Source organism: Streptomyces lancefieldiae (genome assembly GCF_031845825.1).
Lineage (GTDB): Bacteria > Actinomycetota > Actinomycetes > Streptomycetales > Streptomycetaceae > Streptomyces > Streptomyces lancefieldiae.
On sequence record NZ_JAVRFH010000006.1, the window covers coordinates 167,124 to 278,928 of the forward strand.

Consider the following 111,805-nt stretch of genomic DNA (forward strand, 5'->3'; position numbering starts at 1 on the left):
CGATGATCGACGCCCTTGCCCAGCGCGAGAAGATCAGCTTCCCGCAGGCGCTGAAGCGGGTGGACGAGGCGTACGGCATGGCGGCGCGCTCCGCGAACGCCGTGAAGCGGTTCAACACGCTCATGGAGGACCTCCGCACGATCGTCGAGTCCGGTGCCGGACCGGCGACCGTGCTGGAGGCGATCCTGGAACGCACCGGCTACCTCGCCGAGTTGCAGTCCTCCACCGACCCGCAGGACGAGACCCGCATCGAGAACCTGCAGGAGCTCGCCGCCGTCGCCCTGGAGTTCGAGCAGGAGCGGGCCGAGGGCGAGGAGGCCGGCACCCTGGCCGACTTCCTGGAGAAGGTCGCGCTGGTCGCGGACTCCGACCAGATCCCCGACGAGGAGGACGGCGACGGCGTGGTCACCCTGATGACCCTGCACACCGCCAAGGGCCTGGAGTTCCCGGTCGTCTTCCTCACCGGCATGGAGGACGGCGTCTTCCCGCACATGCGCGCCCTCGGACAGGCCAAGGAGCTGGAGGAGGAGCGGCGCCTGGCGTACGTCGGCATCACCCGCGCCCGTGAGCGGCTGTACCTGACCCGGTCGACGCTGCGCAGCGCCTGGGGGCAGCCGTCGTACAACCCGCCCTCGCGCTTCCTCGAGGAGATCCCCGCGCCCCACCTGGAGTGGAAGAGGACCGGGGCGAACGGGCCCGCCTCCTCCGCGCCGGTCTCGGGGGTGGCGGCCTCGCTGTCGTCGTCGCGGTCCCGCTCCTCGGCGTCGGGTGCGTCCGGCTTCGCCACGCGCCGCACCGCCGAGCAGCCGACGGTCTCGGTGGCGGTCGGCGACCGCGTCACACATGACCAGTTCGGGCTCGGGACGGTGGTCGCGGTCAAGGGCACCGGGGCGAACGCCGAGGCGACGATCGACTTCGGGGACACCAAACCGAAGCGGCTGCTGCTGCGGTACGCGCCGGTGGAGAAGCTCTGAGGGTGCCTGGAAAGTGCCGTGAGGGCGTGTTGGGGGCGCTCACGGCATGGGCCCCGTCGGCCGACGGGGCCGTCCCGACCTGGTGAGACGTTACGCCGTCACGACGGGTTGAGGTCGTGGCTGCGCAGCCACGACAGGGGGTCGATCGCCGAGCCGCCGGCGGGGCGCACCTCGAAGTGCAGGTGCGGTCCGGTCGAGTTGCCCGAATTGCCGGAGAACGCGATCGCGTCCCCGGCCTTCACCGTCGTACCGCTGGGGACCTGGTAGCTGGAGAGGTGGCAGTACCACGTCTCCGTACCGTCCTTCGCGGTCACGATCATCATGTTGCCGTACGCGCTGTTGTACTGCGTACGCACCGTGCCGTCGGTCGCCGCCATCACCTTCGTGCCGTACGACACGGGGAAGTCGATACCGGTGTGCACGGACATCCAGTTGATGCCGGCCTGGCCGTAGTACGCGCTGAGGCCGTGCTGGGCGACCGGGAGGGCGAACTTGGGGCGCAGCCGCTCCTTGCGGGCCGCCTCCTGCGCCGCACGCTTCTTCTCGAGGGCCTGCTCGGCCTTGAGGTCGATGCGCTCCTGCGTCCGGCTGGCCCGGTCGGCGAAGTCGTCGGCTCCGGCGGCGAGGCTCGTGAGCTGCGTGTCCAGTTTGTTGTTGGCCGCGGACGGCTTCACCGGTGCCGCGTCCGCGTCGGCCGTGTCCGGCGCCGATGCCGTGGTCTCCGTGTCGTCGCCGGTCAGGTTGCCGACGGAGGCGGCGGCGATACCCGCGACGCTCATCACGCAGGCCGACGGTACGGCGATGGTGAGCAGCGCCGAGCGCTTGGCGGGCTGGCGGCGACGCGAACGGGCCCCGCCTCGGGGGGCGGTACGTGCGGCCGGGACCCGTGCGGCCGGGGTGACCTCTTCCTGCTCCTCGAGGAGCAGGGGCACGACGGGAAGCTCGCCGGTGGCGGCCAATCCGTCGTCGCGCGGGGCGGGTTCCTCGGCGGGCGGTGCGGTGTCCGGCGCGGTGTTCCCCGCCGGCTCCGGGGCGTCGGCCGTGGTGCCGTCCGAGTTCCACTGTGTGGCGTCATAGGCGCCGGTGTCGAGCGTGCCGCCGTCGAACGTGCCCGTGCTGAACGCGCCCGTGTTGAACGCGCCCGTGTTGAACGTGCCGGTCGCGAAGGAACCGGTGTCCAGGGTGCCTGTCCCGAAGGGGCCCGTCTCGAACGTCTGCGTGCCCCAGTCCCTCTGCTGGGTCTGGTCGGCGGAGTTGCCGGACGTCTGGTCGGGCTGGACCCAGGCGCCGGTGTCCCACTGCCCGGTGGTGTCGGCGGCGCCGGGCTGCGGCGGCATGGCCGCGGCCTGCTGGAAGCCGTCCGTCCAGGCCGTCGTGTCGTAGGCGCCGGTGTCGTAGGCGGCGTGGTGCTGGGCCGCGTAGGGGTCCTGGTTCAGGACCTGCCCGCTGCCGGTGGACCACTGGGTGGCGTCGTAGGTGCCCGTGGTGTCGTACGAGCCGGTGGCGTCGTAGGTGCCGGTCCCCTGGCCGGGGAGGCTGCCGAAGAGGGGGTCTGCGTCGAAGGCCGCCGTGGCGGTGGCGCCGGTGGGAAAACCGGTGGTGTCGTAGCCGCCGTACGTGGTGAGGTCGCCGTACGGGGCCTCCTGCGTGCCGTACGACGCGTAGTGCGCCGGGGCGGCGTCGGAAGCCGGAGCCGGGGTGGTCGTGGTCCCCGACGGGTGACGGTCGTTCACCAACTTCTCTTTCGCCTCGACAACAGGGGCTGCCAGAGCAGTGCGGCGACTGTACCCGGCGGTATGCGGGCACGACAATCTTCGTCAGGTTTCACGCTCGCAGGAAACGGGCAATCGGCCGTGTTTTGGGGGACGGCGGGCGCGAGTTTGGCTTTGTGTTCGAAGTTTGTTCGATGTCGATCGAGTGGTGGCGGCGAGGTTTCGGAGTCCTCTGGGGGGTGGGGGCCTCAGGCGACCGTCAGACCGCCGGCGCGCTTGCCCCTCTCCGCGCCCGCCTCAGCGCCCTCCCCCGAGCCCACCTCCGGCTCGACGGTGTCGAGGGCCTTCCGGATCCCGGTGGCCACGGCGGGGTGCACGGGCAGGGCGAGGTGGCCGATGCCGCTCACCCGTACGTTCTGCACCGTGAGGTCGGGGTGGTCGAGGCAGGCCGTTTCCAGCGGGACCATCACGCGGTCCAGGTCGCTCCAGAAGCTGACGAACTGCGTACGGCAGCCGGGTGCGGGCCGGGTCAGCTCTTCGAGTACGGCCGAACCGGGGCGCATCTGGCGCACGATCGGGTGCGCGTTCGCGAGCGGGACCACCCGGGTGCCGGCGTGCGGGGTGCCGAGCGTGACGAGCGTCCGGACACGGAGGTCTCCGCCGAGCCGCTGCACGTAGTACCGCGCGATCAGCCCACCGAGGCTGTGCCCGACGACGTCGACGTGCTCACTGCCGGTCCGCTCGCAGATTTCCTCTATGTGCCGGCCGAGCAGTTCGGCGGCGGTGCGGATGTCGCAGGTCAGGGGTGAGTAGTTCAGCGACTCGACCCGGTGTCGGCCGTGCTGGGCCAGGCTGCGGCGCAGGAAGAGGAAGACCGAGCGGTTGTCGATGAAGCCGTGCAGCAGGACGACCGGGGGGCTGGTGCGGGCCGGCAGCCGGGGGGCGGGAGGGGCGGGCTGCGGGTCCTGGGAGTCCGTCGGCGGGAGGGCGGAAATGGGTCGGCGCTCCTGGATGATCCCCGAGGGGTAGAGGAGAAGATGCCCGGCGAGGATCGCGACCTCCAGGGCGGTCGCCTTCAGAAAGGTCAGGGAGAGCCCTGTCAGCCTGGCCGGAATTCCCGGCAGTCCCGGAATTCCCGGCAGGGTCGGTAGACCCGGCAAGGTGGGCAGGAGACGCTGACAGAGCGGGAGAAGGGGCAGTGCTGCCGTGGTGACCTTCATGGGCCGACCTCCTGTCGGCACGCGCGGGGACGCCTCTGTCCCCCGTGTGCCCTCGTGGAGAGCCGTGACACCAGTGATTGGTGATGTTTGCGAGGTTTAAACCGAACGGACGCGTCGTATCGCTGGTCAGTGTCCTGTGGTGTGGGCGATACGTCGCGAGGCCCGCTGCTGTCCTGTCCCGCCCCTCGCTGCGGCTCTCCGTGCGCGTGTGGCCGCCGCGCCCTGGAGCGGTGCGGCGACGAACATGTCCCACCGTGTGATTTCCCCCTCTGTATCCACCGCGAAACTGCCGGTTGCGGGAAGCTGGAGATAACGTTCGTTCACTTCCCCGGACGGTGTGGTGAGGGGTGTCATGCCCGCCGTGCCTCCTGTGTACGGCGGCGGCGAAGTGTGCGGTACTTGTCGGTACGGATGGATGTAGTCGCTTCATGGAGGCAGTGATGGGTGTGGCAGCCGGTCCGATCCGCGTGGTGGTGGCCAAGCCGGGGCTCGACGGCCACGATCGCGGGGCCAAGGTGATCGCGCGGGCCCTGCGCGACGCCGGTATGGAGGTCATCTACACCGGGCTCCACCAGACACCCGAGCAGATCGTGGACACCGCGATCCAGGAGGACGCCGACGCCATCGGGCTGTCCATCCTCTCCGGCGCGCACAACACGCTCTTCGCCGCCGTGATCGAGTTGCTCAGAGAGCGGGACGCGGCGGACATCCTGGTCTTCGGCGGCGGGATCATCCCCGAGGCGGACATCGCCCCGCTGAAGGAGAAGGGCGTTGCGGCGATCTTCACGCCCGGTGCGACGACGGCGTCGATCGTGGAGTGGGTACGGGCCAACGTGCGGGAACCTGCGGAGGCGTAGCCACCCGGTCTGCCGACCGCGCGGCCACTGGTCACCGGCGGTGCTGCTTGCGGTCTGTGGAGGTGCAGCTACTGCGCCTGCACCTACTGCACTTACCGGTCTGCCGATGGGGTGGCCGCCGGTCTGCCGGCGCGCGCTGTGTGCGACGGCCGGTGCCGGCGCCCCGGGCGTTCGCAGGTGTACGGGCGGCAGCTCGCCGGTGCCGGTTCGCGCCGCCCCCGCCCCCGGTGCCGGTTCTTGCCCCCCCGCCCCTGGCTCCGATGCCGTGCGACCGCGCCGGGGGCCGCCTGCGCCGGTAGCTCAGTTGTCCGCCTGCAGTTCCTCGGCCATCGCCGCGCGCAACCGCAATGTCGTGACGAGGCGCTGGAACGCCTCCGCCCAGTACCCTCCCGCCCCCGGTGACGCGTCCTCCGGCTCCTCCGGTATCGCCAGCAAACCGTCGAGGCGGCCCGCCTCCGAGGGATCGAGGCAGCGTTCGGCCAGGCCCATGACGCCGCTGAAGCTCCACGGATAGCTCCCGGCGTCACGGGCGATGTCGAGCGCGTCGACCACCGCCCGTCCGAGTGGCCGAGCCCACGGCACCCCGCACATGCCGAGTAGCTGGAACGCCTCGGACAGACCGTGCGTCGCGATGAACCCGGCGACCCACTCGGCCCGTTCCCCCGCGTCCAGCGTGCCGAGCAGTTTGGCCCGCTCGGCCAGGGACACCGCGCCCGGACCCCCGGCCTCGGGCGCCGTGGGCGCGCCCAGCAGGGCTCTCGCCCAGGCGCCGTCCCGCTGCCGTACCGCGGCGCGGCACCACGCCGCGTGCAGTTCGCCCTGCCAGTCGTCCGTCACCGGAAGGGCCACGATCTGCTCGGGGGTGCGTCCGCCGAACCGTGCGGGCCAGGCCCCCAGTGGGGCGGCCTCCGCCAATTGGCCGAACCACCACGACCGTTCACCGCGCCCCGCGGGCGGTTTCGCCACGACGCCGTCCCGCTCCATGTCCGCGTCGCACTCATGGGGCGCCTCGACGGCGATCGCCGGTGGGTCCAGGGTGCGGTCGAGGGACACGCACGTCACGGCCCGCGCCGCCATCCGGGCGGCGAGCGCCGAATCCGGGAGGGCCGACAGCAGCTCCGCCGCCGTCGCCCGCACGTTCCGGCTGCGGTCGGCCAGCGCCTGCTCCAGGAACGGCTCGTCCGCCGACTCCAGACCCGTCCGCAGCGAGTCGAGGAACATCAACCGGTCCTCGGCCCGTTCCGCCGCCCAGGTCGAGGCCAGCAGCTCACGGGCGGCGTCGGGGTCGCGGGCGCGCAGGGACGTCAGCAGGGCGACCCGCTCGGCGAACAGGCCCTCCTCCCAGAGCCGCCGCACCCGCGCCGTGGTGCCGGGGCCGGGCAGCACGGTGCCTCCGCCCGGAGTCGCCCGCAGGGCGAACCGCCAGTCCGGGTTCAGCCGGGCCAGCCACAGGGCCCGGGGCCCGGCGAACGTCAACGCCGCCGGCCGCAGGTCCGTACGCCCCCGTGCCGCGTCCAGCAGGGCCGGCAGCGCTTCGGGCGGTGCCGCGAAGCCACGGGTGTTCGCCGTCGCCAGCCACTGGGGCAGCAGTTCCACGAGATCGGGCGCGCTGCCTCTGCGGCCACCCGCCGAGCCGGGGCGGTCGGTGAGCAGCATCGTGAGCCGCCGGGCGGCCGCGCCCGGCAAGGGCGGGCGGGGATCCTCGGGGGCGGGCTCCGGACGGCGGGCCGCGGGGGCCGGGCGCAGTCCGGCGCGTCGGCGAACGGTCTCCGCGGCCGCCGCGTCCAGCAGCGCCGCCGGTGCACCCGGGCCGGGTGCGCAGCCCGGGGGAGTGCGCCGCTCCGTGCCGAGCAGCGCCACGGTGACGAGTTCCTCCCAGCCACCGGGCACGGGCGCGTCAGCGTGGGCGGGCGTCCTGGTCATGGGTTTCCTTTCCGAGCCTGCCGTTGTGCCGGTCCTTTCCGACTGCCTTCCGCCGGGTGAGTCAGCACAGCGGCACCGCCGGGCCCGGTCCCGTCGGCCAGGCGGTCAGCGGGGTGAAGCCGCGGTGGCCGCACTCGCCGAAGACCTTGACGGGCGCGCCGCCCGACAGGGCGACCAGGCGCCACAGCCCCGGGCGGTTGCCGGCCGCCGGGGTGAGCGGCAGCGCCGTGTCCCCGTCGGCGTCCGCCAGCTGCCAGGAGTCGCCGTCCGGGACCGGGACGGCCCGCTCCAGGGTCACCGGCACCGACTCGAGCCACGGGTCGTCCCGGAGGGCCTCGCCGTAACGCGTCGCCGCCTGGGACGCCGTCACCCCCTTCGGGCGTATCTCCGCGGGCGCGGGCGGCGCGAACTGTTTCCCGAGGGCCACTCGCTGCTGACCGGTGCCCGGATACGCCGACACCTCGGCCTCCAGCACGAGCCCCACGGGCAGCGCCAACTCCGGAGCCCGGCCCGCGGCGCCGAAGGAGAGGAGCAGCGCGGCGCGGTCCGTCTCCGTGCCGTACAGCCAGGTGCGCCGGGTCGTCAGCCGTGCGTCCGCGGTGTCGTACTGGGCGAGGACCAGCCAGCGGTCCCGTACCGGAGGGCCGTCCGCCGACGCGGACAGGCCGACACGTGAGCGGACCGTCGCCGCCAGTCCGTCCGGCAGCCCCTCACGGCGCAGCCAGCCCTGGTCGAGGAGGTGGAGGAGAGCGCACTCCTCCAGCAGCCGGACCGGCCAGCCGGGACCGGACGACGGTATGGCCCCCAACTCCCGTACGCGTGCGGCCAGCCCCGGAGCCTGGGCGTCGACCATGCGGGCGGCGGTCTCCTCCCACAGCCCGTAGCCGGACTGCTCCGCGCCGGCCAGGCCACCGCGCAGGAGGTCCCCGAGCCGCTGCTCCAGCTCTGTCGCACCCGCGGTGATCCGCTCGGCCCGTCGCTCCGCCCGGCGCCGCGCCGCCTCCGGATCGCTCGGCCCGGCGGCGGAACCGGACGGGTCCGCCGTCCCCTTCTTCTCCTCCGTCCGCTCACGTCGCCTGGTGATCCACTGCGCCGCCCAGTCCGGCGCCTTCGCTTCCGGCGCCGGACCGTCTCCGCCCGCCCAGAGCAGCAGCAGTCCGAGCGCGTGCTTGCACGGGAACTTGCGGCTCGGGCAACTGCACTTGTAAGCCGGCCCGGACACGTCCCCGACGTCGACGACCGTCTGATACGGCTTGCTGCCGCTGCCCCTGCACAGTCCCCACACCGTCCCCTCGTCGGAACCCACCTCGGACCACGGTCCCGCCGTGCCGAGTCTGCTCCCCGCTTTCCGTGACACGGCGTCAGGCGCCAGCGCCAGCACCTGGTCCGCGGTCCAGCGCACCCCCTGCTGAGTCATGCCTTCGAAGGTAGGCCCTCCCACTGACAATCGATCAGGCATGGGCGTTCGTGCAGGTCAGAGCGATTGTCAGTGGCGTGGTGCACGGTGGATGCCAGATCGAACCGGCCGAGCTGGAGGGGGACTCAGCCCATGCCTGTGTCCGTAGGACCGACATCCGTCGACCCGAGCCAGAACGGGTCCGCGCCTGAGGCGGAGGCGTTGCGGCCGCACGCCGAGCACGCCTTCGCGTCCGAACTGGCCGCGCTGGCCGCGCAGGACGACCGAGCGCGCCCGGCCCGCTGGAAGCTGTCGCCGTGGGCCGTCGCCACGTACCTGCTCGGCGGCACCCTGCCCGACGGCACGGTGATCACGCCGAAGTACGTGGGCCCGCGCCGCATCGTCGAGGTCGCCGTCACCACGCTCGCCACCGACCGCGCCCTGCTCCTGCTCGGCGTGCCCGGCACCGCGAAGACCTGGGTGTCCGAGCACCTCGCCGCGGCGGTGAGCGGTGACTCGACCCTGTTGGTGCAGGGCACGGCCGGCACACCGGAGGAGGCGATCCGCTACGGCTGGAACTACGCGCGTCTGCTCGCCCACGGCCCCAGCCGGGAAGCCCTCGTGCCCAGCCCGGTCATGCGGGCCATGGCGGAGGGCACGACGGCCCGTGTGGAGGAACTGACCCGCATCCCGGCGGATGTACAGGACAGCCTCATCACGATCCTGTCGGAGAAGACCCTGCCGATACCGGAACTCGGCCAGGAGGTGCAGGCGGTTCGCGGCTTCAACCTGATCGCCACCGCCAACGACCGCGACCGCGGGGTCAACGACCTGTCCAGCGCCCTGCGCCGCCGTTTCAACACCGTGGTGCTGCCCCTGCCGGAGAGCGCCGAGGCCGAGGTCGACATCGTCTCGCGCCGTGTCGACCAGATCGGCCGCTCCCTGGATCTGCCGGCCGTGGCCGACGGCATCGCCGAGATCCGCAGGGTCGTCACCGTCTTCCGCGAGTTGCGCGACGGGGTGACGACCGACGGCCGAACGAAGGTGAAGTCGCCCAGCGGCACGCTGTCGACGGCGGAGGCCATCTCCGTCGTCACCAACGGCCTGGCACTGTCCGCCCACTTCGGTGACGGGGTGCTGCGGCCGGGCGACGTCGCCGCGGGCATGGTCGGCGCCGTCGTCCGAGACCCGGCGGCCGACCGCGTCGTCTGGCAGGAGTACCTGGAGACGGTCGTCCGCGAGCGCGACGGCTGGGCGGACTTCTACCGGGCCTGCCGGGAGGTGACCGCGTGAACGGCGTGCGGGTGCGTGTGCGGATGCGGTTCCGGGCCGGGGTCCAGGTGGCCGGCGCGACGGTGGCCGACGAGGACTCGACCTGGTCCCGCAGGCGAGGGGGACGGTATGACGGGCACTGACGGGGCCCTGGGTGGTCGGTCCGGCGGGCCGGGCGGGGGACCGCTGCTGCTCGGCGTACGCCACCACGGGCCGGGGTCGGCACGGGCGGTCCGGGCGGCGCTGGAGGCGGCCCGGCCGGGGGTCGTGCTGATCGAGGGGCCGCCCGAGGCCGATGCCCTGATCCCGTTGGCCGCCGACGAGGGCATGCGGCCGCCGGTCGCGCTCCTGGCCCACGCCGTGGACGAGCCCGGTCGCTCGGCCTTCTGGCCGCTGGCCGACTTCTCCCCGGAGTGGGTGGCCATCCGCTGGGCCCTGGAGCACGACGTCCCGGCCCGCTTCATCGACCTCCCGGCCGCGCACACGCTGGCGTGGCGGGCCCCGGAGCGGGAGTCGGAGCCGGGGGAATCGGGGGAACGGGGAGAGTCGGGGGAGTGGGCGGAGCCGGGGGAGCCGGGGAGGGAGGACGAGCACGGCGCCGCCTTCCCCGACGTCCGGGCGGATCCGCTCGCGGCCCTCGCCGGGGCCGCCGGTCACGACGATCCGGAGCGCTGGTGGGAGGACGTCGTCGAGCTCCGGGGCGCGGCGGAAGGGGACGCGCTCGCACCGTTCACCGCCCTGGAGGAGGCCATGTCGGCGCTGCGGGAGACGGAGGAGAGCGGCGGGCACGACCGGGACCTCGTGCGGGAGGCGTACATGCGGCTCCAGGTCCGGGCGGCGCAACGCGAGTTCGCCCAGGGTACGGCCGTGGTGTGCGGGGCGTGGCACGTGCCCGCGCTGCGGCGCAGGGTCACCGTCGCCGCCGACCGGGCGCTGCTGAAAGGGCTGCCCAAGGTCAAGGTGGACCTGACCTGGGTGCCGTGGACCCACCGCAGGCTGTCCCGGGCCGGCGGATACGGGGCGGGCATCGACTCGCCCGGTTGGTACGGGCATCTGTTCGGTGTGCCGGACCGGCCTGTCGAGCGGTGGCTGACCAAGGTGGCCGGGCTGCTGCGGGAGGAGGACCGGCTCGTCTCCTCGGCGCACGTGATCGAGGCGGTGCGGCTGGCCGAGAGCCTCGCGGTGATGCGCGGCCGTCCGCTGCCCGGGCTGAGCGAGACGACGGACGCCGTACGGGCGGTGATGTGCGAGGGCTCGGACGTGCCGCTGGCGCTCGTGCACGACCGGCTGGTGGTGGGAGACGCACTGGGTGAGGTGCCACCGGGGGCACCCGCGGTGCCCTTGCAGCGGGACCTCGACCGGATCCAGCGGCGGCTGCGGCTCAGGCCGGAGGCGCTGGAGCGGGAGCTGGAGCTGGACCTGCGCAAGGAGACCGACGCCGGGCGGAGCAGACTGCTGCACCGGCTGCGGCTGCTCGGCGTCGGATGGGGCGAGCCGGCCGCCTCGCGGGGCGGCACGGGCACGTTCCGGGAGACGTGGCGACTGCGGTGGGAGCCGGAGCTGGCGGTGCGGGTCGCCGAGGCCGGGGTGTGGGGCACGACCGTGCTCGCCGCCGCGACCGCCAGGGCCGAGGCGGACGCCGTCACCGCGCAGGGCCTCGCCGACGTCACCGCGCTCGCCGAGCGCTGTCTGCTGGCCGAACTGCCGGACACGCTGCCCACCGTGATGCGGATCCTCGCCGACCGCGCGGCGCTCGACACCGACGTCGGCCACCTCGCCCAGGCCCTGCCGGCCCTGGTCCGCTCCCTGCGCTACGGCGATGTGCGCGGCACCGACACCGGCGCGCTGGCCGAGGTGGCCGCGGGCCTCGCCGAGCGGGTCTTCGTCGGCCTGCCTCCGGCCTGCGCCGCCCTGGACGCCGACGCCGCCGAGGAGATGCGTCGGCACGTGGACGCCGTGCACGGGGCGGTGGGTCTGCTCGGTGACGCCCCCGCCCCGGGCCACGGCGACCTGCGCGCCCGCTGGCGGGCCGTGCTGCGGACCCTCTCCGCGCGGGACGCCGTGCCCGGCGTCATCCGGGGGCGCGCCGTACGGCTCCTGCTGGACGAAGGGAAGCTGGCACCGGACGAGGCGGCGCGTCTCATGGGTCTGGTGCTGTCCCCGGGGACGCCACCGTCGGACGCGGCGGCCTGGATCGAGGGCTTCGTCGGCGGCGGCTCCGGCGGCGGCATGCTGCTCCTCCACGACGAGCGGCTGCTCGCCCTGGTGGACGGCTGGCTGACCGGCGTACCGGCGGAGGCGTTCACGGACGTACTGCCGCTGCTGCGGCGCACCTTCTCGGCGTATGAGCCGGGAGTGCGCCGCAGCCTCGGCGAGCTGGTCCGGCGCGGACCGGAGCGGCGGTCGAGCGTGACGACGGCCGGTTCCGGCATACCCGGTTTCGCGCCCGGGCTCGACACCGGGCGCGCCGACGCGGTGCTGCCGGTGGTCCGGCTGCTGCTGGGCCTGGACACGGCGGACGCGGCGGACGCGGCGAGCCCGGTGGACGCGCGTACCCGAAGCGTCGGACGACCCGGCACGAGCCGACGGCCGGACGCCGACGACAACGACCTCGTGGAGGTGCACGCATGACGGCCGAGCCGGTGGATGTCGACACAGCGCGGGAACGGCTGCGGCGGTGGCGGCTCGTGCTCGGAGGTGACCCGGCCGACGGCACCGGTTGCACGCTCTCCGGGCAGGACGCCGCCATGGACGGGACGCTCACCGCGCTCTACGGAAAGGGGGACAGACCGCGGGCGGGACGGGACCGTTCGGCCGGGCTCGGTGCCTCCGCGCCGGCCGTGGCGCGCTGGCTGGGCGACATACGGACCTACTTCCCCTCCTCCGTCGTGCAGGTCATGCAGCGGGACGCCATCGACCGGCTCGGTCTCGCCGCCCTCCTGCTGGAGCCGGAGATGCTCGAGGCCGTGGAGGCCGACGTGCACCTCGTCGGCACGCTGCTGTCCCTCAACAAGGCGATGCCGGAGACGACGAAGGAGACGGCGCGGGCCGTCGTGCGCAAGGTCGTCGAGGACCTGGAGAAGCGGCTCGCCAACCGCACCCGGGCCACCCTCACCGGAGCCCTCGACCGCAGCGCCCGGGTCAACCGGCCCCGACACCACGACATCGACTGGAACCGCACGATCGCGGCCAACCTGAAGCACTACCTGCCCGAGCACCGGACGATCGTGCCGGAGCGGCTCATCGGGTACGGGCGGGCGTCCCAGTCCGTGAAGAAGGAGGTCATCCTCTGCATCGACCAGTCGGGGTCGATGGCGGCGTCCGTCGTGTACGCCTCCGTGTTCGGCGCGGTACTGGCGTCCATGAGGGCGATCACCACCCGGCTCGTCGTCTTCGACACGGCGGTCGTCGACCTCACCGACCAGCTCGCCGACCCGGTCGACGTGCTCTTCGGCACCCGGCTGGGCGGCGGTACGGACATCAACCGGGCGCTGGCGTACTGCCAGTCGCAGATCACCCGGCCCGCCGAAACGGTGGTCGTGCTGATCAGCGACCTGTACGAGGGGGGCATACGGAACGAGATGCTCAAGCGGGTGGCGTCGATGAAGGCGGCCGGGGTGCAGTTCGTGGCGCTGCTCGCCCTGTCCGACGAGGGGGCGCCCGCGTACGACCGGGAGCACGCGGCGGCGCTCGCCGCGCTGGACGCGCCGGCCTTCGCCTGCACGCCCGATCTGTTCCCGGAGGTGATGGCGGCGGCGATCGAGAAGCGGCCGCTGCCGATACCGGATGCCGGGTGACGGCTTGCCGGCCCGAGGCGGTCTGCTTCCTGCCGGTGACACAGACATGGCTGTCCATCGGTAACAGAGGGCTTGCGCAACATCCGGGGCCTCGTGCGTGGATCGCGCGTCGTATCGATGCGCTGCTCGATGGCCGCGTCGCCCGGTGTGTCGTCCGTGACGCGTGCTGTGCACGACGGCCGGGCGGCGTGCGGCTGGTCCAGGACAGGCACGCCGCCACTCCCGGCCCTCATCCCCGGCCCTCACCCCCGCCCCCGGCCCTCACCCCGCCCCCGGCACCAGCGCTGCGCAGCCGCCCTGCTCAGCCCTCACACCCGGCACGCCGTGCCAGTGAGCGCGGCATCATGTGACAGGCATCACCGCTCAGGTGTGACCCACGATTTAGAGACCCTCCGCAAGCGGCGATAACCTGCGAGACGGACATGCCGCGCGCTCGGACACCGTGTGCGCCCCCCTTGTGACTCACAGCGGACGTCACGTTGCCCTTCGCGGCACGCCCACGCATCCAACGAACCGCGAGATCACTGATAGGGACGGAAGCGCGTGGACCTGTTCGAGTACCAGGCGAGGGACCTCTTCGCCAAGCACGATGTACCGGTGCTGGCCGGTGAAGTCATCGACACGCCTGAGGCGGCGCGCGAGATCACCGAGCGTCTGGGCGGCAAGTCCGTCGTCAAGGCGCAGGTGAAGGTCGGTGGTCGCGGTAAGGCCGGCGGCGTGAAGCTGGCCGCCTCCGCGGACGAGGCCGTCGCCCGGGCGACGGACATCCTCGGCATGGACATCAAGGGCCACACGGTCCACAAGGTGATGATCGCCGAGACCGCCCCGGAGATCGTCGAGGAGTACTACGTCTCCTTCCTCCTCGACCGTGCCAACCGCACCTTCCTCTCCATCGCCTCCGTCGAGGGCGGCATGGAGATCGAGGAGGTGGCGGCCACCCGTCCGGAGGCCGTCGCCAAGACCCCGATCGACGCGATCGACGGCGTCACGCCGGAGAAGGCCCGCGAGATCGTCGAGGCCGCGAAGTTCCCGGCCGAGGTCGCCGACAAGGTCGCCGACATCCTGGTCAAGCTGTGGGACACCTTCATCAAGGAGGACGCCCTCCTGGTCGAGGTCAACCCGCTGGCCAAGGTCGTCTCCGGCGACGTCATCGCCCTCGACGGCAAGGTGTCGCTGGACGACAACGCCGAGTTCCGTCACCCCGACTTCGAGGCTCTCCACGACAAGGCCGCGGCCAACCCGCTCGAGGCCGCCGCCAAGGAGAAGAACCTCAACTACGTCAAGCTCGACGGTGAGGTCGGCATCATCGGCAACGGCGCGGGTCTCGTCATGAGCACCCTGGACGTCGTCGCGTACGCCGGCGAGAAGCACGGCAACGTCAAGCCCGCCAACTTCCTGGACATCGGTGGCGGTGCCTCCGCCCAGGTGATGGCGAACGGCCTGGAGATCATCCTCGGCGACCCGGACGTCCGCTCCGTGTTCGTCAACGTCTTCGGCGGCATCACCGCCTGCGACGAGGTCGCCAACGGCATCGTCCAGGCGCTGAAGCTCCTGGAGGACCGCGGCGAGAAGGTCGAGAAGCCGCTCGTCGTCCGCCTCGACGGCAACAACGCCGAGCTGGGCCGCAAGATCCTCACCGACGCCAACCACCCGCTGGTCCAGCGCGTCGACACCATGGACGGCGCGGCCGACAAGGCCGCCGAGCTGGCCCACGCCGCCAAGTAAGCACTCAGGACGAGGACACCAACACACCATGGCTATCTGGCTCAACAAGGACAGCAAGGTCATCGTCCAGGGCATGACCGGCGCCACCGGCATGAAGCACACCAAGCTCATGCTCGGCGACGGCACCAACGTCGTGGGCGGCGTCAACCCGCGCAAGGCGGGTCAGTCCGTGGACTTCGACGGCAACGAGGTACCGGTCTTCGGCACCGTCAAGGAGGCCATCGAGAAGACCGGCGCCAACGTCTCCGTCATCTTCGTGCCGGAGAAGTTCACCAAGGACGCCGTCGTCGAGGCCATCGACGCCGAGATCCCGCTGGCCGTCGTGATCACCGAGGGCATCGCCGTGCACGACTCGGCCGCCTTCTGGTCGTACGCCGGCAAGAAGGGCAACAAGACCCGCATCATCGGCCCGAACTGCCCCGGCATCATCACGCCGGGCCAGTCCAACGTCGGCATCATCCCGGGCGACATCACCAAGCCGGGCCGCATCGGTCTGGTCTCGAAGTCCGGCACGCTGACGTACCAGATGATGTACGAGCTGCGTGACATCGGCTTCTCGACCGCCGTCGGCATCGGTGGCGACCCGATCATCGGCACCACGCACATCGACGCGCTCGCCGCGTTCGAGGCCGACCCCGAGACCGACCTGATCGTCATGATCGGCGAGATCGGCGGCGACGCCGAGGAGCGTGCGGCGGAGTACATCTCGAAGAACGTGACCAAGCCGGTCGTGGGCTACGTCGCGGGCTTCACCGCGCCCGAGGGCAAGACCATGGGCCACGCCGGTGCCATCGTCTCCGGTTCGTCCGGCACCGCCCAGGCGAAGAAGGAGGCCCTGGAGGCCGCCGGCGTCAAGGTCGGCAAGACGCCGACCGAGACGGCGAAGCTCGCCCGCGCCATCCTGGGCAGCTGAGCACGGTCGGCTGAGCGCCTTTGCCACGCCGAGTGGGCCCGCCCCCTGACCGGGGACGGGCCCACTCGGCGTCCTGGCCTTCGCGGCCCTTAGCCGTGCTTCGCGGCCTTTTGGCCCTTTGTGGCCCTTCGTGGCCCTTCGTGGCCCGCCGGGGTCACGGGGAGTGCCGCCCGTCATTCGGGTCTCGGTGTCAGCCGCTCAGGGCCGTTCTGCAACTGGTCCCGCAGCTTCTGCCGCAGCTTCAGCTGCTCGTGCGACAACGCCCCCGGCGCGACCCGGGGCGGCACCCCGCGCACCGTCTCACCCGGCGGCACGGGCGGTTCGTAGTAGGTGGGCGCGGTGCGCAGGGCCAGGGCCGTCGTCCCGATGAAGGCGACCGTGAACGCGATCGCGGCCCGGGTCAGGAACCGTGTCCGGCGTTCGCTGCACGCCCGCACCGTCGGCGGCTCGGCCGCCCGCAGACGCTCGGCCGACGCCAGCTCCGCCAGCCGCCGGTGCAGCACCTGTGGGTCGGCCAGCTCGGGCAGTCGACCGGCGACGGCCTCGCGGGCGCGCAGGAGCCGGTTCGCCGCCGCCGGTGTGCTCGCCTCCGTCTCCGCGGCCGTCTCGGGCAGGTCCAGGCCCACACCGTCGTACAGCAGGAGGGTGCGGCGGTGCGGTGGCGGGAGCCGGAGCAGGGCTTCCAGCAGGGTGCGGTGGGAGGGATCGGCGGGCGGCGGCTCCGGGTGCCGGTGGCGCAGGCGGAACCGTTGCCAGGGCGAGAGCGCGTACTCGTACGCCGTCGCCCGCACCCAGCCCACCGGGTCGCGGTCACGGGCTACCTCGGGCCAGCGCTCCCAGGCGCGCTGGAAGGCCCGCTCCACCGACGCGCGCGCCGACTCGCGACGGCCGGTCAGCAGATAGGTCTGCCGTACGAGGGCGGGCGCACCGAACGCGTACAGCGCGTCGAAGGCCTGAGCGGGCGTCAACGCGTCCGGTCCGCGTGCCGTCCCCCGCCCCGGCAGTACGAGGCTGTCGGCGACCACGTCCGAGACGCCGACCGGTCGGGTGCCAACGGCCACGACGACGGGCACCGGCGCCGGTTCGCGTCGCGGCTCCGCCTCCGCCGTTGTCTCCGCCTCCGCCTCCGCCGTTGTCTCCGCCTCCGCCTCCGCCGTTGTCTCCGCCTCCGGCTCCTCCGCCCGCCGCGCGGTCGCCTCCTCGGCCAGGGTGTGCAGCAGCTCGGCGTACGCCTCCCCTTCCCGGCCGCGCGGAGTCGTGCGGCCGCTCTCCCACGCATGGACCGTCTCCGGGGCGACACCCATCCGCGCCGCGAGCTGAGCGGGCGTCAACGCCGCGGTCTCGCGCAGGTGTCGGCGTGCCTCGGGAGGAGGGAGCAGGGGCGCGGGGCGCCGCGTCACCGGGCGCCCCTGGGTACGAAAAGGTACATAAGAATATATTGGGCGACACAACGGTGCTTCGCCTGTTACGACGGTAGAGCGCGTGTCGTTGGCAGCATGGCGGGCGTGATGCTGACGACCGCCCGCCGAGCTCCGTTGTCCCTGCTGCGCGCCCGGTGGCGCGACCGGTCACCAGGGCTGTCGGCCGGCCTCCTGGGCGGCGCGGTCGCGGCGGGACTGGGACTCGCCTCGTGCGCCCTGCTCGTGACGGTGCTGTGGATCAGTTCGCCGTACCCCGACAACGGGCCTGGCGGCGCGCTGCACGTCGCCGCGGCGCTGTGGGTACTGGCGCACGGGGTCGAACTGGTCCGTGCCGACACGCTCTCCGGGGTCCCCGCGCCCATGGGCGTCACCCCGCTGCTGCTGCTCCTGCTGCCGGTGTGGTTGCTGCACCGCGCGGCCCGGGAGGCCACGGACCCGGGGGACGGTGTCGGCGTGGCCGTGGGAGCGGGCCCGCGGGCGGGCGCCGGGACGCGCCTGGGCGGGGGCGGGGACCGCGACGCCGGACCTCCGCCCGTCTCGGCGCGCAACGCCTGGGCCGGGGTCGTCGTCGGCTACCTCTCCGTCGCCGCGCCCGTCGTGCTGTACGCGGCGGGCGGCACGCTGCGGCCCTCCTGGTGGTGGGTGGTGATGTGCCTGCCGCTGGTCACCATGGCCGCGGCGGGGACGGGCGTGTGGACGGCGTTCGCCCGGCCGGGCGGTCCGGTGGGACGGGCGCTGCGCGTGCTGCCCCGCACGGTGCGGGACCTGGTCGTGGAGCCGGACGCGCGCCTGGGCGCCGCGACGCGCGCCGCGGGCGCCGGTGCGGCGGTGCTCGTGGGCGGCGGGGGGCTGCTGCTCGCGGTGTCGCTGGTGTGGCACGGAGCCGCCGCCCGGGAGGCGTTCGTGCTACTGGCCGACGGATGGCCGGGCCGGTTCGCCGTGCTGCTGCTCTGCCTGGCGCTGGTGCCGAACGCGGCGGTGTGGGCGGTGGCATACGCCCTCGGCCCCGGCTTCATGGTCGGCACCGGGCACGTCGTGGACCCCCTCACCTCCGACCCCGCCCCGCTGCTGCCGCCGTTCCCATTGCTGGCGGCGGTGCCGGACGCGGGCCAGGGCACACCGCTGCACTGGATGGCCGGGGTGGTGCCGGTGGCGGCGGGGGTGGTGACGGGGTGGTTCACGGCGCGGGCGGCCACGGCGGGCGCGGCAGTACCGGCGGGTGTGGCGGCCACGGCGGGTGCGTGCTCGGATGCGGTTCCGGCGGGTGGCGAGGCCGCCGAGGCGTGGTCGTGGCGGCGGACCGTTGCCGCCGCCGTCGTGGCCGCCGGCCTGTGCGGGGTCCTCGTCGCCCTGCTGGCCGCGTTGGCGGGCGGACCCCTCGGGGGCGCCGCGCTGGCCCGGTTCGGGCCGGTGTGGTGGCAGGCCGGTGGCGCGACGCTGGTGTGGACCGGGCTGGTGGCGGTGCCGGTGGCGGTGGGGGCGCGGGCGTGGCGGGGCCGGGGGATCACCGCGCAGGTCCCGGCGGTGCAGGAGGGGGAGGAGGGCGCCGGTGTGCGTCGGTGGGCGAGGGCGCCGTTGCCCTCGGCGGGGCGCTGGCGGGGACGGGATGGTGGTGCGGGGGCGGGCGTGGTGGTGGGGGATCCGCAGGGGGATGAGGATGCCGTGCCGTTCGGGCTGTACGACGAGGACGGTGACGGCGATGGCGGTGCGCCGCGCGATCTTCCGCCGGCCGACTCCCCTGCGGGGCCGCTCCGCGGGTCCTGAGTGGTGGGGCGGCCCCGCAGGGGAGTCGGCGACCGCCCAGGGGCCCTTTTTCGCCCCCGCCGCCCCTTCCCTTCCCGTCCCCGGGGGCCGCGCCCCAGCGCCTCCGGACCCGTCCCCATGCCGGGCGGGCCGCCATGCCCGGACCCGGACCGGCGTCAGAAAACCTCAGCCCGGCTCAGCCGTCAGTCCGCCTCAGCCCCTCAGTCCTCCTCAGCCCTCAGTCCGCCTCAGCCCTCGGTTCCCAGCAGGTCGCGCAGTTGTTCCGGCAGAAGGCGGTCGCAGGACTGTTTCGCCTCGTTGGTCAGGGCGTCCTTCTGGCACGTGTAGTAGTCGTTGTAGACCAGCTGGGCGCCGAAGGAGGCGGCGACCAGGACGATGGCCAGGGAGGACGTGACCAGGCCGCTGATCGCGGCGGTGCGCTGCGGGCGGCCGGTCTGTGCGGCCGGCGGAGCCGGGGTGTCCGGGTCGGTGGCGGCGCGTGGCTTGGCGCGCAGCGCGCTGATGCCCCAGTACAGGGCCAGGGCGCCGAGCAGCAGGGCCACGTACGGCCAGGTGAAGAGCGCGAAGAAGAGGGCCCACATGCCGCTCAGCAGGGCATACCGGGCGCGCCGCTGGGCGGGGTCCGTCGGGTCCCAGCGCGGGCCCCCGCCGCCGCCCGGGCCCTCGGGACCGGAGCCGCCGGGTCGCTCGCCGAAGTTGCCCGGGGAACGGCCGGGCTGCCGGTCGCTCCACTGGCCGCCCCACGGAGAGCGCCCGCCACCACCCTGTGAGCCCTGGGAGTCGTCGCCCGACGGGTGCCGCGGCTGCCAGGGGCGGTCCGGCGTGCCCTCGGCGGGCGGCGCGAACGGGTTGTCCTCCTGGGGTGCGCCGCCCTGCTCGCCGCCGTTCTTCCGGTCCGAGGCGGCGTCGGGCGGCGAGGAGGGACGTTCCCGCAGCAACACGGCGCTGCGCCCCCCTGGCTGCACCGACTGCTGGGGGAGCGTGAGCAGTCGCAGGTTGCGGTCCGGCATCAAGTGAGCGTCTTCCCCTTGGCGATAACGAACTGGCGACAACGGAATGGAGAGTACGAACTGGGCGACACGTCTGGTGAACGCGTGGGGCGCAGGTCGCGTTCCCGGTCCGGTCCACGCAGACGCTACCTTCCGGCCGCGCCCCCGTCCCGAGGGGGCCGTCCGGTGTGCCGGTATCGTTGCTGACGGTCGGCCGCTTCGTAGACTTCCCCGTATCCCGGGGCGCGAAGCATTCGTAGGACCGTACAAACCCGCGAATGCGCGAGTCGACCGCAGACCCGCTCCCCCGAGAAAGGCCCCCATCGTGGCCGCCAAGCCCGTGGCCCAGCGAGCCAAGCGCCTCGTCGTGCTGGTCTCCGGATCCGGCACCAATCTGCAGGCGCTCCTCGACGAGATCGCCGCCACCGGCGTCGAGGCCTACGGAGCCGAGATCGTCGCCGTCGGCGCCGACCGCGAGGGCGTCGAGGGGCTCGCGCGTGCCGAGCGCGCCGGACTGCCGACCTTCGTACGAAAGGTCAAGGACTACGGGACCCGTGAGGAGTGGGACGCGGCGCTCGCCGAGGCCGTCGCTGCCCACGAGCCCGACCTCGTCGTCTCGGCCGGGTTCATGAAGATCGTGGGCAAGGAGTTCCTGGCCCGCTTCGGGGGGCGGTTCGTCAACACCCACCCCGCCCTCCTCCCCAGCTTCCCGGGAGCCCACGGCGTGCGGGACGCGCTCGCGTACGGCGCCAGGGTCACGGGCTGCACCGTCCACTTCGTCGACGACGGCGTCGACACCGGGCCGATCATCGCGCAGGGCGTGGTGGAGGTCCGGGACGAGGACGACGAGAGCGCTCTGCACGAGCGCATCAAGGAAGTCGAGCGAAGGCTGCTCGTCGATGTCGTGGGGCGGCTCGCCCGCAACGGCTATCGCATTGAGGGACGAAAGGTAGTTATCCAGTGACCGCCGAGAGCAACAAGCGGGCCATCCGTCGCGCGCTCGTCAGCGTCTATGACAAGTCCGGGCTCGAGGAGCTCGCCCGCGGGCTCCACGAGGCGGGCGTCGAACTCGTCTCCACCGGGTCCACGGCCGGCCGCATCTCCGCCGCCGGTGTCCCCGTCACCAAGGTCGAGGAGCTCACCGGCTTCCCCGAGTGCCTGGACGGCCGCGTCAAGACCCTGCACCCGAAGGTGCACGCCGGCATCCTCGCCGACCTGCGTCTGGACAGCCACCGGCAGCAGCTCGGCGAGCTGGGCGTCGAGCCCTTCGACCTGGTCGTGGTCAACCTCTACCCGTTCCGCGAGACCGTCGCCTCGGGCGCCACCCACGACGAGTGCGTCGAGCAGATCGACATCGGCGGCCCGTCCATGGTGCGCGCCGCCGCCAAGAACCACCCGTCCGTCGCCGTGGTCACCAGCCCGGCCCGGTACGCCGACGTCCTGTCGGCCGTGAAGGACGGCGGCTTCGACCTGGCCGCCCGCAAGCGCCTGGCCGCCGAGGCCTTCCAGCACACGGCCGCGTACGACGTCGCCGTCGCCTCCTGGTTCGCCTCCGAGTACGCGCCGGTCGACGAGTCGCGGTTCCCGGACTTCCTCGGCGCCACGTACGACCGCGCGCACACCCTGCGCTACGGCGAGAACCCGCACCAGCCCGCCGCCCTCTACACCTCCCACGCCGGTGGCCTGGCCGAGGCCGAGCAGCTGCACGGCAAGGAGATGTCGTACAACAACTACACGGACACGGACGCCGCCCGCCGTGCGGCGTACGACCACGCCGAGCCCTGCGTCGCGATCATCAAGCACGCCAACCCGTGCGGCATCGCGGTCGGCGCGGACGTCGCCGAGGCGCACCGCAAGGCGCACGCCTGTGACCCGCTGTCCGCGTTCGGCGGTGTGATCGCCGTGAACCGCCCGGTGAGCAAGGAGATGGCCGAGCAGGTCGCCGAGATCTTCACCGAGGTCATCGTCGCGCCGGAGTACGAGGAGGGCGCCCTCGAAGCCCTCACCAAGAAGAAGAACATCCGCGTCCTGCGCGCCCCCGAGGCCCCCGCCGCCCCGGTCGAGGTCAAGCCCATCGACGGCGGCGCCCTCCTCCAGGTCACCGACCGCCTCCAGGCCGAGGGCGACGACCCGGCCACCTGGACGCTCGCGACCGGCGAGGCCCTGTCCGAGGCGGAGCTGGCCGAGCTGGCCTTCGCCTGGAAGGCCTGCCGCGCCGTGAAGTCCAACGCGATCCTCCTCGCCAAGGGCGGCGCCTCGGTCGGCGTCGGCATGGGTCAGGTCAACCGGGTCGACTCCGCGAAGCTCGCGGTGGAGCGTGCGGGCTCCGAGCGCGCGCAGGGGGCGTACGCCGCCTCCGACGCCTTCTTCCCCTTCCCGGACGGCCTGGAGATCCTCACCGCGGCGGGCGTGAAGGCCGTGGTCCAGCCTGGCGGCTCGGTCCGTGACGAGCTGGTGGTCGAGGCGGCGCAGAAGGCCGGCGTGACGATGTACTTCACGGGAACGCGGCACTTCTTCCACTGATCACGGATCACTGATCACGGATCACGGATCACAGTGTGGAGCACCGAGCACGGTGTGCAGCACCGGGCATCGAGCACCGTTCACCGCGCGTGAGCTGTCGGCGGTGGCCTCCGGCCCTCCCCCCCGGTGGGGCCGGAGGCCACCGCCGTCAGGCGGGTTCAGGTCAGCAGGGGCGCAGGGACCAGATCGGGTCCCAGGTGGCCGTGCCGGCCTGGTAGGCGGTGGACGTCCAGCGGACGCTGCCGTCCTGGTTGAAGAACTTGGCCACTGTGCCCGGCGTCTGGTTGTTGGTGAACGGGCCGTCACCGGTCCAGTTGTTGACAGTCCACGTCTGGCACTTGTAGAAGTCGAACTTGGTGCCCTTGACGACCATGCACAGGTGGCCGTATCCGCAGTCGAGGTCCTTGAGGGCGGCCTTGCCCTTGGGCGCGTTGGTGAGCGTCAGGCCGTCGTACCGGACCGCGTCGGCGGAGACGTGCAGGGGCTTCGGGTGGCCGGCCAGGACCTCGGCGGCCGTCTGCTGGAGGCTGGTCACCCGGGTGCCGGCCGGGTCGGCGGCGGATGCCGCGACCGAGGTGCCGACCGAGGTGCCGGCGATCAGGGCGGTGGCCGCGGCGAGCAGCGCGGCGGGCTTCTTCACGTTCACAGGTTTCCCCCATGTGACGAAGGTGGTCGTACCGCCGAAGCGGAGTGGTACCACCGTGCCAAGTGCGGTGCGCCGCCGGTACCTCGGAAGTCTCAGGGTCACTTCCGGCCCGGTGGCGTGTACTCCTTGAGGTAGTGGGCGACACGGGCGCAGTAGTCGCGGTACTTCGGGGGGACTCCGTTCGCGCCGTTCACTTTCCGGAACGACGTCCGGTACGCGGCGGCGATCAGCACCCGCTTGTCCCCGGGCAGGCCGGGTTTCAGGTTGGGCGCGATGAAGCACAGGTAGCGCCCCATGGCCGGGATGGACACGGCGGCGGGGAACGGCGGCTCGGGGATCGTGGCCGCGGGCTGTCCGTCGGGCCGGATCCACCAGCGCAGCACGCGCGGGGTCCAGCGGGCGATGCCGAACTCGTCCTTGGCCGGGTCGGACAGGTTGGGATCGAAGTCGCTCTCCGCCTTCAGCATGGCCGCGACCAGGGCGGGTGTCACGTCCGGGTGGGGGCAGTCGTGCGCGGCGTCGACGATCAGCGGCCGGTAGGAGGGGGGAACGCCCTGGTCGGTACGGAGTTCGGGGGCGCCGTAGGTGGCGGGGGCGACGACTTTCGGCAGTGTCGCGCCGGCTTCGGTGCGGGGCGGGTCGTGCGCCAGGGCGCCGATGCCGTAGCCGAGAGCCGCGACGGCGGTCGTGGCGAGCACGCCGCTCATGAGGAGCCGGGTGCGGCGGACGTGCCGCCCTCTCCGCCCGCGCAGCCGCAGGACGCGGGGCGGCCGGGCGGTGCCGGCCGCGGTCACCACCCGCCGCAGCAGGGCCTCGGTACCGATCCGGTCGGCGTGCGTACGGGTCAGGCAGTCCTGGAGGATCTCCCGCCAGGAGGACGGGAGTTCGGGGGACAGGCACAGCCCGTCCGCGCCGCGGGCGAAGGCGACGGCCGCGTCCCGGCGGGCCGTCGGGGTGCCGCCGGGCAGCGGGAAGGAACCGGTGAGCGCCACGTGCGCGAGCACACCGAAGGCCCAGACGTCGGCGGACGGGCGGATGCGGCGGCCCCGTTCGCCGATCTCGGACCACAGCAGCTCGGGCGGGGTGTAGTCGGGGGTGGAGAAGGCGGGGGAGTAGGCGTGGGTGCCCTCGAGTTCGGCGGCCATGTTGAAGTCGGCCAGGCGCGCCGAACCGTCCCGCATCAGCAGCACGTTGGCCGGTTTCAGGTCACCGTGGACCCAGCCGGCCCGGTGCAGTTGGGCCAGGCCCTCGCAGATCTGCGCGAGCAGCGCGGGTCCGGCGGCGGGCCGGGGTTCGACGGCGAGCAGCGCGGCCAGTGAGCCCTCGGCCTTTTCCAGGACGAGGACGGTGGCGCCGTCCAGCGCGGGGCGGTCCGGGTCGTCGACGATGAGGGTCTCGTACATCCGGATCAGCCGGGGCCGGCGGAGCCGTCGGTGCAACGTCACCTCCCGCTCGACGAGTTCACGCAGGTGCGCCAACCGGCGCGGCGTTCCGGTGCCGGTGGGCAGGAACTTCAGGGCGGCCGTGTCCGGCAGGACGCCGACGCCGGTGCGCCGTGCCTCGTAGACGCTGCCGAAGGCGCCCGTGGCGATGGGCCGCCGCACCTCCCAGACGCCGACCCGGTAGCCGCGGGGCACCGGCACGGCGTACGGCTCGGTCACCGGTCCGCCCGGTCCGGGCCGCCCGGCACACCGGCCCGGCCCGCCCGCTCCGGCGGCGCGGCCAGCACCACCAGGTCGTCCTCCCGTACCAGGTCGAAGCGGAGGGCCAGGGAGACCAGCGACTCCTTCTTGCCGTTGAGCCTGGGGCCCGTCACGGCGGTGTCCGGGCCGGGTTTGAGCCGCAGCTTCACGGCCAGGTAGTCGATGTTCCACTGCACCGACGTGCGGGACGCGGCGGCCCAGCTGGGGCGCAGCCGCTCGACGACCTGGTCCACGGTGGGCAGCGGGGCGTGCGGATCACCGCGCAGCCGGGGCTCGCACAGGGCGGCCAGCACCGCGAAGTAGCGCTTGCCGCGGTCCACGGAGAAGGCGGGCGCGGTGGGTTCGCCGTCCGCCCCGTCCGCACCGGCCAGGTAGTCGTGGCGGGGCGCCCACACCTCGATGGGCAGCAGGTCACCGGCCGCGGGCAGCACGATCCTGGAGAACTCGAAGGGCACGGGCGCGTCCAGCCGGCCCGGCGCCACCTTGATGTGCTCGCCCGCGCCCTCCGGGTTCTCCACGACGTAGGTCTGGCGGGCGGAGAGGTTGCTCAGTATCCAGAAGGCGCCGTACGCGGTGATCACACCGGCCCGGCGGGAGACCCCGTCGTGCCCGATCACCAGATCGTTGCCCGGCGCGGAGCGCCCGAAGACGAGCCGTTCGCCGGGGCCGAGCCGGAGCTGGGCGGGTGTACCGGCGCGGTCACCGGCGCTCTCGCGCTGGTCCTCCGGGGTCGGCGGAGGTACCACGATGATGCTGTACAAGGTGTGTCTCCCCGTGCCTGACGGCTACCCGAGCCAGCCTAGGGCGACGCACCAGGGCCGTGTCTGCCCTCGTTCGGGTGAGACACGGCCCTGTGACGTGAATTGGCGAGAAAGCGCTCCGAGCGCCTCAGTATCGCGGGCGCTTGAACCAGGCGGAGCCCTTGGAGTTGCCGACGAACACGGCGATCAGGATGCCGAACACCAGGTGGACGATGCCGAACACGGTGAACGGGTAGAGGGCGAGGATCGCGGTGAGGATGCCGAACACCAGGGCGGTGACGCGCAGGCCGTTGCCACCGGAGTTGAACTTCGCGGCCAGCACCGCCGCCCAGACGCCCCAGACGAGCGCGAGGACCATGAGGCCCCACAGCACGCCGGTCGAATAGTCGGCCAGTTCCTCGAACGCGGCGTCGTCCTTGGCCTTGTCGACGGCGACGGCCGAGATGGCGAACAGGGCCGTGCCGATGACCTGGAAGCCGAGGATCACCCAGAGCAGGACGCGGGCGGTGTTGACGGTGCCCGGCATCGTGGTGGGCGCGGCGCCGTACGGCTGCTGGACGGGCGGCGCCTGGGGGTAGCCGTACCCCGGGTGGCCCTGCGGCTGCTGGTAGCCGTAGCCGGGCTGCCCCTGGGGCGGCTGCTGGCCCTGCGGCGCACCGTAGGGATTGTTCGGGTCGCCGAAACTCATGGCGGACTTCCTCCGTCGCTGTCAAGTGCGGGGACGACGCGCGGCACGACTCGGAGGAAGCTGTTCGAAGCGGTTCGTCCCCCCGGTACTGCCCCGCGGCACTGTGCAGCCCAATCGTTCTTGACCGGTCTCTTACTTGTCCACCCTGGCCGCGAGGTGTTGTGCAAGTGCAACATCGCTTGATCACGGGGTGCCCGGATGGTGGCCGGATTGGAACAGGGGGCCGGTCATCCGCGAGGATGGGGGTATGACCGCCCAGATTCTCGATGGCAAGGCCACCGCAGCCGCGATCAAGTCCGAACTGGCCGCCCGTGTGGCGGCGCTGAAGGAGAAGGGCGTCACGCCCGGCCTCGGCACCGTCCTCGTCGGCGACGACCCCGGCAGTCAGAAGTACGTCGCCGGCAAGCACCGCGACTGCGCCCAGGTCGGCATCGCCTCCATCCAGCGCGAACTGCCGGCCACGGCGACCCAGGAGGAGATCGAGGCGGTCGTCCGCGAGTTGAACGAGGACCCGGCCTGCACCGGCTACATCGTCCAGCTGCCGCTGCCCAAGGGCATCGACGAGAACCGCATCCTGGAACTGATGGACCCGGACAAGGACGCGGACGGCCTGCACCCGATGAACCTCGGCCGCCTCGTCCTGAACGAGCCGGCGCCGCTGCCCTGCACCCCCAACGGCATCCTGACCCTGCTGCGCCGCTACGGCGTGGAGATCAAGGGCGCCGAGGTCGTCGTCGTCGGCCGCGGTGTCACCATCGGCCGCCCGATGCCGCTGCTGCTCACCCGGCGCAGCGAGAACGCCACCGTGACCCAGTGCCACACCGGCACCCGTGACCTGTCCGCCCACCTCAAGCGCGCGGACATCATCGTCGCCGCGGCGGGCTCCCCGCACCTGGTGCGTCCCGAGGACGTCAAGCCCGGCGCGGCCGTCCTCGACGTCGGCGTCTCGCGCAACGCCGAGGGCAAGATCATGGGGGACGTCCACCCGGACGTGGCCGAGGTGGCGGCCTGGATCTCCCCGAACCCCGGCGGTGTCGGCCCCATGACCCGGGCCCAGCTGCTCGTCAACGTGGTCGAGGCGGCGGAGCGCAGTGCCGGCTGAGGGGACCGAGGGTTCTGAGGGAGCTGAGCCTGATGTGAGGCCTGAGGGTTCCGACGGGAACCGGGTGCCTGCGGGCGTTCGGGGATCCAAGGGGGCCGAGGGGGCCGAGCAGGCTGAGGGCGCCCGGCGGGCCGAGCGGGCCGAGGGCGCCCGGGCGACCCAAGGGGCGCAGGGCGCCGAGGAGGGCGCCGGGCACCCCGAGGACGTCACCGTCCGGGACCCCGTCAGCGCGCCCGACGCCGAGGGCGGACCGCGGCGTGTCACCCGCCGGTTCCCGCTCTTCACCCGCGACACCGCGCGCCCCGAGGGCAGTGGCCGGGCCGCGCCCGGCGACGCACCGGCGCCCGCGCGGCAGTGGCCGGTGCTCACCGTGGTGTTCCTGGTCGGGTTCGGCCTGCTGCTGACCGCGCTGGACGTGTTCCGCTGGGGGACGCTGCTGGTCGGCGCCGCCCTGCTGGTGGGAGCCGCCCTGCGCTGGGTACTGCCCGACGTCGGCATGCTCGCCGTGCGCTCGCGCTTCACGGACATCACCACCTACGGCGTCCTCGGCCTCGCCATCGCCCTGCTGGCGTTGATGACCCAGCCCGACCCGGTGCTGCAGATCCCGTTCCTGAAGGACGCCCTGCACTTCACGGTCGAGTAGGTCGAGTAGGCCGACCGGTACCGGCCCGCGTGCGGCGGCCCGTCCTCACCCCCGTGGAAGGACGGGCCGCCGCCGGGACCAACACTCCTGCACGCGGAACCGCCTGATCAACGCCTGACAGGGCGCTGTGGCACGGAAGTGACCGTTCCGCTACTCCGTTACGCGGCCTGTGACGCCGCCTTGTGTGAAAGGCGGGAGCCGTGTGCCCTGCGTGATCGGACATGTGCGGTCCGTGTGACGAAGTGCCGACAAGTTTGCGGATTTGCCGCCAAGTCGCTCAACAGCGGGGCTAGCGTGGCCAATCGGGACGGCCGCGGGCGACCTGAACAACGGCCGGGGGGATTCCGTACTACGGACAGGGGCTCCGTTCGATGCACGGGAGCGCCGATGGGAGACTGGACCACGGGTCGGTGGGCGTGCGACGGTGCACGTTCTCGACCTCTGTGCTCCTGTGCGCCCCCACCCCGGGAACTGAGATCCTGACCGGGCGCATCCCTGTGGGTAGCCAGAACGGGGACTCCGGGCGGCCGCCGCGCGCGAGGACCGAGCGGGGGGAACGAACAGCACGTCACCGGGGGGAAGAGGGGGGAAGCAATGCCTCGTTGGAAGGCCTTGCCGGATGAACTCGATCCGCAGATCAGAGAGTTCACCAGTCAGCTGCGCAGACTCGTGGACCGCGGCGAGCTCAGTATCGCCTCGGTGGCCGACGCCACGGGCTACAGCAAGACGTCCTGGGAGCGCTATCTGAACGGCCGGCTGCTGGCGCCCAAGGGTGCCGTCGTGGCCCTGGCCGAGGTGACGGGCACCAACCCCGTCCATCTGACGACCATGTGGGAGCTGGCCGAGCGTGCCTGGAGCCGCTCGGAGATGCGCCATGACATGACCATGGAGGCCATTCGGATCTCCCAGGCGCGCGCCGCGCTCGGCGAGTTGGGCACGCCCGCGGCAAAGTCCGACAGTGGCGGCAGGAGCGGCCGGGGGAGCCGGGCCGGCCGCCACAGCGCGGGCGCGACACCCGGGATCGCCGGGCCGGCCGGCGTGTCACCCACGTTGCCGCCGCCGACGGTCCCCGCACAGCCGACGGCCACCGACAGCCCCGACTCCGCCATGGGAGCCGTACGGGGCGGTGGCACGTCCGGCGCACCTTCCGGCACGTCCTCCGGCGCACCTTCCGGCACGTCCCCCGGCACCCCGTACGGCACGTCCTCCGGCGGGCCGTCCGACGGCAACTCGTGGGGGCTCGCCGGATACCGGGGGCCGGCCCCGACCGGTGGGCGCGCCGCGCGGCCCGCGACCGGCACCGGGGGCGCCGCGGGAACCGCGCCGATGCCGGCCGTCGCGCTGGGCGGCCCCGAGCCCTCGGACACGTACGGCGAGCCCCCGCGTGGCGGCTCCTCCGGGCGGCGCCGCTCCTCCGGGGGCGGCAGCAAGCGGATGACGACGTTCGTCGCGGGGGTCGTCGGCGTGCTCGTGGTGGTCGCGGGCGCCTTCTTCCTCCTGGACGACGGCGGTGGCGAGAAGAACGAGGGCACCAAGCCGTCCCCCTCGCCCACCGTGAGCAGCAATCCGGAGCTGCCGCCCGGAGTGAAGTGCGGCGGCGACCTGTGCACCGGCAAGGACCCGGAGGTCATGGGCTGCGGCGGCGACCTGGTGACCACCGCCGCGACCGCCACCGTCGGCACGGCCGCCGTCGAGGTGCGCTACAGCAAGACCTGCGGCGCCGCGTGGGCCCGCGTCACCCAGGCCGCGCAGGGCGACGAGGTCCGGGTGAGCGCGGACGGCAGGAACGAGCAGACGGGTGCGATCACCGCGGCCGGCGACACCGTCGCGTACACCCCGATGGTGGCGGTGAAGTCCGGTGCCGAGGCGAAGGCGTGCGTGACGCTGTCGTCGGGCCGGAAGGGCTGCACGGAGTAGCTGCACGGAGTAACCGCGAGACTCGGCGGGGCGGAGCAGGCTGAGCGGGGACGAGCGGGACAGGGGGAGCGCGGCCACCCGGGAGAAAAAACCGTCCGGGACACGCATGGCTCGCCGCGTCACGGGCACCCGAAAAGTGTCCCCCCACGGGAGTCCGGCAACGGTATCCCCGACCGGCGGCCGCTTCGTCCCCCCCTCTCCCGGACTGGCGGCCGCCTCTTGTGCGCTTGACGCCCTCGTCGCCTCATGCCCCGTACGTTCGCACGGGTGACCCGGGCGGTGGCCCTGTGGGCCGGGCCACACCGACCCGGACGTCCCCGGCACCGCGGGCGCGATAGCCTGACCGCTGGATGGATCTCTTGACGCCAAGAGATCGATCAAACGTCCGGGGCAGGGACGCCCCACCGCCAGCTGTCATACGGAGAACGCCATGACCCGCACTCCCGTGAACGTCACCGTCACCGGCGCGGCCGGCCAGATCGGTTACGCCCTGCTCTTCCGCATCGCCTCCGGCCAGCTGCTCGGCGCGGACGTGCCGGTCAAGCTGCGCCTTCTGGAGATCACCCCGGCGCTCAAGGCCGCAGAGGGCACCGCGATGGAGCTGGACGACTGCGCGTTCCCGCTCCTGCAGGGCATCGAGATCACCGACGACCCGAACGTGGCCTTCGACGGTGCCAACGTCGCCCTCCTCGTGGGCGCCCGCCCGCGCACCAAGGGCATGGAGCGCGGCGACCTCCTCGAGGCCAACGGCGGCATCTTCAAGCCGCAGGGCAAGGCCATCAACGACCACGCCGCGGACGACATCAAGGTCCTCGTCGTCGGCAACCCGGCCAACACCAACGCCCTGATCGCCCAGGCCGCCGCCCCGGACGTACCGGCCGAGCGCTTCACCGCGATGACCCGCCTGGACCACAACCGCGCGCTGACCCAGCTCGCGAAGAAGACGGGCTCGACGGTCGCCGACATCAAGCGCCTGACCATCTGGGGCAACCACTCCGCCACCCAGTACCCGGACATCTTCCACGCCACGGTCGCCGGCAAGAACGCCGCCGAGGTCGTGGGCGACGAGAAGTGGCTGGCCGACGAGTTCATCCCGACCGTCGCCAAGCGCGGCGCGGCCATCATCGAGGCCCGCGGCGCGTCCTCGGCCGCCTCCGCCGCCAACGCGGCCATCGACCACGTGTACACGTGGGTCAACGGCACCGCCGAGGGCGACTGGACCTCCATGGGCATCCCGTCCGACGGCTCCTACGGCGTCCCGGAGGGCCTGATCTCCTCCTTCCCGGTCACCACCAAGGACGGCAAGTACGAGATCGTCCAGGGCCTGGACATCAACGAGTTCTCCCGCGCCCGCATCGACGCCTCCGTCAAGGAGCTGTCGGAGGAGCGCGAGGCGGTCCGCGGTCTCGGCCTCATCTGAGCCCACCCGCTTTTTCCGGGGCCGTCCGCCAACGGCCCCGTACGGGCCTCGTTCCGGTCGCGACCGGAACGAGGCCCGTACGTGTTCCGCCCCTTCGGACCCGCTTCCCCATCTGCTTCGCCCCTTTCCTTCCTTTTCTCAGTGATGCGCCGCACGTTCGGCCGCCGATCCGGCATGCATGCCGGGCCGTGGGGCAGGGGCTCCCGGTCCCCGAGAGTGACACGCGTGTGACGCAGGGGCGTTGATCAGGAACGGAAGGCATCACCGATCATGGCGAACCGAACCGAAACGCAGGCAGAACGGGCGCACCGGACCATTCGCGCGGGAGGTGAGTGGCGGGAAGCGTCCTCCGGCGCCACCCGCGAGATCCTCGATCCCGCGGACGCCCTGCCGTTCGCCGTGGTCGCGGAGGGCGACGAGAAGGACGCCGACCTCGCGGTGGCCGCCGCCCGGCGCGCCTTCGACGCGGGCGAGTGGCCGCACACCCCGGTCGCCGAACGCGCCGCCCTGCTGCGCCGCGTCGCCGGTCTCCTCGTGCGCGACCGCGAGAAGCTGGGTCTGCTGGAGAGCCGCGACGCGGGCAAGACCGTGGCGGAGGGGCGGGCCGACATCGACTGTGTCGCCGACGCCTTCCGCTACTTCGCGGACCTGGTCGCCGGCGAGGCCCCCGGCCGGGTCGTCGACGCGGGCTCGCCCGACGTCCACAGCGTCGTCGTGCACGAGCCGGTCGGCGTCTGCGCGCTGATCACGCCCTGGAACTACCCGCTGCTCCAGGCCAGTTGGAAGATCGCACCGGCGCTCGCCGCCGGCAACACCTTCGTGGTCAAGCCCAGCGAGATCACGCCGCTCACCACCGTCGCCCTGATCGACCTGCTGGTCGAGGCCGGCCTCCCCACCGGCGTCGCGAACATCGTCACCGGGCCCGGACACACCGTCGGCGCCCGGCTCGCCGAGCATCCCGACGTCGACCTGGTCTCCTTCACCGGCGGCCTGATCAGCGGCACCAAGGTCGCGCGGGCCGCCGCCGCCACCGTCAAGAAGGTCGCCCTCGAACTCGGCGGCAAGAACCCCAACGTCGTCTTCGCCGACGCCTGCGCGACCGAGGAGGGCTTCGACACCGCCGTCGACCAGGCCCTCAACGCCGCCTTCATCCACAGCGGCCAGGTCTGCTCGGCGGGCGGCCGGCTCATCGTCGAGGAGTCGGTCCGCGAACGCTTCGTCGCCGAACTCGCCCGCCGTGCCGGCAGGATCCGCCTCGGCCGCGGCACCGAGGACGGCGTCGAGTGCGGCCCGCTCGTCTCCGAGCAGCAGCGCGCCAGGACCGAGGACCACGTGGCCTCCGCCCTCGCCGAGGGCGCCGTACTGCGCTGCGGCGGCAGGCGCCCCGAGCCGTCCCCCGAACGGCCGGAGAACGGCTACTTCTACGAGCCGACCGTCCTCGACCAGTGCCACCGCGAGATGAGGGTCGTACGGGAGGAGGTCTTCGGGCCGGTGCTCACCGTCGAGACCTTCCGCACCGAGGACGAGGCCGTCGACCTCGCCAACGACACCGAGTACGGGCTCGCCGGCGCCGTCTGGACCGCCGACGCGGGCCGCGCCCGCCGGGTCGCCGGCCGGCTGCGCCACGGCACCGTCTGGATCAACGACTTCCACCCCTACCTGCCGCAGGCCGAGTGGGGCGGCTTCGGCAAGAGCGGCGTCGGCCGCGAACTGGGCCCCGCGGGGCTTGCCGAGTACCGCGAGAGCAAGCACGTTTACCAGAACCTCGCACCGAAGCCCGTCCGCTGGTTCGCCGGCTGATCCCCGCTGCGGAAAGCGGGTGGACAGCCACCGGTCCGTGGGGAAGGCGTGGCCGCCCCGACCCTCACTCCGCCAGCCGTGCCGCGATCTCCCGCACCGCCCGCTCCGCGTGCCGCTGGAGACCCGGCCCGAAGGTGACCCGGGTGGCCCCGAGTCCGCCGAGTTCGGCGGGTGAGGGGCCTTCCCCGGGCCGTGCGTGCACGTTGAGCGGCCCCGGGATCCCGGCCCGCAGCAGCGGCAGTACGCCGGCCGGGGCGAAGATCGGGTACACGCAGTCGGCGCCCGCGGCGACGTACCGAGCGGCCCGCTCGACGGCTGCCTCCGGGTCGTCGACGCCCCTGACGAAGGTGTCGACCCGGGCGTTGACGAACAGCCGGTCCCCGGCCGCCGCCCGCACCTCGGCCAGCCACTCGGCGTGCTCGCGCGGGTCCTTCAGCACCCCGTCCGTGGAGTCCTCCAGGTTGCAGCCCACGGCGCCCGCCTCCAGCAGCCGCTCCACCAGCTCCTTCGGCGCCAGCCCGTATCCGTCCTCGACGTCCGCGGACACCGGTACGTCCACGGCCCGCACGATCCGCGCGACCGCCGCGAACATCTCGTCGGCCGGGGTGGCCCCGTCCTCGTAGCCCAGCGAGGCCGCCACCCCGGCGCTGGGCGTCGCGAGCGCCGGGAAACCGGCCGCCGCGAACACCCGGGCGCTCGCCGCGTCCCACGGGCCCGGCAGGACGAGAGGGTCGCCCGGGGCACGGTCGTGGTGCAGGGCGCGGAACCGCTCGGCCCCGGTCACCACGCGGTGCTCCCCGGGGGGATGCGCCGGGTGACCATCAGCCGGTTCCAGCTGTTGATGGTGGTGACCAGCGCGATCAGGTGGGCCAGCTCGTCGGCCTCGAAGTGCCGGGCGGCCTCCTCGTACACCTCGTCCGGCACGAAACCGTCGGTCAGGACGGTGACCGCCTCGGTGAGCGCCAGCGCCGCCCGCTCCCGCCCGTCGAAGACCTCCCCGGCCTCCTCCCAGGCGTCCAGCAGATCGAGCTGCCGCTCACCCACCCCCTGCTCGCGCGCGATGCCGAGATGCATGTCCAGGCAGAAGGCGCAGTGGTTGAGCTGCGAGGCGCGGATCTGCACCAGCTCCGCGAGGCCCGGGTCGCCCAGGCCCTGCTTGGCCGCGGCGCCCAGGGCCCGCAGCGCGGACCGGACGCCGTCCGACAGGAGCCTGGTGCGCGCGCTCACGCGTGCTGTCCCGGCGTGTAGTGGCCCGGCGTCAGCCGGCACGTCACACCGAACCGGTTCCAGGCGTTGATCACCGTGATGGCGGCGATCAGCTGCGCCAGCTCGGGCTCGTCGAAGAACCGGGCGGCCTTCTCGTACACCTCGTCCGGCACGAAACCGTCGGTCAGGACGGTGACCGCCTCGGTCAGCTCGATCGCCGCGAGCTCCTTCTCCGTGTAGAAGTGCCGCGACTCCTCCCAGGCGGCGAGCTGCACGATCCGCTCCACGCTCTCGCCGGCCGCAAGCGCGTCCTTGGTGTGCATGTCCAGGCAGAAGGCGCAGTGGTTGAGCTGGGAGGCGCGGATCTTCACCAGTTCCCTCAGCTTCAGGTCCAGCCCCTGGCCGGCGGCCTTCTCCAGCCGCAGCATCGCCTTGTAGACCTCCGGGGCGTGCTTGGCCCACTCCAGCCGGGCGGGCTCCTCGGGGGCGAAGGCGTCGGGGGCGGCGGTCGTGGTGTCTGTCGTGTTCGTCGTCATGCCTTCGAGACTAGAGGCCAGGCAGCCCACGGGTATGGTCCATTCCCATGGGGAAATCGTGGGCCACTTTCGGGATCGACCTGCATCTGGACCGGTCCGGCCCGGGGCTGCGCCGCGGCCTCAGCGACGCCCTGCGCGAGGCCGTCCGCGGCGGCCGGCTGACCCCCGGCACCCGGCTGCCCTCCTCGCGCGCGCTCGCCGCCGACCTGGGCGTGGCGCGCAACACGGTGGCCGAGGTCTACGCCGACCTGGTCGCCGAGGGCTGGCTCGCCGCCCGGCAGGGATCCGGCACCCGCGTCGCCGACCGGACGCCCGCCGCCCCCGACCACCGTCCGGCACCGCACCGGCGGGAACCGGCGCGGCCCGCCTACGACCTCGTCCCCGGCACGCCCGAACTCGCGTCGTTCCCCCGCATCCGGTGGCTGAGGGCGGCCCGCCGCGCCCTGACCGCCGCCCCCGACCGGACCCTCGGCTACGGCGACCCGCGCGGCCGCGTCGAACTGCGCACCGCGCTCGCCGGCTACCTCTCGCGCGTCCGGGGCGTGCACGCCGACCCCGACCGGATCGTCGTCTGCGCCGGCTTCCTGGGCGGACTCGGCATGCTCACCGAGTTGCTGCGCCGCAGGGGAGCGTGCTCGGTGGCGGTCGAGTCCTACGGCCTGCCCCACCACCGCGAGCTGATCCGGCGCTCGGGCGGCGCCACACCCCCGCTGCCCTTCGACGACCGGGGCACCCTGCCCCCCGACGACCCGGCCGCCGCGCGGGCCGTCCTGCTGACCCCCTCGCACCAGTTCCCGATGGGCCTGCCGCTGCTCCCCGAGCGCCGGACCGCGCTGATCGACTGGGCCTGCCGCACCGGCGGGCTGATCCTCGAGGACGACTACGACGGCGAGCTCCGCTACGACCGCCAGCCCGTCGGTGCCCTCCAGAGCCTGGACCCCGACCGCGTCGTCTACCTGGGCACCGCCAGCAAGTCCCTCGCCCCCGGGCTGCGCCTGGGCTGGCTGGTGCTGCCGCCGGCCCTCGTCGAGGAGGCCATGGAGTGCATGGCGGGCCGCACCCCGGGCGTGCTCGACCAGCTGACCCTCGCCGAGTTCCTCGGTTCCGGCGACTACGACCGGCACGTCCGCGCCGCCCGCCTGCGCTACCGGCGCCGCCGGGACGCCCTGGTCACCGCCCTCGCCGAGCGCGCGCCCGAGGTACGCGTGACCGGCATCGCCGCCGGGCTGCACGCCGTGCTCCAACTGCCGCCCGGCACCGAGCAGCAGACCGTGCGCGCCGCCGCCTGGAACGGACTGGAGGTCCCCGGGCTGTCCACCTTCCGGCACCCGGAGGCGGCCGTCGCCCCGCTGGACGCCCTCGTCGTCGGCTACGGCACTCCGCCCGACCACGCCTGGGCGGGGGCCCTGGACGCGCTGTGCCGTGCGCTGCCGTAGAGTCCCCCGGCGACGGCCGTACACTCGATCGGCCCAACTGTCGTACGGGACCACGGACAACGGGGGAGACACGGACATGGCGGAGACCCGGCGAAGGCTGCGGTCGAGCACTGTGCTGCTCGGCGGCATGGGAGTGCTCGCGGCGGCCCTGAGCGCGTGCGGCTCGGAACCCGACCGCCGCTGCGTGGACCGCGACAGCTACGACTACCTCAACGGCTACAAGGTCGTCGCCGACAAGAACTGCACGTCCGACTCGTCCGGCAAGGGAAGCAAGGGAAGCAAGGGCGCCAAGGGCGGAAAGGGCGGCAAGAAGAAGACCGCCTCGTCGACGAGGGTGGACAGCGCCGACTGGTACTACGACGCCGACGTCAGCAACGGCTGGGCCGACTACGGCACCTTCAGCCGCGAGAAGGCCGTCGACCGCGGCGGATTCGGCTGCTCCGGCAGCGGCAGCGGCGGCGGCTGAGGACGGCCATGGAACGCCGCACCACGGATCCCCGCCCCGGCTGGCAGCAGACCGTCGAGGAACAGGGGCTGATCTACCCCCTGACCCGCTACCCCGACAACTCCCTGCGCCCCTACTGGGACGAGAGCGCCTACTACGTCTTCTCCCTCCCGGAGGTCGAGGCGCTGGAGGAGGTCGTCGAGGAGCTCCACCGCATGTGCCTGGCGGCGGCCGGGCACATCGTCACCGCCGACCGCTTCGCCGACCTAGGCATCACCGACCCCCGGGTGGTCCGCGCGGTCACCGAGTCCTGGCGGCGACGCGCCGAACTCCCCTCCGTCTACGCCCGCTTCGACCTGCGCTACGACGGCACGGGCCCCGCCAAGCTCCTGGAGTACAACGCGGACACCCCGACCTCCCTCGTCGAGGCCGCGTCCCCGCAGTGGTTCTGGATGGAGGAGCGCTTCCCCGGCGCCGACCAGTGGAACAGCCTGCACGAGCGCCTGGTCGACGCCTGGAAGAAGCAGGCCGCCCTCCTCCCGCCCGGCAGCCCGCTGTACTTCGCGCACTCCTCGGACGACGAACTCGGCGAGGACCTGATGACGGTCGCCTACCTCAAGGAGACCGCCGAACAGGCCGGCCTGGCCACCGACTGGATCTCCATGGAGGAGATCGGCTGGGACCGCCTGTCCGGCCGCTTCGTCGACAACAAGCTCCGCTTCATCCGCAGCATCTTCAAGCTCTACCCCTGGGAATGGCTCACCACCGACCGCTTCGCCGACCACGTCCTGGAGACCCTCGACAACGGCGGCGGCACCGGCACCACCCTGTGGATCGAGCCCGCCTGGAAGATGCTGCTCAGCAACAAGGCCCTGCTGGCGATCCTGTGGGAGCTGTACCCCGGCCACCCCAACCTCCTCCCGGCCTACCTGGACGGCCCCCGGGAGCTGGCCCGCACCACCGGCTACGTCGCCAAGCCCTTGCTGGGCCGCGAGGGCGCCGGCGTCACGGTCCACCGCCCCGGCACCGAGGCGCCCCCGCGCAGCGAGGCCTGCTGCTACCAGGAACTGGCCCCGCTGCCCGACTTCGACGGCAACCGAGTGGTCCTGGGCGCCTGGGTGGTGGAGAACGAGTCGGCGGGCCTGGGGATCCGGGAGTCGTCGGGTCTGGTGACGGACGAGTACGCGAGGTTCCTCCCCCACGTGATCCTTTGAACGGGCTTGCGGGAGAGCGCCCCCGGAGGGGCACGGGGCTGTGACACGTGCGGCTCCGCCGCGTGGGCGCGACCGGACACGACGCGCCCGCACCCGCGACGAACGGCAACCCCGCGGACGCTCCCGCATCCCGGACACTCCCCGCACCCCTCCACAGGCCCAGGTACGCTGACCGTGGGCCGTGACTGGCGCGCTGGGATGGGACCAACCATCGGGGAGCGGCCCGAGCAAAGAGAGCCGTGCGCCTGGGCCGACCCGAACGCCGACCACTACGTCCGGAGGTCCCCATGTCCGCGGAGCAGTCGCTCACTCCCGAGTCCGTCGCCTACCGAGCCGCGCTGCAAGCGATCCGCGCCGTCGAGCCGCGCGTCGCGGACGCCATCGGCCAGGAGGTCGCCGACCAGCGCGAGATGCTCAAGCTGATCGCCTCCGAGAACTACGCCTCCCCGGCCACGCTGCTGGCGATGGGCAACTGGTTCAGCGACAAGTACGCCGAGGGCACCATCGGCCGCCGCTTCTACGCCGGCTGCCGCAACGTCGACACCGTGGAGTCCCTGGCCGCCGAACACGCCAAGGAGCTGTTCGGCGCCCGCCACGCCTACGTCCAGCCGCACTCCGGCATCGACGCCAACCTCGTCGCCTTCTGGGCCGTCCTCGGCGCCCGCGTCGAGCTCCCCTTCCTGGAGAAGACCGGCGTCCGCCAGGTCAACGACCTGACCGAGGCCGACTGGGCCGAGCTGCGCCGCGCCTTCGGCAACCAGCGGATGCTCGGCATGTCCCTGGACGCCGGCGGCCACCTCACCCACGGCTTCCGCCCGAACATCTCCGGCAAGATGTTCGACCAGCGCTCCTACGGCACCGACCCGGCGACCGGCCTCATCGACTACGAGGCCCTGCGCGCCTCGGCCCGCGAGTTCAAGCCGCTGATCATCGTCGCCGGCTACTCCGCGTACCCCCGTCTGGTGAACTTCCGGATCATGCGCGAGATCGCCGACGAGGTCGGCGCGACGCTCATGGTCGACATGGCGCACTTCGCGGGTCTGGTCGCGGGCAAGGTGCTCACCGGCGACTTCGACCCGGTCCCGCACGCCCAGATCGTCACGACGACCACCCACAAGTCGCTGCGCGGCCCGCGCGGCGGCATGGTCCTGTGCGACGACTCCCTCAAGGACCAGGTCGACCGGGGCTGCCCGATGGTCCTCGGCGGCCCGCTCCCGCACGTCATGGCCGCCAAGGCCGTCGCCCTCGCCGAGGCCCGGCAGCCCGCGTTCCAGGACTACGCCCAGCGCATCGTCGACAACTCCCGCGCCCTCGCCGAGGGCCTGATGCGCCGCGGCGCCACCCTGGTGACCGGCGGCACGGACAACCACCTCAACCTGATCGACGTCGCCTCCTCCTACGGCCTCACCGGCCGCCAGGCCGAGGCCGCCCTCCTCGACTCCGGCATCGTCACCAACCGCAACGCCATCCCGGCCGACCCGAACGGCGCCTGGTACACCTCCGGCATCCGCGTCGGCACCCCGGCCCTGACCACCCGTGGCCTGGGCACGGCGGAGATGGACGAGGTCGCGGGCCTGATCGACCGGGTCCTCACCACCACGGAGGCGGGCACCACCAAGTCGGGCGCCCCGTCCAAGGCGGCCCACGTCCTCGACGCCAAGATCGCCGACGAGGTCTCCCACCGCGCGACGGACCTGGTGTCGGGCTTCCCGCTCTACCCGGAGATCGACCTCGGCTGACGGCTGCCGACCGGGGGAACGAGCCTGCGGCGGAACCTGAGAGAATGTCGGGCATGGCCTCTGACCGACCCCGCGTGCTCTCCGGAATCCAGCCCACCGCAGGCTCGTTCCACCTCGGCAACTACCTCGGCGCCGTCCGCCAGTGGGTGGCCCTGCAGGAGACCCATGACGCGTTCTACATGGTCGTCGACCTGCACGCGATCACGGTCCCGCAGGACCCGAAGGACCTGCGCGCCAACACCCGGCTCGCCGCCGCCCAGCTGCTGGCCGCCGGACTCGACCCGGACCGCTGCACGCTCTTCGTCCAGAGCCACGTCCCCGAGCACGCCCAGCTCGCCTGGGTCATGAACTGCCTCACCGGCTTCGGCGAGGCCTCCCGCATGACCCAGTTCAAGGACAAGTCCGCCAAGCAGGGCGCCGACCGCGCCTCCGTCGGCCTGTTCACGTACCCGGTCCTCCAGGTCGCGGACATCCTGCTCTACCAGGCCAACGAGGTCCCCGTCGGCGAGGACCAGCGCCAGCACATCGAGCTCACCCGCGACCTCGCCGAGCGCTTCAACGGCCGCTTCGGCGAGACCTTCACCGTCCCCTCCGCGTACATCCTCAAGGAGACGGCGAAGATCTACGACCTCCAGGACCCGTCGATCAAGATGAGCAAGTCGGCGTCCACGCCGAAGGGCCTCATCAACCTGCTGGACGAGCCGAAGACGACCGCCAAGAAGGTCAAGAGCGCGGTCACCGACACGGACACCGTGATCCGCTTCGACACGGAGAACAAGCCGGGCGTCAGCAACCTCCTCTCCATCTACTCGACCCTCACCGGGGCGGAGATCGCCGAGCTGGAGGAGAAGTACGCCGGCAAGGGCTACGGCGCGCTCAAGACGGACCTCGCCGAGGTCATGGTCGAGTTCGTGTCCCCGTTCCGGGAGCGCACCCAGCAGTACCTGGACGACCCGGAGACGCTCGACGCGATCCTCGCCAAGGGCGCGGAGAAGGCACGGGCCGTCGCCGCGCAGACCCTCGCCCGGACGTACGACATGGTGGGCTTCCTGCCCGCCAAGCACTGACCGGCGGTACCGCGCCCCGGCAGTGACCCGGGTATCACCCGTGCGCCCCGGCATGCCGCCGTAGCGCTGCACATCACGCCGGTTGCGCCTGCCCCGGACGCGGTCGTGGCCGTACAGTCGATATCCGGGTGTCCGGCACAGCGGCATTCAACGAGTGACACGTAACGACAGGAGACGACGTGGGGACCGTAACGATCGGCGTGTCGATCGCGGTCCCGGAGCCACACGGCAGCAAGCTCCAGCAGCTGCGCGCGGGCTTCGGCGACGCCGCCGCTCACGGCATCCCCACGCACGTCACCCTGCTGCCGCCGACCGAGGTCGACGGCGCCGCGCTGCCCGCCGTCGAGGTGCATCTGGCGGAGGTGGCGGCGCGCGGCCGGCCTTTCCCGATGCGGCTGTCCGGCACCGGGACCTTCCGGCCCCTGTCGCCCGTGGTCTTCGTCCAGGTGGTCGAGGGGGCCGCGGCCTGCTCCTGGCTGCAGAAGCGGGTCCGCGACGCGTCCGGTCCGCTGGCGCGCGAACTGCAGTTCCCCTACCACCCGCACGTCACGGTGGCGCACGGCATCGACGAGGCGGCGATGGACCGCGCCTACGAGGAGCTGTCCGACTACGAGGCCCAGTGGCCCTGCACCGGCTTCGCGCTCTACGAGCAGGGCCCCGACGGGGTGTGGCGCAAGCTGCGCGAGTTCCCCTTCGGCAGTGCCGTGGTGCCCCCGCAGGCCGGGCGCGTGGAGAGCGGCTCCCTGCCCACCCGGTAGCCGGGGGCCGGGTCTCACACCGGCAGCCGTCGGAACACCGTCCGCGGCAGGTGCCGCAGCGCCGACATCACCACGCGCAGCGCCCCGGGCACCCACACCGTCTCCGAGCGCCGCCGCAGCCCCAGCTCGATGGCCGTGGCGACCGCCTCGGGCGTCGTGGCCAGCGGCGCCTCCTCCAGTCCGGCGGTCATCCGCGTCCGCACGAACCCGGGGCGTACGACCATGACGTGCACGCCGGTGCCGTGCAGCGCGTCGCCCAGGCCCTGCGCGAAGGCGTCCAGCCCCGCCTTGCTGGAGCCGTAGATGAAGTTGGCGCGGCGGGCCCGCTCGCCGGCCACGGAGGAGAGCACCACCAGCGAGCCGTGGCCCTGGGCCTGGAGCGCACGGGCACTGACCAGGCCCGCCGAGACCGCGCCGGTGTAGTTGGTCTGCGCCACCCGTACGGCGTTCAGCGGCTCGCGCTCGTCGTGCGCCTGGTCCCCGAGGATGCCGAAGGCCAGCAGCACCAGGTCGACGTCGCCCTCGGCGAAGACCTTGCCGAGCACCGCCTCGTGGGACTCGGGGTCGAGCGCGTCGAAGGCGACGGTGCGCACGTCGGCGCCGAGGCCGCGCAGTTGCCCGGCGGCCCGGTCCAGGGCGGGGGAGGGGCGGCCGGCCAGCCACACCGTGCGGGTGCGGCGGGCGATCAGACGGCGCGCGGTGGCCAGCGCGATCTCGGACGTTCCGCCGAGGACGAGAAGGGACTGGGGGATGCCGAAGGCGTCCTTCACGACAGCTCCTGGGGTTCCTAGAGGGCGAGGCGCCGGGACAGGTCGGACCGGAACACCCCGCGCGGGTCCAGCTCCGCGCGCAGCGCGCGGAAGTCGTCCAGGCGCGGGTACATCGCGGCGAGCAGTTCGGGCCGCAGCCGGGAGTCCTTGGCGAGGTAGACCCGGCCGCCGGCCTCGGCGACCTCCTCGTCGAGGGAGTCGAGGAAGGAGCCGAGACCCGGCAGCCCGGCCGGGATGTCCAGGGCGAGGGTCCAGCCCGGCACGGGGAAGGAGAGCCAGCCGGGGTCGGCGTCCCCGAACCGCTTGAGGACCGCCAGGAAGGACGGGCAGCGGTGGGCGGAGATGCGCCGCACGATCCGGCGCAGGGCGTCCTCCCGGCCGTGGCCGACGGCGAACTGGTACTGCACGAAGCCGCCGCGGCCGTAGATCCGGTTCCAGTGCGGGACGCCGTCCAGGGGGTGGAAGAAGGTGGAGATCCGCTGGAGCCCGCCGGTGCGCCTGCGGGGTGCCTTGCGGTACCAGAGCTCGTTGAACAGGCCCACCGTCGTCCGGTTGAGCAGGCCCTCGGGGACCAGGTCGGGAGCGGCCGGCAGGCGGGAGGTGCGGAAGGCCAGCGGCTGCCGCCGCGCGCGCCCGGCGGCGGGCAGTGCGTCCAGCGGGGCGTGGTCGCCGCGGGTGAGCACCGCGCGGCCGGTCGCCGCGCCGCGCGCGAGGAGGTCGATCCAGGCGACCGAGTAGCGGTAGTGGTGGTCGGTGGCCGTCAGACGGGCCATCAGGTCGTCGAGGTCGGCGGCGCGCTCGGTGTCGACCGACATCAGCGCCGTCTCGACCGGCTGGAGCCGCACGGTCGCGGTGAGGATCACGCCGGTCAGGCCCATGCCGCCGGCGGTCGCGTCGAACAGCGGTGTGCCCCGGGGCACGGTGCGCACCCGGCCGTCGGCGGTGAGCAGCTCCAGGGAGAGCACGTGCCGGGCGAAGGACCCCGCCACGTGGTGGTTCTTGCCGTGGATGTCCGCGCCGATCGCCCCGCCGACCGTCACGTAGCGGGTGCCGGGCGTCACCGGCACGAACCAGCCGAGCGGCAGCAGGACCTCCATCAGGCGGTGCAGGGAGACCCCCGCGTCGCACAGCACGGTGCCGCCGTCGGCGTCGATGGCGTGGACGCGGTCCAGGCCCGTCATGTCGAGCACGGCACCGCCCGCGTTCTGCGCGGCGTCCCCGTACGCCCGTCCCAGTCCCCTGGGGATGCCGCCGCGCGCCCCGCAGGCACGGACGGCGTCGGCCGCCTCCTGGTACGTCCGGGGGCGGATCAGCCGGGCTGCGGTGGGCGCGGTGCGTCCCCAGCCGGTGATGGGGCCCCAGGCGGCGGTGGGGCCCGCTTCGGAGGTGGCGCCCCCTTCGGCGGCGGGAACGGTGTCGGCGGACATGCCGGTGACCGTAGTGCCCTTATGTGAGCGATTAGTTCTAAAACATCCCAAGCCTCACTGAAACGGGTGATTAATGGTATGTCGCTCGATCACGCCGGACTTCCCGCGCCTTCGGCGTGAACAGTGGGTCCCCATGGACGACCTCGACGACATGGACCACCGGATCGTGACGGCGCTGAGAGCCTGCGGCACGGACCCGCGCGTGGCCGGTGCCGCGCGTGCCCTGTCCTGGGCCGGGGAGCACGGAGCGCTGTGGATCGCCGCGGGCCTCGCCTCGGCCGCCGTGGACGGCACGCGGCGCGCGGCCTGGCTGCGCGGCACCGCGCTCACCGCGGGCGCGCACCTGGTCAGCATGGGAGTGAAGCGGGTCGTGCGCCGTCCGCGCCCGGCGCACGTCGTACCGCTGGTGCGCACCGCCGGCCGGCACTCCTTCCCCAGTTCCCACGCCACCTCGGCCGCGGCGGCCGCCGTCGCCTTCGGCACGCTCGGGGTCCACGCCGCCTGGCCGCTCGCCGCCGCGGTGTGCGTCTCCCGGCTGGTCGTCGGTGTCCACTACCCCTCCGACGTGGCGGCGGGCGCGGCCCTGGGCGCGCTCACGGCCCGGCTCGGCGCCCCCTGGGTGCGCGGAGGCACCCGTGACTGACACGGCCGTCCTGCGGCAACGCGCCCCCGAACAGCAGCAGGAGCCGGCGCCCTCCCGCGGCAAGGGCATCCTGACCGGTCTGCTCCGCACCGCCCGACCCCGCCAGTGGATCAAGAACGTCCTGGTCGTCGCCGCCCCGGCCGCGGCCGGCGAGCTGTTCTCCCGGCGCGCCCTCCTCGAACTCGGCCTGGCCTTCGTCCTCTTCACCGCCTGCGCCGCCGCCGTCTACCTCGTCAACGACGCCCGCGACGCCGAGGCCGACCGCGCCCACCCGGTCAAGCGGCACCGCCCGGTCGCCGCCGGGCAGGTCCCGGTGCCGGTCGCGTACGCCGTCGGGGGCGCCCTGGGCGTCCTCGCGCCCGTCGCCGCGGCCCGGCTGTGCCCGCCGGCCGTCGCGGCTCTGCTCACCGCCTACCTCGTGATGCAACTGGCGTACTGCGTCAGCCTCAAGCACGTCCTGGTCGTCGACCTCGCCGTCGTCACCACCGGCTTCCTGATGCGGGCGATGATCGGCGGGCTCGCGCTCGGCATCCCCCTGTCGCGCTGGTTCCTCATCACGACCGGCTTCGGCGCCCTGTTCATGGTCTCCGCCAAGCGCTACTCCGAAGCCGTGCAGATGGCCGGGAAGGAGGGCGCCACACGCGCGTTGCTCACCGAGTACACCACCGGCTACCTCCGCTTCGTCTGGCAGCTCGCGGCCGGTGCCGCCGTCCTCGGCTACTGCCTGTGGGCCATGGAGGAGGGCGGCGTCCCGCACACCGGTGTGCTGCCCTGGCGCCAGCTGTCCATGGTCGCCTTCATCCTCGCCGTCCTGCGCTACGCCGTCTTCGCCGACCGCGGCACGGCCGGCGAACCCGAGGACGTCGTCCTGCGCGACCGGCCGCTCGCACTGATCGGCGTGGCGTGGGTGGCGATGTACGGCCTGGCCGTGGCCCATTGGTAGGCGGCCGTCCCGCGCCCGCCCGGCGCGAACTGATCGGCTTCGCCGCGGTCGGCCTGCTCGCCTACGCCGCCGACCTCGGCCTCTTCACCGTCCTGCGCGGCCCGGCCGGGCTCGGCCCCCTCACCGCCAAGGCCCTGTCCTTCGTCGCCGGCTGCTCCGTGGCGTACGCGGGCAACGCGCTCGGCACCTACCGGCACACCCGACCGCCGGGCCTGCGCCCGTACGCCGTGTTCTTCGCGGTGAACGTCGCCGGTGCCGCCGTACAACTGCTGTGCCTGGCCGTCAGCCACTACGGCCTCGGCCTCACCTCGCAGCGCGCCGACACCGTCTCCGGCGCCGGAATCGGCATGGCCCTGGCCACCGTCCTGCGTTTTTGGGGCACGAGGACACTGGTCTTCCGCACCGGGGAGGCCACCGGCCCCGTGCCGGGATCACGGACCGAGGAGACCGGGGGCAGGGTCGGATCATGGACTGGCTGAAGAAACTCCCCGTGGTGGGGCCGTGGCTGGCGCGGCTGATGACCACGCACGCGTGGCGTTCCTGCGAGCGGCTGGACCGGGTGAAGTGGACGCGGCTGGCCGCCGCCATGACCTTCACCAGCTTCGTCGCGCTCTTCCCCCTGCTCAGCCTGGCCGCCGCCGTCGCCGCCGCCACGCTCACCGAGAAGCAGCAGGGGCGGCTCCAGGACAAGATCGCCGAGCAGGTGCCCGGCATCTCCGACCAGCTGAACATCCAGAGCCTGGTCGACAACGCCGGCACCGTCGGCCTCATCGCCGCCCTCCTGCTCCTGGTCACCGGCATCGGCTGGGTGGACGCCACCCGGGGCTGCCTGCGCGCCGTGTGGGAGCTGCCCGACGAGGAGGAGAACCCGGTCCTGCACCGGGCCAAGGACGCCGGCGTCCTCATAGGCCTCGGCGGCGCGCTCCTGGTCACCGTCGGCATCTCCACCGTCGCCTCGGCACTCGTCGGCTGGATCATCCGCCATCTGGGCATCGCCGGGGGCGGCTTCGGCGGCGTCCTGCTCCACGTCGCCGCGTTCGCCGTCGCCGTACTCGCCGACTTCCTGCTGCTGCTGTACGTGCTGACCCTGCTGCCCGGCGTCCAGCCCCCGCGCCGCCGCCTGGTGGTGGCCGCGCTGATCGGCGCGATCGGTTTCGAGCTGCTGAAGCTGCTGCTGAGCGGCTATGTGCAGGGCGTCGCCGCGAAGAGCATGTACGGCGCCTTCGGCGTCCCCGTCGCCCTGCTGCTGTGGATCAACTTCACCTCGAAGCTGGTGCTGTTCTGCGCGTCCTGGACGGCGACGGGGAGCAAGGAGCAGGAAGTCGGGGAACAGGACGTCACGGACGCGTCCGGCGACGGACCAGGTCCGGCAGCGGCCACTTCCGGTTGACCAGGAAGACGCCGCCCGCGAGCAGGACCAGCACCCCGGCGGTGATGCCGGCCGCGACCCCGACGCCGCCGGAGCCGCCCGCGGCCGGGGCACCTGCCACCGGGTTCGCGCCCAGCGCGCCCTTCCCCGTGCCACCGGCCTCCCCGGAACCGTCCTTACCGGGCTCGGCACTCGCCTGGGCGGCGCCCCTCGGCGGCACCAGCTCACCCACCGGACGCGTCTTGCCGACCGCCTTGAAGCCCCAGTCGAACAGGCGGGCGGTCTCCTTGTAGACCTCGTTGTGCTCGGCCTTCGCCGGGTTCATGACCGTGACGAGGAGCACCTTGCCGCCCCGCTCGGCGACGCCGGTGAAGGTGGAACCGGCGTTGGTGGTGTTGCCGTTCTTCACGCCGGCGATGCCCGGGTAGACGTCCAGGCCCGTGTCGCCGGTCAGCAGCCGGTTGGTGTTCTGGATCTCGAACGGCGTACGGGACGTCTTGCCCTTCTTGTCCGTCTTCGTCTCGCCCGGGAACTTCGCGCGGACCGTCGAGGCGTACTCGCGGAAGTCCTTCTTCTGCAGCCCCGAGCGGGCGAACAGCGTCAGGTCGTACGCCGAGGAGACCTGGCCCGGCGCGTCGTAGCCGTCGGGGCTGACCACGGTCGTGTCCCGGGCCTGCAGTTCCACGGCGTGCTCGTTCATCTCCCGCACGGTGTTCTCGACACCGCCGTTCATCGCGGACAGCACGTGCACGGCGTCGTTGCCGGAGCGCAGGAAGACACCGAGCCACAGGTCGTGGACCGTGTAGGTCTCCTCCTCCTTGATGCCGACCATGCTGGACCCCGCGCCTATGCCCGCGAGGTCGGAGGGGACGACCTTGTGCTGGGTCGTCCTCGGCCACTTCGGCAGCAGCGTGTCGGCGAACAGCATCTTCAACGTGCTCGCCGGGGCCAGGCGCCAGTGCGCGTTGTGCGCCGCGAGCACGTCGCCGGACTCGGCGTCGGCCACGATCCACGAGCGGGCGGTGAGGTCCTTCGGCAGCACCGGTGCCCCGCCCGCCAGATCCACCTGCGTCCCGGGCTTCCCGAGCCGCGCGCCGCCCACCGCGGACATCGTGGCGGGCGGGGTCGCCGACGGGCTCGTCGAGGGTTCCGGGGCGGCGAGCGCGGTGGGCGAGAGGACGGCGAGAGCGGTCAGGGCGGCGGAGGTGACCGTCAGGGATCGCCTGAGGGCCTTCTTGGGTGCGGGCACGAGCGAGAACGTACCTCCCGGGCGAGGCGTGCTCCCACCCCCCTCCCCACCCCGCGCACGAATCGGGACACCCGGCGGCGATACTGGAGCCATGCCGTGCCCGTCCGGGGGACAACCCCCGGGCACCCGGCCGGCCAGGGGGACACGGCGATGCGAGGAAAGGTCCGTTCTTGTGAAGCTCAGCCGCCCCGTTTCCTGGTTCCTGCTCGTTTTCGGGGTGTGGAGCTGGATCATCTGGATCACTTTCGTCAAAAATCTGATCAAGGACAGCAGCGGGCTCGCCTTCGAGGACGGCGACCCGACGGCGTACTTCTGGGTGCACCTGCTGCTCGCCGTCGTCTCTTTCGTACTGGGGACGGTCATCGGGGTCATCGGGTTGCGCGGACTGCGCGCACTGCGCCGAAGGTCATAGGCGTCGCGGACGCCACAACTGAGGGGATACGACGGCATGGTGGTCGTCTTCGCGCTCGTCGCGCTGGCCGTGGTGGGCGTGGTGGTCGCGGCGAACTGGTACGTGTGGCGCCGGCTCTTCCGCGACACGACCCGGGGTCCGGGCCCCGTGCGCCGCATCGGCGCGGTGGTGATCGCCGGAGGCTGGGCGCTGGCGGTGGGCGCGCTGGTCGCCGAACGCACGGGCGCCCCCTTCTGGCTCCAGCGGGTTCTGGCCTGGCCGGGTTTCCTGTGGCTGGCGCTGTCGATCTACCTGCTGCTGGCGGTGCTGGCGGGCGAGGTCGTACGTCCGCTGCTGCGGCGGCTGCTGGAGCGCCGGGCGGCCGCGCGGCAGGCGCGGGCGGAGCCGCTGGTGACCCGGGCCGCGGACCCGGAGCGCATACCCGCCGGAACGGCCCCACCCAGGGCGCCTGAGGCACCTGGGGCAGCGGAGGCGCTGGGGACTGCCGAGGCTCCTGGGACCCGCGAGGCCCCTGAGGCGCCCGTCCCCCCTGGAGCCGCCACCCCCGGGGCCACCACCCCCGGCGCCACGCCCGCGAGCCCCCTGGCGGTGCCCTCCCGCCGCCTGTTCGTCTCCCGCGTCGTCGCCGGGGCCGCCGCCGCGGCGGCCGTCGGAACGGTCGGCTACGGCACGTACGGCGTCCTGAGCGGACCGCGGGTGAAGCGGGTGACCGTGCCGCTGGCCAAGCTCCCGCGCGCGGCGCACGGATTCCGCATCGCCGTGGTCAGCGACATCCACCTCGGTCCGGTGCTCGGCCGGGGCTTCGCGCAGCAGGTCGTCGACACGATCAACTCCACGCAGCCCGACCTCGTCGCGGTCGTCGGCGACCTGGTGGACGGCAGCGTGAAGGACCTCGGCCCGGCGGCGGCCCCGCTCGCGCAGCTCAGGGCCCGGCACGGCGCGTACTTCGTCACCGGCAACCACGAGTACTTCTCCGGCGCCGAGCAGTGGGTCGCGGAGGTACGGCGGCTCGGCCTGCTCCCGCTGGAGAACGCCCGCACCGAGCTGCCCCACTTCGACCTCGCCGGTGTCAACGACGTGGCGGGCGAGGACGAGGGACAGGGCCCCGACTACGTCCGTGCCCTCGGCGACCGGGACCGGTCCCGCGCGTGCGTGCTGCTCGCCCACCAGCCGGTGCAGATCCACGACGCCGTCGACCACGGCGTCGACCTCCAGCTCTCCGGCCACACCCACGGCGGCCAGCTCTGGCCGGGCAACCTCATCGCGGGCGCCGCCAACCCGACGCTGGCCGGCCTGGAACGCTACGGCGACACCCAGCTCTACGTCAGCCGCGGCGCGGGCGCCTGGGGCCCGCCCACCCGTGTGGGGGCGCCCTCGGACATCACGGTGATCGAGCTGGCGTCCCGTCAGGCCTGATCGGCGGCCTTCCCGGCCGCCGGGTCGGGAAGCGCCTTCGTCATCCCGGGCAGGAAGTCCGTGAACAGCTCGTGCACCTCGCGCACCAGCGGGCGCAGCACCCGGAAGCGTGCCAGTACGACGCCCCGCGCGGTGAGCCGGGCGCCGCGTTCGGCGAGGCGGTAGCTGCGCTCGCGGCCCTTGGTGCGGTCGAAGATCCAGTACAGGACGAGCCCCATCTGGGAGAGCCACATCAACTCGGGCAGGATGTCCCGCAGTTCCTCCGGCACCTTGGTCTTCGCGCCGGCCAGCACCGACCGGTGGATGCCGATGGCCTCCACGCGCGCGTGCTCCGACTCCGGGGAGAACGGGCTGAGCGGGCTGTCCGGATCGGCGGCGTTCTTGAAGAACTGCACCGCGAACTCGTGGTACGGCGTCGCGATGTCCAGCCAGACCTTCAGCACGCCCGCCAGCCGCGCCTCCAGGTCGGTCTCCCGGGCCAGGACCTCCCGGACCGCCGCCCGGTGCTCGGCCGCGATCCGGTCGTAGAAGCCCTGGATCAGGTGCTCCTTGCCGGCGAAGTAGTAGTACGCGTTGCCGACGGAGACCCCGGCCTCCTGGGCGATGGCCCGCATCGTCGTCCGGTCGTAGCCGCGTTCCTGGAAGAGCCGCATGGCCGTCTCCAGGATCAGCGCGCGGGTCTGTTCGGACTTGCTGAGGGGGGCACCGTCGTCGGGGCCGTCGTTCGTCGCAGGCACAGGAGCAGAGCCTAGTCAGTGGCGCAGGCGCCGTCGTCACAGCCGGGCCCCCGGTACGTCCAGCCGAGGCCCGGCTCGTACACCCAGCCGTCCGCGCGCCGGTAGCCGTTGCCGCCCCACCGCTGCTGCCCGCCCCGCCACTTCGCGGCGGCCAGGACGGCCCCCCGGGCCAGCCTGGCCCCGGCGGGGGTGCTGAGCCGGTGCGCGAGCGGACGGTGCTCGCGCAGCGCCCACAGGACGACGATCCAGGCGGCGGCGCCCCGGTAGACCTGGCCGCCGTCACCGACGGCGGTGACCTCCTCCAGGGAGGTGGCGTGGTCGAGTGCGGGGAACCGCCGCCGGGCCTCGTCCGACCCGGCCGGGACCAGCTCCAGCGGTACCAGCCGCGGCTGGCGCAGCAGCCAGTCCCGTACGTGGGTGCACAGGGCGCACTCGGCGTCGTAGAGGACGGTGAGCCGGCGCAGCGGGGCGCCGGCCGTCGCGGGAGCGGACGCCATCGGCTCAGGCCCCGGCCGTCGGGGCCACCCAGCCCTGCGGCGGGACCGGCGGCACCTGCTCCCGCTCCATCATGCCGCGCCGCCGGATCTTGTTGAGCACGTACACGTTGCCCAGGTGCATCACGCCGAGCACCAGGAGCACCACGCCGAGCTTGGTCGAGAGCGCCTCGAAGATGCCGCGGGTGTCGGTGACGGTCTCGTCGTCGCTCAGGTAGAGGGCGACGAAGCCGAGGTTGACGAGGTAGAAGCCGACCACCAGGAGGTGGTTGACGGCGTCGGCGAGCTTCTCGTTGCCGTGCAGGACGTCGGCGAGGAAGACCCGCCCGTTGCGGCTGAGCGTGCGGGCCACCCAGACGGTCAGGCCGATGCTGACGACCAGGTAGATGACGTAGGCGATGACGGTGCGGTCCATGCCCCACCCCTTCTTGAACGCGTTCAAAACGCTGACAGGGCTGACTGTAGACCTGCTTTTGAACGTGTTCAACTCAAGGTCGGAGTGGTCCGCGTCACGCGACCGGCGGTCAGGGCCGGCGGCCGAGCTCCGGACGCTTGGAGTAGTCGGTGAGGCCGATGACGTTGCCCCACGGGTCGGCGAACTCGACGGTCCAGCCGGTGGCCACGGGGAACGGCTCGTCGAGCGGCGGTACCCCCGCGTCGCGCAGCGTCCGGGCCGCCTTGCGGGCGTCGGTCACCTCCAGCCACACCCGTGCGGAGGGCCACAAAGGGGGCTGGCGCCCGAACTCCTCCTCCACCCGCAGCAGGAGGCCGGGGGTCTCGCCCCCCACTTTCAGCAGCGCGATGCCGGCCTCGTCGAGCCGGTAGGCGACCGGGAAGCCGGCCCGTTCGTAGAAGCCGACGGCCTCCGTGAGGTCCCCGACCGGAAGCAGCACGTTGTCGAACCCGAGCAGTTCGTACGACTCGTCATCTGACATGGCGTCAGGCTAGGACGGTCATCGCCCGGAACGGCTGATTGTCAGCCCGCGTCGGGCGCGGTCTTCGGCCGTCCGGCGGCAAGGATCTCGGCGACGTCCAGGGTGACCTCGGCGCCGAGGGAGTCGGGGAGGGTGACGGTCTCGCCGGGGGAGTGGACGCGGTGGGTGTAGTAGTCGGCGCAGTCGGGGTCGGTGAGGACGTGGAGGCGCTGGTGCTTGCGGTCGACGATCACGTAGACGGGGACCATGGCGGCGGCGTAGGCGGTGACCTTGGTCCTGAGGTCGTTCTTCCAGTTGCTGGAGGTGACCTCCAGGACGAGGCGGAAGCAGACCGGGTCGTAGCAGTTGTTCTCGATGAGGTGGTCTTCGATGTCGGCGTCCACGATCGCCAGGTCCGGGATCGCGTAGTCCTCGGCGTCGGTGGTCAGCCAGAGACCGATGCCCTGGTGCACTTCGGTTTCGCCGTCGTCAAGGCCCGCCGCGATGAACGGGCGCATGAGTTTGGTCAGGGCACGCGAGTGCGGGACGTCCGGAGGCGGGGTCACGAGGAGCTGGCCTCCGATGATCTCGACGCGGTAGCCCGGATTGCGGTCCATGAGACGGTTCGCCTCCGCGATCAGCGGACGTTCGCCGTGGGGCAGCTCGACGGATGCTGCGGACATCGCGTGCCTCCTAGGGGCCGGTGTCGAGACCATCATCGTAGGGCGGAGGGCGCCCTCATGTCCGTCGCGGCGGCGTTCACCCGATGGTGTGGCATATGCCAGAGGGCCCCGTCTCCAGCGGAAACGGGGCCCTCGCGGACGTACGGCGTCGTAAGCCGACGGACGTCAGAAGCGGCGCGTGATCAGCGCCCGCTTCACCTCCGCGATCGCCTTGGTGACCTCGATGCCGCGCGGGCAGGCGTCCGTGCAGTTGAAGGTCGTGCGGCAGCGCCAGACGCCGTCGCGGTCGTTGAGGATCTCCAGCCGCTGCTCGCCGGCCTCGTCGCGCGAGTCGAAGATGAAGCGGTGGGCGTTGACGATGGCCGCCGGGCCGAAGTACTGCCCGTCGTTCCAGAACACCGGGCACGACGAGGTGCAGGCGGCGCACAGGATGCACTTCGTGGTGTCGTCGAAGCGCTCGCGGTCCTCGGCGGACTGGAGGCGCTCACGCGTCGGCTCGTTGGTGTCCTTCGTGATCAGGAAGGGCATCACGTCCCGGTACGCCTGGAAGAACGGCTCCATGTCGACGACCAGGTCCTTGAGGACCGTCAGGCCCTTGATGGCCTCGACCGTGATCGGCTTCTCGGGGCTGATGTCCTTGATCAGCGTCTTGCAGGCCAGCCGGTTCTTGCCGTTGATCCGCATGGCGTCCGACCCGCAGATGCCGTGCGCGCAGGAACGGCGGAAGGTGAGGCTTCCGTCGAGGTCCCACTTGATCTTGTGCAGCGCGTCGAGGACACGCTCCTTCGGGTCGATCTCCAGCTGGAAGTCTTCCCAGGTCGCCTCGGCCGAGACCTCCGGGTTGAACCGCCGGACGCGGAAGGTGACCGTGATGTACGGGGAGTCGGCGAAACCGGGCTCGGGGGCCTTGTCGCTCTTCTCCATGACAGGGGTAGCCATCAGTACTTACGCTCCATCGGCTGGTAGCGGGTCTGGACGACCGGCTTGTAGTCGAGCCGGATGGACTCGGCGCCGTCGTCGCCCACCTCGCGGTACGCCATGGTGTGGCGCATGAAGTTGACGTCGTCGCGGTTGGGGTAGTCCTCGCGGTAGTGACCGCCGCGCGACTCCTTGCGGGCGAGCGCGGACACCGCCATGACCTCGGCGAGGTCGAGCAGGTTGCCCAGCTCGACGGCCTCCAGGAGGTCGGTGTTGAACCGCCGGCCCTTGTCCTGGATCGCCACGTTCTTGTAGCGGGCGCGCAGCTCGGCGATCTTCTCGACGGCCGTCTTGATCGTCTGCTCGGTGCGGAACACCATGACGTTGGCGTCCATGCACTCCTGCAGCTCGCGGCGGAGCGTCGCCACCCGCTCGGTGCCGGTGGAGTCGCGCAGCCGCTCGATCTGCTCGACGACCAGGGACTCCGGGTTCTCCGGCAGCTCGACGAAGTCCGCCTTCTGCGCGTACTCCGCGGCGGCGATGCCGGCCCGCTTGCCGAAGACGTTGATGTCCAGCAGCGAGTTGGTGCCCAGACGGTTGGCGCCGTGCACGGACACGCAGGCGACCTCGCCGGCCGCGTACAGGCCCGGGACGACGGTGGTGTTGTCCGCCAGGACCTCACCCTCGACGTTGGTCGGGATGCCGCCCATCGCGTAGTGCGCGGTGGGCTGGATCGGGATCGGGTCCGTGTAGGGCTCGATGCCGAGGTAGGTGCGTGCGAACTCCGTGATGTCCGGGAGCTTCGCGTCGAGCTGCTCCGGCGGGAGGTGGGTCAGGTCCAGGTAGACGTGGTCGCCCTCGGGACCGCAGCCGCGGCCCTCGCGGATCTCCGTGTAGATGGAGCGGGAGACGACGTCACGGGACGCGAGGTCCTTCATGACCGGCGCGTACTTCTCCATGAAGCGCTCGCCGTCCTTGTTGCGGAGGATGCCGCCCTCACCGCGGGCGCCCTCCGTCAGCAGGATGCCCATTCGCCAGATGCCGGTCGGGTGGAACTGGAAGAACTCCATGTCCTCCAGCGGCAGCCCGCGCCGGTACACGGCCGCCTGGCCGTCACCGGTGAGCGTGTGCGCGTTCGACGTCACCTTGAAGAACTTGCCGGTGCCGCCGGAGGCGTAGATCACGGACTTCGCCTGGAAGATGTGGATCTCGCCGGTCGCCAGCTCGTAGGCCACCACGCCGGCCGACTTCTTGACGCCGTCGACCTCGGTGATCAGCTGGTCCAGGACGTAGAACTCGTTGAAGAACTCCACGCCCTCCTTGACGCAGTTCTGGTACAGCGTCTGGAGGATCATGTGGCCGGTGCGGTCGGCCGCGTAGCAGGAGCGGCGGACCGGGGCCTCGCCGTGATTGCGGGAGTGGCCGCCGAAGCGGCGCTGGTCGATGGTGCCGTTCGGGGTCCGGTTGAACGGCAGGCCCATCTTCTCCAGGTCGAGGACCGAGTCGATGGCCTCCTTCGCCAGGATCTCGGCGGCGTCCTGGTCGACCAGGTAGTCACCGCCCTTGACCGTGTCGAAGGTGTGCCACTCCCAGTTGTCCTCCTCCACGTTGGCGAGCGCGGCGGCCATGCCGCCCTGCGCCGCGCCCGTGTGGGAGCGGGTGGGGTAGAGCTTCGTCAGGACGGCCGTGCGGCTGCGCTTGGTCGCCTCGATGGCGGCCCGCATACCGGCGCCACCGGCGCCGACGATGACGGTGTCGTACTTGTGTACCTTCATGATTTTCGCAGCCCCGTGCCTAGCGGATGTTCGGGTCGAAGGTGAAGATCACCAGCGTGCCCAGCAGGATGGTGAACACCGTGGCGGTGTAGAGCAGGCCCTTGAGCCACAGGCGGGTGTTCGGGCGCTCCGCGTAGTCGTTGATGACCGTGCGCAGACCGTTCGCGCCGTGCAGCATCGCGAGCCAGAGCATCAGGAGGTCCCAGACCTGCCAGAAGGGCGAGGCCCAGCGGCCCGCCACGAAGGCGAAGCCGATCTTCGAGACGCCGCCGTCCAGCACGAGCTGGATGAGCAGGTGCCCGAGGACCAGGACGACCAGCACGACGCCGGACAGGCGCATGAAGAGCCAGGCGGCCATCTCGAAGTTGCCGCGCGTGGACTTCGGGGACTTCTTGGTGCGCTTGCGGGGCGGCTCGATCAGCGGCGCCGGGTTGTCGACCGTGTAGAGGGAGGCGCCTTCGACGGGGCCGATCCCGGTGGCGGGGGATTCAGTCGTGGACATTGGCGTCAGCTCCCGAACAGTTCACGAGCGGCGTGGCCGAGGACGGGGTAGATCGCCCCGATCATCAGCACGACCCACAGGGCGACGACGGTCCAGAGCATCTGCTTCTGGTAGCGGGCGCCCTTGACCCAGAAGTCGACGGCGATGACGCGCAGACCGTTGAGCGCGTGGAAGAGGATGGCGGCGACGAGGCCGTACTCCAGCAGCGCGACGATCGGCGACTTGTACGTGGCCACGACGGTGTCGTAGGCCTCGGGGGACACACGGACGAGCGCGGTGTCCAGCACGTGAACGAACAGGAAGAAGAAAATGAGGACGCCGGTGACTCGATGAGCCACCCAGGACCACATTCCTTCCCGGCCGCGGTACAGCGTTCCAGCCGGCACGGAAATTTCCTCCGGGAGCGGGGATCGGGGCCGCGCCGGCTTTCCTTGTCGGTCGGGCCCGGCCGGGTACGGTCCACCGGCCCCCAGCATGGTAGCGACGGTTGCCTGCGGCGCTTACGGGGGGCCTGCCGTTGTGATCAAACTTGCACTCAAAGGGGCACGGACGGGCTATCGGCGTGCGTGCTTTGCGTTCTTTACGCGCATTGAGGCCCTGCCCCCAGCAGCCGGGTGAGCCGGCCCGTCGCCAGGCGGCGCAGTTCCTCGGAGGCGACCAGCCGTTCCTCGTCCGGATCGTTCGCCAACCGTGACCGGATGCCTTCGAGTACGTGGTCCAGGGCCTCGCTCGCGGGCAGGCCGTCCAGGCAGATGACGAACGCGTGTCCGAACCGGCTCTCGTAGGCCGCGGTGGCCGCGCTCAGGGCCGTGTGGGCCGCCGCGTACGTGTCCTCCGGAAGGGTCGGCAGTGCCTCCGCCGCCAGGGCCTCCGTCAGGCCGACCGGGGACAGGTCGTACGCCGCTTCGTCCGCCGCCGCCAGCAGGGCGGGGAGGTCCGGATAGGGGCGGTGGGCGGTGAGGGGGTGGGCCCAGTCACGGCTGTTCAGGCAGGTCAGGAGGGTCTGTACGGCTTCGTCGGGGGGAGCGGTGTTGAAGTGCTCCAGTGAGGAGGCCGTTACTGATGTGGCGCGGGTGGTTTGCACCGGTACCGGTATGGCCACTCGGCCGGGGAAGTCTGGGAGACGGTGCGCAGGCAGCGTGGATCCTCGTGGGCGTCACGTGTGTGTCGGCAGGGGATTGTGCGAAGAGTGTGCCGTCACGTTATCGAGTGACGGCAGCACGTGTCCGTCCGTTGCCCGAATTTCACCCGAACGGGAGAGTTTCAGAACATGTGGTGGACGCATGATGAAGCTCACGGCTCTAGGTTGGCGCTGTGAGACGGCACGGACGCCGGATTCCGGCACACAACGTGAGGCAGCGGGCCGTGATCGCCGGTACGGCGGTCGCCGCGCTCGGCGTGGGAGTCGGCCTGTGGGCCCCCCACGGCGGGGGTGGCGGGTCGGCGGGCTCGGCGGCCCTGTCCGCCGGCGAGGCGGCCACGCCCCCCACCCCGCCCGGCCCCAGCGGCTCCTACGCCCTGTCCGAGGAGCCGCGCACCATACCCGCCGTACGCGACCACACCCCGGCCCGCGGCCCCGGCTGGGAGCCCGAACGCGGCCACCGCGTCGTCGTCGCCGACCGCGGCCTCGCCGACGAGGGGCGCCTGCTGGCCGGCGAGCTGGGGCTGACGTACGCGGGGGAGAAGGACGACGAGCGGGCCGGCGACGTGCGCCTGGAGGTGAAGGAGGACAAGGGCGCGGACCCGGAGTCGTACAGCATGACCGTGCGCGACGGCCGCGTCGTCGTCAGCGGACCCGCCGAGGCCGGCGTCTACTACGGCACCCGCACCCTCAAGCAGGCGGTGGACGGCGGAGGCACCGCGCCCGAGGGCGTCGTGAAGGACGACCCGGACAAGCCGCGGCGCGGGTTCATGCTCGACATCGCGCGCAAGCACTACGACGCCGACTGGATCAAGGACCGGATACGCGAGCTCGGCGACCTGAAGTTCAACGAGCTGGGCCTGCACTTCTCCGACGACCAGGCCTTCCGCATCGAGTCCGACTCGCACCCGGAGATCGTCTCCGACGACCACCTGACCAAGGCCGAGGTGAAGGAGATCGTCGATCTCGCCGCCTCCCGCCACATCACCGTCGTTCCCGAGATCGACTCGCCCGGCCACCTCGGCGCCGTGATCGCCGCCCACCCCGACCTGCAACTGCGCAACGCCCAGGGCAAGGCCACGCGCGGCGCGATCGACATCTCCAAGCCGGAGGCCGCCCAGATCGTCGACGACCTGCTGAACGAGTACGCCGACCTCTTCCCCGGCTCCCAGTTCCACCTGGGCGCCGACGAGTACCAGGCACTCGTGGTGCCGGACCCCGAGGCCTCCTACCCCGGCCTGGCCGCCGCCGCCCGCAAGGCGTACGGCTCCGACGGCACCGTCGCCGACCTCACGACCGACTGGCTGAACGACCGGGCCAAGACGGTCCAGGCCCACGACCGCACCCCGCGCGCCTGGAACGACGGCTTCTTCAAGAACACGTCCGTCGAACCGCTGAAGGACATCAAGGTCGCCTACTGGACCGGCAAGGAGATCGGCGCCCGCCAGCCGGCGGAGTACCTGCGCGCGGGCCGCGAGGTCCTCAACTACAACGACGAGTTCCTCTACTACGTGCTCGGCGAGCCGCAGACCTTCGTCTACCCGACCGGTGAGCGCATCTACGAGCAGTGGACCCCGCGGGTCCTGCGCGGCACGCAGGCGGTCGACGCCGAGTACGACGACCAGATACTCGGCGGCAGCTTCGCGGTCTGGGGCGACCTGCCGAACGCCCAGACGCAGGCGCAGGTCGCCGACGGCATACGGCTGCCGCTGGCGGCGACGGTCCAGAAGCTGTGGGACCCGGACAAGCCCGAGCTGTCCTGGGCGGACTTCAGGTCGCTGGCGAACCGGCTCGACTGACCCGGGGCACTCACGGGGGCGCCCCCGGGGGCGGATTGCCCGATCCGGCTGCGAACTCCCGTACCGCTGTGGTGATCTGTGGGCGAGCCGAACCGACACGCCGGGGGGACCGGGACATGGGCTACTGGGGGTATCTCGTCGTGGGCCGCGCCGAGCGGCCGCTCGCGGAGCTGGAGGCGCTGTCGGGCGCCACGGGCATGACCCTGCGCCTGTCCGCGCCCGAGGGCTGGCAGGTGTGGGAGTACCCGGGCGGCGACGGAGACGTCGGGAACATGAACGACCTGGCCGGGCAGACCGGCGCGCCCGCGCTGTTCGGATACGTCATGGACAGCGACTGCGTGGTCGTGGAGGCGGCGGCCCCGGAGAGCGGGGCGTGGACGACCTGTCTGGCGCGGACCGCGATGGCCGGGTACCTGGGCGCCGAGAAGGAGGGGCTCACCCTGGAGGACTACTTCCTCGAGCCCCGCGACGCCGCCGAGCGTGCCGTCGCCTGGGCCGCGGAGGCCGGCCGCGTCGCGAGCGCCGGGGAACTGGCGGAGGTGCTGTCGGCCGATCCCGGCGCCGACCCCGATGCCGGCCCCGACGCCGCTCTCGGCGGCGAGACCGTGGCCGAAGACCTCTTCTTCCGGTTCCTCGCCCGGCTGGGCGTGGTGCCGCGGTGACACTCCCGGGCCGTCGTACGCAGTAGTCGTACGCAGTAAGGAGAAGCGCGGGCTCCGCGTCGGCCGAGGCAACGGCCGGAGCCGCCACCCCCCACAGGAGAGGCCCCGGCCGTCGCGCGGCACGGGCCGCGCGGCGGCCCGTATTTCCTACAGCGCCGGGACTGCGCTTTCTGTCACACCCACCGCGTCACGGGTTAGTTGCATCTTGTACGGCAATGGGACAAGGACATGGACGAGTGGCGGTTTCACGTCGTAACGTGCCATTCGCGCCGACCAGCGGGAGCCCTTTCTCCCGCACCACACCCGCGGTGGACCACCGCGGCCATCCACTGAGGAACCACGACGGCGAGTACCCGGTCCGCGAGAGCGGCGCCGGCTCAGGCGCAAAGAGAGGCGCGTTCGGTGCTGGGGGACGACGCGGAGCTGACCGCCGCGGTACGTGCGGCACAGGGCGGGGACGAGACCGCGTTCCGGACCGTGTACCGCGGCGTGCATCCGCGGCTGCTGGGCTACGTACGGACACTGGTCGGGGATTCCGACGCCGAGGACGTGGCGTCCGAGGCGTGGCTGCAGATCGCCCGCGACCTGGAACGCTTCGACGGCGACGCCGACCGGTTCCGCGGCTGGGCTGCCCGCATCGCCCGCAACCGCGCGCTGGACCACATCCGCATGCGCGGACGCCGGCCCGCGATCGGCGGCGACGAGACGGAGCTGACCGCGAGGCCCGCCGAGTCCGACACGGCGGGCGAGGCGATCGAGGCCCTGGCCACCGACACCACCCTCTCCCTGATCGCCCGGCTGCCCCAGGACCAGGCCGAGGCGGTCGTCCTGCGCGTGGTGGTGGGCCTCGACGCCAAGAGCGCCGCCGAGACGCTGGGCAAGCGGCCCGGCGCCGTCCGCACGGCGGCGCACCGCGGCCTGAAGCGCCTGGCCGAACTGCTCGGCGGCGATCCGGAATCGGGCGGCGGACTCGACGCCCTGCCGCCCCAGCGAGAACCGCGCGGCCGTGCGGTGACGTCCGCGGGTGTGACGCATACGCGTACGCGGACGCAGAGGGACATGTGATGGCCGACGAGCAGGACAGGTGGCTGGACCGCGAAACGGCGGAGCTCTTGCTGCGCGGAGAGTCACCCCGGGCTGTCGACCCCGCGGCCCGCGACCGGGCCGAACGCCTCGCCGCGGTCCTGGGCGCGCTCTCGGCCCCACCCCTGCCGACCAGCGAGGAACTCCCCGGCGAGGCCGCCGCGCTGGCCGCCTTCCGCAAGGTGCGCGCCGAGCGGGCCGATGCCCCGACGGGGCCGCGGGCCGCCCTCGGGCGCAACAGCACGTCACGGTCCTCCGACACCGGGCTGGTCCGCATCGGCCCTCGCGGCGACGCGGCCCGGCGCCCCCGCTGGGGCCGCCCCCTGCGCCTCGGGCTGGTCGCCGCGCTGACCGTCGGCATGGTCGGCGGGGTGGCGGTCGCGGCCGGAACCGGAGTCCTGCCGACGCCGTTCGACGGGGCCGAACCGGACCCCACCGCCACCGTGTCGGCCGCCGCGTCCCCCGACCGCCCGCGCGCCTCGCCCTCACCGCTGGACGGCGTGCACGGCGGAGCGATGCCGGGCGGCACCGGACCCGGCGCGCCCGGCCGGGGCACCGCGCGGGGCGACGCGGGCCACGGCGCCGCCGGGGACCGCGACTCCGGCGAACGGGGGACGGGCGGCTTCGACGGCCGGCGACCGGACCTCGCCGCGTCCTGCCGCGACGCACGGGCCGGCAGGGAGCTCGACGGCACCCGGCGGCGGGTGCTGAAGGACGCGGCCGGGGGCTCGTCACGGGTCGGCGAGTACTGCGCGGACCTCCTCGCCGGGACCGACCCCGCCGCCAAGGGCCGCGGCGGTGGCAGGGGCGGCGGGGAGTCCGGCGAGTCCGGGGAGGCGCCCCGGGGCCGGGGCCAGGGGAAGGACACCGCGAACGACACCGGCGACCGGGACGACAAGGCCGGCCGGGACGGCGGCGACGGAACGGGCGCCAAGGACGGCGGAGACGCACAGGGCGGCAAGGGCGGCAAGGGCGGCACGAAGGGGAACGGCGGCAAGGGTGACAAGGGCGGCACGGACGATGACGAGGACCACCACATAGCCCGGCCCGTCGAGACCCCTCACGGCATCCTCGACCCGCGCGCGCCCTCCGCCTCCGCGCCCCGGCCGCATCCGCCGCATCCCTCGACCCTCGTCGGCGCACCCGCCTGACCTGCGCTTTCGCGGCCGGGAAGGAGTTCTTCGCCAAGGGGTGTGACACTTTCGGCCACCGTGACGCAGTAAGGAGTGAGCCGACTGGTCATCGGCTTCGCACCGAGCCGGGGTTCCCCCCGTACCTACGGCTCGTGCACCCCGGCGCGGGCGGGACACGTTCCCCCTGTCCCGCTCGCGCCCCTCCTCCGCATCGCCGTCTCACCGGTACACGACGACCTTGTCGCCGTTGCTCACCTGCGCGTACAGGTCCGCGATCGCCGCCTCGTCGCGCACGTTGACGCAGCCGTGCGAGGCGCCCGCGTACCCGTGGGCGGCGAAGTCGTACGAGTAGTGCACGGCCTGGCCGCCGCTGAAGAACATCGCGTACGGCATGGCCGAGTCGTAGAGCGTCGAGACGTGGTGGCGGGACTTCCAGTAGACGTGGAACACGCCCTCCCGGGTCGGCGTGTACTGCGAGCCGAACCGCACCGGCATCGTCGACACGGTCCGCCCGTCGATCATCCAGCGCAGCGTCCGGCTCGACTTGCTGATGCACAGCACCCGGCCGGTCAGACAGCGCGGGTCGGGCGCGGCGGCCGGCTGACCGCCCATCAGGTACAGCTCCCACCTGCCCGGCTCACGCGTCATCGCCAGCAGCCGCTGCCAGGTGACGGTGTCGGTCCGGCCCGTCCGGGGCAGCCCGCGCTTGCCCTGGAAGCCGCTCACCGCGCGCTCGGTCAGGTCGTCGTACGTCCCGGTCGGCCCGTCGACGAGCCACTCGACCTGGCGCAGCCGGGCCTGGAGTTCACGTATGTCCCGGCCGGTGTCGCCCCGCGTCCACAGCACCCGGGGCTCGGTACGGGCGGGCGGTGCGCCGGGCGACCGGTCGTCGGCCGGCGTGTTCCCCGGCGGTGTCCGGGTGACGTCCACGCGCACCGGTGGGCGCCCGACGCCGTCGGCGCCCGCGCCCTGCACGGTGCAGCCTCCGGCCGCCAGCACGATCCCCAGGGCGAGGGCGACCGCCCTCCCGGTGCTCCCCGCCGTCCCCGTCTCTGTCGTACGCATCTCGGCCCCCCGTCGTCTCATGGCCCTGCACGGACGTCCCCTGAGATGTTCCCCGCGGATGACGCGCCGCGAACGGCACGGCATCGTTGTGACCGGGACCGCATCGAGGTTGTGAGCAAGGTCCCAGCGCGCGCCCCTGCACCGGGTGCGCGGGCGCCGATACAGTCCGTCGAAGGGTCGGCCTGTACTGGCGAGTAACTGACGGCGAGTAACTGACGGGTAGTTCGAGCAGTTCGAACATGTGCTCAGCGGGAGGCATCACACCATGGCGCGCGAGTCGGGCAGTGCTCGGTCCACCGAGAGCGGACTGCCCATCGAACCGGTCTACGGGCCCGACGCCCAGGAGGGCTGGGACCCGGCCGAGAAGCTGGGCGAACCGGGGAGGTACCCCTTCACCCGGGGCGTGTACCCGACGATGTACACCGGCCGGCCGTGGACGATGCGCCAGTACGCCGGTTTCGGCACGGCGACGGAGTCCAACGCCCGCTACAAGCAGCTCATCGCCAACGGCACCATGGGGCTGTCGGTCGCCTTCGACCTGCCCACCCAGATGGGCCACGACTCCGACGCCCCGATCGCCTCGGGCGAGGTCGGCAAGGTGGGCGTGGCGATCGACTCGATCGACGACATGCGGGTGCTGTTCGGCGGGATCCCGCTGGACAAGGTCTCGACGTCGATGACGATCAACGCCCCCGCCGCCCTGCTGCTCCTGCTCTACCAACTGGTCGCCGAGGAGCAGGGCGTCGCCGCCGACCGGCTCACCGGCACGATCCAGAACGACGTGCTGAAGGAGTACATCGCGCGCGGGACGTACATCTTCCCGCCCAAGCCCTCGCTGCGGCTGATCGCGGACATCTTCAAGTACTGCAAGGCCGAGATCCCGAAGTGGAACACCATCTCGATCTCCGGCTACCACATGGCCGAGGCGGGCGCGTCCCCCGCGCAGGAGATCGCGTTCACCCTCGCCGACGGCATCGAGTACGTGCGTACGGCGGTCGCGGCGGGCATGGACGTCGACGACTTCGCGCCCCGCCTCTCCTTCTTCTTCGTGGCCCGTACGACGATCCTGGAGGAGGTCGCCAAGTTCCGCGCGGCCCGCCGGATCTGGGCCCGGGTGATGAAGGAGGAGTTCGGCGCGGAGAACCCCAAGTCGCTGATGCTGCGCTTCCACACCCAGACGGCGGGCGTGCAGCTGACGGCCCAGCAGCCCGAGGTGAACCTGGTCCGCGTCGCCGTGCAGGGCCTGGGGGCGGTGCTCGGCGGCACCCAGTCGCTGCACACCAACTCCTTCGACGAGGCCATCGCCCTGCCGACCGACAAGTCCGCCCGCCTCGCCCTGCGCACCCAGCAGGTCCTCGCCTACGAGACGGACGTGACGGCGACCGTCGACCCCTTCGCCGGGTCGTACGTCATCGAGAAGATGACCGACGACGTCGAGGCGGCCGCGCTGGAGCTGATGCGCAAGGTCGAGGACCTCGGCGGCGCGGTCGACGCCATCGAGCACGGCTTCCAGAAGAGCGAGATCGAGCGCAGCGCCTACCGCATCGCCCAGGAGACCGACTCCGGCGAGCGGGTCGTGGTCGGCGTCAACCGCTTCCAGCTCGACGCGGAGGAGCCCTACGAGCCCCTCCGCGTCGACCCGGCCATCGAGGCCCAGCAGGCCGAACGGCTCGCGACGCTGCGCGCGGAACGCGACCAGCAGGCCGTGGACCTGGCCCTGGCGGCCCTGAAGAAGGCGGCCGAGGGCGAGGACAACGTCCTGTACCCGATGAAGGACGCCCTGCGCGCCCGCGCGACGGTGGGCGAGGTGTGCAACGCGTTGCGGGAGGTGTGGGGGACGTACGTGCCCTCCGATGCGTTCTGAAGGCGGTCGAGCTGGGGCGTTACCTCGAATGGGTGATCGGGGGCGAACAGCGCACGCTCCTGGTTAGGCTCGTGGAGGTGTTCCCGTAAGGAGGGTGCCGTGGCTGTCATGATGCACGAGTCGTCGCTTGCCGATGCTGCTGACCATCTCTGGGAGGAGCTGCCCGGTCACCGGGTGGAGATCCTCAACGGGAGCATCGTAGTGACACCGCCGCCGGACGGTCCGCACCAGGAGTCGCTGACCTGGCTCATCGAGGAGTTCTCCCGGGTCGGAGCCAGGCACGCGGGGCTCAGATGCCTCGGCGGCATCGGGTTGTGGCTGCCGACGGGTCCCGACGACTACGCGGTGCCCGACTTCTCCGTGGTCGACGACGTCTACAGGGACGCGGCCGTGGAGAAGAACTGCCATGCGCCGCACGTCTTCCGGCTGGTCCTCGAGGTGATCTCCACCAACTGGTCCAATGACACGGCCATCAAGGTGGGGACATACGCCCGGGCAGGCATCCCGGTGTACGTCATCGCCGACCGTCACCACGACGAGGTCCTCCTCTACACCGACCCCGCCGACGGCAAGTATCCCGACCCCCAGCGTTTCAGGCGTGATCAGGAAATCCCCATTCCCGAATCCGTCGGCGTCACTCTCACCCTCTCCGTAGACATCCTCCTCGACGGCGACGACTGACCCGGACGGGGCCCCGGTTCGGGACTCAGGCGCCCAGCCCGTACCGGCCCAGGTAGGCGTCGAGGCCCTCCGGCCTGTCGCCGGCCCAGCCCACGTACCCGTCCGGCCGTACCAGGAACAGTCCCGTCCCGTATGCCCCGTGCGCGCCCCCGCGCACCACCCTCACCGCAGCCCCCACGCCACCGCCGGGCGCGTCGACGCCCAGCGCCAGCAGCGTCCAGTGCGGCCCCCGGAAGGCGTCGAAGAGCCGTATGCCGTCCACCCTCCCGTCGGGCGCGCGGTCACCGGCCCGTACCGCACCCCCGTCGACGGCGCCCCGCGTCTCCACCGTCAGCGACGAGTCCCGGTACCCGATCCCCAGCTGCCGGGTCGCCCCGCCGCGCCGCACCTCGCCGCGGTGGACGGCGGTCGACAGGTCGAGCATCTCCGCGGCGACGGGGCGTCGTTCCTCCTCGTAGCTGTCCAGGAGCGTGGCCGGGGCGCTGCCCGTCAGCACGGAGTCCAGCTTCCAGCCCAGGTTGTAGGCGTCCTGGACGCTGGTGTTCAGCCCCTGGCCGCCCGCGGGTGAGTGCACGTGCGCCGCGTCGCCGGCGATGAAGACCCGGCCCGAGCGGAAACGGTCGGCCAGGGCCGCCCGCGGCCGGAAGTCGGAGGTCCAGCGGACCTCGGTCACGTCCTCGGCGGCGATGTGCGAGCGCTCCGCGACGACCTTGCGGACGCCGTCCGGGGAGGTGTCCACGTACGCGCCCTCCGGGAACCGCGCCATCACCTGGAAGTCCTCCGTGCCGGCCAGGGGGCAGATGGCGAGGAGGTCGTCGCCTTCGCGCGGCGGGAAGACGTGCCAGTTGTCCCGGTCCAGGCCGCTGATCCGGACGTCCGCCACCAGCGTCGGATTCGGGTCGACACTCTCGCCGGTCATGCCGATGCCCAGCGCGCGGCGCACCGCCGACCGGCCGCCGTCCGCCGCGACCAGGTAGCGGGCGCGCACCGTCCCGCCCGAGGAGAGGTGCGCGGTGACGCTCTCGTCGTCCTGCGAGACACCGGCGACCTCGTGGTGGAAGGCGACCGTGCCGCCCAGTTCCGCGAGCCGTGCCGCCAGGATCTCCTGAGTGCGCCACTGCGGCACCATCCACGCCCTGTTGTACGGCGAGTCCTCGCTCGGCTCGGCCGGGTCGAACATGTGGTGCTCGCCGACCCGTTCGCCGTTCTTCCAGATCATGCCGATCGGGTAGGTGCCGCCCGCCGCGTGGATCGCGTCGAGGACTCCCAGGTCGTCGAAGACCTCCATCGTGCGGGGCTGGAAGCCCTTGCCGCGCGAGCCGGGGAACAGTGTCCGCGCGCGCTCCACGACCAGCGCGTCGACGCCGCGCCGGGCCAGGTCGATGCCGAGGGCGAGGCCGGTGGGGCCCGCGCCGACGATCAGAACGTCGGTGTTCATCACCCGTCTCCTTAACGCTGTTAAGTCGCTGTCCGGTCCGAGCATGGCCTTAACGTCGTTAAGCTGTCAAGCTGTCCGTCGTGGGAACGGAACGACGCGCCCCCCTCGACCGCCTGCGGGTCGCGGACACGGCGCTGAAGCTGCTGAACGAGGTGGGCCTGGACGGCCTGACCCTGCGCACCATCGCCAGGGAGCTGGACGTGAAGGCGCCCGCCCTCTACTGGCACTTCAAGGACAAGCAGGCCCTGCTCGACGAGATGGCCACCGAGATGTACCGCCGTATGGTCGCCGGGCTCTCGCTCGACCCGGGCGACACCTGGCGGGAGCGGCTGCTCAAGACCAACCGGGGCCTGCGCGCGGCGCTGCTCGGCTACCGCGACGGCGCGAAGGTGTTCAGCGGCTCACGCTTCACCGGCGTGGAGCACGCCGAGCAGATGGAGGACAACCTCCGCCTGTTCACCGCCGAGGGCCTCAGCCTCGCCCAGGCGGTCCGGGCGACCACGACGGCGTACCTCTTCACCCTCGGCTTCGTCACCGAGGAACAGGGCGTCGAGCCCCTGCCCGGCGAGCGCCGCGAGGGCTTCGACATGGACGAACGCGCCCGCGTGATGGCCGACTACCCGTTGACGGCCGCGGCGGGGGCGGAGATGTTCACGGACTACGAACGGCACTTCGAGGAGGGGCTGGAGCTGGTGATCGCGGGAATCGGGGTGCGCTACGGCCTCGACTGAGCCGCCCCGCGCGCCTTCTCCCGCCGCGCCGCCCGGTACCGGCGCACTGCCCGGGTGACGACCGGCGGCAACAGGTCGAGGGCGAGACGCCGGGCCCGCCCGCGGGGGGACGCCCGCCGTGCGGGGGACGGCCCGGCCTGCCCGCGCTGCTTCACCTGTCCCGGCACCGACGGGGCGTCCGGCGCGGCGTCCGCCCGCGGCGCCCGTGACGGCCTCGCCGCCGCGGACGCCCGGTACCGCGAGGGCGGCAGCGACGGCGGCCGCATGCTCCCGCCCTTGGCCCGGACGCGGACCAGCCGGTGGCCGGCGGCCCACTCCACGCTCACCCCGCAGTCGTCGCGCCCGTTCAGCGCGGCGAGCAGCTCCTCCTGGACGGACTCGGTCTCCCCCCAGGTGCCGTACAGCTTCTGGCTGCTCAGACAGACGGGGCGCAGCCCCCTTTCCAGCACGGCCTCCCAGGCGGCGACGGCGACGCCCGGGGTGTGTTCGGTGCGGAAGTCGTCGAGGACGACGATGCCGTCCGGCCGCAGCAGGTCGCGGGCCGCGCCGATGTCGCCGTGGACGTGCTCGTACAGGTGCGAGGCGTCGATGTGGACGAACCGGCAGGAGCCGGGCGCGACCGTGTCGGTGATGGCGGAGGTGGGGGCCTGGGCGACGGACGGCAGGGTGTCGTGGAAGGAGAGGTAGTTCCGCTCGAAGGCCCGCCGGGTGAGCGTCGAGTACGACCGTGCCGTCTCGGCCCGGTTCGCGTCGTCCGGCGCCTCGGCCCCGAACAGGTCGCAGACCGTCAGGGCCTCGCCGTCCCGCAGGTGGTGCCCCAGCAGGATCGCGCTCTTGCCCAGATAGGCACCCAGTTCGAGCAGGTCGCCGCGGGTGCCCCCGGCCTCCTGCCACTCCAGGAACCAGGAGAAGAGCACCTGGTCCAGCGGCCAGAACCAGCCCGGGACGTCGCCCAGCTCGGCGGGATACTCGTGCGTCTCTTGCGCAGTGGCCATGGAGCGAGGATGCCCCGACGGAGCGTGCGACGCGGTGGGCGCGCGCAATCCCATGGACGGAAGATCACACGAATCGCCCAACGGACCCGGCCGGTACTCCGATTCTTCTGCGGGACGTCTGTCGTTCACCCACAATTCACGGCGATCGTGGAGTTATAGCGGCACCGGACGGAATCAATCTGGGGGGACAAACATGAGAAGAACGACGAGACACGGTGCGTGGTGCGTCGGTGTGCTGGTCGCGGCGGGAACGCTGGTCGCCGGGCCGGCCGAGGCGATCGTGGGTGACCCGGTCGGCGACGGCGGGAAGCCCTACGCCGCGAGAATCGTGATCGGCGACACGGAACGGGCCTGTTCCGGCGCGCTCGTCGAGGCGCGGTGGATCGTCACGGCGGCGAGCTGCTTCGCCGACGATCCGTCCCGGCACGCGTCGGTCCCCGCGGGCCCGCCCACCCGCCCCGCCCGGGTCACCGTCGGACGCACGGACCCGGGCACGACGCCCGGCCAGGTGCGCGACATCGTCGAACTGGTGCCCCGCGCCGATCGGGACCTGGTGCTCGCGCGGCTGTCCTCGCCGGTGTGGGGCATCACTCCGGTGACCCTCGGCACCGAGGCCCCCGTCGTCGGCGAGGAGCTGTCCGTCGTCGGCTACGGACGAACCGCCGACGAGTGGGTGCCCGAACGGCCGCACGCCGGCACGTTCGCCGTCACCGGCACCCGCGGAGCGGAACTGGACGTGGAAGGGCAGGACGGAGCCGCGGTCTGCGAGGGCGACGCGGGCGGCCCGACGGTGCGTCCCGGTGCCGTCGGCGACGAACTCGTGGCGGTGAGCAGCCGTTCCTGGCGGGGCGGGTGCTTCGGGTCCGAGGAGACCCGGCGCGGTGCCGTGCAGACCCGCCTGGACGACATCACGGGCTGGGTCGGCGCCCAGGTCGCCCGCTGGTCCCTGAAGGCCCAGGCCAACGACAAGTACGTGTCCGCCGAGCTGAACCAGACCGGCGCCCAGGAGGGCAGGCTGCGGGCCCGCGCCGACGAGGTGGGGGGCTGGGAGCAGTTCACGCTCCACACCCGTGACGGCGGCACCACGGTGGCGCTCCGCTCCGCCGCCAACAACTCCTTCGTCACCACCGAGCTGAACCAGACCGGCGCCCACGAGGGGATGCTGCGCGCCCGCAGCGAGACCGTCAACGGGTGGGAGTCCTACACCCTGGTGCCGCAGGGGGACCGGAAGTACGCCCTGCGGTCCACGGCGAACGGCAAGTACGTCGTCACCGAGGCCACCTACACGGGGGACGACGCGGGACTGCTGCGCGCCCGCTCGGACAGCGTCGCCGGCTGGGAGCGCTTCACGCTGGAGCACGCCGACAACTTCCGCGTCACGGACGTCGCCCCGGCGGATCCGGCCCCGCTGCCCCTGAGCTGACCCCGGCCGCGAACCGGATCAGCGGCGAACAAGGTTAACCCCCGCATCGTTTTCGGGACGCATTCCGTTTTCCTTTCGGACGACGGAGTGCGTCCCGAATTACTTCGGCGCGCCCCGAGCGCATTTCTTCATTCACCATTCGTTCTCCGTTCACCGGCGATGGTACGACCACGGGTGAATTCCCCCGGTCTAATCGGTCGAACAAGCGCGCAGGGAGTGACGTCCCCACAAGAGGCGCTGTACGCAACGGTTTTCCTGGGGGCCGTCGAGAATGGATCGCTCAACCCTGCGCGGCAGTCCGCGGCAGGCCGCCGCACTGCTCGCCGCGGCCATCACCGTCACCGCGGTCTGCGCGGCCGACGCCGTCGCCCGCAGCTATCCCTTCGGCCCGCGCACCCGCGCGGTCAACGACCTGGGCAACCAGTACGTGCCGTTCCACGCCCACCTGTGGGACCTGCTGCACGGCCGGTCCGACGGCGGCCTGCTCGTCAACTGGCAGTCCGGGTTCGGCTCCAGCTTCCTGCCCGACCTCGGGACGTATCTGAGCAGCCCGTTCGCCCTGCTCGTGGCCCTGTTCCCGAGGGACGACATCGACCTCGCCGTCTACGCCGTCACCGTCCTGAAGACGGCATGCGCCGGTGCCGCCATGGCCTGGCTGCTGCTCAGGCTGCGCCCCGGCCGCTGGTGGGCGGCGGGGCTGCTGGGCGCCGCCTACGCGCTGTGCGGCTGGTCGCTCGCCGACGCCTCGTACAACCCGATGTGGCTCGACGGCCTCATCGCCCTGCCCCTGCTGTGCCTGGTCGGCGAATGGGCGCTCACCGGACGGCGCCGGGCGCTCGGCGTGCTGATCGTGGCGCTCGCCTGGATCGCCAACTTCTACACCGCGTACATGGCCACCATCGGCGCCGGCCTCGTCCTGCTGCTCCGGCTGTGGCTCTCCGGTCTCCCGCGCCGCCGGGCGCTGGCGGCGGCCGGCCGGGCCACGGTCACCGTCGCCCTGGGCGTCGGCCTGGCCGCACCGCTGGTCACGGTCATCTACTTCGGCACCAAGCACGCCTACCCGGGGCGGGTCACGCACTTCGCGCCGGTCGCCACGGAGGACCTGCTGGCCCGGTTGCTGCCGACAACGTACGGATTCGGCAGCCCGGCGCTCTTCGTCGGCACCACCGCGCTGCTGCTGGCCCTCGCCCTGCCCTTCCACCGGGCGGCCCCCGTACGGGTGCGCGCCGGGTGGAGCCTGCTGGTGGCCGCCGTCACGCTGTCGATGCAGTGGACGCCGACCCATCTGGCCTGGCACGCCTTCAGCACCCCCAACGGCAGCTCCTACCGCCAGACGTTCGTGCTGTGCGCGCTGCTGGTCATCGCGGCCTGGCACACGCTCTCCCACGGCGTGCCCGACCGGCGCGCGCTGGCCGCGGCCACCGCGCTGTTCGCCCTCGTCACCGCCGTCGCGAGCGGGAGCGGCCTGGTGCGCTCCTACACCTGGCCGGTGCTGCTCCTGGCCGTCGTCGGAGCGCTCGGGGGACTGCTCCTGCTGCGCCGCGCGGAAGCCGTCCGGCCCGCCGCGCCCACAGACCCCGACACCGAGCCGGGCGGGGACGCCCGCGCCGCCGAGCCGGGCGCCGCGGCCGGCGGTGCGGCCGCGCGCCGCCGCACCGCGCTCGCCGGACTCGCCGTCGCCCTCCTGGTCGGCGCCCAGCTCGGCGAGGCCACCGCCACCTCCGCCGTGGCCGCCCGGCTGCGGCTGAACCACCTGGACGACTACGCGCCCTGGGGAAGCCGGCAGGAGCGGCAGGCGGAGGCCGTCTCCAGGGCCGACGGCTGGCCCGCCTACCGCACCGACCCCGGCCGGGAGCAGACCGTGGGCAACGACCCGATGATGGTGGGCGGCCAGGGCGCCCAGTACTACAGCAGCCTCACCGCGGACGTCCTCAGCCGCACCCTCACCGCCCTCGGCGACGGCTGGACCTCGCGCGGCCGGAACCTGCAGAGCCTGGACAACTCCGTCACCGACGCGATCTTCTCCGTGGGCGCCCGGGTGCACTCCCCGCCGGACCAGCACCAGAGGTGGAACCCCCGCGACCGCAGCCCGGTGACCGTGTCCCGGCAGGACGTACCGCCCCTGGTCACCGTCCGGCCGACCGCCGCGCCCACCGCCCGCACCGGCGTCTCGGCCTTCGGGCCGTCGCCCTACCGCAACCAGGAACTGCTGCTGGGCACCCGCGTCTACACCGTGCCCCCGCTGACCGTGCGCACCGGCGACGGCGGGCAGCCCGACCGGGCGGACGGCGACCGGGGGGACGCGGTGATCGAGGCCTCCCGCGCGAAGGCCGCCGCCGCACACCGGCCGACGATCGCGGCCCAGTGCCCGGCCGGCAGCGAGGTCTACCTCTGGGCGCCGCACTACTCGGGCACCGCCCGCCTCACCGACACCCCGGCCCCCCCGCTGACCGGCCGGTTCACCTCCGACGCCGCCAAGATCGCCGCGATGCAGCGGCTCGGCACGGCCCCGTCATCCGGCCGGGTACGGATCGAGCTGTCACCCACCCGGACCGGCACCGTCCCGGACGGCGCGGTCGGCTGCCTGGACACCGCGCGCCTGCACACCGCCGTCCAGCAGCTCAAGGCCACGGGCGCCGACGAGGTGACCGTCTCCGACGGCACCGTGCGGGCCCAGCTCCCGGCCGGCAGCAAGGGCACCGCCGTGCTCGCCGCCCCCCGGATCGCCGGCTGGCGGTGCGCCGCGGACGGGGCCCCGGCCGCGCCCGCCCGGACGTACTACGGGCTGATCGCCGTCCCCCTGGACGGCTCCGCGACCAGCATCACCTGCACCTTCCACCCGCCCGGCCTGCGGCTGGGCACGGCCGTCGGGGGCGTCTCGCTCCTGACCCTCGTCCTGCTCGGCACCGTCACCGCCGTCCGCGCACGGCGGGCCGCACCCCGACCCACGCTCCGCACCGCCACACGACCGCGTGAGCGCACCACCAGCGCCCTCTGACCGCGCCCCGGAGAAACCATGCTCATCTCGATCGTTGCCCCCTGTTACAACGAGGAAGACGTCATCGAACGCTTCCACGCCGCCGTGCAGAAGGTCGCCGACGACCTGCTGCCGCTCGGCCACGACATGGAGTTCGTCTACGTCGACGACGGCAGCCGCGACCGGACGCTCCCCCTCCTGGAACAGCTCGCCGACCGCGACCCGCGCGTGCGCTACGTCTCCTTCAGCCGCAACTTCGGCAAGGAGGCCGCCCTCCTCGCCGGTCTGCGCCACGCCTCCGGCGACTCGGTGGTGATCATGGACGCCGACCTCCAGCACCCACCGGAACTGGTCGGGCGCATGGTCGAGCTGCACGGCCAGGGCTACGACCAGGTCCTCGCCCGGCGCAGCCGGCGTGGTGACCGGTTCACCCGCACCCTCACCGCCCGCCTGTACTACCGGCTGGTCAACCGGCTCGTCGACGTCGAACTCGTCGACGGCGTGGGCGACTTCCGTCTGCTGTCGCGGCGCGTGGTGGACGCGGTGCTGGCCCTGACCGAGTACAACCGCTTCTCCAAGGGCCTGTTCGCATGGGTCGGCTTCCCCAGCACCACCTTCGAGTACGAGAACGCCATACGCGAGCACGGCCGCAGCTCCTGGACCCTGAAGTCCCTGCTCAACTACGGGCTCGACGGGCTGCTGTCGTTCAACAACAGGCCACTGCGCGCCGCTCTCCACCTCGGCATGGTCCTGCTGATGTGCGCCGGGCTCTACACGGCGTGGATCGTGGGCGCCGCGCTCGTCAACGGCGTGGAGACACCCGGGTATGTCACCATCATCACCGTCGTCACCGCGCTCGCGGGGGTGCAGATGGTGATGCTGGGCGTCGTCGGGGAGTACACCGGCCGGATCTACTACGAGGTCAAGGGGCGCCCGCACTTCCTGGTGAAGGCGACCAACGCGGAACGGACGAAAGACCTCATTCCCTGATGCCTAATGTCATGACCCGTCCGATGCCGAGACAGATCGCGACCTTCGCCCTGGTCGGCGTCGTCAACACCGGCACGTACTACGGTCTGTACCTGTTGTTCCTCATGCGTCTGCCCTATCTCCTGGCGCATGTTCTCGCGTTCCTGCTCAGCATGGCCGGGTCCTTCTTCCTCAACGCGCGCTTCACCTACCGGACCCGGCCGACCTGGCGGAAATTCCTGCTGTTCCCGCTGACGAACGCCGCCAACTTCGTGATCACCACGGTCGGTGTGTACGTGATCGTCGACGTGCTGGACGCCGGGAGCCGGTTCGCCCCCCTGCTCGCCTCCTTCGCGGCGATCCCGGTGACCTTCGTCGTTTCCCGCTGGATCATGCTGCTGTGACCGGGGAAGGACTCCTTCGGTCCCGCCCGACCTCGGCTCACGGCGCGAAAACGGTCCGCCGACTCCGCCGGCGGACCGTCACGAAAAATCGATCACTCATCGTCCGATCGAGCGTCGAATGGCCCTCGCCCGCCGCACCACCTTGCGTGCCGTGGAATTGTGCGGCAGGAACGCCAGCCGCTCCGGAATCCCGCCGGGCAGTCCCAGAGAGGTCAGCCGCCGCTTCTTGAAGTACCGGCGGGTGCGGGCGTTCAGGTTGCTCCGCAGGTACTCCTCGGCCGCCGGCCGCAGCTCGGGCAGGATCTTGGGCTGCATCGCGAACCCGACGGCCCGCACCAGCGCGGCGAGGGCGTCGGTGTCCAGGCCCCGCCGCCCCTCGGCGACGGCCGCGGCGTCGGCCGGCTCGGGCAGCAGCGCGTCGACGATGGTGACGGGCACGCGGTTGCTGTTCTCGTACGGCGTCAGCCGGTCCAGCAGGGTGTCGGTGCCGACCCGGGCGACCGGCAGCTGGTACAGCGCGGACGCGGTCAGCAGGGCCGTGGAGAAGCAGCCGACGACCAGCGCCGGGCGCATCCGCTGGTACAGCACCTCCGCCAGGACCGGCGTGTCCAGCACGGTGAGGTCGACGCCGAGCTTCTCCGCCTCCTGCTCCAGGGTGCGGGTGAAGCGGGCCGGTGCCGTGGGGTGCGGCTTGAACACCACGCGGGTGTGACCGAGCCCGACGGCGCCCGTCAGCATGGTCACGTGCAGGCACTCCTCCTCCTCGGCGGAGAGGATGCCCAGCGCCGACAGGTACTGGCCCAGCAGCAGCGCCGGTTCCCCGACCTCGGGCAGGGACGCGTCGGTGTCCGCGAGCTCGGCCAGCACCTTGGTGAACGCCGCGGTCGGCACGATCCGGGCCGGGACGTCGAACTCGGTCAGCAGCAGCGGTGCCAGCCCCGGGACCAGGTCGAGGTGGAGCAGCCGTTCCACGCGCGTGCCGACCAGCGGGTCGAGCTTGTTGCGGGTGGGGCCGTAACTCATCAGGCCGTCGGCGTAGACGGTGAGGGGCGCGTCGGTGAAGATCTGCGCCACACCGAGTGCCGGATGCACCTGGATCGACTCCACGGCGAGCTCCACGTCGTCGTCGCCCAGCTCCCAGGCCAGCCGCAGGTACCGCTCCCACAGGGGCGCGTCGTCCACCCGCGGCGACCAGCCACCGGGGTGGAAGGGGAAGATCGTCTCGTTCCACGACACCACGTCGTCGAACCGCGACCGCAGCCGCTCGAACCCGGGCATCGCGTCCACGGAGGGCGTCGTCTCGGGCGTCGTCGCGTTGTTGGCGACCAGCAGGATCCGCCGGTCGGCCGGGGTGAAACAGCCCGCGTCCAGGGCCGCGGCGAGCGTGGCCGTGCCGTACAGCGTCGACGCCAGGAAGATCTGCGTACTCACGCCGCCGCCTCCGCACCCGGCAGCGCACGGCGGCGCAGCCGGCGCAGCAGCGTGGCGCGCTCGGCGTCCATCGAGCGGAGCACCTCGTCGAGCGCGTCCTGCGGCATCCGCCGCAGGGCGGCGCCGCTCATCACCTTCAGTTTGCGGGCCACGGCAGGCTCGAACCTTTCGATGGAACCAAGATGGTGGGAAATGATCGCGCAGTACGTGCGCACGGCCTTCGGCAGCAGACGCGCGGCGTCGGCGTCCTGGGCCGTCCCCGCCACGACCTCGTCGAAGGCGCGGATGAAGTCGAGCTGGCGGACGTCGCCGATCTGGGTGAGCGAGGACGCCACCCCGCGCCGGTAGAAGACACCGAGCAGCCCGGTCACCGCGAACGACTCCGCCTCCCGGTGCAGCCGCCAGATCCACGGCCGGTCCTCGGCCGTGCGCAGCCCGTCGGTGAAGTGCAGCAGACCGCGCTCGACCAGCCGGCGGTGGTAGACGCCGGCCCACGCGTAGGCGTAGTCGACGGAGGTGGACCGGTGGGCCGGCAGGATCGCGTCGCGCGGACGCAGCGAGACGTTGCGGCGGCCGTGCGGCACCCGGTGCACGACACGGGCCCGTGCCGTGCACTGGACGTGGTCGGTGCGCACGAAGTCGCAGCCCAGCTCCTCGATCGCGGCGACGAGCCGGTCGTAGTGGCCGGGGGCCAGCCAGTCGTCGCCGTCCAGGAAGGTCAGGTACTCGCCGCGCGCCCGGTCGATGCCGGTGTTGCGGGCGGTGGCCAGACCGCCGTTCCGTTCGTGTCTGACCAGCACCGCCCCCGGCAGCTCGGACTCGGCCCGCGCGAGCAGGTCCGCGGTCCCGTCGGACGAGCAGTCGTCGACGAGAATGAATTCGAAGTCGTCCCGCGCGTTCGCGCGCAGACTCCGCAGGGTGTCGGGTGCGTATTGCCGCACATTGTAGAACGGCACGATGACGGAGAGCTTTGGCACGGGAACGACGTTAGGCGGCTGCCCGGCATCTGGCTTTTCCGGCACCTTGATATGCGGTGAACGAGGCATGGCGAAGCAGTGAAGTGCACGGTGTTCCGGACGCCGGGCGGCTCGATTCGCCATTCAGCGGTGTGCTGTTCACTATCTGTTGGATTCCGGTTGGGCGGCTCCTAGAAAAGCCTTTTTAGCGTCTACGACGTGCCAGCAAGTGCAACGAAGGCCCTGCGAGTCGCCGTCCTGGCGGATTCCGACACCCGGTGGAAATGGGGCGCGCTCACCGCGAGCCGCGTCTCCCCCGGGGCCCCCGACAACACGGAAATCCACCTGGACGGTTACCTCCTGCGGGGCCGAGCCACCCCCACGCCCCGCCAGCTGAGGGAAGTCGGCGTCACCGCGGACTCGCTCCGCGAGGTGACCGCGGTCGAGTTCCTGCGCGTGATGGCCGAGGAACCGTACGACGTCCTCGTCCTCGCCCTGGTCGGCGGCGGCGTCCAGGCCGTACTGCACGGCCTGGGGCGCGTGTGGGAGGGCCGCGCCGACCGGCCCGTCGTCGTCACCGGCTACGTCGGCGTCGTCTACGAGAAGCTCGCCGACGGCCTGCTCCTGCGCCACGGCGCCGACCTCGTCCTGGCCAACTCCCGCCAGGACGCCGACCGTTTCCGTGCCGTGTACGAGGGGGTCGGCGCCGACGCCTCCGCGGTGACCGAGGTCGCCCTGCCCTTCCTGGGCGGAGCCGCCTACACCGGCGAGCACGACCCGTACACGGTCGTCTTCGCCGCCCAGCCATCCGTCCCGGACCGCCGCGAGGACCGTACGTACCTGCTGAACCGCCTGATCCGGCACGCCCGGCGGCACCCGGAGCGCGAGGTGCTGCTCAAGCTGCGCTCCAAGCCGGGCGAACACACCACGCACATCGAGGAGCTGCCCTACCAGAAGCTGGTGCAGCGGGCCGACCCGCCGCCCAACTTCCGCCTCGTCTACGGGCACATGGGCGAGGTCCTCGACCGGACCGACCTGCTGGTGACCGTCAGCTCCACGGCCGCCCTGGAGTCACTGCACCGCCGCATCCCCACCGTCGTGCTCTCCGACCTCGGCGTGCGCGAGGCGCTCGGCAACCACCACTTCATCGGCTCCGGCTGCCTCGCCTCCTGGGACCAGCTCGACGAGGGCCACCGCCCCGTGCCCGACCCCGACTGGATCGCCCGGCAGGGCGTGGCGGCAGGGGACACCGCCGAGGGCACGAGCACGTACGCGACCGCCTTCGACAGGGCCCGCGCACGCATCGCCGAGCTGCTCGCCCGACCCGGCGGCCTGCCCCCGCTCACCCCGTACTACACACCCGTCACCGCCCCCGGCTACCTGCCCGGCATCCTCGCCCGCCACCACCTCGGCCCGGACGGCACCCCGCTGCCCGGCGCGCCCGCCGCCGACCGCGACCCCGGCCCGGTCCGGCAGATCGTGCGCCGCGCGGCCCGCGGCGCCTACCGGCACGGCGTGCAGCGCGTCGCCCCGGTCATCCGGCGGATGGGGGAGCTGTGACCGGCCCGAACCGTCAGCAAGGAGTACAGCCCATGTCCCCACCGGAACCGGGCCGGGGCGCCGACGTGCGCCGTGTGCTCGCGGTGATCCCCGCACGCGGCGGCTCCAAGGGCGTGCCCGCGAAGAACCTCGCCCCCGTCGGCGGCGTGCCCCTCGTGGCCCGCGCGGTGCGCGAGTGCCGGGCCGCCCGCCTCGTGACGGACGTCGTGGTCTCCACCGACGACCACGCCATCGCGGCCACCGCCCGCGAGGCCGGCGCCGAGGTCGTCCTGCGGCCCGCCGCCATCGCCGGGGACACGGCGACCTCCGAGGCCGCGGTGCTGCACGCGATGGACGCCCACGAGGCCCTGCACGGCGCGGCCGTCGACGTGGTGCTCCTCGTGCAGTGCACCAGCCCCTTCCTCGTCCGCGAGGACGTCGACGGGGTGGCCGGCGCGGTCGTGGAGGGCGGCGCCGACACCGCGGTGACCGTCGCCCCCTTCCACGGCTTCGTGTGGCGGGACGGCACGGACGAGGCAGGCCGGGAGGAGGGCGGCTACGGCGTCAACCACGACAAGTCCCACCGCCCGCGCCGCCAGGACCGCCCCCAGGACCTCCTGGAGACCGGCGCCGCCTACGCCATGGCCGCGCCCGGCTTCCGCAGCCACCGGCACCGCTTCTTCGGCCGCACCGAACTGGTCCGCACCGACCCGGCCCGCGTCCTGGAGATCGACGACCCGCACGACCTGGCCCGCGCCCGCGCCCTGGCCCCCCACTTCGACGCCGCCCGGCCCGGCGCCCTGCCGACCGCGGCCGACGTCGACGCGGTCGTCCTCGACTTCGACGGCACCCAGACCGACGACCGGGTGCTGATCGACTCCGACGGACGGGAGTTCGTCTCCGTGCACCGCGGCGACGGACTCGGCATCGCGGCCCTGCGCCGCAGCGGCCTGCGGATGCTGATCCTGTCCACGGAAGTGAACCCGGTCGTCGCCGCCCGCGCCCGGAAGCTGAAGCTCCCGGTGCTGCACGGCATCGACCGCAAGGACCTCGCCCTCAAGCAGTGGTGCGAGGAACAGGGCGTCGCGCCCGAGCGCGTGCTCTACGTCGGCAACGACGTCAACGACCTGCCGTGCTTCGCCCTCGTGGGCTGGCCGGTGGCGGTCGCGAGCGCCCACGACGCCGTACGCGGCGCCGCACGCGCGGTCACCACCGTCCCCGGCGGCGACGGCGCGATCCGGGAGATCGCCGCCTGGCTCCTCGGCCCCTCGCTCGACTCCCTCGAATCCCCCACGATCACCCAGTCCAGGTAAGGAACCCCCTGTCATGAGCACCGACTCCCGCATCCGCGCCTTCGGTACCCGCGAGGCCGGCCCCGGCCGCCCCGTCTACGTCACCGGCGAGATCGGCATCAACCACAACGGCGACATCGAGAACGCCTTCAAGCTGATCGACGCCGCCGCCGAGGCCGGCTGCGACGCGGTCAAGTTCCAGAAGCGCACCCCCGAGATCTGCACCCCGCGCGACCAGTGGGACATCGAGCGCGACACCCCCTGGGGCCGGATGACGTACATCGACTACCGCCACCGCGTCGAGTTCGGCGAGGACGAGTACCGCCAGATCGACGACTACTGCAAGAGCAGGAACATCGCCTGGTTCGCCTCCCCGTGGGACACCGAGGCCGTCGCCTTCCTGGAGAAGTTCGACGTCCCCGCCCACAAGGTCGCCTCCGCCTCCCTCACCGACGACGAACTGCTGCGCGCCCTGCGCGCCACCGGCCGCACGGTCATCCTCTCCACCGGCATGTCCACCCCGAAGCAGATCCGCCACGCGGTCGAGGTCCTGGGCAGCGACAACATCCTGCTCTGCCACGCCACCTCGACCTACCCGGCGAAGGCCGAGGAGCTCAACCTGCGCGTGATCAACACCCTCCAGCAGGAGTACCCGAACGTCCCGATCGGCTACTCCGGCCACGAGACCGGCCTGCAGACCACCCTCGCCGCCGTCGCCCTCGGCGCCACCTTCGTCGAGCGCCACATCACCCTCGACCGCGCCATGTGGGGCTCCGACCAGGCCGCCTCCGTCGAGCCGCAGGGCCTGACCCGCCTGGTGCGCGACATCCGCACCATCGAGGCCTCCCTCGGCGACGGCGTCAAGAAGGTCTACGACTCCGAGCTCGGCCCCATGAAGAAGCTGCGCCGCGTCACCGGCGTGGTCGCCGAGGCGGAGATCGCCGCGGCGGCGGGCGAGCCGGTCTCGGTCTGACCTCACCCCACCCCCCACCACGACGGGACGGTCGTACGCCGATGAGCCCCCGCGCCGGGAACGCCGGCCCCCGCACTCTCGCCTTCGTCGAGAGCCCGGTACAACTGCTGAACGTGCTGGAGTGGGCGCACACGCGCGCACCCGGCGCGGAGCTCACCCTCGTGGTCCTCTCGCCCGTCGACCCGATGACCCGCGGCCAGTTGCGCCGCATGTCCGAACTGGCCCGCAAGGAGGGCCACGAGGTCCGCTGGGAGGAGGCGCGCGGCGGCGCCACCGCACCCTTCCGCACGGTCGGCGGCCTGACGGGCGCCCTGCGCCACGCGGACCGGATCGTCATGGGCGACCCCTTCTCCCGCTACGTGCAACTGCTCCTCACCATCACCCGCGCCCGTGACCTGGTCGTCGTCGACGACGGCACGGCCACCATGGAGTTCGTCACCCAGCTCGCCCACGGCGAACGCCTGGTGCGCTGGCACCGCAAGGGCAGCCGCTCCGGCCCGCGCGACCTGCTCTTCGGCCCGGTCTCCGCCTCCGCGCGCCGCCGCCTCACCCCGGCCCGGGGCCGCCGCGTGGAGGTCTTCTCCGCCATGCCCATCGAGGACACCCCGGACGGCGTCGCCGTCACCGCGAACGACTTCGCCTGGACCCGGGCCCGCTTCGGCCCGCCCCGCATCACCAAGGGCGCCGACATGGTCGGTACGTCGCTGGTGGAGACCGGCGTCGTGGACGGCGACCGCTACCTGGACGCCGTACGCGGCCTGGCGAGGACCCATGGGGCGGCCCGCTACTTCGCCCACCGCCGCGAGAGCACCGAGAAACTGCACCGGCTGGCCGTGGAGACCGGCCTGGAGATCGTCCGCCCCGACCTCCCGCTGGAGCTGATCGCCCGCCGCGGCCCGATCGGCCGCACCGTCCTCAGCTTCCCCTCCACGGTCGTGCACACCCTCCCCCTGGCCCTGGCCGGTACCGAGGTCCGCGTCGCCGTCTGCGACATCGACCCGGCCTGGCTCACCCAGCACGCCTCACCGCGCGCCCGGGGGTTCCTGTCCGGGGTGACGGACTCGGCACGGGGGGCGCACCGGCTGTCGGCGGTGGCGAGCCCGGGGTAGAGGCAGTCCTCGCGTGGTACCCGTGTCTCAAGGACGGGTGCCGACGAGTGGTGGGGCCGCTCTCGGTCGATCTCTCATGATCGGCTCGGTCGGAAGGACGGGCGAGTTTACCCAAGCGAGTCGATGGCTATGCGTAGGGCGGCCGCGTTTTCTTCCCCTAACGGGCTGAATTTTGTTGATCGGGGGTCAACCGGTCGGTCGGGCGCCCTACTCTTCAAAGGGTGAAAGCGTTGATGTCCCCAGAGTCCGAGGCCGACACTTCCGGTGAGACCGCGCTGCCCGGCGCATTGCCCGAGGCGCTGCGCGCCGAGCTCGTCGCCTTCCGCCGCGACCTGCACACGCACCCCGAACTGGGCAACCAGGAGTTCCGCACCACCGCCGCGATCAAGGAACGGCTCGAGCGGGCCGGCCTGAGGCCGCGGGTGCTGCCGATCGGCACCGGACTCGTCTGCGACATCGGCACCGACACCGACTCGGGACAGTGGACGGGCGGCCCGCGCATGCTCGCCCTGAGGGCCGACATCGACGCCCTGCCCATCCCGGACACCAAGAAGGACTGCCCGTACCGCTCGAAGGTCCCCGACCGCGCCCACGCCTGCGGACACGACGTCCACACCACCGTCGTCCTCGGCGCCGGACTCGTGCTCGCCGCCCTGCACCAGCAGGGCCTGCTGCCCCGGCCGGTACGGCTGATCTTCCAGCCGGCGGAGGAGGTACTGCCCGGCGGTGCCCCCGACACCATCGAGGGCGGCGCGCTGGACGGGGTGCGCCGCATCCTGGCCGTGCACTGCGACCCGAGGGTGGACGCCGGGAGGATCGGACTGCGGGTCGGCCCCATCACCTCCGCCTGCGACCGGCTGGAGATCGCGCTGAACGGCCCCGGCGGCCACACCGCCCGCCCGCACCTCACCACCGACCTGGTCACCGCCGCCGCGCGCGTGGTCACCGACGTGCCCTCGCTCGTCGCCCGGCGCGTGGACAGCCGCAGCGGGCTGGCCATGACCTGGGGCCGGATCGAGTCCGGCCACGCCCCGAACGTCATCCCGCAGCACGCCGAGCTCGCCGGGACCGTGCGCTGCCTCGACCTCGACGCCTGGCGGCAGGCGCCCGACCTGGTCGTCGGCGCCATCGACGAGATCGCCAACCTGTACCGGGCCAAGTCCGAGATCACCTACGTCCGCGGGGTGCCCCCGGTCGTCAACGAGGTCACCAGCACCGAACTGCTCCAGGCCGCCATGGTCGCCCGGCGCGGCACCGAGTCCGTGCAGGGCACCGAGCAGAGCCTCGGGGGCGAGGACTTCTCCTGGTACCTGGAGCACGTGCCCGGCGCCATGGCCCGGCTCGGCGTCCGCCCGCCCGGCGAGCGCACGGTCCGCGACCTGCACCAGGGCGACTTCGACGTGGACGAGCACGCCATCACCGTCGGCGTGGAGATGTTCACCGCGGCGGCGCTCATCGACGCCGTCCAGTAGGGACCGGGCCGCCCGGTGTGCCGGGGGTGCGGCCCCGGCACCCCTTTCGGACCCCTACGCCCGGGTGGTTCACCAGGTCGTAACCGGCCAGCGGCACGAATGCGTAACGGCCCCGCGGAACCCCGTTCCCAGGGGTTTCTACGCGCGTTAATGTGCGCCGAACCGAGCGCCCGAGGCGGGGCTTTGGAGAATGGGGAGCTTCAGATGCGTCGGATACCGAGACTGACCCGTGCCGCGGTGGGGGTCGCGTCGCTCGCACTCGCCGCCACGGCCTGCGGCGGCACCAGCAGCGACAGCGACAGCGGCGCCAAGGGCGACAAGGGCCTCGCCATCGCCTACGACATCGGCGGCAAGGGCGACCAGTCCTTCAACGACGCCGCGTACGCGGGTCTGGAGCGGGCCCAGAAGGAGTTCGGCTACAAGACCGCCGACATCGAGCCCACCGAGGGCGAGACCGACGCGGACAAGGAGCAGCGCCTCGCCTCGCTCGCGAAGCAGGGCTACAATCCGGTCATCGGCGTGGGCTTCGCCTACGGCCCGGCGATGAAGGCCGTCGCCGAGAAGTACCCGGACACCACCTTCGGCATCGTGGACTCCGTGGTCGAGGGCAAGAACACCGCGTCCCTCGTCTTCGCCGAGAACGAGGCCTCCTACCTCGCGGGCGTCGCGGCGGCCAAGGCCACCAAGAGCAACGTCGTCGGCTTCGTCGGCGGGGTCGACGTACCGCTGATCCACAAGTTCGAGGCCGGCTACAAGCAGGGCGTCAAGGACACCAACCCCAAGGTCGAGGTGGTCTCGCAGTACCTGACGCAGACCGCGGAGGAGGGCGGCTTCTCCAGCCCGGACAAGGGCCGAGCCGCCGCCGAGGGCCAGATCGAGAAGAAGGCCGACGTCGTCTACCAGGCCGCCGGTCTCTCCGGCCAGGGCGTGATCGAGGCCGCCGCGAAGGCGAAGGTCTGGGCGATCGGCGTCGACTCCGACCAGTACCGGCAGGAAGCCCTCGCCGCCCACAAGGACTACATCCTGACCTCCGCCCTCAAGGACATCGACGGCGCGGTCTTCGCCCTGGCCAAGTCGGTGGAGGACGGCAAGCCGTTGACCGGCACCCAGACCTTCGACCTGAAGTCCGAGGGGGTCGGCCTGTCCGACAGCAACCCGAAGTACGCCGCGGTCGCGGGGCTGACGGACGCCGTGGCCAAGGCCAAGGCGGCCATCATCGACGGCTCGATCAAGGTCAAGACCGAGTAGAACAGCGCGACACGGAACCGGACGAAGCGGGCGGGCGCCCGAAGTGCCCGCCCGCTTCGGCGTATCGCCCGCCCGGCGCCCCGGCGTCACCCTCCGCCACCCTCCGTTTGCGTCCGGCAAGCCTCGCCCCCCAGTCCGCGGCGGCTTGCTCACGGGCGGATAACAAGGTGGACAGAAGGGGTTTTCAGGCAGGTCTACGCGCGTTAATCTGCGGCGAAGCCAGCGCCGTAGCCGAACCGTCCGGCGCTTGTACGACAGGAGCACCAGACATGCGCCGGATTTCCCGGATCACGGTCGCAGGCGCAGCGACCGCCTCCCTGGCCCTCGCCCTCGCCGCCTGCGGTGGTACCTCGACCTCCGGGTCGGAGTCCAAGGGCGACAAGGGCCTCGCCATCGCGTACGACGTCGGTGGCAAGGGCGACCAGTCCTTCAACGACGCCGCTTACGCGGGTCTGGAGCAGGCCAAGAAGGAGTTCTCGTACGAGACCGCCGACATCGAGCCCACCGACGGCGAGACGGACGCCGACAAGGAGCAGCGGCTGACCTCGCTGGCGAAGCAGGGCTACAACCCGGTCATCGGTGTCGGCTACGCGTACGCCTCCGCCATGAAGAACGTCGCCGAGAAGTACCCGGACACCACCTTCGGCATCGTGGACGACGCCACGATCGAGGCGAAGAACGTGGCGGACCTGGTCTTCAACGAGCAGGAGGCGTCCTACCTGGCCGGCGTCGCCGCCGCCAAGAGCACCAAGACCAAGACGGTCGGCTTCGTGGGCGGCGTGGACGTGCCGCTGATCCACAAGTTCCAGGCCGGCTTCGAGCAGGGTGTCAAGGACACCGACCCGAAGATCAAGGTCGTCTCGCAGTACCTCACGCAGACCGCGGAGGAGGGCGGCTTCTCCAGCCCCGACAAGGGCAAGACCGCCGCCGAGGGCCAGATCGAGAAGAAGGCCGACGTCGTCTACGCGGCAGCCGGTCTCTCCGGTCAGGGCGTGATCGAGGCCGCCGCCACCAGCAAGGTCTGGGCGATCGGCGTCGACTCCGACCAGTACAAGCAGGAAGCCCTCGCGAAGTACAAGGACTACATCCTGACCTCGGCCACGAAGGACGTCGCGAAGGCCGTGTACAGCCTCGCGAAGTCGGTCGAGGACGGCAAGCCCGAGACCGGTATCGTTCGGGGCGATCTGAAGTCCGGCGAGGTCGGCCTCTCGGTCTCCAACCCGAAGTTCGCGGACAACGCCGAGCTCCAGGCAGCCATCAAGACGGCCAAGGAGAAGATCGTCAGCGGCGAGATCAAGGTCAAGGACAGCTGAACCGAGCTGAGCTGAGCACCACCTCGAACAGCGTGTAACCCGCGGGGTTGCACCGGCTCGGCGGGGTACGGGGAGGCCGTCTTCCCGTACCCCGTCGTGTGGTGTGCCGCCGCTTCAGATGCCGAAGGGGCGCTACGCGCGTAGACGGCCCCCGTCCCCAGGAGAGTGCGCCATCAACGCGTCCAGCAGCCCTCCGGCCGGAGCGGCGGTCAACGAATCGGTGACCGCCGTCGAACTCGCCGGGATCACCAAGCGTTTCCCCGGTGTCGTGGCCAACCACGACATCCACCTGACCGTCCGCAAGGGCACCGTCCACGCCCTCGTCGGGGAGAACGGCGCCGGCAAGTCGACCCTGATGAAGATCCTCTACGGCATGCAGAAGCCGGACGAGGGCACCATCGCGATCGACGGCGAGCAGGTCACCTTCTCGTCGCCCGCCGACGCCATCGTGCGCGGCATCGGCATGGTCCACCAGCACTTCATGCTCGCCGACAACCTCACGGTCCTCGAGAACGTGGTCCTCGGCAGCGAGAAGCTCCACGGCATCGGCGGCAAGGCCCGCCGCAGGATCAAGGAGATCTCCGAGCGCTACGGCCTCGGGGTGCGCCCCGACGTCCTGGTCGAGGAGCTCGGCGTCGCCGCCCGCCAGCGCGTGGAGATCCTCAAGGTCCTCTACCGCGGCGCCCGCACGCTGATCCTGGACGAGCCGACGGCCGTCCTGGTGCCGCAGGAGGTGGACGCCCTCTTCGACAACCTGCGCGAGCTGAAGGCCGAGGGCCTGTCCGTCATCTTCATCTCCCACAAGCTGGGCGAGGTCCTCTCGGTCGCCGACGACATCACCGTCATCCGGCGCGGTACGACGGTCGGCACGGCGGTGCCCTCCGAGACCACCCCGCGCCAGCTCGCCGAGCTGATGGTCGGCAGCGAGCTGCCCACGCCGGAGACGGCGGAGTCGACGGTCACCGACCGCCCGGTCCTCACCGTCGACACGCTGCGCCTGGTGGCGCCGGGCGGCAAGGCCCTGCTCGACGACGTCTCCTTCACCATCCACGCCGGCGAGGTGCTGGGCATCGCCGGCGTCGAGGGCAACGGTCAGACCGAGCTGGTCGACGCGCTCATCGGCCTCAAGCACGCCGACTCGGGCAGCATCCGCTTCCTCGACCAGGACATCACCGCGCTGCCCACCCGCAAGCGCCGCGAGCAGGGCGTCGGCTACATCCCCGAGGACCGCCACCGCCACGGCCTGCTCCTGGAGGCCCCCCTCTGGGAGAACCGCATCCTCGGCCACGTCACCGAGAAGCCCAACAGCAAGGGCGTCTGGCTGGACCCGAAGGGCTCCCAGGAGGACACCCGCCGCATCGTCGAGACGTACGACGTCCGCACCCCCGGCATCGACGTCACCGCCGCCTCCCTGTCCGGCGGCAACCAGCAGAAGCTGATCGTCGGCCGCGAGATGAGCCACCATCCGCGCTTCCTGATCGCCGCCCACCCCACCCGCGGCGTGGACGTCGGCGCGCAGGCCGCCATCTGGGACCACATCCGCGAGGCCCGCCGCGAGGGCCTGGCCGTCCTGCTGATCTCCGCCGACCTGGACGAGCTGATCGGCCTGTCCGACACCCTCCGGGTGATCTACGACGGCAAGCTGGTCGCGGACGCCGACCCGGCCACCATCACCCCCGAGGAGCTCGGTTCGGCGATGACCGGCGCCGCTTCCGGCCACCTCGAACACGAAGAGACCCCGGCCGACGGTGGCCCGGGTGCGGAAGACGAGGCCCGCTGATGAAGAAGTTCGACAAGGAGCGCGTGCTCCTCGCGGTGGCCGGACCGGTCATCGCGCTCGCCGTGGCCTTCGTGCTGAGCGCGATCGTCCTGATCGCCTCGGGCAAGAACCCGGTCGAGCCGTTCGCCCTGATGTTCGAGCAGGCCGGTTTCTCCGACATCCAGGTCTTGATCATCAACCAGGCGTCGATGTACTACATCGCGGCCCTCGCGGTCGCCATCGGCTTCCGGATGAACCTGTTCAACATCGGCGTCGACGGCCAGTACCAGCTCGCCGCCATGACGGCCGCGATCGTCGGCGCCCACGCCAACCTGCCGGCGGCCCTGCAGATCCCGCTCCTCCTGCTGACCGCCGTCCTCACCGGCGCCTTCTGGTCCGGCATCGCCGGTGTCCTGAAGATCACCCGTGGCGTGAGCGAAGTCGTCGCGACGATCATGCTCAACTCCATCGCCACCGCCGTGATCGGCTACCTCTGGCTGCCCGACGTCTTCGGCGTCAAGATCGGCAACAACAACACCACCGGCGAGATGCACGAGTCCGGCTGGATCCCCGGCATCGACATGGGCGCGGCCGGCGAGGTCTACGGCCTGGTCGTCCTCGCCGTCCTCCTCGGCATCGGCTACTGGCTCGTCCTCAACCGCACCCGCTTCGGCTTCGACCTGCGCGCCTCCGGCGCCTCCGAGTCCGCCGCCGCGGCCAGCGGTGTCGACCCCAAGCGCATGGTGCTCACCGCGATGCTCATCTCCGGCGGTCTCGCCGGCCTCGCGGGCCTGCCGATCCTGCTCGGCGACACCCACACCTACAGCCTCAACTTCCCCACCGGCATCGGCTTCCTCGGCATCGGCATCGCCCTGCTCGGCCGCAACAGCCCGGTCGGCATCGCCTTCGCCGCCCTGCTGTGGGCCTGGCTCGACAAGGCCTCGCCCGAGCTGGACTTCCACGGCTACGACAAGGAGATCGCGGTCATCATGCAGGGCCTGATCGTCCTCTCGGTCGTCGTCTCCTACGAGGCCGTCCGCGAGTGGGGCCTGCGCCGCCAGCAGCGCCGGGTCGGCGCGGAGCTGGCCGCCGGTCACGTCCTCGGCGCCACCGACAACACGAAGAAGGAGGTGGCCGGCCGATGACCGCTCCGACCACAGCGACCGACGTCAACCAGCCCTCGCTGCAGCCCGGGGCGCCGACCGGCCGCCGCATGTCGCTGCCCGTCCTGATGCTGGTCATCGCCGGAGCCCTGGCGCTGACCTCCCTCGTCCGCCTGATCACCGGCGCCGACGGCATCACCAACGTCAGCCAGATGTCCACCGCCCTCCAGCTCGCCGTGCCGATCGGCCTCGCCGGCCTCGGCGGTCTGTGGGCCGAGCGCGCGGGCGTCGTCAACATCGGCCTCGAGGGCATGATGATCCTCGGCACCTGGTTCGGTGCCTGGGCCGGCTTCCAGTGGGGCCCGTGGACCGGTGTCCTGGTGGGCATCATCGGCGGCGCGATCGGCGGCCTGCTGCACGCGATCGTCACCATCACCTTCAACGTCAACCACATCGTCTCCGGTGTGGCCCTCAACATCCTCGCCCTGGGCGCCACCCGCTACCTCGCCCCGCTCGCCTTCGAGGGCCACCAGGGCGGCTCGGCCAAGCAGTCCCCGCCGGTGGACTCCCTCGGGCACTTCACGGTGCCGGGGCTCTCCGACGGCCTGGAGACCCTCAACGACAAGGGCTGGTTCCTGGTCTCGGACATCGCCGGCCTGCTCGGCGGCCTGGTCACCAACGTGTCCTGGCTGACCCTGATCGCCGTCGCGCTGGTCCCCGCCACCTGGTGGATCCTGTGGCGCACCGCGTTCGGCCTGCGCCTGCGCTCCTGCGGCGAGAACCCGGTCGCCGCCGAGTCGCTCGGCGTCAACGTCTACAAGTACAAGTACCTGGCCGTGATCATCTCCGGCGGCCTGGCCGGCCTCGGCGGCGTCTTCCTCTCCATCGTGGCCAACCCGTTCTACCTGGAGGGCCAGACCAGCGGCCGCGGCTACATCGGCCTCGCGGCGATGATCTTCGGCAACTGGATGCCGGGCGGCCTCGCCATCGGCGCCGGTCTGTTCGGCTACACCGACAGCCTCAACCTGCGCGGCGGCTCCGCCAACGTGCACGCCCTGCTGCTGCTCGGCGCGCTGCTGCTGGTCGTCGGCGCCATCTGGCTGGCGGTCCGCAAGAAGTACGTCAAGGCCGCGATCACGTTCGTCGTCGGCGCGCTGGTCTTCGCCTGGTACGCGGGCACCAACGAGGTCCCGAACCAGGTCGTCTCCGCCACCCCGTACGTCGTCACCCTCGTCGTCCTCGCGCTGTCCGCGCAGCGCCTGCGGATGCCGAAGGCGGACGGCATGCAGTACCGGAAGGGGCAGGGCAAGTGACCGGCGTCGACTGGGAAGCCCTGCGCACGGCGGCCCGGGACGCGATGTCCCGGGCGTACGCCCCGTACTCGGGGTACGCAGTGGGCGCCGCCGCCCTGGTCGACGACGGCCGCACGGTGACCGGCTGCAACGTGGAGAACGCCAGCTACGGCATCGGCCTGTGCGCCGAGTGCGGCCTGGTCTCCCAGCTCCAGCTGACCGGCGGCGGCCGGCTGACGCACTTCGCCTGCGTCGACGGCCACGGCGAGACCCTGGTGCCGTGCGGGCGCTGCCGCCAGCTGCTGTACGAGTTCGGCGGCCCGGAGATGCTGCTGGAGACGCCCGCCGGGGTCCTGCCCCTGTCGGAGATGCTCCCGCAGGCCTTCGGCCCCGACCACCTCACCAAGTAACTCCCGCAATCCCGTAAGGAAAGCCAGACATGGGCATGGACGTCATCTCCGTCATCCGCACCAAGCGGGACCGCGGCGAACTCAGCGGTGAGCAGATCGACTGGGTCATCGACGCGTACACCCGCGGCGAGGTGGCCGACGAGCAGATGTCGGCCCTCGCGATGGCGATCCTGCTCAACGGCATGAACCGGGGCGAGATCGCCCGCTGGACGGCCGCGATGATCGCCTCCGGCGAGCGCATGGACTTCTCGTCCCTGTCCCGCCCGACCGCCGACAAGCACTCCACGGGCGGCGTCGGCGACAAGATCACCCTGCCGCTCGCCCCGCTGGTCGCGGCCTGCGGCGCGGCCGTCCCGCAGCTCTCCGGCCGCGGCCTCGGCCACACCGGCGGCACCCTGGACAAGCTGGAGTCGATCCCGGGCTGGCGCGCGCTGCTGTCCAACGAGGAGATGCTGAACGTCCTGGACGGCGTCGGCGCGGTGATCTGCGCGGCCGGCGACGGTCTCGCGCCCGCCGACAAGAAGCTCTACGCCCTGCGCGACGTGACCGGCACGGTCGAGGCGATCCCGCTGATCGCGTCCTCCATCATGTCCAAGAAGATCGCCGAGGGCACCGGCTCCCTGGTGCTGGACGTGAAGGTGGGCAGCGGCGCCTTCATGAAGACGACCGAGGACGCGCGGGAGCTGGCGCGGACGATGGTCGGCCTCGGCACCGACCACGGCGTGAAGACGGTCGCCCTGCTGACGGACATGGCCACCCCGCTCGGCCTCACCGCGGGCAACGCCCTGGAGGTCCGCGAGTCCGTCGAGGTCCTGGCCGGGGGCGGCCCGTCCGACGTGGTCGAGCTGACCCTCGCCCTGGCCCGCGAGATGCTCGACGCGGCGGGCCTGAAGGACGCCGACCCGGCGAAGGCCCTGGCCGACGGCTCCGCGATGGACGTCTGGCGCCGCATGATCGCGGCCCAGGGCGGCGACCCGGACGCGGAGCTGCCCACGGCGAAGGAGCAGCACGTCGTCAAGGCGGGCGCATCCGGCGTCCTGACCCGTCTCGACGCCTACGACATCGGCGTCGCCGCCTGGCGCCTCGGTGCGGGCCGCGCCCGCAAGGAGGACCCGGTGCAGGCGGGCGCGGGCGTCGAACTGCACGCCAAGCCCGGCGACACGGTGACCGAGGGCCAGCCCCTGCTGACCCTGCACACGGACACCCCGGACCGCTTCGCGTACGCCCTCGCGGCGGTGGAGGGCTCCTACGACGTCGCCCCGGCGGGCACGGCCTTCACGGCGTCGCCGGTGGTGCTGGAACGTATCGCCTGACCAGGTGTTTCCCCATTCGGGTGAACGGGATCGGTAGACCTCTGCCGGTCCCGTTCGGCATGCTGGGATCGGTGACGCACCGATAAGGAGAACCGCCATGAGCGCACTCACCGTGAGCCAGGAGCCCGACCAGAACTGGGACGACCTCGTCCGGTTCTGGGAGGAGATGGAATGGCCCGAGGGCAGCAAGGTGGAGATCATCGAGGGGATCATCACCGTGTCACCAGCTCCGGGACTGCCTCACAACGTGATCGCTGCACGCATCCAGCGTCGTTTGTACTCGGCGATCCCGGAGGACTGGGAGATCTTCCAGACCCTGGCGATCGCCGTTCCGTCCCGCCTCGGGATGCTCATCCCAGACCTTGTGGTGGCCCCGCTGCCCGATCACACCGAGTCCGACACCCACATCCCCGCCGCCCTCGCGGAACTCGTCGTCGAGGTCACCTCGAAGTCCAACGCCCGCCACGACCGCGTCAGCAAGCCGGCCGCCTACGCCACCGCCGGTATCCCGCTCTACCTCCTCGTCGACCGCTGGGCCCCCGGCGGACCCACCGCGACGCTCTACGGTGAGCCGAAGGGTGACGTCTACCGAGTGCTGAGCGCCGCCAAGTTCGGCGATCCCCTCAGGCTCCCCGCCCCGTTCGACCTGATCATCGACACCGGCGAGTTCCCCGAGACCTGACTCACCCCAAAACCGCCGCCACCCCCACCAGCACCGGCACCGAAACCACCGTCGACACGAGGATCGCGTCCCGGGCCAGCCGTTCGCCCACCCCGTACGTCGACGCGTACGTGTACAGGTTCTGCGCCGCCGGAAGCGCCGACGTCACCACCACGTCCAGCAGTTGCGCGCCCCGCAGCCCGAACACCCCGGACGCCAGCGCCCACGCCACCGCCGGCTGCCCCACCGTCTTCAACGCCACCGCGAGCAGCACCGGCCCCCGCTCCGCGCCCCGCAGGGGCATCGTGGACCCGCACAGCGAGATGCCGAAGGCCAGCAGGACCGCCGGGACCGACATGTTGCCGATCAACGTCACCGGGTCCATGACCGGGGCCGGTACCCGCAGCCCGCTCGCGGCGACCGCGACCCCGGCGAGCGAGCCCAGCGCTATCGGATTGCGCAGCGGCGTCAGCAGCCGCCGCCACAGCGAGCCCTTGGCGTCCCCGCCCGACAGGTCCAGGATCGTCACCGCCACCGGCGTCACCAGCACCAGCTGGAACAGCAGCACCGGTGCCACCAGCGAGGCGTCACCCAGGACGTACACGGCGATGGGGATGCCGAGGTTGCCGGAGTTGACGTACCCGGAGCACAGGGCACCGACGGTGGTCCGGCCCACGCCCCAGCCCCGTACGGCACCCACCGCGACGAAGACCCCGGCCACGGCGACCGTGGACAGCGCCGTGACAAGCAGCCGGCCGGAGAAGACCACCGACAGGTCGGCCGTCGCCAGCGTGGTGAACAACAGGGCCGGTGAGGCCACGTGGAAGGCGAGCTTGGTCAGTACCTCGCGTCCCTGGGGCCCGAGGTGGCCCCGCAGACCCAGCACGTAGCCGACGGCGATGACGACCGCGATGACCGCGAAGCCGGTCAGCACCCCCTGCACGGCACCTCCCCGGCAAACGGACGGACCTGGGACGGCGGGGCGAGGGAGGCGGGGGAAGGGGATGCGTGGGGCATACAGCAGACCCTCCGGGGGAGGGTGTGCGCACGTCAATGTGATCTCTGACGGCGGGCACCGATGAGTTCCCGGCCCGTCCCGGGTCTACCGCACGTGGACGCCGTGACACCCGCCGTACTCGTGCTGCCGGGGCCCGTCTCCCGAGGGGAGACGCCCCGGCTCTGTGACGAGGTGCGCGCGCTGCTGACAAGCACCCGGGCCGGAGTGGTCGTCTGCGACGTCGGCGGGCTGGGGCCGCCGGGGCTCGCCGTCGTCGATCTGCTGGCCCGCCTGGAGCTCACCGCCCGGCGGGCCGGGGGCCGGATCCGGCTGCGCGATCCCGACCCCGCCCTGCACGCCCTACTGGACCTCGTCGGCCTCCGCTTCGAGACGGAGCGGAAGGTCGAACAGCGGGAACCACCGCTTGGTGTCGAGGAAGCAGTGGAACCCGGTGATGCGGCCGTCTGAGATCTCCAGCACCTGGACCGCCCACGGCGCGTAACCCCCCGCCTCCGGGTCGGGCTTGTAGTGCGCGAAGGCCGGCAGCCCGTTGGCCCGGACCGGGACCAGCCGGGAGTTCGCGCACGCCGCACCGAGGGTCGTCATGAAGCCGGTGATGTCCGCCGGACCGGACAGCCACAGGTCGAACGGCGGCATCGTCATGACCGCGTCCTCGTGCAGCAGCGCCGTCAGCGCCGTCATGTCGTAGCCCTCGAAGGCCGCGACGTAGCGTTCCAGGAGCTTCTGCTGCTCCTCGTCCAGCGGGTCGGACACCGCCGCGCCGTCGCCCCGCTCCGCCCGCTCGGCGAGCGTCGCTCGGGCGCGCTGCAGGGCGCTGTTGACGGAGGCGACCGACGTACCGAGCAGCTCGGCGACCTCGCTCGCCTTCCAGGCCAGTACCTCCCGCAGGATCAGCACCGCCCGCTGCTTGGGCGGCAGTTGCTGGAGCGCGGCCATGAAGGCGAGCCGCACCGACTCCTTGGCGACCGCGGCCTCCGCCGGGTCGGCGGTCGACGGCAGCACGCGGGCGTCGGGCATCGGCTCCAGCCAGGTGTTGTCCGGTCGGGGGGACAGCGCGGCCTGGGCCAGCGGCGTCGAGTCCGTCAGATCCATCGGGCGGGCCCGCTTGTTGCCCGCGGTCAGCATGTCCAGGCAGACGTTGGTCGCGATCCGGTAGAGCCAGGAGCGGAGGCTGGAGCGGCCCTCGAACTTCTCGTAGCTCCGCCAGGCGCGGACCAGGGTGTCCTGGACCGCGTCCTCGGCCTCGAAGGAGGAGCCGAGCATCCGGTAGCAGTACCCCGTCAGTTCGACGCGGTGCTTCTCCAGCGCGGATTCCAGCTCCGTGGTCACGGTGCCGTTGGTCATCGTCCACCCACCCCTGTGGCGTCCCGTCGTGCGCGTCTTCGCGCCTCGCACTCCGGAAGCTACCGCAGGGGACTGACAATGGCCCGTGCAGTCGGTGAAAGCGCAGGTCGGCAGGGTGTGCCCCGGCCGGTCCGGGCTCCTCAGGCGCGCGCGGGCACGCTCCGGGCCGTGCGGCGGGCCGCCAGCGACCCCGACACCGTGATCGTCACGACGCCCAGCACCGCCACCAGCCCGACCCCGACCGTCCCGCCCCAGCCGCCGGAGTGGAAGGCCATCGCGCCGACGGTACTGCCCGCGCTGGAGCCGATGTAGTAGGCGGACTGGTACAGGGCCGACGCCTGCGCCCGGCCGTGCGTCGCCGTCCTGCTGACCGCCGAGGACGCCACCGCGTGTCCGGCGAAGAAGCCCGCCGTGATCAGCACCAGGCCCAGCAGGACCAGCGGCAGCGAGGGGGCGAGGGACAGCAGCAGGCCCGCCGCCGTGGTGCCGCCGCCCAGGTAGAGCGCCCCGCGGCGGCCGAGCCGGCCCACCAGCCGACCGGCCGTCGACGCCGAGACCGTACCGACCAGGTAGACCAGGAAGATCGAGCCGACGACGCCCTGCGGCAGGGAGAACGGCGCCTCGGTCAGGCGGTAGCCGATCACCGTGTAGACGCCGCCGAACACCGTCATGAACAGCGCGCCGATCGCGTACAGACGGCGCAGCAACGGGTCGGCGAGGTGGTCGCGGACCGTGCGGGCCAGGACGCGCGGGCGCAGCGAGCCCGGCGTGAAGTGCCGGGGTGCCGGCAGCAGCAGCCGGAAGGCCACCGCGCACGCCACCGCGACGGCGCCGATCACACCGACGGCGATCCGCCAGCCCCACTCCTGTGCGACCCATCCGGTGATGACCCGGCCGCTCATCCCGCCGACGCTGTTGCCCGCCACGAACAGGCCGATCGCGGTCACCAGCGCCCGCGGGGTCACCTCCTCCGCGAGGTACGCCGTGGCCGAGGCCGGCAGACCGGCCAGGGCCGCGCCCTGCACCGCGCGCAGCGCGACCAGCGCCGGCAGCGACGGGGCGAAGGGGACCAGCAGCCCGACGGCCACCGCGACCGCCAGCGACGCCGTCATGACCGTACGCCGCCCGAAGCGCTCCGACAGCGCGCTCATCGGCAGGACGAACACCGCGAGGCCACCGGTCGCGGCGGCCACCGTCCAGCTCGCGTCGCTCGCCGTGACGCCCATGTCGCCCGAGATCAGCGGCAGCAGGGCCTGGGTGGAGTAGAGCAGCGCGAAGGTCGCGACACCCGCGAGGAACAGGGCGAGGCTCATCCGGCGGTAGCCGGGGCCGCCCGGGGTCATGCGCGAGTCGGCGGTGTCGGGGACGGGGACAGCGGAGGCGGCGCCCACGGTGGTGGACGCCCCGGTATCGGCGGGAGTCATACGGCGACGGTACGAAGGCCGTCACTCATCCGTCCAATGCATGGAATGGCCATAATCGTTCCCATGGTGCATCAGCCAAGCTCACAGGCCCGCCTGTCACCGTCCGGTGACACAGAAGACATCGTCGCGCTGCTCGCGCCCCGCCTCGCCCACTTCGCCGGCGTGGCCCGCACCGAGCACGTCACCCGGGCCGCCCAGGAGATGGGCGTCCCCCAGTCGACCCTCTCGCGCGCGCTCGTCCGCCTCGAAGAGGACCTGGGCGTCGGCCTGTTCGTCCGCCGCGGCCGTACGCTCGCGCTGACCGTCGCCGGGCGCACCTTCCTCGGCTCCGTCGAACGCGCCCTCGCCGAGGTGGAGCGCGCCGCCGAGGAGGTCCGCGCGGACGCCGACCCGGCCACCGGCAAGGTCGCCTTCGGCTTCCTGCACACCATGGGCGCCGAGACCGTCCCCGGCCTGCTGCACGCCTTCCGCGCCGACCACCCCCGGGTCCGCTTCAGCCTCGTCCAGAACTACGGCGAGGCCATGCTGGAGCGCCTGCGCGCCGGCGAACTCGACCTGTGCCTCACCTCCCCGGTCCCGGACGCCCCCGACCTGGTCGCCCGCCGCCTCGACGAACAGAAGCTGCGCCTCGTCGTCCCGGCCGACCACTCCCTCGCCGGCCGCCGGCGCATCCGCCTCGCCGAGGCCGCAGAAGAGACCTTCGTGACGCTGGAGCCCGGCTACGGACTGCGCCGCATCACCGACGACCTGTGCAAGGAGGCCGGTTTCCGGCCCAGGGTGGCCTTCGAGGGGGAGGAGGCGGAGACGCTGCGCGGCCTGGTCGCGGCGGGACTCGGCGTCGCCCTGCTGCCGCCGCCCGCCGTTCCCCGCCCCGGCGTGGTCGAACTGACGGTGACCGCCCCGCGTGCGGCCCGCGAGATCGGCGTGGCCTGGCTCGCCGGCCGCACGGACACGCCGCCGGTGGCGGCCTTCAAGAAGTTCCTGCTGTCCAGGCGGGGGCACCTGCTCCCGAGCTGACCCGCCGTGCGGCCCCTAGTGCCGCAACAGGCAACGTTCGCCCCGTCGCGACGCCCGGCACGCACTCTCGCCGCACCGGCCGAAAGCCCGAGTACGTCCAGTACGAGGGCTTCCGGCCGGCACGCCGAGAGCACGCACCGGACGCCGCTCCTTACCGGGCAAACGTTGCCTGCCGCGGCACTAGTAGGGCCTGTCTGACAATTGCCGCCTGCCTCGCGACGCCATGCACGCACTCGCGCCGCACCGGGCGCAGAGCCGAGTACATCCCGTACGAGGCTCTGCGCCCGGCACGCCGAGAGCACGCACCTGATGCCGCGAGGCCGCCCTCCGGGCGACGACGGGAATGGTCAGACAGGCCCTACCGCCGCAGCGACTTCCCGAACCCCACCGCCAACGGCATCCGCAGCCCGAGCGGCGGCGGAGCGGCCAGCGCGTCCTCCACCGGCCGTGAGAAGGGCTGCCTGAACAGCGTGCCCATGACGAAGTCGGCCGCCAGCGCCGCGACTTCGTCGCGGTAGTGCCGCAACGCGTGGCCGTCGGAGTGCACTTCGAACCGGCATACGTCGCGGTTGGCCTTCTTCGCCCGGGCGGCCAGCCGGAACGACAGCTCGGGGTCGCAGCGTTCGTCGTTCGTGCCGTGCACGATCAGCACCTGGCGTCCGGCGAGCTGCTTCACCGGTTCGGGTGGTGCGGCCATGTCCTCGTCGGGCAGCCAAGGGGCGACGGCCAGCACGGAGTTGACGGCCTCGTGCCCGGCAGCCCGCAGCGCGGCCCGCCCGCCCATGCCGACGCCGACCAGGCAGACGGGTACGTCACCGTAGCGCCGTACGGCCTCGGTGGCGGCCCAGTCGGCGTCCCGGGCGAGGTGGGCCTCCGCGCCGTTCCAGCCGCGCCGGCGGTAGTGGACGACATGTGTGGCCAGGCCCTCGTCCCGCCCCGTCCGCGCCAGCCGGCGCCCCAACGCGCGTACGGACGCCGCCGCCAGCAGGGGAGACGGCCTGCGGCTGGAGACCTCGTCGCCGCCGGGGAGCAGCAGCACCACTCCGCTCACCGCCGTCTCCTGTGGGCCGAGCGTTCGCCCCAGCCGGGCCTCACGGACCGGCGTCGCTTGCTGTGCCATGACAGAACATTCTCAGAAGACCGGGTGTACGCCACCCGTCCTCGCAGTCACCGTTACATATCGGCGGTTCCGTACACCGGCGTCTCCCCCCTCTTCCCCCACCCACGCGTACCTCCTGCGTTCTACGCGCGTAGGGGCTACAGTGCCGAAATGACGAGCCAGAGCACCTCGAAGACCGCCGCGACGAACACCGCGAGGACTCCGACGCCGGACCAGATCCGCCGGGCGCCGAAGGTTCTGCTGCACGACCATCTCGACGGCGGACTGCGCCCCGGCACGGTCGTCGACCTCGCCCGGGCGACCGGTTACGCCAACCTGCCCGAGACCGACCCCGACCGGCTCGGCGTCTGGTTCCGCGAGGCCGCCGACTCCGGGTCGCTGGAGCGCTATCTGGAGACCTTCTCCCACACCGTCGGCGTCATGCAGACCCGCGACGCCCTCGTCCGGGTCGCCGCCGAGTGCGCCGAGGACCTCGCCGAGGACGGGGTCGTCTACGCCGAGGTGCGGTACGCCCCCGAGCAGCACCTCGAACGGGGGCTGCCCCTCGAAGAGGTCGTCGAGGCCGTCAACGAGGGCTTCCGGGAGGGCGAGCGGCGCGCGCGGGACCACGGCCACCGCATCCGCGTCGGCGCCCTGCTCACCGCCATGCGGCACGCCGCCCGCTCCCTGGAGATCGCCGAGCTCGCCAACCGCTACCGCGACCTCGGCGTCGTCGGTTTCGACATCGCGGGCGCCGAGGCCGGATACCCGCCCACCCGGCACCTGGACGCCTTCGAATACCTCAAGCGGGAAAACAATCATTTTACTATTCACGCGGGTGAGGCCTTCGGGCTGCCGTCCATCTGGCAGGCCCTGCAGTGGTGCGGCGCCGACCGGCTCGGGCACGGGGTGCGCATCATCGACGACATCCAGGTCCACGAGGACGGCACGGTCAAGCTCGGGCGGCTCGCCTCGTACGTGCGGGACAAGCGCATCCCGCTGGAGCTGTGCCCCAGCTCCAACCTCCAGACCGGGGCGGCGGACTCCTACGCCGAGCACCCCATCGGGCTGCTGCGCCGGCTGCACTTCCGCGCCACCGTCAACACCGACAACCGGCTGATGTCGCACACCGGCATGAGCCGGGAATTCGAGCACCTGGTCGACGCGTTCGGTTACGCGCTCGACGACATGCAGTGGTTCTCCGTCAATGCGATGAAATCGGCGTTCATTCCTTTCGATGAACGACTGGCCATGATCAATGACGTGATCAAGCCCGGATATGCGGAGCTGAAGTCCGAATGGCTGTTTCAGCAGACGGCTTCCACCAGCGGTTCTTCGGGAGATGAGGGCTGAGAGGGGGATCGGTGGAATGCGGAAATGTGGACGGACTTTCACCATCCGTCCGCATTTCGGCGTTTGCCGTGGGCGGCTCCGCGTGTTTACGGTCGGGCACCGCTCACATCCCCGACATCCCATTTCGAGGACGCATTTCATGAAGCAGTCTGCTGTAAAGACCCTCGGTGTCGCCGCCCTCGGTGCCGCCTTCGCCGCCGCCGGTGCGGGTGCCGCCACCGCCGCCACGGCCGTGCCGGACGCCGCCCCGGTCCTCGACACCGTCACCCGGACGCTCCCCGCGGAGAACGGCTCCAAGACGCTGCCGGTCGCGGGCAACGCGCTGGAGAAGGGCCCGGCCGAGCCGGTCACCGGTCTGCTCGGCGGACTGCCGGCGCAGAAGCTGCCCACGCAGGGCGTGCACGTGAACGGCCTGCCGGTCGGCTGAGCCGCGCCTGCCGCGACGTGCCGACGGGGCGCACCCGGTGACACCGGGCGCGCCCCGTCGGCGTACCCCGAGGGGAGGAGCCTTCGAGGGAGGTACGCGGGACGCGCTGCCGCTACCAGGCCGTTCGCGCGGCCTTCTCCTCGGACGGCAGCAGGATCCACAGGGCGAGGTAGAGCAGGAACTGAGGGCCGGGCAGCAGGCAGGAGACCACGAAGATCACCCGCATCGTGGTGCTGGAGGTGCCGAAGCGCCGGGCCAGCGCGGCGCACACTCCGCCGATCACGCGGCCGTGGGTGGGGCGGGCGAGGCGGGACATCGCGGCTCCTTCGTGAGCGTGTGGTGGGGGCTGCCGGACGGCTGCCCCTTCATCTGCCCTCCACGCTACGGAGACGAACGGCGCAAAGCGTCGCTCTACGGGGCGATCCCGACCCTGGGAATCGTCGGGGTCCGCCCCTGAGTGGGCTCCTCCTGGGGGACGGCCTCCCGCAGCCCCCGCTCGGACCTGCGGCGGAGCCGAGCCCGGCCGACGGGGACGAGGGCCAGGTGCGCGAGGGCCACCCCCGCCGTGTTCAGGAGCAGCGAGTCGACGTCGACGACCTGACCGGGCACCCCGGTCTGCAGCAGCTCGATCCCCAACGACAGCAGCACGCCGGCGGCCGTCGTGCGCAGCAGGGAGGCCAGCGGCGAGACGGCCAGCCTGCCGCCCGCCATCGGCAGCAGCACACCCAGCGGCGCCAGCAGGGCGAGCGACCCGCCGAGGGCACGGGCCGCCGCGGGCCAGCCGAGCGTCAGGTCGGCACGGATCCCGTCGAGCGGCCGCAGGTTGGGCGGCAGCACCCACGGGACGTCCAGGGGACGCAGCGTGTACCAGGCGACGAACGCGAGGTGTGCGACCAGGAGGACACTTCCTGTCACACGGATGCGGAGCGCGGCGCTGCCGCCGAGGAACCCATGACGCTGCACGTCCCCCTAGACGCGGCCCGCACCACACACGGTTCCGGCCTCTCCCACGCAAGGGTGAGGCCTGCGCCACACGGCCCCGGGCCCGCCGCCCGTCCGGGCCCCGGGTTCCTGGCCGTCAACCGTCGGTGACCTCGCCGGACGGCGGTTCGTTGCTGCCCGGCCGGGCGCGGACCTCGTCCGTGCAGGAGTAGCGGCGCACGGGCAGGTCGGTGGGGCCGGCCAGGACGACGGAGCCGTCCCCCTCGGCCGCGGCCGAGTCGGAGAAGGTGCACACGACCTGGGCGAGGGCGAACGAGGTGAGGTCGTCCGGGTCGGTGCTCAGCCGCAGGGTGTCCTCGGGGTCGCCGGAGCGCGGACCAGTCACCCTGGTGCCGCGGCGTACGTCCGTCGTGTACCCGGCCTCCTTCTCCACGGCCGACGGCGGCGTCGCGAGCTGGTCCAGCAGCCCCTGGGCCACCAGCACGCGCCGCGCGGAGTCCGCCGCGCCGTCCTGGACCCGCACCGTCCGGTCCACGGCCACCAGCGACGAGCCGCACAGCAGGAACACCCGCACCGGCATGCCGGGCGCGGCCCGGGCCGCCACGTCCGGCTCGGCCGGCGAACAGCGCACCCGCGAAGGCGCGGGACCGTAGTCCGTGGGCACCTCCGTGGCGCGGATGCCGCACCCGGCGAGCAGCGCGGCCAGCACGACGAGCCCGGGGAGTACCGGCAGGCGGCGTACGGTCATCAGGGCTGTCCCTTCGCGTCCTTGCCCTTGCCCTCGTCCCCCGCGGCGGCGTCGGCGTCCTCCTCGGCCGGCGGCGACGGATCCTGCGGCAGCCGCAGCGTGAACACCGCGCCCCCCTCGGGAGAGTTCTCGGCGGTGATCTCACCGCCGTGGATGTGCGCGTTCTCCAGGGCGATGGACAGGCCGAGCCCGCTGCCCTCGGAGCGCGGCCGGGAGGCGCTCGCCTTGTAGAAGCGGTCGAAGACGTGCGGCAGGACGTCCTCGGGGATGCCGGGACCCTGGTCCCGCACCCGGATGACGACCTCGTCGTCCGCCCGCGTCACCGACACCCGCACCGGCGACCCGCCGTGCTTGAGCGCGTTGCCGACCAGGTTGGCCAGGATGACGTCCAGGCGACGAGGGTCGAGGCGGGCGTGGATCCCGCGCTCGGCGTCCAGCTCGACGGCGTCCAGCCAGGCGCGGGCGTCCATGCAGGCGGTGATCTGGTCGGCGACGTCGACGTCGTCCAGGACCAGCCGGGCGGTGCCCGCGTCGAAGCGGGTGACCTCCATCAGGTTCTCCACCAGGTCGTTCAGCCGCCGTGTCTCGCTGACCACCAGCCGGACGGCGGGCTCGATCATCGGGTCGATGCCGCCGCCCTCGAACTCCAGCTCCTCCTCCAGCACCTCCGTGACGGCGGTGATCGCCGTCAGCGGCGTGCGCAGCTCATGGCTCATGTCCGCCACGAAGCGCCGCGAGGCCTGCTCCCGGCCCGCCATGTCCGCGACGCGCTTCTCCAGGGCCTCGGCGGCGCTGTTGAAGGTCCGGGACAGGTCGGCCAGTTCGTCGGTGCCGGACACGCGCAGCCGGGTGTCCAGCCTGCCCTCGCCGAGCCGCCGCGCCGCGACCCCGAGCCGGTGCACGGGCTTCAGCACGGTCGTCGCCAGGGCCTGCGCGAGCAGCGCGGAGCCGATCAGCGCGAGCGCGGTGGCGATCCCCAGCGACCAGGCGAGCGAGTTCAGGTCCTTCGCCTCCGGCTCCAGCGACTTGAGCATGTAGCCGGTCGCCCCGCCGCCGATCACCTTCGTGCCCGCCACCAGGTAGGGGGTGCCGTCCTCGGTGACCCGCTGCCAGTACAGGTGGTACGGGTGCTTGTTGGCCGAGGTGACCTTCTGCTCCTTGTTCACCGCCGTGCGCAGCGACGCGGGCACGTCGGTCAGCGCGAAGCCGGCCAGGCCGCCCGAACTGCCGTAGACGGCCTCCCCGTCGGCGTTCTCGGCGACCAGCAGCACGCCGAACCGCTGGCTGCTGTTGGCCATCTGCCCGGCGGTGTGCTGCAACTCGTCCTGCGTGGGGTGCTCGGGCAGCGCGCCCGCCCGGTTCTGCATCTCCCGCTCGAAGTCGCGCAGCACGGCGTCCTGGGTACGGGTGAGCACCGCCTCGCGGTTCAGCCAGTACGCGATGCCGGACGCGGACACGGCCGCGGTGAGCGCGACCAGTGCGAAGACGAGGACCAGCCTCAGGCGCAGGCTGGTGAAGCGCAGCCAGGACCAGACTCCCTTGCGAGCCGCGGCCCAGCCGCGTGAACCCCCCTGGTGTTCCTGTGTCACTGAGGCGGATCCAGCCGGTAGCCGACACCCCGGACGGTACGGATCAGGGTCGGGGACGACGGCACGTCCTCGACCTTGGCGCGCAGCCGCTGCACACAGGCGTCCACGAGCCGGGAGTCGCCGAGGTAGTCGTGCTCCCACACCAGCCGCAGCAACTGCTGCCGGGACAGCGCCTGCCCCGGCCGCCGGCTCAGCTCGAGCAGCAGCCGCAGCTCGGTCGGCGTGAGCTGGAGGTCCTCGCCGTTCTTCGTCACGGTCATCGCCGACCGGTCGATGACCAGGCTGCCGAAGCTCGCCGAGTCGCTGGACTCCCGTTCCCCGCGCCGCAGTACGGCCCGGATGCGGGCGTCCAGCACCCGGCCCTGCACGGGTTTGACGACGTAGTCGTCGGCGCCCGACTCGAGACCGACGACCACGTCGATGTCGTCGTTGCGCGCGGTCAGCAGGATGATCGGCAGCTGGTCGGTGCGCCGGATACGACGGCACACCTCGAAACCGTCGATGCCGGGCAGCATCACGTCCAGCACGATCAGGTCCGGCCGCTGCTCGCGCAGCAGCTTCAGACCGTCCTCACCGCTGGCAGCGGTGGCCACCCGGTGACCCTGGCGCGTCAGTGAGAGCTCCAGGGCCGTGCGGATGGCGTCGTCGTCCTCGATCAGCAACAGGGAAGGCACGGGCTCATTCTGGCCCATGGAGGGGGTGCGGTTCGACCCGTGGGTCCGGAAGTGGTCCCCCCCTGCCGCCGGACCCTGTGAAGGAACCGTGGTGCAGCCGTGACAGGCCCCTGTGACAGCTCTGTGACAGTCGGCGGACACGGCCATGAAGTCGCCCGGGCAAGCTTTTCATCACAAGCAACACAGCACGTCGCAACAGAGCAGGCCGAACACCGGAAGTCCACGACGGGAGGCGCGAGATGAACACGCTGAAGGGCACCAGCACCAGCGCAGTGGTCACGCGTCTGCACGACGTGCACACGCACCGGGGTTCCGAGAAGTCCGGTGCCGATGGGGGTCCCTCCCGCGCGAGCGGATTCGAGCGTGGGGGAGGGCGGGGGTGCGCTCGCGGCACCGGGCGTCAGCACACCGCCTACATGTCGGTGGTCGACGCACGCCAGGGGGAGACGCCCGGGGCGACCGCGTACGGGGAGGCCGAGGGGGAGCGCCGTTCGCTGTCGGAGGCGGAGTTCACCGCCTACGTCCAGGAGCGCCGCGCCTCCCTGTACGCCACCGCCTACCACCTCACCGGCGACCGCTTCGAGGCCGAGGACCTGCTGCAGAGCGCGCTGTTCTCGACCTACCGGGCGTGGGACCGGATCAGTGACAAGGCGGCCGTCGGCGGCTACCTCCGCCGCACCATGACCAACCTGCACATCAGCGCCTGGCGGCGCCGCAAGCTCAACGAGTACCCGACCGAGGAACTGCCGGAGACGCCCGGCGACACGGACGCGATGCGCGGCACGGAGCTGCGCGCGGTCCTGTGGCAGGCGCTCGCCCGGCTGCCCGAACTCCAGCGCACCATGCTGGTCCTGCGCTACTACGAGGGCCGCACGGACCCGGAGATCGCCGACATCCTCGGCATCAGTGTCGGCACGGTGAAGTCCAGCATCTGGCGGTCGCTCCGCCGGCTGCGCGAGGACGAGGTCCTCAGCTTCGGCCGTGACCGGGAGGACGCCTTCGGCGAACTGGTCGCCTGAGGGTGGAGGGGGGCCGGGGGGCCCGCGAAAAAAAGTTGGAGTCCGGGTGTATCACGGGGGCGACCTCGGACTCTTACTCACGGGGAAGCACCACGGGGGAACACGGGGGGACACGGGGGAACGGGGAACACGGGGGAAGCACGGGGGAGCACAAGGAGAGCGGGACTGGAGGGCCGGGGGGTCCTTCCAGTCCCGCTTCTCTGTGTGCGCCGACAGCGGTGCGCCCAAGCGCTACGCCGCCGTACGTGCCGTGGCGCACCGCCCCGCCGCCGCGGCGGCCAGCCGGCCCATCGCCTCGTCCCGGTCGCACGCATGGGCGCCCAGCGCCGTCTGGCGGGCGATGACCGACCGCTCCTGCCGCATCAGCCGCCAGCCGCGGCGCAGCAGGAACGGCACGGACTTGCGGCCCTCCCTGAGGTCCCGCAGGAAGCGGCGGCGGAAGGTCGTCAGCGCGCCCCGGCTCAGACACAGCGCGTCGGCGAGGACGCCCAGGTCCCGGCAGCGCTCCACGAGCTCGGCGGCGAAGATGCCCTCCGCGAGGAACAGCGGGGTCCGCCCGATGTCGACGGCCTCCTCGCCGGTGCGGGCGCTGAGCGCGATGTCGTAGACGGGCACCCGCGTACGGCCCCCGCGGCACAGCTCCCTGATGGCGGCGACGGCCGCGTCCGCGTCCCACGAGCCCGGGTGGTCCCAGTCGATGTCGGAGCTCCCGGGCACCAGCGGCAGCGTCGGGTCGGTCGCCTCCTTGTAGAAGTCGTCGAGCCGCAGCACCGGAAGGCCGGAGTGGGCGGCGAGGAGGGACTTGCCGGAGCCGGAGGGGCCGCAGAGCAGCACGACTCGCGTAGGTATGGGCGGTTGGGAGCTCACGGGACACCAGTGTGAGGCATCCGACGGCCGCCGTACGACCCCGCGGGCGGACTTTGCAGCACGCGTCACACGTCGACCACGCTGCGCGCCGACCGTCTCACCGCACGTGATGGTGCGTGCTCAGCGCGAAGAGCCGCGCCTCCCCCGGACGGAGGGGAGGCGCGGCTCTCTGCGAGGAGGGGCCGGTCAGTACGACGAGCCGGACGCGCCCAGTGCGCCCGTCGGGTGCCAGACCGTCTTCGTCTCCAGGAACGCCGTCATGCGGTCGGTGCCCGGCGTCGCCGACCAGTCGACGTCGTCCACAGGCTGTGGACGAAGGACGCGCTTGAGGTTGTCCGCCGCCGCGATCTCCAGCTCCTTCGCCAGTTCCTCGTCGGCGCCCGCGAGGTCGATCGCGTTGACGTCCTGGTGGGCGGCGAGGGGGGCCGCGATCTCCGCCGTACGGCCGGAGAGGATGTTGACCACGCCGCCGGGGAGGTCGGAGGTGGCCAGGACCTCGCCGAGGGAGAGGGCGGGGAGCGGGGACTTCTCGCTCGCGATCACGACCGCCGTGTTGCCGGTGGCGATGACCGGGGCGACGACCGAGACCAGGCCCAGGAAGGACGACTCCTGCGGGGCGAGGACGGCCACCACGCCGGTGGGCTCCGGGGAGGAGAGGTTGAAGAAGGGGCCCGCGACCGGGTTGCCGCCGCCGACCACCTGGGCGATCTTGTCGGTCCAGCCCGCGTACCAGACCCAGCGGTCGATCGCCGCGTCGACGACCGCGGCCGCCTTCGACTTCGACAGGCCCTCGGCGTCGGCGACCTCCGCGACGTACTGGTCGCGGCGGCCTTCGAGCATCTCCGCGATCCGGTACAGGATCTGGCCGCGGTTGTAGGCCGTGGCGCCGGACCAGCCGCCGAAGGCCTTCCGCGCGGCGACCACCGCGTCACGGGCGTCCTTGCGGGAGGAGAGGGGGGCGTTCGCCAGCCACTTGGACTTCGCGTCTGTCACCTCGTACACCCGGCCGCTCTCGGAACGCGGGAACTTCCCGCCGACGTACAGCTTGTAGGTCTTCAGCACGGAAAGTCGGTCAGACATCGAGGTACGCCTCCAGGCCGTGACGGCCGCCCTCGCGGCCGAAGCCCGACTCCTTGTAGCCGCCGAACGGCGACGTCGGGTCGAACTTGTTGAACGTGTTGGACCAGATCACGCCCGCGCGGAGCTTGTTCGCGACCGCCAGGATGCGCGAGCCCTTCTCCGTCCAGATGCCCGCCGACAGTCCGTACGGCGTGTTGTTGGCCTTGGCGACCGCCTCGTCGGGCGTACGGAAGGTGAGGACGGACAGGACCGGGCCGAAGATCTCGTCGCGGGCGACGGTGTGCGCCTGGGTGACGTTCGTGAAGAGCGTCGGGGCGAACCAGTAGCCGGAGGAGGGCAGTTCGCAGGCGGGGGACCAGCGCTCGGCGCCCTCCGCCTCGCCCTGGTCGGCCAGCGCGGTGATCCGGGCCAGCTGCTCGGCGGAGTTGATCGCGCCGATGTCGGTGTTCTTGTCCAGCGGGTCGCCCAGACGCAGCGTGGACAGGCGGCGCTTGAGGGAGTCCAGCAGCTCGTCGTGGACCGACTCCTGGACGAGGAGGCGGGAGCCCGCGCAGCAGACCTGGCCCTGGTTGAAGAAGATGCCGTTGACGACGCCCTCCACGGCCTGGTCGATCGGGGCGTCGTCGAAGACGATGTTGGCGCCCTTGCCGCCCAGCTCCAGGGTGAGCTTCTTGGAGGTGCCCGCGACCGTGCGCGCGATCTCCTTGCCGACGGCCGTGGAGCCGGTGAAGGCGACCTTGTTCACGTCGGGGTGGGCGATCAGCGCGGCGCCGGTGCGGCCGTCACCGGTGATGATGTTGACGACGCCCTTCGGCAGGCCCGCCTGACGGCAGATGTCCGCGAAGAAGAGGGCGGACAGGGGGGTCGTCTCGGCGGGCTTCAGGACCACCGTGTTGCCGGTCGCGAGCGCCGGGGCGATCTTCCACGCCAGCATCAGGAGCGGGAAGTTCCACGGGATGACCTGGCCCGCGACGCCCAGCGGCCGGGGGTTCGCGCCGTAGCCGGCGTGGTCGAGCTTGTCGGCCCAGCCCGCGTAGTAGAAGAAGTGCGCGGCGACCAGCGGGAGGTCCGCGTCGCGGGTCTCCCTGATCGGCTTGCCGTTATCGAGGGTTTCGAGAACGGCGAGCTCGCGGCTGCGCTCCTGGATGATGCGGGCGATGCGGAACAGGTACTTGGCACGCTCGGAGCCCGGCAGTGCCGACCACTTCTCGAACGCCTTGCGGGCGGCCTTCACCGCGCGGTCCACGTCCGCCTCGCCGGCCTCGGCGACCTCGGAGAGGACCTCCTCGGTGGCGGGTGAGACGGTCTTGAAGACCTTGCCGTCGGCCGCGTCGGCGAACTCGCCGTCGATGAACAGGCCGTAGGACGCGGCGATGTCGACGACCGCGCGGGACTCCGGCGCCGGTGCGTACTCGAATGCGGATGTCTGCTTTTCCATGGTCATGGGGTCTCAGTCCACCGTCACGTAGTCGGGGCCGGAGTAACGGCCCGTGGCCAGCTTCTGGCGCTGCATCAGCAGGTCGTTCAGGAGCGAGGAGGCGCCGAAGCGGAACCAGTGGTTGTCCAGCCAGTCCTCGCCCGCGGTCTCCTTGACCAGGACCAGGAACTTGATCGCGTCCTTGGCGGTGCGGATGCCGCCGGCCGGCTTCACGCCGACCTGGACGCCGGTCTGCGCGCGGAAGTCGCGGACCGCCTCCAGCATCAGGAGGGTGTTGGACGGGGTCGCGTTGACGGCGACCTTGCCGGTGGACGTCTTGATGAAGTCGGCGCCCGCCAGCATGCCGAGCCAGCTCGCGCGGCGGATGTTGTCGTACGTCGACAGCTCGCCGGTCTCGAAGATGACCTTGAGGCGGGCCGAGGTCCCGCAGGCCTCCTTCACGGCGACGATCTCGTCGTACACCTTCAGGTAGTTCCCCGCGAGGAACGCGCCCCGGTCGATGACCATGTCGACCTCGTCGGCGCCCGCCGCGACGGCCTCGCGCACGTCGGCCAGCTTGACGGCCAGCGAGGCGCGGCCCGCAGGGAACGCCGTGGCGACCGAGGCGACCTTGACGCCCGAGCCGGCGACGGTTTCCTTGGCGACGGGCACCATGTCGGGGTAGACACACACGGCCGCGGTCGCGGGGCTCGTGCGGTCGGTCGGGTCGGGGCGGACCGCCTTGGCGCCGAGCGCCCGGACCTTGCCCGGGGTGTCCGCGCCTTCCAGCGTCGTCAGGTCGACCATCGAGATGGCGAGGTCGAGCGCGTACGCCTTCGCGGTGGTCTTGATGGAACGGGTGCCGAGCGAGGCGGCGCGCGCCTCGAGGCCGACCGTGTCGACGCCGGGCAGCCCGTGGAGGAAGCGGCGCAGCGTGCTGTCGGACGCGGTGACGTCGGCGAGTCCGGGTGCGGGTGCAGCGGATGCAGTGGTGGGCATGGTCACCAGGCGAGCATATCTACGCGCGTAGCGGCTGTACAGTCCCCGGCGCTCGTCTCGTACACCGGCACCGCGTAGGAGCGCCGTCGGGCCGGTCGTGCACAATCGGCATATGACGACCCCCGAGCCCCAGTCACCACCGTCGCAGCCGCCGGTACCCGCGTCCAGGGACCGCGTCTACCGCTCCCCCGCGGGCATCGCCGGTGGCGTGCTGCTGCTCGCGCTCGCCCTGTGGCTCGGCATCGACGCCGTGGTCGCGGGGGAGGGGAGCACCCCCTGGAAGGCGCTCGCGGTGCTGCTGTTCCTCGTGCCGCTCGTCGCCTCCTACACCCTGCGCCCCGCCGTCTTCGCCAACGAGGACCGGCTGCGCGTGCGCAATCCCTTCCGGGTCGTCGTGCTGCCCTGGGGGCAGGTCGCCTCGCTGCGGTCCGGCTACTCCAACGAGGTCTTCACCGAGTCCGGCGACAAGTACCAGCTGTGGGCCATTCCCGTCTCGCTGCGCGGCCGCAAGAAGGCCGCGCGGCAGGAGACGCGGCGGGCCGCCGGGGTCGGCCGGGGGCGCGGTGGCGGCGGCCGCGGGCGTGCCGGCGCGTCCGCCGACGCGGTCGCGGCGCAGGGGCCGGTGCGGGCGGAGACCGACAAGGTCATGGACGACCTGCGCGAGCTGCTGGAGGCCCGGAAGCAGGCCGACACCTCGCAGGGCGAGGTGACCGTGCGCTGGGCCTACGAGGTCGTCGCGCCGGCGGTGGCCGGGGTCGTGCTGCTGGCGGTGCTGCTGGCGATGGGGTGACGGCGGCGCGGGGCTGTGCCGGGGCAGGCCCGTGCCGCGTACGGCGGGACAGGCGGTCAACGAGCTGGGGGAAATCACCCGATGGGGTGCCTCCGAGTGGGGGCACCCCCTGTGGTTCGGGTGACGAGCCGGGTCAGATGCCCGCGGCCGTCGACAGGTCCCGCTTGAGCGCGGTCAGCAGGTCCGTCGCCTTCGCGCGCGCCTCGGGGAGGCCGGCGTGCGCGGCGACCGGGACGACCACCTCCAGGTAGCACTTCAGCTTGGGCTCCGTACCGCTCGGGCGGACGATGACGCGGGCACCGTCGAGGGTGTAGCGCAGGCCGTCGGTGGGCGGCAGCTTGTCCGTGCCCCGGGTGAGGTCCTCGGCGTTCGTGACGGGCAGGCCCGCGAGGCGGGCGGGCGGCTGTTCGCGCAGGCGGTGCATGGCGGCGGCGATGAGGGAGAGGTCCTCGACGCGTACCGAGAGCTGGTCGGTGGCGTGCAGGCCGTGCTCGACGGCCAGGTCGTCGAGGAGGTCGAGGAGGGTGCGGCCGTTCTCCTTGAGGGTGGAGGCGAGTTCCGTGATCAGGAGGGCCGCGGTGATGCCGTCCTTGTCGCGCACGCCCTCCGGGTCGACGCAGTAGCCGAGGGCCTCCTCGTAGCCGTAGCGGATGTTCTCCACGCGGGCGATCCACTTGAAGCCGGTGAGGGTCTCGACGTGGGGGAGGTTCGCCTTCTCGGCGATGCGGCCGAGGAGGGAGGAGGAGACGATCGACTCGGCGAACGTGCCGTGCGCCTGGCGGCCGACCAGGTGGGCGGCGAGGAGGGCGCCGACCTCGTCGCCGCGGAGCATGCGCCAGTGCTGGGCGCCGTTCTCGTCCTGGCCGTCGGGGACGGCCACCGCGCAGCGGTCGGCGTCCGGGTCGTTGGCGATGACCAGGTCGGGGTCGGTCTCGCGGGCCTGCGCGAAGGCGAGGTCCATCGCGCCGGGTTCTTCCGGGTTGGGGAAGGCGACGGTGGGGAAGTCCGGGTCGGGGTCGGCCTGCTCGGTGACGAGGGTGGGCTGCGGGAAGCCGGCTCGTGCGAAGGCGGCGAGGAGGGTGTCCTTGCCCACGCCGTGCATCGCCGTGTAGACGGTGCGGGCGGTGCGGGGGGAGTCGGGGGCGAGGACGGCGTCGGTGCGGGCGAGGTACGCGTCGAGGACGTCGTCGTCGAGGGTCTGCCAGCCGGTTTCGGGGCGGGGGACGTCGTGCAGGGAGCGTACGGCGTCGATCTCCGCGGCGATCTCCGCGTCGGCGGGGGGCACGATCTGGGAGCCGTCGCCGAGGTAGACCTTGTAGCCGTTGTCGCGGGGCGGGTTGTGGCTGGCGGTGACCTCCACGCCGGCGACGGCGCCGAGGTGCCGGATGGCGAAGGCGAGGACGGGGGTGGGGAGGGGGCGGGGGAGGACGGCGGCCTTCAGGCCGGCGCCGGTCATGACCGCGGCGGTGTCGCGGGCGAAGTCGGCGGACTTGTGGCGGGCGTCGTAGCCGACGACGACGAGGCCGTTGGTGTGGCCCTGCTTCTTGAGGTACGCGGCGAGGCCGGCGGCGGCTCGGATGACGACGGTGCGGTTCATGCGCATCGGGCCGGCGCCGAGTTCGCCCCGCAGGCCGGCGGTGCCGAACTGGAGGGTGCCGGTGAAACGTGCGGCGAGTTCGGCGTGGTCCTCGGCGTCGATGAGCTTGGCGAGTTCCGCGCGGGTGTCCGCGTCGGGGTCCTCGGCCAGCCATGTCCTGGCCCGGGCGAAGAGGTCGTCGTGCACGTCGGTCAGCCTCTCTTGTGTCGGCCGCGGGGGCATCCGGCGGTGGGTGGCGATGCCGGGTGCCGGGTGCCTGCGGCGGCCTGTGCGGGTGGGGTGGGGTGGGGGTGCGGGTTGCGCTGTCTGCGGGGTGGTGGGGCGGGGACGGGGGGGGGGGGGTGCC

102 protein-coding genes and 1 riboswitch (1 of these 103 running past the window's edge) are annotated in these 111,805 nt (G+C 72.3%); of the genes, 57 read left to right on the plus strand and 45 right to left on the minus strand.

The features are described from left to right. Positions 1–974: the 3' end of a DNA helicase PcrA gene (pcrA, locus tag RM812_RS08425; RefSeq protein WP_311571763.1), read on the plus strand. It extends 1,510 nt beyond the left edge of the window; the window shows 974 of its 2,484 coding nt (coding positions 1,511–2,484); its start codon lies beyond the left edge, outside the window; the stop codon is at positions 972–974. Between the two features lie 98 nt (positions 975–1,072). On the opposite strand, the gene RM812_RS08430 is transcribed toward pcrA, so the two are convergent. Together RM812_RS08430 and RM812_RS08435 are read right to left on the minus strand one after the other, a co-directional pair. Continuing rightward, positions 1,073–2,707 (minus strand): peptidoglycan DD-metalloendopeptidase family protein, encoded by a 1,635-nt coding sequence (locus RM812_RS08430; protein WP_311571764.1) that lies wholly within the window; start codon positions 2,705–2,707, stop codon positions 1,073–1,075. Between the two features lie 227 nt (positions 2,708–2,934). Beyond that, the gene (locus RM812_RS08435) at positions 2,935–3,906 is read right to left on the minus strand and encodes an esterase/lipase family protein (RefSeq protein WP_311571765.1); all 972 of its coding nucleotides are present in this window, start codon (positions 3,904–3,906) and stop codon (positions 2,935–2,937) included. A 440-nt stretch (positions 3,907–4,346) separates the two neighbouring features. On the opposite strand from RM812_RS08435, the gene RM812_RS08440 reads away from it, so the two are divergent. Next, entirely contained in the window at positions 4,347–4,763 is a 417-nt protein-coding gene (locus RM812_RS08440) for a cobalamin B12-binding domain-containing protein (RefSeq protein ID WP_311571865.1), read from the plus strand. Positions 4,764–5,063: 300 nt separating this feature from the next. Here the strand turns inward: RM812_RS08440 and RM812_RS08445 are convergent, their stop codons facing one another. Together RM812_RS08445 and RM812_RS08450 are read right to left on the minus strand one after the other, a co-directional pair. Next, positions 5,064–6,686: a DUF5691 domain-containing protein gene (locus RM812_RS08445; RefSeq protein WP_311571766.1), complete on the minus strand. Its 1,623-nt coding sequence runs from the start codon at positions 6,684–6,686 to the stop codon at positions 5,064–5,066. A 61-nt stretch (positions 6,687–6,747) separates the two neighbouring features. Continuing rightward, positions 6,748–8,103 (minus strand): SWIM zinc finger family protein, encoded by a 1,356-nt coding sequence (locus RM812_RS08450; protein ID WP_311571767.1) that lies wholly within the window; start codon positions 8,101–8,103, stop codon positions 6,748–6,750. Positions 8,104–8,235: 132 nt separating this feature from the next. Here RM812_RS08450 and RM812_RS08455 point away from each other — a divergent pair, with 132 nt between their 5' ends. From RM812_RS08455 to sucD, 5 genes are all read left to right on the plus strand, one after another. Further along, positions 8,236–9,375, plus strand: coding sequence for an AAA family ATPase (locus tag RM812_RS08455; protein WP_311571768.1), 1,140 nt, complete (start codon positions 8,236–8,238; stop codon positions 9,373–9,375). 108 nt (positions 9,376–9,483) lie between these two features. After that, positions 9,484–11,985 carry a DUF5682 family protein gene (locus tag RM812_RS08460; RefSeq protein WP_311571769.1) on the plus strand — a complete coding sequence of 834 codons (2,502 nt, stop codon included), beginning with the start codon at positions 9,484–9,486 and terminating at the stop codon, positions 11,983–11,985. Next, positions 11,982–13,151, plus strand: coding sequence for a VWA domain-containing protein (locus RM812_RS08465; protein WP_311571770.1), 1,170 nt, complete (start codon positions 11,982–11,984; stop codon positions 13,149–13,151). Before RM812_RS08460 ends, RM812_RS08465 begins: the two co-directional genes overlap by 4 nt. A gap of 543 nt (positions 13,152–13,694) precedes the next feature. Then, positions 13,695–14,876, plus strand: a complete 1,182-nt coding sequence (gene sucC, locus RM812_RS08470; RefSeq protein WP_053135877.1) for an ADP-forming succinate--CoA ligase subunit beta — start codon at positions 13,695–13,697, stop codon at positions 14,874–14,876. Positions 14,877–14,904: 28 nt separating this feature from the next. Continuing rightward, positions 14,905–15,789, plus strand: a complete 885-nt coding sequence (gene sucD, locus RM812_RS08475) for a succinate--CoA ligase subunit alpha (protein ID WP_311571771.1) — start codon at positions 14,905–14,907, stop codon at positions 15,787–15,789. Positions 15,790–15,962: 173 nt separating this feature from the next. Here sucD and RM812_RS08480 read toward each other — a convergent pair whose 3' ends face one another. Then, entirely contained in the window at positions 15,963–17,189 is a 1,227-nt protein-coding gene (locus RM812_RS08480; RefSeq protein WP_311571772.1) for a helix-turn-helix domain-containing protein, read from the minus strand. Between the two features lie 96 nt (positions 17,190–17,285). Here RM812_RS08480 and RM812_RS08485 point away from each other — a divergent pair, with 96 nt between their 5' ends. Next, a complete protein-coding gene (locus RM812_RS08485) occupies positions 17,286–18,974 on the plus strand; it encodes a cell division protein PerM (protein ID WP_311571773.1) in 1,689 nt (562 codons plus the stop codon). 227 nt (positions 18,975–19,201) lie between these two features. On the opposite strand, the gene RM812_RS08490 is transcribed toward RM812_RS08485, so the two are convergent. Continuing rightward, entirely contained in the window at positions 19,202–19,984 is a 783-nt protein-coding gene (locus tag RM812_RS08490) for a hypothetical protein (protein ID WP_311571774.1), read from the minus strand. 304 nt (positions 19,985–20,288) lie between these two features. Here RM812_RS08490 and purN point away from each other — a divergent pair, with 304 nt between their 5' ends. Together purN and purH are read left to right on the plus strand one after the other, a co-directional pair. After that, on the plus strand, positions 20,289–20,927 hold the full coding sequence (purN, locus tag RM812_RS08495) for a phosphoribosylglycinamide formyltransferase (protein WP_311571775.1): 639 nt from the start codon (positions 20,289–20,291) through the stop codon (positions 20,925–20,927). Then, positions 20,924–22,486 carry a bifunctional phosphoribosylaminoimidazolecarboxamide formyltransferase/IMP cyclohydrolase gene (gene purH, locus RM812_RS08500; RefSeq protein ID WP_311571776.1) on the plus strand — a complete coding sequence of 521 codons (1,563 nt, stop codon included), beginning with the start codon at positions 20,924–20,926 and terminating at the stop codon, positions 22,484–22,486. The genes purN and purH overlap by 4 nt, the downstream gene beginning before the upstream one ends. Before the next feature lie 163 nt (positions 22,487–22,649). On the opposite strand, the gene RM812_RS08505 is transcribed toward purH, so the two are convergent. The 4 genes from RM812_RS08505 to RM812_RS08520 all read right to left on the minus strand — a co-directional run bounded on the left by RM812_RS08505 (position 22,650) and on the right by RM812_RS08520 (position 26,284). Beyond that, complete coding sequence (locus RM812_RS08505; RefSeq protein WP_311571777.1) at positions 22,650–23,126, minus strand: hypothetical protein; 477 nt, start codon at positions 23,124–23,126, stop codon at positions 22,650–22,652. Positions 23,127–23,230: 104 nt separating this feature from the next. Beyond that, positions 23,231–24,793, minus strand: a complete 1,563-nt coding sequence (locus RM812_RS08510; protein ID WP_311571778.1) for a serine/threonine protein kinase — start codon at positions 24,791–24,793, stop codon at positions 23,231–23,233. Further along, on the minus strand, positions 24,790–25,596 hold the full coding sequence (locus tag RM812_RS08515; protein ID WP_311571779.1) for an FHA domain-containing protein: 807 nt from the start codon (positions 25,594–25,596) through the stop codon (positions 24,790–24,792). The genes RM812_RS08510 and RM812_RS08515 overlap by 4 nt, the downstream gene beginning before the upstream one ends. A gap of 127 nt (positions 25,597–25,723) precedes the next feature. Beyond that, positions 25,724–26,284: a hypothetical protein gene (locus tag RM812_RS08520; RefSeq protein ID WP_311571780.1), complete on the minus strand. Its 561-nt coding sequence runs from the start codon at positions 26,282–26,284 to the stop codon at positions 25,724–25,726. Positions 26,285–26,531: 247 nt separating this feature from the next. Between RM812_RS08520 and RM812_RS08525 the strand changes: the two genes are divergently transcribed. The 5 genes from RM812_RS08525 to RM812_RS08545 all read left to right on the plus strand — a co-directional run bounded on the left by RM812_RS08525 (position 26,532) and on the right by RM812_RS08545 (position 33,166). Next, a complete protein-coding gene (locus tag RM812_RS08525) occupies positions 26,532–27,386 on the plus strand; it encodes a bifunctional methylenetetrahydrofolate dehydrogenase/methenyltetrahydrofolate cyclohydrolase (RefSeq protein ID WP_311571781.1) in 855 nt (284 codons plus the stop codon). A 64-nt stretch (positions 27,387–27,450) separates the two neighbouring features. Next, positions 27,451–28,029, plus strand: a complete 579-nt coding sequence (locus tag RM812_RS08530) for a DUF3017 domain-containing protein (protein WP_311571782.1) — start codon at positions 27,451–27,453, stop codon at positions 28,027–28,029. Between the two features lie 594 nt (positions 28,030–28,623). Then, positions 28,624–29,946: a helix-turn-helix domain-containing protein gene (locus tag RM812_RS08535; RefSeq protein WP_311571783.1), complete on the plus strand. Its 1,323-nt coding sequence runs from the start codon at positions 28,624–28,626 to the stop codon at positions 29,944–29,946. 430 nt (positions 29,947–30,376) lie between these two features. After that, positions 30,377–31,366 (plus strand): malate dehydrogenase, encoded by a 990-nt coding sequence (locus tag RM812_RS08540; RefSeq protein ID WP_311571784.1) that lies wholly within the window; start codon positions 30,377–30,379, stop codon positions 31,364–31,366. 270 nt (positions 31,367–31,636) lie between these two features. Then, positions 31,637–33,166 carry an aldehyde dehydrogenase family protein gene (locus RM812_RS08545; protein ID WP_311571785.1) on the plus strand — a complete coding sequence of 510 codons (1,530 nt, stop codon included), beginning with the start codon at positions 31,637–31,639 and terminating at the stop codon, positions 33,164–33,166. A 64-nt stretch (positions 33,167–33,230) separates the two neighbouring features. Here the strand turns inward: RM812_RS08545 and RM812_RS08550 are convergent, their stop codons facing one another. From RM812_RS08550 to RM812_RS08560, 3 genes are read right to left on the minus strand one after another with little or no spacing between them, the layout of a single operon-like run. Beyond that, entirely contained in the window at positions 33,231–33,950 is a 720-nt protein-coding gene (locus RM812_RS08550; protein ID WP_311571866.1) for an isocitrate lyase/PEP mutase family protein, read from the minus strand. Then, positions 33,947–34,393 carry a carboxymuconolactone decarboxylase family protein gene (locus tag RM812_RS08555; RefSeq protein WP_311571786.1) on the minus strand — a complete coding sequence of 149 codons (447 nt, stop codon included), beginning with the start codon at positions 34,391–34,393 and terminating at the stop codon, positions 33,947–33,949. The genes RM812_RS08550 and RM812_RS08555 overlap by 4 nt, the downstream gene beginning before the upstream one ends. Further along, positions 34,390–34,908, minus strand: a complete 519-nt coding sequence (locus RM812_RS08560) for a carboxymuconolactone decarboxylase family protein (protein WP_311571787.1) — start codon at positions 34,906–34,908, stop codon at positions 34,390–34,392. The genes RM812_RS08555 and RM812_RS08560 overlap by 4 nt, the downstream gene beginning before the upstream one ends. Positions 34,909–34,955: 47 nt before the next feature. Between RM812_RS08560 and pdxR the strand changes: the two genes are divergently transcribed. The 6 genes from pdxR (at position 34,956) to RM812_RS08590 (ending at position 41,567) form a co-directional block, all read left to right on the plus strand. Further along, the gene (gene pdxR, locus RM812_RS08565) at positions 34,956–36,344 is read left to right on the plus strand and encodes a MocR-like pyridoxine biosynthesis transcription factor PdxR (protein WP_311571788.1); all 1,389 of its coding nucleotides are present in this window, start codon (positions 34,956–34,958) and stop codon (positions 36,342–36,344) included. A 76-nt stretch (positions 36,345–36,420) separates the two neighbouring features. Further along, complete coding sequence (locus RM812_RS08570) at positions 36,421–36,810, plus strand: hypothetical protein (protein ID WP_311571789.1); 390 nt, start codon at positions 36,421–36,423, stop codon at positions 36,808–36,810. Between the two features lie 8 nt (positions 36,811–36,818). Next, positions 36,819–38,003 carry a glutathionylspermidine synthase family protein gene (locus RM812_RS08575; protein ID WP_311571790.1) on the plus strand — a complete coding sequence of 395 codons (1,185 nt, stop codon included), beginning with the start codon at positions 36,819–36,821 and terminating at the stop codon, positions 38,001–38,003. A 171-nt stretch (positions 38,004–38,174) separates the two neighbouring features. Beyond that, positions 38,175–38,261, plus strand: a riboswitch (ZMP/ZTP riboswitch). Positions 38,262–38,290: 29 nt separating this feature from the next. After that, entirely contained in the window at positions 38,291–39,742 is a 1,452-nt protein-coding gene (locus RM812_RS08580) for a glycine hydroxymethyltransferase (RefSeq protein WP_311571791.1), read from the plus strand. 53 nt (positions 39,743–39,795) lie between these two features. Then, positions 39,796–40,809, plus strand: coding sequence for a tryptophan--tRNA ligase (trpS, locus tag RM812_RS08585; RefSeq protein WP_311571792.1), 1,014 nt, complete (start codon positions 39,796–39,798; stop codon positions 40,807–40,809). Positions 40,810–40,988: 179 nt separating this feature from the next. Continuing rightward, positions 40,989–41,567 carry a 2'-5' RNA ligase family protein gene (locus tag RM812_RS08590; RefSeq protein WP_311571793.1) on the plus strand — a complete coding sequence of 193 codons (579 nt, stop codon included), beginning with the start codon at positions 40,989–40,991 and terminating at the stop codon, positions 41,565–41,567. A 14-nt stretch (positions 41,568–41,581) separates the two neighbouring features. Here RM812_RS08590 and RM812_RS08595 read toward each other — a convergent pair whose 3' ends face one another. Together RM812_RS08595 and RM812_RS08600 are read right to left on the minus strand one after the other, a co-directional pair. Next, positions 41,582–42,337, minus strand: coding sequence for a decaprenylphospho-beta-D-erythro-pentofuranosid-2-ulose 2-reductase (locus RM812_RS08595; protein ID WP_311571794.1), 756 nt, complete (start codon positions 42,335–42,337; stop codon positions 41,582–41,584). A gap of 17 nt (positions 42,338–42,354) precedes the next feature. Beyond that, positions 42,355–43,764 carry an FAD-binding protein gene (locus RM812_RS08600; RefSeq protein WP_311571795.1) on the minus strand — a complete coding sequence of 470 codons (1,410 nt, stop codon included), beginning with the start codon at positions 43,762–43,764 and terminating at the stop codon, positions 42,355–42,357. A 133-nt stretch (positions 43,765–43,897) separates the two neighbouring features. Here RM812_RS08600 and RM812_RS08605 point away from each other — a divergent pair, with 133 nt between their 5' ends. The 4 genes from RM812_RS08605 to RM812_RS08620 are packed head-to-tail and all read left to right on the plus strand — an operon-like array spanning position 43,898 to position 46,740. After that, positions 43,898–44,407 (plus strand): phosphatase PAP2 family protein, encoded by a 510-nt coding sequence (locus tag RM812_RS08605; protein WP_311571796.1) that lies wholly within the window; start codon positions 43,898–43,900, stop codon positions 44,405–44,407. Further along, positions 44,400–45,350 (plus strand): decaprenyl-phosphate phosphoribosyltransferase, encoded by a 951-nt coding sequence (locus RM812_RS08610; protein WP_311571797.1) that lies wholly within the window; start codon positions 44,400–44,402, stop codon positions 45,348–45,350. Before RM812_RS08605 ends, RM812_RS08610 begins: the two co-directional genes overlap by 8 nt. Beyond that, positions 45,344–45,829, plus strand: a complete 486-nt coding sequence (locus tag RM812_RS08615; RefSeq protein WP_311571798.1) for a GtrA family protein — start codon at positions 45,344–45,346, stop codon at positions 45,827–45,829. The genes RM812_RS08610 and RM812_RS08615 overlap by 7 nt, the downstream gene beginning before the upstream one ends. After that, positions 45,817–46,740, plus strand: a complete 924-nt coding sequence (locus RM812_RS08620; protein ID WP_311571799.1) for a YihY/virulence factor BrkB family protein — start codon at positions 45,817–45,819, stop codon at positions 46,738–46,740. The genes RM812_RS08615 and RM812_RS08620 overlap by 13 nt, the downstream gene beginning before the upstream one ends. On the opposite strand, the gene RM812_RS08625 is transcribed toward RM812_RS08620, so the two are convergent. Continuing rightward, complete coding sequence (locus RM812_RS08625) at positions 46,688–47,968, minus strand: D-alanyl-D-alanine carboxypeptidase family protein (protein WP_311571800.1); 1,281 nt, start codon at positions 47,966–47,968, stop codon at positions 46,688–46,690. The genes RM812_RS08620 and RM812_RS08625 overlap by 53 nt on opposite strands. A gap of 172 nt (positions 47,969–48,140) precedes the next feature. Here RM812_RS08625 and RM812_RS08630 point away from each other — a divergent pair, with 172 nt between their 5' ends. Beyond that, the gene (locus tag RM812_RS08630) at positions 48,141–48,380 is read left to right on the plus strand and encodes an SCO4848 family membrane protein (protein WP_311571801.1); all 240 of its coding nucleotides are present in this window, start codon (positions 48,141–48,143) and stop codon (positions 48,378–48,380) included. Positions 48,381–48,416: 36 nt separating this feature from the next. Continuing rightward, the gene (locus tag RM812_RS08635) at positions 48,417–49,796 is read left to right on the plus strand and encodes a metallophosphoesterase (protein WP_311571802.1); all 1,380 of its coding nucleotides are present in this window, start codon (positions 48,417–48,419) and stop codon (positions 49,794–49,796) included. On the opposite strand, the gene RM812_RS08640 is transcribed toward RM812_RS08635, so the two are convergent. From RM812_RS08640 to RM812_RS08685, 10 genes are all read right to left on the minus strand, one after another. Further along, the gene (locus RM812_RS08640; RefSeq protein ID WP_311571803.1) at positions 49,787–50,533 is read right to left on the minus strand and encodes a TetR/AcrR family transcriptional regulator; all 747 of its coding nucleotides are present in this window, start codon (positions 50,531–50,533) and stop codon (positions 49,787–49,789) included. The genes RM812_RS08635 and RM812_RS08640 overlap by 10 nt on opposite strands. Positions 50,534–50,544: 11 nt before the next feature. After that, a complete protein-coding gene (locus tag RM812_RS08645) occupies positions 50,545–51,030 on the minus strand; it encodes a thiol-disulfide oxidoreductase DCC family protein (RefSeq protein ID WP_311571804.1) in 486 nt (161 codons plus the stop codon). A gap of 4 nt (positions 51,031–51,034) precedes the next feature. Then, positions 51,035–51,442, minus strand: coding sequence for a hypothetical protein (locus RM812_RS08650; protein ID WP_311571805.1), 408 nt, complete (start codon positions 51,440–51,442; stop codon positions 51,035–51,037). A 109-nt stretch (positions 51,443–51,551) separates the two neighbouring features. After that, a complete protein-coding gene (locus RM812_RS08655) occupies positions 51,552–51,962 on the minus strand; it encodes a VOC family protein (RefSeq protein WP_311571806.1) in 411 nt (136 codons plus the stop codon). 41 nt (positions 51,963–52,003) lie between these two features. Beyond that, complete coding sequence (locus RM812_RS08660; RefSeq protein WP_311571807.1) at positions 52,004–52,624, minus strand: Uma2 family endonuclease; 621 nt, start codon at positions 52,622–52,624, stop codon at positions 52,004–52,006. A 165-nt stretch (positions 52,625–52,789) separates the two neighbouring features. Continuing rightward, entirely contained in the window at positions 52,790–53,563 is a 774-nt protein-coding gene (locus tag RM812_RS08665; protein ID WP_311571808.1) for a succinate dehydrogenase iron-sulfur subunit, read from the minus strand. Next, positions 53,563–55,317: a succinate dehydrogenase flavoprotein subunit gene (sdhA, locus tag RM812_RS08670; protein ID WP_311571809.1), complete on the minus strand. Its 1,755-nt coding sequence runs from the start codon at positions 55,315–55,317 to the stop codon at positions 53,563–53,565. Before sdhA ends, RM812_RS08665 begins: the two co-directional genes overlap by 1 nt. 19 nt (positions 55,318–55,336) lie before the next feature. Further along, positions 55,337–55,819 (minus strand): succinate dehydrogenase hydrophobic membrane anchor subunit, encoded by a 483-nt coding sequence (locus RM812_RS08675; RefSeq protein WP_311571810.1) that lies wholly within the window; start codon positions 55,817–55,819, stop codon positions 55,337–55,339. Positions 55,820–55,824: 5 nt separating this feature from the next. After that, positions 55,825–56,205: a succinate dehydrogenase, cytochrome b556 subunit gene (sdhC, locus tag RM812_RS08680; RefSeq protein WP_217144636.1), complete on the minus strand. Its 381-nt coding sequence runs from the start codon at positions 56,203–56,205 to the stop codon at positions 55,825–55,827. 194 nt (positions 56,206–56,399) lie between these two features. Then, positions 56,400–56,915 carry a 2-oxo-4-hydroxy-4-carboxy-5-ureidoimidazoline decarboxylase gene (locus RM812_RS08685; protein ID WP_394816431.1) on the minus strand — a complete coding sequence of 172 codons (516 nt, stop codon included), beginning with the start codon at positions 56,913–56,915 and terminating at the stop codon, positions 56,400–56,402. Positions 56,916–57,184: 269 nt separating this feature from the next. Here RM812_RS08685 and RM812_RS08690 point away from each other — a divergent pair, with 269 nt between their 5' ends. From RM812_RS08690 to RM812_RS08705, 4 genes are all read left to right on the plus strand, one after another. Beyond that, entirely contained in the window at positions 57,185–58,759 is a 1,575-nt protein-coding gene (locus RM812_RS08690) for a beta-N-acetylhexosaminidase (RefSeq protein ID WP_311571812.1), read from the plus strand. A 116-nt stretch (positions 58,760–58,875) separates the two neighbouring features. After that, complete coding sequence (locus RM812_RS08695) at positions 58,876–59,421, plus strand: hypothetical protein (RefSeq protein ID WP_311571813.1); 546 nt, start codon at positions 58,876–58,878, stop codon at positions 59,419–59,421. A gap of 402 nt (positions 59,422–59,823) precedes the next feature. After that, positions 59,824–60,486, plus strand: a complete 663-nt coding sequence (locus RM812_RS08700; protein ID WP_311571814.1) for an RNA polymerase sigma factor — start codon at positions 59,824–59,826, stop codon at positions 60,484–60,486. Beyond that, complete coding sequence (locus RM812_RS08705; protein WP_311571815.1) at positions 60,486–61,655, plus strand: hypothetical protein; 1,170 nt, start codon at positions 60,486–60,488, stop codon at positions 61,653–61,655. The genes RM812_RS08700 and RM812_RS08705 overlap by 1 nt, the downstream gene beginning before the upstream one ends. A 201-nt stretch (positions 61,656–61,856) precedes the next feature. On the opposite strand, the gene RM812_RS08710 is transcribed toward RM812_RS08705, so the two are convergent. Continuing rightward, complete coding sequence (locus tag RM812_RS08710; RefSeq protein ID WP_311571816.1) at positions 61,857–62,702, minus strand: L,D-transpeptidase family protein; 846 nt, start codon at positions 62,700–62,702, stop codon at positions 61,857–61,859. Between the two features lie 265 nt (positions 62,703–62,967). Here RM812_RS08710 and RM812_RS08715 point away from each other — a divergent pair, with 265 nt between their 5' ends. Next, on the plus strand, positions 62,968–64,566 hold the full coding sequence (locus tag RM812_RS08715) for an acyl-CoA mutase large subunit family protein (RefSeq protein ID WP_311571817.1): 1,599 nt from the start codon (positions 62,968–62,970) through the stop codon (positions 64,564–64,566). 108 nt (positions 64,567–64,674) lie between these two features. After that, positions 64,675–65,247 (plus strand): Uma2 family endonuclease, encoded by a 573-nt coding sequence (locus RM812_RS08720; RefSeq protein WP_311571867.1) that lies wholly within the window; start codon positions 64,675–64,677, stop codon positions 65,245–65,247. A gap of 25 nt (positions 65,248–65,272) precedes the next feature. Here RM812_RS08720 and RM812_RS08725 read toward each other — a convergent pair whose 3' ends face one another. After that, positions 65,273–66,685 carry an FAD-dependent oxidoreductase gene (locus RM812_RS08725; RefSeq protein WP_311571818.1) on the minus strand — a complete coding sequence of 471 codons (1,413 nt, stop codon included), beginning with the start codon at positions 66,683–66,685 and terminating at the stop codon, positions 65,273–65,275. Between the two features lie 80 nt (positions 66,686–66,765). Here RM812_RS08725 and RM812_RS08730 point away from each other — a divergent pair, with 80 nt between their 5' ends. After that, the gene (locus RM812_RS08730) at positions 66,766–67,416 is read left to right on the plus strand and encodes a TetR/AcrR family transcriptional regulator (protein ID WP_311571819.1); all 651 of its coding nucleotides are present in this window, start codon (positions 66,766–66,768) and stop codon (positions 67,414–67,416) included. On the opposite strand, the gene RM812_RS08735 is transcribed toward RM812_RS08730, so the two are convergent. Further along, positions 67,401–68,411: a class I SAM-dependent methyltransferase gene (locus tag RM812_RS08735; RefSeq protein ID WP_311571820.1), complete on the minus strand. Its 1,011-nt coding sequence runs from the start codon at positions 68,409–68,411 to the stop codon at positions 67,401–67,403. The two genes, RM812_RS08730 and RM812_RS08735, sit on opposite strands and share 16 nt — an antisense overlap. Before the next feature lie 193 nt (positions 68,412–68,604). On the opposite strand from RM812_RS08735, the gene RM812_RS08740 reads away from it, so the two are divergent. The 4 genes from RM812_RS08740 (at position 68,605) to RM812_RS08755 (ending at position 74,184) form a co-directional block, all read left to right on the plus strand. Next, entirely contained in the window at positions 68,605–69,834 is a 1,230-nt protein-coding gene (locus RM812_RS08740; RefSeq protein WP_311571821.1) for a trypsin-like serine protease, read from the plus strand. 271 nt (positions 69,835–70,105) lie between these two features. After that, positions 70,106–72,832: a YfhO family protein gene (locus RM812_RS08745; RefSeq protein WP_311571822.1), complete on the plus strand. Its 2,727-nt coding sequence runs from the start codon at positions 70,106–70,108 to the stop codon at positions 72,830–72,832. Positions 72,833–72,850: 18 nt separating this feature from the next. After that, positions 72,851–73,801, plus strand: coding sequence for a glycosyltransferase family 2 protein (locus RM812_RS08750; protein WP_311571823.1), 951 nt, complete (start codon positions 72,851–72,853; stop codon positions 73,799–73,801). Beyond that, on the plus strand, positions 73,801–74,184 hold the full coding sequence (locus RM812_RS08755; protein WP_311571824.1) for a GtrA family protein: 384 nt from the start codon (positions 73,801–73,803) through the stop codon (positions 74,182–74,184). Before RM812_RS08750 ends, RM812_RS08755 begins: the two co-directional genes overlap by 1 nt. 96 nt (positions 74,185–74,280) lie before the next feature. Here RM812_RS08755 and RM812_RS08760 read toward each other — a convergent pair whose 3' ends face one another. Then, positions 74,281–75,615 carry a polysialyltransferase family glycosyltransferase gene (locus RM812_RS08760; protein WP_311571825.1) on the minus strand — a complete coding sequence of 445 codons (1,335 nt, stop codon included), beginning with the start codon at positions 75,613–75,615 and terminating at the stop codon, positions 74,281–74,283. Then, positions 75,612–76,592, minus strand: a complete 981-nt coding sequence (locus tag RM812_RS08765; protein ID WP_311571826.1) for a glycosyltransferase family 2 protein — start codon at positions 76,590–76,592, stop codon at positions 75,612–75,614. Before RM812_RS08765 ends, RM812_RS08760 begins: the two co-directional genes overlap by 4 nt. Before the next feature lie 198 nt (positions 76,593–76,790). Between RM812_RS08765 and RM812_RS08770 the strand changes: the two genes are divergently transcribed. The 13 genes from RM812_RS08770 to RM812_RS08830 all read left to right on the plus strand — a co-directional run bounded on the left by RM812_RS08770 (position 76,791) and on the right by RM812_RS08830 (position 92,076). Beyond that, positions 76,791–78,131, plus strand: a complete 1,341-nt coding sequence (locus RM812_RS08770) for a DUF6716 putative glycosyltransferase (protein WP_311571827.1) — start codon at positions 76,791–76,793, stop codon at positions 78,129–78,131. 32 nt (positions 78,132–78,163) lie between these two features. Then, positions 78,164–79,423, plus strand: a complete 1,260-nt coding sequence (locus tag RM812_RS08775) for an acylneuraminate cytidylyltransferase (RefSeq protein WP_311571828.1) — start codon at positions 78,164–78,166, stop codon at positions 79,421–79,423. A 13-nt stretch (positions 79,424–79,436) separates the two neighbouring features. Then, positions 79,437–80,375 (plus strand): N-acetylneuraminate synthase family protein, encoded by a 939-nt coding sequence (locus RM812_RS08780; RefSeq protein ID WP_311571829.1) that lies wholly within the window; start codon positions 79,437–79,439, stop codon positions 80,373–80,375. 41 nt (positions 80,376–80,416) lie between these two features. Then, entirely contained in the window at positions 80,417–81,484 is a 1,068-nt protein-coding gene (locus RM812_RS08785) for a hypothetical protein (RefSeq protein WP_311571830.1), read from the plus strand. Between the two features lie 233 nt (positions 81,485–81,717). Further along, positions 81,718–82,956: a M20 family metallopeptidase gene (locus tag RM812_RS08790; protein WP_311571831.1), complete on the plus strand. Its 1,239-nt coding sequence runs from the start codon at positions 81,718–81,720 to the stop codon at positions 82,954–82,956. Between the two features lie 204 nt (positions 82,957–83,160). Continuing rightward, positions 83,161–84,204: a BMP family lipoprotein gene (locus RM812_RS08795; RefSeq protein ID WP_311571832.1), complete on the plus strand. Its 1,044-nt coding sequence runs from the start codon at positions 83,161–83,163 to the stop codon at positions 84,202–84,204. Positions 84,205–84,473: 269 nt separating this feature from the next. Beyond that, positions 84,474–85,517, plus strand: a complete 1,044-nt coding sequence (locus RM812_RS08800; RefSeq protein ID WP_311571833.1) for a BMP family lipoprotein — start codon at positions 84,474–84,476, stop codon at positions 85,515–85,517. A 220-nt stretch (positions 85,518–85,737) separates the two neighbouring features. Next, positions 85,738–87,297, plus strand: coding sequence for an ABC transporter ATP-binding protein (locus tag RM812_RS08805; RefSeq protein ID WP_311571834.1), 1,560 nt, complete (start codon positions 85,738–85,740; stop codon positions 87,295–87,297). Beyond that, positions 87,297–88,421: an ABC transporter permease gene (locus RM812_RS08810; RefSeq protein WP_311571835.1), complete on the plus strand. Its 1,125-nt coding sequence runs from the start codon at positions 87,297–87,299 to the stop codon at positions 88,419–88,421. The genes RM812_RS08805 and RM812_RS08810 overlap by 1 nt, the downstream gene beginning before the upstream one ends. Further along, entirely contained in the window at positions 88,418–89,692 is a 1,275-nt protein-coding gene (locus RM812_RS08815; RefSeq protein WP_311571836.1) for an ABC transporter permease, read from the plus strand. Before RM812_RS08810 ends, RM812_RS08815 begins: the two co-directional genes overlap by 4 nt. Continuing rightward, complete coding sequence (locus RM812_RS08820; protein WP_311571838.1) at positions 89,689–90,081, plus strand: cytidine deaminase; 393 nt, start codon at positions 89,689–89,691, stop codon at positions 90,079–90,081. Before RM812_RS08815 ends, RM812_RS08820 begins: the two co-directional genes overlap by 4 nt. A 29-nt stretch (positions 90,082–90,110) precedes the next feature. Continuing rightward, positions 90,111–91,394 (plus strand): thymidine phosphorylase, encoded by a 1,284-nt coding sequence (locus RM812_RS08825; RefSeq protein ID WP_311571839.1) that lies wholly within the window; start codon positions 90,111–90,113, stop codon positions 91,392–91,394. Between the two features lie 97 nt (positions 91,395–91,491). After that, entirely contained in the window at positions 91,492–92,076 is a 585-nt protein-coding gene (locus RM812_RS08830) for a Uma2 family endonuclease (protein WP_311571840.1), read from the plus strand. 1 nt (position 92,077) lies between these two features. On the opposite strand, the gene RM812_RS08835 is transcribed toward RM812_RS08830, so the two are convergent. After that, positions 92,078–92,998, minus strand: a complete 921-nt coding sequence (locus tag RM812_RS08835) for an AEC family transporter (RefSeq protein WP_311571841.1) — start codon at positions 92,996–92,998, stop codon at positions 92,078–92,080. Between the two features lie 135 nt (positions 92,999–93,133). Between RM812_RS08835 and RM812_RS08840 the strand changes: the two genes are divergently transcribed. Then, the gene (locus tag RM812_RS08840; protein WP_311571842.1) at positions 93,134–93,520 is read left to right on the plus strand and encodes an STAS domain-containing protein; all 387 of its coding nucleotides are present in this window, start codon (positions 93,134–93,136) and stop codon (positions 93,518–93,520) included. On the opposite strand, the gene RM812_RS08845 is transcribed toward RM812_RS08840, so the two are convergent. Both RM812_RS08845 and RM812_RS08850 read right to left on the minus strand, forming a co-directional pair. Continuing rightward, positions 93,413–94,417, minus strand: coding sequence for a sigma-70 family RNA polymerase sigma factor (locus tag RM812_RS08845; protein ID WP_311571843.1), 1,005 nt, complete (start codon positions 94,415–94,417; stop codon positions 93,413–93,415). The genes RM812_RS08840 and RM812_RS08845 overlap by 108 nt on opposite strands. Positions 94,418–94,557: 140 nt before the next feature. Continuing rightward, complete coding sequence (locus RM812_RS08850; RefSeq protein ID WP_311571844.1) at positions 94,558–95,841, minus strand: MFS transporter; 1,284 nt, start codon at positions 95,839–95,841, stop codon at positions 94,558–94,560. A 63-nt stretch (positions 95,842–95,904) separates the two neighbouring features. On the opposite strand from RM812_RS08850, the gene RM812_RS08855 reads away from it, so the two are divergent. Further along, entirely contained in the window at positions 95,905–96,858 is a 954-nt protein-coding gene (locus RM812_RS08855; RefSeq protein ID WP_311571845.1) for a LysR family transcriptional regulator, read from the plus strand. Positions 96,859–97,216: 358 nt separating this feature from the next. Here RM812_RS08855 and RM812_RS08860 read toward each other — a convergent pair whose 3' ends face one another. Next, entirely contained in the window at positions 97,217–97,978 is a 762-nt protein-coding gene (locus RM812_RS08860; protein ID WP_311571846.1) for an alpha/beta hydrolase, read from the minus strand. Positions 97,979–98,128: 150 nt separating this feature from the next. Between RM812_RS08860 and RM812_RS08865 the strand changes: the two genes are divergently transcribed. Together RM812_RS08865 and RM812_RS08870 are read left to right on the plus strand one after the other, a co-directional pair. Continuing rightward, positions 98,129–99,310: an adenosine deaminase gene (locus RM812_RS08865; RefSeq protein WP_311571847.1), complete on the plus strand. Its 1,182-nt coding sequence runs from the start codon at positions 98,129–98,131 to the stop codon at positions 99,308–99,310. A gap of 139 nt (positions 99,311–99,449) precedes the next feature. Continuing rightward, complete coding sequence (locus RM812_RS08870) at positions 99,450–99,737, plus strand: ATP-binding protein (RefSeq protein WP_311571848.1); 288 nt, start codon at positions 99,450–99,452, stop codon at positions 99,735–99,737. A gap of 112 nt (positions 99,738–99,849) precedes the next feature. Here the strand turns inward: RM812_RS08870 and RM812_RS08875 are convergent, their stop codons facing one another. The 5 genes from RM812_RS08875 to afsQ1 form a co-directional block, all read right to left on the minus strand. Continuing rightward, positions 99,850–100,053 (minus strand): PspC domain-containing protein, encoded by a 204-nt coding sequence (locus tag RM812_RS08875; RefSeq protein ID WP_311571849.1) that lies wholly within the window; start codon positions 100,051–100,053, stop codon positions 99,850–99,852. Positions 100,054–100,148: 95 nt separating this feature from the next. Beyond that, the gene (locus tag RM812_RS08880; RefSeq protein WP_311571850.1) at positions 100,149–100,700 is read right to left on the minus strand and encodes a VanZ family protein; all 552 of its coding nucleotides are present in this window, start codon (positions 100,698–100,700) and stop codon (positions 100,149–100,151) included. A 115-nt stretch (positions 100,701–100,815) separates the two neighbouring features. Next, entirely contained in the window at positions 100,816–101,427 is a 612-nt protein-coding gene (locus RM812_RS08885; RefSeq protein ID WP_311571851.1) for a hypothetical protein, read from the minus strand. After that, positions 101,427–103,016 carry a HAMP domain-containing sensor histidine kinase gene (locus tag RM812_RS08890; protein ID WP_311571852.1) on the minus strand — a complete coding sequence of 530 codons (1,590 nt, stop codon included), beginning with the start codon at positions 103,014–103,016 and terminating at the stop codon, positions 101,427–101,429. Before RM812_RS08890 ends, RM812_RS08885 begins: the two co-directional genes overlap by 1 nt. Further along, a complete protein-coding gene (afsQ1, locus tag RM812_RS08895; protein WP_029394402.1) occupies positions 103,013–103,690 on the minus strand; it encodes a two-component system response regulator AfsQ1 in 678 nt (225 codons plus the stop codon). The genes RM812_RS08890 and afsQ1 overlap by 4 nt, the downstream gene beginning before the upstream one ends. 239 nt (positions 103,691–103,929) lie before the next feature. Here afsQ1 and RM812_RS08900 point away from each other — a divergent pair, with 239 nt between their 5' ends. Further along, a complete protein-coding gene (locus RM812_RS08900) occupies positions 103,930–104,709 on the plus strand; it encodes a SigE family RNA polymerase sigma factor (RefSeq protein ID WP_311571853.1) in 780 nt (259 codons plus the stop codon). Between the two features lie 231 nt (positions 104,710–104,940). Here the strand turns inward: RM812_RS08900 and RM812_RS08905 are convergent, their stop codons facing one another. The 4 genes from RM812_RS08905 to deoC form a co-directional block, all read right to left on the minus strand. Further along, the gene (locus tag RM812_RS08905; protein ID WP_311571868.1) at positions 104,941–105,543 is read right to left on the minus strand and encodes a uridine kinase; all 603 of its coding nucleotides are present in this window, start codon (positions 105,541–105,543) and stop codon (positions 104,941–104,943) included. A gap of 219 nt (positions 105,544–105,762) precedes the next feature. Then, positions 105,763–106,656 carry an aldehyde dehydrogenase family protein gene (locus RM812_RS08910; protein ID WP_311571854.1) on the minus strand — a complete coding sequence of 298 codons (894 nt, stop codon included), beginning with the start codon at positions 106,654–106,656 and terminating at the stop codon, positions 105,763–105,765. Then, complete coding sequence (locus tag RM812_RS08915) at positions 106,649–108,094, minus strand: aldehyde dehydrogenase family protein (RefSeq protein ID WP_311571855.1); 1,446 nt, start codon at positions 108,092–108,094, stop codon at positions 106,649–106,651. The genes RM812_RS08910 and RM812_RS08915 overlap by 8 nt, the downstream gene beginning before the upstream one ends. A 12-nt stretch (positions 108,095–108,106) precedes the next feature. Then, positions 108,107–109,072 (minus strand): deoxyribose-phosphate aldolase, encoded by a 966-nt coding sequence (gene deoC, locus RM812_RS08920; protein ID WP_311571856.1) that lies wholly within the window; start codon positions 109,070–109,072, stop codon positions 108,107–108,109. A gap of 112 nt (positions 109,073–109,184) precedes the next feature. Here deoC and RM812_RS08925 point away from each other — a divergent pair, with 112 nt between their 5' ends. Continuing rightward, positions 109,185–109,862: a PH domain-containing protein gene (locus RM812_RS08925; RefSeq protein ID WP_311571857.1), complete on the plus strand. Its 678-nt coding sequence runs from the start codon at positions 109,185–109,187 to the stop codon at positions 109,860–109,862. Positions 109,863–109,995: 133 nt separating this feature from the next. On the opposite strand, the gene RM812_RS08930 is transcribed toward RM812_RS08925, so the two are convergent. After that, positions 109,996–111,645 carry a phospho-sugar mutase gene (locus RM812_RS08930; RefSeq protein ID WP_311571869.1) on the minus strand — a complete coding sequence of 550 codons (1,650 nt, stop codon included), beginning with the start codon at positions 111,643–111,645 and terminating at the stop codon, positions 109,996–109,998. Positions 111,646–111,805: the final 160 nt, after the last annotated feature.

Coding starts and splice junctions, on each gene's coding strand:
- RM812_RS08435 (WP_311571765.1), bottom strand. CDS start 3,906: ATGAAGGTCACCACGGCAGCACTGCCCCTTCTCCCGCTCTGTCAGCGT.
- RM812_RS08440 (WP_311571865.1), top strand. CDS start 4,347: ATGGGTGTGGCAGCCGGTCCGATCCGCGTGGTGGTGGCCAAGCCGGGG.
- RM812_RS08445 (WP_311571766.1), bottom strand. CDS start 6,686: ATGACCAGGACGCCCGCCCACGCTGACGCGCCCGTGCCCGGTGGCTGG.
- RM812_RS08450 (WP_311571767.1), bottom strand. CDS start 8,103: ATGACTCAGCAGGGGGTGCGCTGGACCGCGGACCAGGTGCTGGCGCTG.
- RM812_RS08455 (WP_311571768.1), top strand. CDS start 8,236: ATGCCTGTGTCCGTAGGACCGACATCCGTCGACCCGAGCCAGAACGGG.
- RM812_RS08460 (WP_311571769.1), top strand. CDS start 9,484: ATGACGGGCACTGACGGGGCCCTGGGTGGTCGGTCCGGCGGGCCGGGC.
- RM812_RS08465 (WP_311571770.1), top strand. CDS start 11,982: ATGACGGCCGAGCCGGTGGATGTCGACACAGCGCGGGAACGGCTGCGG.
- sucD (WP_311571771.1), top strand. CDS start 14,905: ATGGCTATCTGGCTCAACAAGGACAGCAAGGTCATCGTCCAGGGCATG.
- RM812_RS08485 (WP_311571773.1), top strand. CDS start 17,286: ATGGCGGGCGTGATGCTGACGACCGCCCGCCGAGCTCCGTTGTCCCTG.
- RM812_RS08490 (WP_311571774.1), bottom strand. CDS start 19,984: ATGCCGGACCGCAACCTGCGACTGCTCACGCTCCCCCAGCAGTCGGTG.
- RM812_RS08520 (WP_311571780.1), bottom strand. CDS start 26,284: ATGAGTTTCGGCGACCCGAACAATCCCTACGGTGCGCCGCAGGGCCAG.
- RM812_RS08525 (WP_311571781.1), top strand. CDS start 26,532: ATGACCGCCCAGATTCTCGATGGCAAGGCCACCGCAGCCGCGATCAAG.
- RM812_RS08535 (WP_311571783.1), top strand. CDS start 28,624: ATGCCTCGTTGGAAGGCCTTGCCGGATGAACTCGATCCGCAGATCAGA.
- RM812_RS08540 (WP_311571784.1), top strand. CDS start 30,377: ATGACCCGCACTCCCGTGAACGTCACCGTCACCGGCGCGGCCGGCCAG.
- RM812_RS08545 (WP_311571785.1), top strand. CDS start 31,637: ATGGCGAACCGAACCGAAACGCAGGCAGAACGGGCGCACCGGACCATT.
- RM812_RS08560 (WP_311571787.1), bottom strand. CDS start 34,908: ATGACGACGAACACGACAGACACCACGACCGCCGCCCCCGACGCCTTC.
- pdxR (WP_311571788.1), top strand. CDS start 34,956: ATGGGGAAATCGTGGGCCACTTTCGGGATCGACCTGCATCTGGACCGG.
- RM812_RS08570 (WP_311571789.1), top strand. CDS start 36,421: ATGGCGGAGACCCGGCGAAGGCTGCGGTCGAGCACTGTGCTGCTCGGC.
- RM812_RS08575 (WP_311571790.1), top strand. CDS start 36,819: ATGGAACGCCGCACCACGGATCCCCGCCCCGGCTGGCAGCAGACCGTC.
- RM812_RS08580 (WP_311571791.1), top strand. CDS start 38,291: ATGTCCGCGGAGCAGTCGCTCACTCCCGAGTCCGTCGCCTACCGAGCC.
- trpS (WP_311571792.1), top strand. CDS start 39,796: ATGGCCTCTGACCGACCCCGCGTGCTCTCCGGAATCCAGCCCACCGCA.
- RM812_RS08600 (WP_311571795.1), bottom strand. CDS start 43,764: ATGTCCGCCGACACCGTTCCCGCCGCCGAAGGGGGCGCCACCTCCGAA.
- RM812_RS08605 (WP_311571796.1), top strand. CDS start 43,898: ATGGACGACCTCGACGACATGGACCACCGGATCGTGACGGCGCTGAGA.
- RM812_RS08620 (WP_311571799.1), top strand. CDS start 45,817: ATGGACTGGCTGAAGAAACTCCCCGTGGTGGGGCCGTGGCTGGCGCGG.
- RM812_RS08635 (WP_311571802.1), top strand. CDS start 48,417: ATGGTGGTCGTCTTCGCGCTCGTCGCGCTGGCCGTGGTGGGCGTGGTG.
- RM812_RS08645 (WP_311571804.1), bottom strand. CDS start 51,030: ATGGCGTCCGCTCCCGCGACGGCCGGCGCCCCGCTGCGCCGGCTCACC.
- RM812_RS08650 (WP_311571805.1), bottom strand. CDS start 51,442: ATGGACCGCACCGTCATCGCCTACGTCATCTACCTGGTCGTCAGCATC.
- RM812_RS08655 (WP_311571806.1), bottom strand. CDS start 51,962: ATGTCAGATGACGAGTCGTACGAACTGCTCGGGTTCGACAACGTGCTG.
- RM812_RS08660 (WP_311571807.1), bottom strand. CDS start 52,624: ATGTCCGCAGCATCCGTCGAGCTGCCCCACGGCGAACGTCCGCTGATC.
- RM812_RS08665 (WP_311571808.1), bottom strand. CDS start 53,563: ATGGCTACCCCTGTCATGGAGAAGAGCGACAAGGCCCCCGAGCCCGGT.
- sdhA (WP_311571809.1), bottom strand. CDS start 55,317: ATGAAGGTACACAAGTACGACACCGTCATCGTCGGCGCCGGTGGCGCC.
- RM812_RS08675 (WP_311571810.1), bottom strand. CDS start 55,819: ATGTCCACGACTGAATCCCCCGCCACCGGGATCGGCCCCGTCGAAGGC.
- RM812_RS08695 (WP_311571813.1), top strand. CDS start 58,876: ATGGGCTACTGGGGGTATCTCGTCGTGGGCCGCGCCGAGCGGCCGCTC.
- RM812_RS08705 (WP_311571815.1), top strand. CDS start 60,486: ATGGCCGACGAGCAGGACAGGTGGCTGGACCGCGAAACGGCGGAGCTC.
- RM812_RS08710 (WP_311571816.1), bottom strand. CDS start 62,702: ATGCGTACGACAGAGACGGGGACGGCGGGGAGCACCGGGAGGGCGGTC.
- RM812_RS08715 (WP_311571817.1), top strand. CDS start 62,968: ATGGCGCGCGAGTCGGGCAGTGCTCGGTCCACCGAGAGCGGACTGCCC.
- RM812_RS08720 (WP_311571867.1), top strand. CDS start 64,675: ATGATGCACGAGTCGTCGCTTGCCGATGCTGCTGACCATCTCTGGGAG.
- RM812_RS08725 (WP_311571818.1), bottom strand. CDS start 66,685: ATGAACACCGACGTTCTGATCGTCGGCGCGGGCCCCACCGGCCTCGCC.
- RM812_RS08735 (WP_311571820.1), bottom strand. CDS start 68,411: ATGGCCACTGCGCAAGAGACGCACGAGTATCCCGCCGAGCTGGGCGAC.
- RM812_RS08740 (WP_311571821.1), top strand. CDS start 68,605: ATGAGAAGAACGACGAGACACGGTGCGTGGTGCGTCGGTGTGCTGGTC.
- RM812_RS08745 (WP_311571822.1), top strand. CDS start 70,106: ATGGATCGCTCAACCCTGCGCGGCAGTCCGCGGCAGGCCGCCGCACTG.
- RM812_RS08750 (WP_311571823.1), top strand. CDS start 72,851: ATGCTCATCTCGATCGTTGCCCCCTGTTACAACGAGGAAGACGTCATC.
- RM812_RS08755 (WP_311571824.1), top strand. CDS start 73,801: ATGCCTAATGTCATGACCCGTCCGATGCCGAGACAGATCGCGACCTTC.
- RM812_RS08775 (WP_311571828.1), top strand. CDS start 78,164: ATGTCCCCACCGGAACCGGGCCGGGGCGCCGACGTGCGCCGTGTGCTC.
- RM812_RS08780 (WP_311571829.1), top strand. CDS start 79,437: ATGAGCACCGACTCCCGCATCCGCGCCTTCGGTACCCGCGAGGCCGGC.
- RM812_RS08785 (WP_311571830.1), top strand. CDS start 80,417: ATGAGCCCCCGCGCCGGGAACGCCGGCCCCCGCACTCTCGCCTTCGTC.
- RM812_RS08790 (WP_311571831.1), top strand. CDS start 81,718: ATGTCCCCAGAGTCCGAGGCCGACACTTCCGGTGAGACCGCGCTGCCC.
- RM812_RS08795 (WP_311571832.1), top strand. CDS start 83,161: ATGCGTCGGATACCGAGACTGACCCGTGCCGCGGTGGGGGTCGCGTCG.
- RM812_RS08800 (WP_311571833.1), top strand. CDS start 84,474: ATGCGCCGGATTTCCCGGATCACGGTCGCAGGCGCAGCGACCGCCTCC.
- RM812_RS08810 (WP_311571835.1), top strand. CDS start 87,297: ATGAAGAAGTTCGACAAGGAGCGCGTGCTCCTCGCGGTGGCCGGACCG.
- RM812_RS08815 (WP_311571836.1), top strand. CDS start 88,418: ATGACCGCTCCGACCACAGCGACCGACGTCAACCAGCCCTCGCTGCAG.
- RM812_RS08825 (WP_311571839.1), top strand. CDS start 90,111: ATGGGCATGGACGTCATCTCCGTCATCCGCACCAAGCGGGACCGCGGC.
- RM812_RS08830 (WP_311571840.1), top strand. CDS start 91,492: ATGAGCGCACTCACCGTGAGCCAGGAGCCCGACCAGAACTGGGACGAC.
- RM812_RS08840 (WP_311571842.1), top strand. CDS start 93,134: ATGAGTTCCCGGCCCGTCCCGGGTCTACCGCACGTGGACGCCGTGACA.
- RM812_RS08845 (WP_311571843.1), bottom strand. CDS start 94,417: ATGACCAACGGCACCGTGACCACGGAGCTGGAATCCGCGCTGGAGAAG.
- RM812_RS08850 (WP_311571844.1), bottom strand. CDS start 95,841: ATGACTCCCGCCGATACCGGGGCGTCCACCACCGTGGGCGCCGCCTCC.
- RM812_RS08855 (WP_311571845.1), top strand. CDS start 95,905: ATGGTGCATCAGCCAAGCTCACAGGCCCGCCTGTCACCGTCCGGTGAC.
- RM812_RS08860 (WP_311571846.1), bottom strand. CDS start 97,978: ATGGCACAGCAAGCGACGCCGGTCCGTGAGGCCCGGCTGGGGCGAACG.
- RM812_RS08865 (WP_311571847.1), top strand. CDS start 98,129: ATGACGAGCCAGAGCACCTCGAAGACCGCCGCGACGAACACCGCGAGG.
- RM812_RS08870 (WP_311571848.1), top strand. CDS start 99,450: ATGAAGCAGTCTGCTGTAAAGACCCTCGGTGTCGCCGCCCTCGGTGCC.
- RM812_RS08875 (WP_311571849.1), bottom strand. CDS start 100,053: ATGTCCCGCCTCGCCCGCCCCACCCACGGCCGCGTGATCGGCGGAGTG.
- RM812_RS08885 (WP_311571851.1), bottom strand. CDS start 101,427: ATGACCGTACGCCGCCTGCCGGTACTCCCCGGGCTCGTCGTGCTGGCC.
- RM812_RS08900 (WP_311571853.1), top strand. CDS start 103,930: ATGAACACGCTGAAGGGCACCAGCACCAGCGCAGTGGTCACGCGTCTG.
- RM812_RS08910 (WP_311571854.1), bottom strand. CDS start 106,656: ATGTCTGACCGACTTTCCGTGCTGAAGACCTACAAGCTGTACGTCGGC.
- RM812_RS08915 (WP_311571855.1), bottom strand. CDS start 108,094: ATGGAAAAGCAGACATCCGCATTCGAGTACGCACCGGCGCCGGAGTCC.
- deoC (WP_311571856.1), bottom strand. CDS start 109,072: ATGCCCACCACTGCATCCGCTGCACCCGCACCCGGACTCGCCGACGTC.
- RM812_RS08925 (WP_311571857.1), top strand. CDS start 109,185: ATGACGACCCCCGAGCCCCAGTCACCACCGTCGCAGCCGCCGGTACCC.